General features: G+C 29.4%; 108 protein-coding genes, 1 riboswitch and 1 other annotated feature (1 of these 110 running past the window's edge). Of the genes, 84 read left to right on the forward strand and 24 right to left on the reverse strand.

Annotated features, from left to right (window positions below; all coding sequences use genetic code 11):
- The 3 genes in view from B2P65_RS01750 to B2P65_RS01760 are tightly spaced (at most 27 nt apart) and all read left to right on the forward strand, a layout consistent with a single transcriptional unit that may run on beyond the window.
- A protein-coding gene (locus B2P65_RS01750) for a DUF2089 domain-containing protein (RefSeq protein ID WP_035130549.1) crosses the window boundary here: on the forward strand, positions 1–9 show its final stretch. It extends 354 nt beyond the left edge of the window; only the last 9 of its 363 coding nucleotides appear in the window; the start codon falls outside the window, past its left edge; the stop codon is at positions 7–9.
- A 16-nt stretch (positions 10–25) separates the two neighbouring features.
- Entirely contained in the window at positions 26–418 is a 393-nt protein-coding gene (locus B2P65_RS01755; protein ID WP_035130552.1) for an SHOCT-like domain-containing protein, read from the forward strand.
- Between the two features lie 27 nt (positions 419–445).
- Positions 446–715, forward strand: a complete 270-nt coding sequence (locus B2P65_RS01760; RefSeq protein WP_346847395.1) for a hypothetical protein — start codon at positions 446–448, stop codon at positions 713–715.
- 58 nt (positions 716–773) lie between these two features.
- Here the strand turns inward: B2P65_RS01760 and B2P65_RS01765 are convergent, their stop codons facing one another.
- Positions 774–1,892: a hypothetical protein gene (locus B2P65_RS01765; protein ID WP_346879499.1), complete on the reverse strand. Its 1,119-nt coding sequence runs from the start codon at positions 1,890–1,892 to the stop codon at positions 774–776.
- 491 nt (positions 1,893–2,383) lie between these two features.
- Here B2P65_RS01765 and B2P65_RS01770 point away from each other — a divergent pair, with 491 nt between their 5' ends.
- The 19 genes from B2P65_RS01770 (at position 2,384) to B2P65_RS01860 (ending at position 18,272) form a co-directional block, all read left to right on the forward strand.
- Positions 2,384–3,517 (forward strand): 1-propanol dehydrogenase PduQ, encoded by a 1,134-nt coding sequence (locus B2P65_RS01770; RefSeq protein ID WP_346847397.1) that lies wholly within the window; start codon positions 2,384–2,386, stop codon positions 3,515–3,517.
- A gap of 245 nt (positions 3,518–3,762) precedes the next feature.
- Positions 3,763–4,110, forward strand: a complete 348-nt coding sequence (gene eutS, locus B2P65_RS01775; protein ID WP_035130564.1) for an ethanolamine utilization microcompartment protein EutS — start codon at positions 3,763–3,765, stop codon at positions 4,108–4,110.
- An 8-nt stretch (positions 4,111–4,118) separates the two neighbouring features.
- Positions 4,119–4,550, forward strand: a complete 432-nt coding sequence (locus B2P65_RS01780) for a EutP/PduV family microcompartment system protein (RefSeq protein WP_035130567.1) — start codon at positions 4,119–4,121, stop codon at positions 4,548–4,550.
- Positions 4,551–4,571: 21 nt separating this feature from the next.
- The gene (locus B2P65_RS01785) at positions 4,572–5,144 is read left to right on the forward strand and encodes an ANTAR domain-containing response regulator (protein WP_035130570.1); all 573 of its coding nucleotides are present in this window, start codon (positions 4,572–4,574) and stop codon (positions 5,142–5,144) included.
- On the forward strand, positions 5,137–6,561 hold the full coding sequence (locus B2P65_RS01790; RefSeq protein ID WP_035130573.1) for a sensor histidine kinase: 1,425 nt from the start codon (positions 5,137–5,139) through the stop codon (positions 6,559–6,561). The genes B2P65_RS01785 and B2P65_RS01790 overlap by 8 nt, the downstream gene beginning before the upstream one ends.
- Before the next feature lie 131 nt (positions 6,562–6,692).
- Positions 6,693–8,126, forward strand: a complete 1,434-nt coding sequence (gene eutA, locus B2P65_RS01795; protein ID WP_346847398.1) for an ethanolamine ammonia-lyase reactivating factor EutA — start codon at positions 6,693–6,695, stop codon at positions 8,124–8,126.
- Positions 8,127–8,143: 17 nt separating this feature from the next.
- The gene (locus tag B2P65_RS01800) at positions 8,144–9,508 is read left to right on the forward strand and encodes an ethanolamine ammonia-lyase subunit EutB (RefSeq protein ID WP_346847399.1); all 1,365 of its coding nucleotides are present in this window, start codon (positions 8,144–8,146) and stop codon (positions 9,506–9,508) included.
- Positions 9,509–9,521: 13 nt separating this feature from the next.
- Positions 9,522–10,412, forward strand: coding sequence for an ethanolamine ammonia-lyase subunit EutC (gene eutC / locus B2P65_RS01805; protein ID WP_346877288.1), 891 nt, complete (start codon positions 9,522–9,524; stop codon positions 10,410–10,412).
- Positions 10,413–10,429: 17 nt separating this feature from the next.
- Positions 10,430–11,083, forward strand: coding sequence for an ethanolamine utilization microcompartment protein EutL (eutL, locus tag B2P65_RS01810; protein ID WP_035130583.1), 654 nt, complete (start codon positions 10,430–10,432; stop codon positions 11,081–11,083).
- 15 nt (positions 11,084–11,098) lie between these two features.
- The gene (locus B2P65_RS01815; protein WP_346847401.1) at positions 11,099–11,779 is read left to right on the forward strand and encodes a BMC domain-containing protein; all 681 of its coding nucleotides are present in this window, start codon (positions 11,099–11,101) and stop codon (positions 11,777–11,779) included.
- Complete coding sequence (locus B2P65_RS01820; RefSeq protein ID WP_346847402.1) at positions 11,779–13,257, forward strand: acetaldehyde dehydrogenase (acetylating); 1,479 nt, start codon at positions 11,779–11,781, stop codon at positions 13,255–13,257. Before B2P65_RS01815 ends, B2P65_RS01820 begins: the two co-directional genes overlap by 1 nt.
- A gap of 49 nt (positions 13,258–13,306) precedes the next feature.
- The gene (eutM, locus tag B2P65_RS01825; protein WP_035130585.1) at positions 13,307–13,597 is read left to right on the forward strand and encodes an ethanolamine utilization microcompartment protein EutM; all 291 of its coding nucleotides are present in this window, start codon (positions 13,307–13,309) and stop codon (positions 13,595–13,597) included.
- A gap of 72 nt (positions 13,598–13,669) precedes the next feature.
- Complete coding sequence (locus tag B2P65_RS01830) at positions 13,670–14,449, forward strand: cobalamin adenosyltransferase (RefSeq protein ID WP_346847403.1); 780 nt, start codon at positions 13,670–13,672, stop codon at positions 14,447–14,449.
- 16 nt (positions 14,450–14,465) lie between these two features.
- Positions 14,466–15,092, forward strand: coding sequence for an ethanolamine utilization phosphate acetyltransferase EutD (gene eutD, locus B2P65_RS01835; protein ID WP_150846124.1), 627 nt, complete (start codon positions 14,466–14,468; stop codon positions 15,090–15,092).
- Positions 15,093–15,114: 22 nt separating this feature from the next.
- The gene (locus B2P65_RS01840) at positions 15,115–15,801 is read left to right on the forward strand and encodes a TIGR02536 family ethanolamine utilization protein (protein ID WP_035130591.1); all 687 of its coding nucleotides are present in this window, start codon (positions 15,115–15,117) and stop codon (positions 15,799–15,801) included.
- A gap of 11 nt (positions 15,802–15,812) precedes the next feature.
- Entirely contained in the window at positions 15,813–16,085 is a 273-nt protein-coding gene (locus B2P65_RS01845) for a EutN/CcmL family microcompartment protein (protein ID WP_035130595.1), read from the forward strand.
- Positions 16,078–16,623 (forward strand): BMC domain-containing protein, encoded by a 546-nt coding sequence (locus B2P65_RS01850; RefSeq protein WP_346847404.1) that lies wholly within the window; start codon positions 16,078–16,080, stop codon positions 16,621–16,623. The genes B2P65_RS01845 and B2P65_RS01850 overlap by 8 nt, the downstream gene beginning before the upstream one ends.
- 81 nt (positions 16,624–16,704) lie before the next feature.
- On the forward strand, positions 16,705–17,799 hold the full coding sequence (eutH, locus tag B2P65_RS01855; RefSeq protein WP_035130598.1) for an ethanolamine utilization protein EutH: 1,095 nt from the start codon (positions 16,705–16,707) through the stop codon (positions 17,797–17,799).
- Between the two features lie 2 nt (positions 17,800–17,801).
- A complete protein-coding gene (locus B2P65_RS01860) occupies positions 17,802–18,272 on the forward strand; it encodes a cupin domain-containing protein (RefSeq protein ID WP_346879562.1) in 471 nt (156 codons plus the stop codon).
- 129 nt (positions 18,273–18,401) lie between these two features.
- On the opposite strand, the gene B2P65_RS01865 is transcribed toward B2P65_RS01860, so the two are convergent.
- The 4 genes from B2P65_RS01865 to B2P65_RS01880 all read right to left on the reverse strand — a co-directional run bounded on the left by B2P65_RS01865 (position 18,402) and on the right by B2P65_RS01880 (position 22,364).
- Entirely contained in the window at positions 18,402–19,466 is a 1,065-nt protein-coding gene (locus tag B2P65_RS01865; RefSeq protein WP_346847405.1) for a lysylphosphatidylglycerol synthase transmembrane domain-containing protein, read from the reverse strand.
- Positions 19,467–19,468: 2 nt separating this feature from the next.
- Complete coding sequence (locus B2P65_RS01870) at positions 19,469–20,173, reverse strand: polysaccharide deacetylase family protein (RefSeq protein ID WP_346847406.1); 705 nt, start codon at positions 20,171–20,173, stop codon at positions 19,469–19,471.
- Positions 20,173–21,267 (reverse strand): MGDG synthase family glycosyltransferase, encoded by a 1,095-nt coding sequence (locus B2P65_RS01875; RefSeq protein ID WP_346879500.1) that lies wholly within the window; start codon positions 21,265–21,267, stop codon positions 20,173–20,175. Before B2P65_RS01875 ends, B2P65_RS01870 begins: the two co-directional genes overlap by 1 nt.
- Before the next feature lie 236 nt (positions 21,268–21,503).
- On the reverse strand, positions 21,504–22,364 hold the full coding sequence (locus B2P65_RS01880) for a DMT family transporter (RefSeq protein WP_346847408.1): 861 nt from the start codon (positions 22,362–22,364) through the stop codon (positions 21,504–21,506).
- Between the two features lie 273 nt (positions 22,365–22,637).
- A riboswitch (cobalamin riboswitch) is annotated at positions 22,638–22,810 on the forward strand.
- Between the two features lie 159 nt (positions 22,811–22,969).
- On the opposite strand from B2P65_RS01880, the gene cobT reads away from it, so the two are divergent.
- The 9 genes from cobT (at position 22,970) to B2P65_RS01925 (ending at position 34,684) form a co-directional block, all read left to right on the forward strand.
- The gene (cobT, locus tag B2P65_RS01885) at positions 22,970–24,043 is read left to right on the forward strand and encodes a nicotinate-nucleotide--dimethylbenzimidazole phosphoribosyltransferase (RefSeq protein ID WP_346847409.1); all 1,074 of its coding nucleotides are present in this window, start codon (positions 22,970–22,972) and stop codon (positions 24,041–24,043) included.
- A gap of 59 nt (positions 24,044–24,102) precedes the next feature.
- A complete protein-coding gene (gene cobC / locus B2P65_RS01890; RefSeq protein WP_346879501.1) occupies positions 24,103–24,690 on the forward strand; it encodes an alpha-ribazole phosphatase in 588 nt (195 codons plus the stop codon).
- A 45-nt stretch (positions 24,691–24,735) separates the two neighbouring features.
- A complete protein-coding gene (gene cobU / locus B2P65_RS01895) occupies positions 24,736–25,287 on the forward strand; it encodes a bifunctional adenosylcobinamide kinase/adenosylcobinamide-phosphate guanylyltransferase (protein ID WP_346847411.1) in 552 nt (183 codons plus the stop codon).
- A gap of 15 nt (positions 25,288–25,302) precedes the next feature.
- Positions 25,303–26,118 carry an adenosylcobinamide-GDP ribazoletransferase gene (cobS, locus tag B2P65_RS01900; RefSeq protein WP_346847412.1) on the forward strand — a complete coding sequence of 272 codons (816 nt, stop codon included), beginning with the start codon at positions 25,303–25,305 and terminating at the stop codon, positions 26,116–26,118.
- A 285-nt stretch (positions 26,119–26,403) separates the two neighbouring features.
- The gene (locus tag B2P65_RS01905; protein WP_346879502.1) at positions 26,404–27,258 is read left to right on the forward strand and encodes a DegV family protein; all 855 of its coding nucleotides are present in this window, start codon (positions 26,404–26,406) and stop codon (positions 27,256–27,258) included.
- 49 nt (positions 27,259–27,307) lie between these two features.
- Positions 27,308–29,080 carry an aminopeptidase P family protein gene (locus B2P65_RS01910; protein ID WP_346847414.1) on the forward strand — a complete coding sequence of 591 codons (1,773 nt, stop codon included), beginning with the start codon at positions 27,308–27,310 and terminating at the stop codon, positions 29,078–29,080.
- Between the two features lie 155 nt (positions 29,081–29,235).
- Positions 29,236–30,753 carry a glutamate/gamma-aminobutyrate family transporter YjeM gene (gene yjeM / locus B2P65_RS01915; protein WP_346847415.1) on the forward strand — a complete coding sequence of 506 codons (1,518 nt, stop codon included), beginning with the start codon at positions 29,236–29,238 and terminating at the stop codon, positions 30,751–30,753.
- Positions 30,754–31,159: 406 nt separating this feature from the next.
- Positions 31,160–31,741, forward strand: coding sequence for an XRE family transcriptional regulator (locus tag B2P65_RS01920; RefSeq protein ID WP_346847416.1), 582 nt, complete (start codon positions 31,160–31,162; stop codon positions 31,739–31,741).
- Between the two features lie 51 nt (positions 31,742–31,792).
- Positions 31,793–34,684: a hypothetical protein gene (locus B2P65_RS01925; protein ID WP_346878524.1), complete on the forward strand. Its 2,892-nt coding sequence runs from the start codon at positions 31,793–31,795 to the stop codon at positions 34,682–34,684.
- A gap of 32 nt (positions 34,685–34,716) precedes the next feature.
- Here B2P65_RS01925 and B2P65_RS01930 read toward each other — a convergent pair whose 3' ends face one another.
- Positions 34,717–35,757 carry an FAD:protein FMN transferase gene (locus B2P65_RS01930; RefSeq protein WP_346847418.1) on the reverse strand — a complete coding sequence of 347 codons (1,041 nt, stop codon included), beginning with the start codon at positions 35,755–35,757 and terminating at the stop codon, positions 34,717–34,719.
- Positions 35,758–36,011: 254 nt separating this feature from the next.
- Positions 36,012–36,407, reverse strand: coding sequence for an FMN-binding protein (locus B2P65_RS01935; RefSeq protein ID WP_198028602.1), 396 nt, complete (start codon positions 36,405–36,407; stop codon positions 36,012–36,014).
- A 362-nt stretch (positions 36,408–36,769) separates the two neighbouring features.
- Between B2P65_RS01935 and B2P65_RS01940 the strand changes: the two genes are divergently transcribed.
- From B2P65_RS01940 to B2P65_RS01975, 8 genes are all read left to right on the forward strand, one after another.
- Positions 36,770–37,162, forward strand: coding sequence for a NusG domain II-containing protein (locus B2P65_RS01940; protein WP_346847419.1), 393 nt, complete (start codon positions 36,770–36,772; stop codon positions 37,160–37,162).
- A gap of 10 nt (positions 37,163–37,172) precedes the next feature.
- Positions 37,173–37,712, forward strand: coding sequence for a Gx transporter family protein (locus B2P65_RS01945; RefSeq protein ID WP_035135090.1), 540 nt, complete (start codon positions 37,173–37,175; stop codon positions 37,710–37,712).
- Between the two features lie 112 nt (positions 37,713–37,824).
- Positions 37,825–39,183 carry a sigma-54 interaction domain-containing protein gene (locus B2P65_RS01950; protein WP_051824230.1) on the forward strand — a complete coding sequence of 453 codons (1,359 nt, stop codon included), beginning with the start codon at positions 37,825–37,827 and terminating at the stop codon, positions 39,181–39,183.
- A 401-nt stretch (positions 39,184–39,584) separates the two neighbouring features.
- On the forward strand, positions 39,585–40,763 hold the full coding sequence (locus B2P65_RS01955; protein ID WP_346847420.1) for an acetyl-CoA C-acetyltransferase: 1,179 nt from the start codon (positions 39,585–39,587) through the stop codon (positions 40,761–40,763).
- A gap of 305 nt (positions 40,764–41,068) precedes the next feature.
- Positions 41,069–42,442, forward strand: a complete 1,374-nt coding sequence (locus tag B2P65_RS01960) for a VanW family protein (RefSeq protein WP_346877300.1) — start codon at positions 41,069–41,071, stop codon at positions 42,440–42,442.
- Between the two features lie 169 nt (positions 42,443–42,611).
- Positions 42,612–44,141: a VanW family protein gene (locus B2P65_RS01965; RefSeq protein ID WP_346879503.1), complete on the forward strand. Its 1,530-nt coding sequence runs from the start codon at positions 42,612–42,614 to the stop codon at positions 44,139–44,141.
- Positions 44,142–44,416: 275 nt separating this feature from the next.
- Entirely contained in the window at positions 44,417–45,082 is a 666-nt protein-coding gene (locus B2P65_RS01970; RefSeq protein WP_346874166.1) for an HDIG domain-containing metalloprotein, read from the forward strand.
- 25 nt (positions 45,083–45,107) lie between these two features.
- On the forward strand, positions 45,108–46,088 hold the full coding sequence (locus tag B2P65_RS01975) for a biotin--[acetyl-CoA-carboxylase] ligase (RefSeq protein WP_346877303.1): 981 nt from the start codon (positions 45,108–45,110) through the stop codon (positions 46,086–46,088).
- A gap of 75 nt (positions 46,089–46,163) precedes the next feature.
- Here B2P65_RS01975 and B2P65_RS01980 read toward each other — a convergent pair whose 3' ends face one another.
- A complete protein-coding gene (locus B2P65_RS01980; protein WP_346848513.1) occupies positions 46,164–46,658 on the reverse strand; it encodes a metallophosphoesterase family protein in 495 nt (164 codons plus the stop codon).
- Between the two features lie 358 nt (positions 46,659–47,016).
- Here B2P65_RS01980 and B2P65_RS01985 point away from each other — a divergent pair, with 358 nt between their 5' ends.
- Both B2P65_RS01985 and B2P65_RS01990 read left to right on the forward strand, forming a co-directional pair.
- Positions 47,017–48,516 carry a YjjI family glycine radical enzyme gene (locus B2P65_RS01985; RefSeq protein ID WP_346848514.1) on the forward strand — a complete coding sequence of 500 codons (1,500 nt, stop codon included), beginning with the start codon at positions 47,017–47,019 and terminating at the stop codon, positions 48,514–48,516.
- A 148-nt stretch (positions 48,517–48,664) separates the two neighbouring features.
- Entirely contained in the window at positions 48,665–49,516 is an 852-nt protein-coding gene (locus B2P65_RS01990) for a YjjW family glycine radical enzyme activase (protein ID WP_346877739.1), read from the forward strand.
- Positions 49,517–49,627: 111 nt separating this feature from the next.
- Here B2P65_RS01990 and B2P65_RS01995 read toward each other — a convergent pair whose 3' ends face one another.
- Entirely contained in the window at positions 49,628–51,247 is a 1,620-nt protein-coding gene (locus B2P65_RS01995; protein WP_346848516.1) for a Na/Pi cotransporter family protein, read from the reverse strand.
- A 290-nt stretch (positions 51,248–51,537) separates the two neighbouring features.
- Here B2P65_RS01995 and B2P65_RS02000 point away from each other — a divergent pair, with 290 nt between their 5' ends.
- The 7 genes from B2P65_RS02000 to B2P65_RS02030 all read left to right on the forward strand — a co-directional run bounded on the left by B2P65_RS02000 (position 51,538) and on the right by B2P65_RS02030 (position 58,329).
- On the forward strand, positions 51,538–51,984 hold the full coding sequence (locus tag B2P65_RS02000) for a hypothetical protein (RefSeq protein ID WP_346879504.1): 447 nt from the start codon (positions 51,538–51,540) through the stop codon (positions 51,982–51,984).
- Between the two features lie 418 nt (positions 51,985–52,402).
- The gene (locus B2P65_RS02005) at positions 52,403–53,008 is read left to right on the forward strand and encodes a hypothetical protein (protein WP_346879505.1); all 606 of its coding nucleotides are present in this window, start codon (positions 52,403–52,405) and stop codon (positions 53,006–53,008) included.
- A 728-nt stretch (positions 53,009–53,736) separates the two neighbouring features.
- Entirely contained in the window at positions 53,737–54,264 is a 528-nt protein-coding gene (locus B2P65_RS02010; protein WP_346879506.1) for a QueT transporter family protein, read from the forward strand.
- Positions 54,265–54,466: 202 nt separating this feature from the next.
- Positions 54,467–55,255, forward strand: a complete 789-nt coding sequence (locus tag B2P65_RS02015) for a GDSL-type esterase/lipase family protein (RefSeq protein WP_346877742.1) — start codon at positions 54,467–54,469, stop codon at positions 55,253–55,255.
- Positions 55,256–55,264: 9 nt separating this feature from the next.
- On the forward strand, positions 55,265–55,738 hold the full coding sequence (locus tag B2P65_RS02020; protein ID WP_346877743.1) for a DUF4358 domain-containing protein: 474 nt from the start codon (positions 55,265–55,267) through the stop codon (positions 55,736–55,738).
- 28 nt (positions 55,739–55,766) lie between these two features.
- A complete protein-coding gene (locus B2P65_RS02025) occupies positions 55,767–57,173 on the forward strand; it encodes an MBOAT family O-acyltransferase (RefSeq protein ID WP_346877744.1) in 1,407 nt (468 codons plus the stop codon).
- A gap of 19 nt (positions 57,174–57,192) precedes the next feature.
- Entirely contained in the window at positions 57,193–58,329 is a 1,137-nt protein-coding gene (locus B2P65_RS02030) for a DHHW family protein (protein WP_346879507.1), read from the forward strand.
- Between the two features lie 91 nt (positions 58,330–58,420).
- Here B2P65_RS02030 and B2P65_RS02035 read toward each other — a convergent pair whose 3' ends face one another.
- Positions 58,421–58,903, reverse strand: a complete 483-nt coding sequence (locus B2P65_RS02035) for a DUF1648 domain-containing protein (protein ID WP_346848524.1) — start codon at positions 58,901–58,903, stop codon at positions 58,421–58,423.
- A 193-nt stretch (positions 58,904–59,096) separates the two neighbouring features.
- Positions 59,097–59,341 (forward strand) — a binding site (T-box leader).
- 92 nt (positions 59,342–59,433) lie between these two features.
- Here B2P65_RS02035 and asnS point away from each other — a divergent pair.
- The 3 genes from asnS to nhaC all read left to right on the forward strand — a co-directional run bounded on the left by asnS (position 59,434) and on the right by nhaC (position 64,003).
- On the forward strand, positions 59,434–60,825 hold the full coding sequence (gene asnS / locus B2P65_RS02040; RefSeq protein ID WP_346848525.1) for an asparagine--tRNA ligase: 1,392 nt from the start codon (positions 59,434–59,436) through the stop codon (positions 60,823–60,825).
- Positions 60,826–61,368: 543 nt separating this feature from the next.
- Positions 61,369–62,055 carry a hypothetical protein gene (locus B2P65_RS02045; protein ID WP_346879508.1) on the forward strand — a complete coding sequence of 229 codons (687 nt, stop codon included), beginning with the start codon at positions 61,369–61,371 and terminating at the stop codon, positions 62,053–62,055.
- Between the two features lie 487 nt (positions 62,056–62,542).
- A complete protein-coding gene (gene nhaC, locus B2P65_RS02050; protein WP_346848528.1) occupies positions 62,543–64,003 on the forward strand; it encodes a Na+/H+ antiporter NhaC in 1,461 nt (486 codons plus the stop codon).
- 70 nt (positions 64,004–64,073) lie between these two features.
- On the opposite strand, the gene B2P65_RS02055 is transcribed toward nhaC, so the two are convergent.
- Both B2P65_RS02055 and B2P65_RS02060 read right to left on the reverse strand, forming a co-directional pair.
- Positions 64,074–66,221, reverse strand: a complete 2,148-nt coding sequence (locus B2P65_RS02055) for a PAS domain-containing sensor histidine kinase (protein WP_346879509.1) — start codon at positions 66,219–66,221, stop codon at positions 64,074–64,076.
- Positions 66,222–66,423: 202 nt separating this feature from the next.
- Complete coding sequence (locus tag B2P65_RS02060; protein ID WP_346848530.1) at positions 66,424–66,771, reverse strand: helix-turn-helix domain-containing protein; 348 nt, start codon at positions 66,769–66,771, stop codon at positions 66,424–66,426.
- Positions 66,772–66,936: 165 nt separating this feature from the next.
- Between B2P65_RS02060 and B2P65_RS02065 the strand changes: the two genes are divergently transcribed.
- The 9 genes from B2P65_RS02065 to B2P65_RS02105 all read left to right on the forward strand — a co-directional run bounded on the left by B2P65_RS02065 (position 66,937) and on the right by B2P65_RS02105 (position 72,805).
- On the forward strand, positions 66,937–67,128 hold the full coding sequence (locus B2P65_RS02065; protein WP_346848531.1) for a helix-turn-helix transcriptional regulator: 192 nt from the start codon (positions 66,937–66,939) through the stop codon (positions 67,126–67,128).
- Positions 67,129–67,546: 418 nt separating this feature from the next.
- Positions 67,547–68,209 (forward strand): GGDEF domain-containing protein, encoded by a 663-nt coding sequence (locus B2P65_RS02070; RefSeq protein ID WP_346848532.1) that lies wholly within the window; start codon positions 67,547–67,549, stop codon positions 68,207–68,209.
- Positions 68,210–68,410: 201 nt separating this feature from the next.
- Positions 68,411–68,686, forward strand: coding sequence for an ArsR/SmtB family transcription factor (locus B2P65_RS02075; protein WP_035133162.1), 276 nt, complete (start codon positions 68,411–68,413; stop codon positions 68,684–68,686).
- A 49-nt stretch (positions 68,687–68,735) separates the two neighbouring features.
- Positions 68,736–69,671 (forward strand): CobW family GTP-binding protein, encoded by a 936-nt coding sequence (locus B2P65_RS02080; RefSeq protein ID WP_346848533.1) that lies wholly within the window; start codon positions 68,736–68,738, stop codon positions 69,669–69,671.
- 26 nt (positions 69,672–69,697) lie between these two features.
- Complete coding sequence (locus tag B2P65_RS02085; RefSeq protein WP_346848534.1) at positions 69,698–69,937, forward strand: thioredoxin family protein; 240 nt, start codon at positions 69,698–69,700, stop codon at positions 69,935–69,937.
- A gap of 188 nt (positions 69,938–70,125) precedes the next feature.
- Positions 70,126–70,443, forward strand: coding sequence for an ArsR/SmtB family transcription factor (locus tag B2P65_RS02090; RefSeq protein ID WP_346848535.1), 318 nt, complete (start codon positions 70,126–70,128; stop codon positions 70,441–70,443).
- A 79-nt stretch (positions 70,444–70,522) separates the two neighbouring features.
- Entirely contained in the window at positions 70,523–70,933 is a 411-nt protein-coding gene (locus B2P65_RS02095) for an arsenate reductase ArsC (protein WP_346848536.1), read from the forward strand.
- Positions 70,934–70,945: 12 nt separating this feature from the next.
- A complete protein-coding gene (gene arsB, locus B2P65_RS02100; RefSeq protein ID WP_346867429.1) occupies positions 70,946–72,010 on the forward strand; it encodes an ACR3 family arsenite efflux transporter in 1,065 nt (354 codons plus the stop codon).
- Between the two features lie 108 nt (positions 72,011–72,118).
- Complete coding sequence (locus tag B2P65_RS02105) at positions 72,119–72,805, forward strand: M15 family metallopeptidase (protein ID WP_346877748.1); 687 nt, start codon at positions 72,119–72,121, stop codon at positions 72,803–72,805.
- A gap of 104 nt (positions 72,806–72,909) precedes the next feature.
- Here the strand turns inward: B2P65_RS02105 and splB are convergent, their stop codons facing one another.
- A complete protein-coding gene (gene splB / locus B2P65_RS02110; protein WP_346848539.1) occupies positions 72,910–73,932 on the reverse strand; it encodes a spore photoproduct lyase in 1,023 nt (340 codons plus the stop codon).
- A 222-nt stretch (positions 73,933–74,154) separates the two neighbouring features.
- On the opposite strand from splB, the gene B2P65_RS02115 reads away from it, so the two are divergent.
- From B2P65_RS02115 to B2P65_RS02130, 4 genes are all read left to right on the forward strand, one after another.
- Complete coding sequence (locus B2P65_RS02115; RefSeq protein WP_346879510.1) at positions 74,155–75,891, forward strand: DUF4153 domain-containing protein; 1,737 nt, start codon at positions 74,155–74,157, stop codon at positions 75,889–75,891.
- Positions 75,892–75,972: 81 nt separating this feature from the next.
- On the forward strand, positions 75,973–76,284 hold the full coding sequence (locus B2P65_RS02120) for a DUF1540 domain-containing protein (protein ID WP_150846074.1): 312 nt from the start codon (positions 75,973–75,975) through the stop codon (positions 76,282–76,284).
- A 246-nt stretch (positions 76,285–76,530) separates the two neighbouring features.
- Positions 76,531–77,388, forward strand: coding sequence for a YitT family protein (locus B2P65_RS02125; RefSeq protein ID WP_346877750.1), 858 nt, complete (start codon positions 76,531–76,533; stop codon positions 77,386–77,388).
- A 211-nt stretch (positions 77,389–77,599) separates the two neighbouring features.
- Positions 77,600–78,943, forward strand: a complete 1,344-nt coding sequence (locus tag B2P65_RS02130; protein WP_346879511.1) for an erythromycin esterase family protein — start codon at positions 77,600–77,602, stop codon at positions 78,941–78,943.
- 57 nt (positions 78,944–79,000) lie between these two features.
- Here the strand turns inward: B2P65_RS02130 and B2P65_RS02135 are convergent, their stop codons facing one another.
- Positions 79,001–79,171 carry a DUF362 domain-containing protein gene (locus tag B2P65_RS02135; RefSeq protein WP_035133140.1) on the reverse strand — a complete coding sequence of 57 codons (171 nt, stop codon included), beginning with the start codon at positions 79,169–79,171 and terminating at the stop codon, positions 79,001–79,003.
- Positions 79,172–79,435: 264 nt separating this feature from the next.
- Here B2P65_RS02135 and ymfI point away from each other — a divergent pair, with 264 nt between their 5' ends.
- The 5 genes from ymfI to B2P65_RS02160 all read left to right on the forward strand — a co-directional run bounded on the left by ymfI (position 79,436) and on the right by B2P65_RS02160 (position 84,157).
- A complete protein-coding gene (gene ymfI / locus B2P65_RS02140) occupies positions 79,436–80,173 on the forward strand; it encodes an elongation factor P 5-aminopentanone reductase (RefSeq protein WP_346848543.1) in 738 nt (245 codons plus the stop codon).
- An 85-nt stretch (positions 80,174–80,258) separates the two neighbouring features.
- Positions 80,259–80,597, forward strand: coding sequence for a hypothetical protein (locus tag B2P65_RS02145; protein ID WP_346848544.1), 339 nt, complete (start codon positions 80,259–80,261; stop codon positions 80,595–80,597).
- An 87-nt stretch (positions 80,598–80,684) separates the two neighbouring features.
- Positions 80,685–81,371: a response regulator transcription factor gene (locus B2P65_RS02150; RefSeq protein ID WP_035133134.1), complete on the forward strand. Its 687-nt coding sequence runs from the start codon at positions 80,685–80,687 to the stop codon at positions 81,369–81,371.
- Entirely contained in the window at positions 81,372–82,769 is a 1,398-nt protein-coding gene (locus tag B2P65_RS02155; RefSeq protein WP_346879512.1) for a HAMP domain-containing sensor histidine kinase, read from the forward strand.
- Complete coding sequence (locus B2P65_RS02160) at positions 82,766–84,157, forward strand: hypothetical protein (RefSeq protein ID WP_346879513.1); 1,392 nt, start codon at positions 82,766–82,768, stop codon at positions 84,155–84,157. Before B2P65_RS02155 ends, B2P65_RS02160 begins: the two co-directional genes overlap by 4 nt.
- Before the next feature lie 67 nt (positions 84,158–84,224).
- Here the strand turns inward: B2P65_RS02160 and B2P65_RS02165 are convergent, their stop codons facing one another.
- Positions 84,225–87,224 carry a vitamin B12-dependent ribonucleotide reductase gene (locus B2P65_RS02165; protein ID WP_346879514.1) on the reverse strand — a complete coding sequence of 1,000 codons (3,000 nt, stop codon included), beginning with the start codon at positions 87,222–87,224 and terminating at the stop codon, positions 84,225–84,227.
- A 483-nt stretch (positions 87,225–87,707) separates the two neighbouring features.
- On the opposite strand from B2P65_RS02165, the gene B2P65_RS02170 reads away from it, so the two are divergent.
- The 6 genes from B2P65_RS02170 (at position 87,708) to B2P65_RS02195 (ending at position 90,995) form a co-directional block, all read left to right on the forward strand.
- Positions 87,708–88,220 (forward strand): gamma carbonic anhydrase family protein, encoded by a 513-nt coding sequence (locus B2P65_RS02170; RefSeq protein ID WP_346848698.1) that lies wholly within the window; start codon positions 87,708–87,710, stop codon positions 88,218–88,220.
- 94 nt (positions 88,221–88,314) lie between these two features.
- On the forward strand, positions 88,315–88,812 hold the full coding sequence (locus B2P65_RS02175; protein ID WP_346848548.1) for a GAF domain-containing protein: 498 nt from the start codon (positions 88,315–88,317) through the stop codon (positions 88,810–88,812).
- Positions 88,813–88,850: 38 nt separating this feature from the next.
- Positions 88,851–89,687 carry a CvfB family protein gene (locus B2P65_RS02180; protein WP_346879515.1) on the forward strand — a complete coding sequence of 279 codons (837 nt, stop codon included), beginning with the start codon at positions 88,851–88,853 and terminating at the stop codon, positions 89,685–89,687.
- Between the two features lie 146 nt (positions 89,688–89,833).
- On the forward strand, positions 89,834–90,280 hold the full coding sequence (locus tag B2P65_RS02185; RefSeq protein ID WP_346879563.1) for a DUF2975 domain-containing protein: 447 nt from the start codon (positions 89,834–89,836) through the stop codon (positions 90,278–90,280).
- A 38-nt stretch (positions 90,281–90,318) separates the two neighbouring features.
- On the forward strand, positions 90,319–90,498 hold the full coding sequence (locus tag B2P65_RS02190) for a helix-turn-helix domain-containing protein (RefSeq protein ID WP_035133168.1): 180 nt from the start codon (positions 90,319–90,321) through the stop codon (positions 90,496–90,498).
- The gene (locus tag B2P65_RS02195; protein WP_346879516.1) at positions 90,498–90,995 is read left to right on the forward strand and encodes a hypothetical protein; all 498 of its coding nucleotides are present in this window, start codon (positions 90,498–90,500) and stop codon (positions 90,993–90,995) included. The genes B2P65_RS02190 and B2P65_RS02195 overlap by 1 nt, the downstream gene beginning before the upstream one ends.
- Positions 90,996–91,053: 58 nt before the next feature.
- On the opposite strand, the gene B2P65_RS02200 is transcribed toward B2P65_RS02195, so the two are convergent.
- From B2P65_RS02200 to B2P65_RS02225, 6 genes are all read right to left on the reverse strand, one after another.
- Complete coding sequence (locus B2P65_RS02200; RefSeq protein WP_346879517.1) at positions 91,054–92,103, reverse strand: hypothetical protein; 1,050 nt, start codon at positions 92,101–92,103, stop codon at positions 91,054–91,056.
- Positions 92,104–92,473: 370 nt separating this feature from the next.
- The gene (locus B2P65_RS02205; RefSeq protein ID WP_346879518.1) at positions 92,474–93,754 is read right to left on the reverse strand and encodes a helix-turn-helix domain-containing protein; all 1,281 of its coding nucleotides are present in this window, start codon (positions 93,752–93,754) and stop codon (positions 92,474–92,476) included.
- 207 nt (positions 93,755–93,961) lie between these two features.
- Complete coding sequence (locus B2P65_RS02210) at positions 93,962–94,105, reverse strand: hypothetical protein (RefSeq protein ID WP_346879519.1); 144 nt, start codon at positions 94,103–94,105, stop codon at positions 93,962–93,964.
- Positions 94,106–94,505: 400 nt separating this feature from the next.
- A complete protein-coding gene (locus tag B2P65_RS02215; RefSeq protein WP_346848554.1) occupies positions 94,506–97,157 on the reverse strand; it encodes a cation-translocating P-type ATPase in 2,652 nt (883 codons plus the stop codon).
- A 324-nt stretch (positions 97,158–97,481) separates the two neighbouring features.
- Complete coding sequence (locus B2P65_RS02220) at positions 97,482–98,030, reverse strand: chromate transporter (protein ID WP_346879520.1); 549 nt, start codon at positions 98,028–98,030, stop codon at positions 97,482–97,484.
- A complete protein-coding gene (locus B2P65_RS02225) occupies positions 98,031–98,597 on the reverse strand; it encodes a chromate transporter (RefSeq protein WP_346848556.1) in 567 nt (188 codons plus the stop codon).
- A gap of 100 nt (positions 98,598–98,697) precedes the next feature.
- Between B2P65_RS02225 and B2P65_RS02230 the strand changes: the two genes are divergently transcribed.
- A complete protein-coding gene (locus tag B2P65_RS02230) occupies positions 98,698–99,120 on the forward strand; it encodes a DUF327 family protein (protein WP_150846056.1) in 423 nt (140 codons plus the stop codon).
- A 128-nt stretch (positions 99,121–99,248) separates the two neighbouring features.
- Here the strand turns inward: B2P65_RS02230 and B2P65_RS02235 are convergent, their stop codons facing one another.
- A complete protein-coding gene (locus B2P65_RS02235) occupies positions 99,249–101,153 on the reverse strand; it encodes an NAD(+) synthase (protein WP_346877755.1) in 1,905 nt (634 codons plus the stop codon).
- A gap of 33 nt (positions 101,154–101,186) precedes the next feature.
- Entirely contained in the window at positions 101,187–101,900 is a 714-nt protein-coding gene (locus B2P65_RS02240) for a flavin reductase family protein (RefSeq protein WP_346877756.1), read from the reverse strand.
- A gap of 391 nt (positions 101,901–102,291) precedes the next feature.
- Here B2P65_RS02240 and B2P65_RS02245 point away from each other — a divergent pair, with 391 nt between their 5' ends.
- The 5 genes from B2P65_RS02245 (at position 102,292) to B2P65_RS02265 (ending at position 106,370) form a co-directional block, all read left to right on the forward strand.
- Entirely contained in the window at positions 102,292–102,861 is a 570-nt protein-coding gene (locus B2P65_RS02245) for a TetR/AcrR family transcriptional regulator (protein WP_346878537.1), read from the forward strand.
- An 88-nt stretch (positions 102,862–102,949) separates the two neighbouring features.
- Positions 102,950–103,633 carry a hypothetical protein gene (locus B2P65_RS02250; protein ID WP_346879521.1) on the forward strand — a complete coding sequence of 228 codons (684 nt, stop codon included), beginning with the start codon at positions 102,950–102,952 and terminating at the stop codon, positions 103,631–103,633.
- A 291-nt stretch (positions 103,634–103,924) separates the two neighbouring features.
- Positions 103,925–105,322 (forward strand): aldehyde dehydrogenase, encoded by a 1,398-nt coding sequence (locus B2P65_RS02255; protein WP_414632430.1) that lies wholly within the window; start codon positions 103,925–103,927, stop codon positions 105,320–105,322.
- A 25-nt stretch (positions 105,323–105,347) separates the two neighbouring features.
- A complete protein-coding gene (locus B2P65_RS02260) occupies positions 105,348–106,166 on the forward strand; it encodes a M55 family metallopeptidase (RefSeq protein WP_346878540.1) in 819 nt (272 codons plus the stop codon).
- 66 nt (positions 106,167–106,232) lie between these two features.
- Complete coding sequence (locus tag B2P65_RS02265) at positions 106,233–106,370, forward strand: clostri-philic family protein (RefSeq protein ID WP_167403140.1); 138 nt, start codon at positions 106,233–106,235, stop codon at positions 106,368–106,370.
- 51 nt (positions 106,371–106,421) lie between these two features.
- On the opposite strand, the gene B2P65_RS02270 is transcribed toward B2P65_RS02265, so the two are convergent.
- A complete protein-coding gene (locus B2P65_RS02270) occupies positions 106,422–107,279 on the reverse strand; it encodes an AraC family transcriptional regulator (RefSeq protein ID WP_346848563.1) in 858 nt (285 codons plus the stop codon).
- A gap of 177 nt (positions 107,280–107,456) precedes the next feature.
- Between B2P65_RS02270 and B2P65_RS02275 the strand changes: the two genes are divergently transcribed.
- The 3 genes from B2P65_RS02275 to B2P65_RS02285 all read left to right on the forward strand — a co-directional run bounded on the left by B2P65_RS02275 (position 107,457) and on the right by B2P65_RS02285 (position 115,201).
- Positions 107,457–108,683, forward strand: a complete 1,227-nt coding sequence (locus B2P65_RS02275) for a dicarboxylate/amino acid:cation symporter (protein ID WP_346848564.1) — start codon at positions 107,457–107,459, stop codon at positions 108,681–108,683.
- 285 nt (positions 108,684–108,968) lie between these two features.
- On the forward strand, positions 108,969–113,963 hold the full coding sequence (locus B2P65_RS02280; RefSeq protein ID WP_346879523.1) for a CehA/McbA family metallohydrolase: 4,995 nt from the start codon (positions 108,969–108,971) through the stop codon (positions 113,961–113,963).
- Between the two features lie 83 nt (positions 113,964–114,046).
- Positions 114,047–115,201: a YibE/F family protein gene (locus B2P65_RS02285; RefSeq protein WP_346848566.1), complete on the forward strand. Its 1,155-nt coding sequence runs from the start codon at positions 114,047–114,049 to the stop codon at positions 115,199–115,201.
- Positions 115,202–115,343: the final 142 nt, after the last annotated feature.

Consider the following 115,343-nt stretch of genomic DNA (forward strand, 5'->3'; position numbering starts at 1 on the left):
AAAATATAAATTAGGGGGAGTAATCATGGAAGATAAGTTAAGAATTTTAAAAATGGTAGAGGAAGGAAAGCTTACAGGGGAGCAAGCAAGTAAACTTCTAGAAACCTTAGAAAAGAACGATGGAGATAAAGTAAAAGGCGAAGATGATGATGAATTCTTTAAAATACCAAAATCAACTAACGGGACTAGAATGCTTTATATAAGGATTAAATCTCACGATGGAGAAAATGTTAAAGTTACAATACCACTAGAGGTTATAAAAATAATGGCTTCTGCTGGTAGTAATGTAATTGAAAGTATGGACAAATATGATATCAAAATTGATATGATATTAGAAGCTATTGATAAAGGTGTTGTAGGACCAATTGTACAAGTAGATACAGATGAGGGAGATAAAATATTGATAGAAATAGCTTAAAATAATATATTAAGGGGATTTGAGTAAATGATTATCAATATAAAAGAACCAGGGGAAAATAAGAGTAAAAATATATGTATACCAAGGGTTTGTATTTCGCTAGGAATATTTGTACTACCTTTAGCATTAAAATCTATGTATAGGAAAAAAAATAATAGTAAAACCAAGGTAGCAATTAACAATAAAGAAATGAAGAACTTAAAAAAAGCAATTAAGTATCTTAATAAAAAATATAAAGGCTTAGTTCTTGTAGATATAAAAACCAATGAAGGAGAAAGTGTAAAAATAGTTATATAGATAATATATGTATGTATTTTAAAGAGATGATCAGTTTGATTAAAGTCATTATGTAAAACTACATAATGACTTTAATACCTTTAGATTCAGCCTGTTTTATGAAATCCTCTAAATTTACAATATAACAATTTTTTAAACTAATAGTTTTCAGTGTAGGTATATCAAAAAGTTTAGAATAATCTGATATGTAAGCGTAGGATAGATTCAAGGTTTTTAGATTATTTATAACTTCTATTCCATCTACAATTAAAGGACCTTCTAAACATAGAGAGAATTCCTCTACATTAGGAAAATTTTTCAAAGTTGAAAGCTGAAAATCACTGCTAAAGCTAATGGTTAAGTTTTTTACCTTTGGGAATAATGGCAGACTATTTATAGAATCAGTTTTAGGATATATAAGTTTAAAAGTATCTATTTTATCAAATAAGGCTACTTCACTTAAGACATTTAAGTTGCATCTGTGTATACTTAAAGTCTTTAAATTATACAACTTAGTAATAGGTAAATAATCTAAAATTAATCCATCATCATTAATATCCAAGGTGTTTAAATTTTCAATGTATTCTAAGCCTTTTAGATTAGATACATTTTTTATTTTAAGTATATTTACATTTGAAAGTTCAGTTTTATTCAAAGAATTTAAAGAATATGAATTCATACCTATGGCTTTTTTTACAGTAGTATTAAGGTTAGAATCTTTTATAATTCTCTTAGAATATATGTAATAATTAATTGAAAAGAAAGTACATATAGATAAAATCACCATAATAATTTTTAGATATTTTTTACTATGGAATTCTTTTGTAACTCTGTAGATTATAGATATACCTAAAGATAATATAAGAATTATATGACTAGGTATGTATATGTATAATTTAAACGATAAATAATTTAAAATCATTGGAATGGTTATAATATAACTGATAATAATAAAATTAGAAGAGTGAAATTCATTAAAATTAGTGATGGTTATAATTACAGTTATACATAATAATACAATCCATGGCAAAGGAAATTTACCATCTAGGACTAATAGATTTGAAAAGAATATATTAAATATCATAAAAACAATGAGAAAACTTATAGAAATAATATACCAAACATTACATTTAGATTCTTTAGGATATAAAGTAATAATATTATTTTTTACATTAGTTTTATAAAAAAAGTTTTTCATTCCGTCCTCCTAGTATTAAGGGTTATAATGTTATACAAATATTATATTTTAAAAATAGTCATATGTAAACGTATAATAGACTCGAGAAAATGTAATATTTAACGGCAAATTTAGAGGATTTTATCATAAAAAATATTTAAAACAGAAAAATTTTTTAATATTTATTAATATAAATAAAAATGCTGTAGAAAATAGTAGTTTAAGAGATAAATATTATAGTATAAATATTATATTCAATTAATTAATAAGTTTACATTTTAATTAATTGAATATTTATTGACTTTTATTTTTTAAAATAGTATATTGAAAATATGTACAATGAAGTACTTAAAGAGCAGTGAAGCTCCATAGGATTATTCCTATGGAGCTTTTTGTGGTTGTTTTTAGGGTAAATTTAATAATGAATTTTCTTTTAATAAACTTACTGCATAAATAGTTAATTAATTTTAAAGACTATATTGTAAATAAGATAGTCTTGAAAGGAGTTTAAGATGAACAATTTTAAAATTAAAACTCAGATTTATTTTGGTCAAGGAGCTTTAGAACGGTTAGAGGAAGTAGGAAATAAAAAAGTTTTTGTAGTTACAGATCCTTTCATGGTGAAATCAGGAATGATTAATAACATAACAGAAAAATTAAAAAGTGCTAACATAACTATATTTAGTGATATAGTTCCAGATCCACCTATAGAGCTTATAGTTCAAGGTATAGAAGAGCTTCAGAAAGTTAAGCCAGAAGTGTTGATTGCTCTAGGAGGAGGTTCTTCAATAGATGCAGCTAAAGCAATAATGGATTTTGCGAAGAAAATTACATCTGTCACAGATATGGAATTTATAGCTATCCCAACTACAAGCGGTACAGGTTCAGAGGTTACATCTTTCTCAGTAATAACAGATAAAACTAAGGGAACAAAGTATCCATTAGTTTCAGATGATCTATTACCAGATGTGGCTATATTAGATCCAGAACTAGTGAAAAGTGTACCTGGATCAATTACTGCAGATACAGGTATGGATGTAATAACCCATGCTCTTGAAGCTTATGTATCTACAAATGCTTCTGATTTTTCAGATGCTTTAGCTGAAAAAGCACTTATACTATCATTTAAATATCTTTTAAGAGCATATAGTAATGGTGAAGATATAGAAGCTAGAGAAAAAATGCATAATGCATCATGTCTTGCTGGAATTGCATTTAATTCAGCTTCTCTTGGATTAAATCATGGGATAGCCCATGTTCTAGGCGGCAAATTCCATGTACCTCATGGAAGAACTAATGCTTTATTATTACCTTATATAGTTGATTTTAATGCTGACATAGTAGGATATGAGAATAATGAGTTTTCTAGAGCTGCTATTAAATATGCTAACATAGCAAAATTATTAGGATTACCTTGTAGTAATGCTAGAGCAGGAGTTAGAAGTATTGTAAATGAAATTAAAAAATTACAAAAGGAAATGAATATGCCTACCACTTTAAAAGCTTGTGGTGTATCTATGGAAGAATTAGAAAAGCTTAAAGAAGAAATTGCAAACAGTGCATTATTAGATGCATGTACTGCAACTAACCCTAAAATACCTACTCCTCTTAATGTTATTGAAATTATCGGAAAAATTAAAGAATAACATCAAAAAATGGGTTGACAGTATAAAATTTTGAATATATAATCGAAATATACACAAAGTAGTGTAATGGTTTTAAGCAAAGGGGCTTCTTGAAAATATTATGTTTTCGAGGAGCCTTTATTATTTTTATAAAATTATAGATTTATTTAAGAATAGTTGTTAAAACACAGGTAATACTAAGACTAATAATTTATATGAAAATATTATTTTAGTGTTGTCTCTAAATGCAAAGGTAAGGTGAGTATATGAGTGACGATAAGCAAAGGATCATACAGGAGTTTGTTCCAGGAAAACAAGTAACCCTTGCACATATAATAGCAAATCCTACAGAAGAGCTTTATAAAAAGCTAGGTCTTGTAGCAAGCACTAGAGATGCTATTGGTATTTTAACTATAACTCCAAGTGAAGGTTCTATAATTGCTGCTGATGTAGCTACAAAAGCTGCTGGAGTTAATCTTGGGTTTGTAGACAGATTTAGTGGTTCACTTGTTATAACAGGAGATATTAGTTCTGTAGAATCAGCATTAAAGGAAGTTACTTCTGTACTTGAAGGATTATTACAATTTACCTCTACAAAAATTACTAGAACCTAGGAGGTAACATGAAAAAAGTAATATTTATAGGAAAGACTGGAAGTGGAAAGACTACTTTGTGTCAAAAGATTCACGATTTAGATTTAGAATATAAGAAGACTCAATCGGTAGAAATTTATGATGAGTCTATAGATACTCCAGGAGAATATCTAGAAAATAGATCTTACTACAAAGCTTTGATAGTAACATCAGCAGATGCAGATGTAATTGCACTAGTATATGATTGTACTTCAGAAGAATCGTACATAGCACCAGGTTTTTGTAGTATGTTTGCTAAAGAATGTATTGGGATAGTGACAAAGATAGACATTGCTCAAAACAAAGATAGAATAAAATATGCTAAGGAAATCTTAAATGAGGCTGGAGTATCTAGAATATTTGAAGTAAATACTTTAGATGGAACTGGCATAGAGGAATTAATTAAATATTTAAGTTCATAATATAGAGGAGAATAATTAAATATGAGTAAAAAAATCATAATAGTCGACGATGAGCCTATTATTAGAATGGATATCAGAGATATCTTAGAAGCGGAGGGTTACAATGTAGTAGCAGAGGCTTCAGATGGGTTTAGTGCTGTAGAACTTTGTAAAGAGCATAAACCTGATTTAGTAATTATGGATATACAGATGCCTATACTTGATGGCATAGGAGCCAGTAAAAGAATTAGACTTGAGCATCTTGCAGGTGGAATACTTTTATTGACAGCCTTTAATGATACTGAATTTATAGAAAAGGCTAAAAGTGTAGGAGCATATGGATATCTGGTGAAACCTTTAGATGAAAAATCATTTATTCCAACAGTGGAAATGTGCTTAGCTAAAGTAGAAGAGTTTGAAGAGTTAGAAAATAACCTGGAGAAAGTTACATCAAAGTTAAACGAAAGAAAATTAATAGAAAAAGCAAAAGGTATACTTATGAAAGAATTAAATTCCGATGAAGAAGAAGCTTACAGATACATTAGAAAATTAAGTATGGATAGAAGATGCTCTATGATAGATATTGCAAAAACTTTAATAGTGGCTTATGAATAAGATAAAAGAATTATGTAATATTTATACTAATCTTACTGATGAAGATGTTAATAAAATCATAGAGGTTTCTAGCTCTATTGAGTTAATAGCTAATTTAGAGGAATGTGATGCTTTTATAGATGTGCCATCAAAAAATCCAGAAGAAGCTATAGTGGTTTCAGAAGGAAGAAAAAAAGAATCTATTTATACTAATTCTGTAGTAGGGAAAAAAGCTTTAAGAATTAATGAGCCTGGTGTAATAAGAACTCTAAAAACCGGTGAGGTTTTTAAAGGAGTAAGAGCTTTAACACAAGAAAATAGATTTGTAAGGCAAAAGGTATACCCGATTTATAATAAGGAAAAAATAATAGGAGTAATTATTGTTGAGGATGATATAAGTAATGAAATAAAAGAAGATTTTACTATTCCTAATGATGGCTCCAAAAGCAAAAGACAAAAGACACATCAGCTTATGAACTTGATAAATTCCAATAGATTGATAAATGATAACTTAGAATCTGCCATTTTAGTTTATGATGAAAATGGAATATTAAGAATTAAAAATAGAAAAGCTGATATGATTTACATAGGTAGGGGATATAATGAGCTTGAAGGAATGCATTATGATGACTTGTCCTTAGATAATACCCTATTTACTAATATTAATAAAATCTTAGAGATTACAGAAGATAATAAAGTAATAACAAAGGAAATAAAAGTTGGTAATTTTTATTATGGAATAAAAAGAATACTGATTAAGGAAGAAGACTTGAGAGTTATTGAAATAGTTCAAGATATAACAGATATAAAGAATAAGGAAGCTGAAATAATCTCTAAATCTGTTGCTATAAGAGAAATTCATCATAGAGTAAAGAATAACTTACAAACTGTAGCTTCACTTTTACGTATTCAAGGGAGAAGATGTGATAGTGAGGAAGCAAAGGTAAGTCTTCAAGAAAGTGTGAATAGGATTCTAGCTATTGCAGCAACTCATGAACTTCTATCTAAGGATATAAGTGATGAGGTAAAGATTATGAAGGTTATAAATGCTATAGTAGATAATGCTAAAAGATGTTTTTTAAACATTCAAAAGGAAATTAACATAGAAGTATCAGGTGATGATTTTTATATTGATACAGATAGAATTACTGCAATATCTCTTATAATTAATGAATTAATACAAAATTGTTATGATCATGCTTTTAATCATAGGGAATGTGGCACTATAAAAATTATTGTTACTGAGCAGGAAGAGTTTAGAGAAATATCAGTAGCTGACGATGGAGTTGGTTTTGATACTTCCATAGATAAATCTTCTAGCTTAGGAATGTCTATAGTAAAAAACTACGTATCTGATAAATTAAAAGGTGATATAGATATATTTTCTAATGATGAGGGAACTAGAATTAAATTTAGATTTCCTATAAAACTTGAATAAAATAGAACTACATTGAAGTAGTTTGATTTAAGCAAAGAGGCTTAAAGTTAAAAAAATTAATTTTCATAGTTATTTGAAAGATTAATTTGATAGCTTTAAGCCTTTTTATATTTGTATTTGGAGGTGATTTAATGAGAGAAGAACTTTTAAGTGTTGGAATTGATATTGGAACTAGTACAACTCAACTTGTATTTTCGAAACTAATCATAGAAAACACTGCTTCAAGTTTTTCAGTACCTAGAATATCAATAGTTGATAAAGAAGTAGTTTATAGAAGTGATGTTTATTTTACGCCACTTAAATCTATGACAGAAATTGATGCCGAGAAAGTTAAGGATATAGTATCTTTAGAATATAAAAAATCTGGTATCAATAAGGATGAAATACAAACAGGAGCTGTAATTATAACAGGTGAAACTGCTAGAAAAGAAAATGCCAACGAAGTACTGCATACTTTAAGTGGATTTGCAGGAGACTTTGTAGTTGCTACAGCAGGTCCAGATCTTGAAAGTATTATAGCAGCTAAAGGTGCAGGAGCTCACATTTACTCCAGTGAACATTCTACAAGTGTAGTTAATCTAGATATTGGTGGAGGAACTACAAATTTAGCTGTGTTTACTAGAGGAGATTTGAAGGAAACTGGATGTCTAGATATAGGTGGAAGACTTATAAAACTTGATAAAGACACAAATAATATAGTATATATAGCACCTAAAATACAAAATATTATAAATCAAAATAATTTTGATATAAAAGTTGGCTATAAAGCAACTAAAGAAATGTTGATTCCAGTTATTGATGAAATGGTAAAGCTTTTAGAGGAAAGCGTAGGAATTAGGACTCAAACATCTATCTTTGAAATGATAGTTACTAATAAGTCTATTGCCTTAAATGAGGAGATTAAGTGTATATCTTTTTCAGGCGGAGTAGCTGACTATGTATATAATGAATCTCCTATAGAAGATTATTTTAAGTATGGAGATATAGGAATACTTCTTGGAGAAGCTATTAAAAACTCAGACTTATGTAAAAAATTAAAATTGGCGAGAGCAATAGAAACTATAAGAGCAACAGTAGTGGGAGCTGGCTCTCACACTATGGATATTAGTGGAAGTACAATTACATATACCCATGACAACTTCCCTATAAAAAATTTACCAATTTTAAAGCTCAGTTTAGAAGATGAGAATAGAGGTTCTGAAGTTTTAGAAAAAGCTATATCAGAAAAAATTAACTGGTTTAAATATGAAAATGAACTTCAGAGTATTGCCATAGCCCTACATGGAAAGAAGAATCCTTCTTTTGCAGAAATACAAGATATGGCAAAGGGACTAGTAGGTGGGATGAAAGAACTGATTGATAGAAAGCTTCCACTTATTATAATTGTTGAAAATGATATGGCAAAGGTATTAGGTCAGGCTATTTACTCCCTTTTACATCTTGATAAGGACATAGTTTGTATAGATGGTATCAAGGTGGAAAATGGAGATTATATAGATATAGGAAAACCCGTAGCGGAAGGTAAAGTATTACCTGTAGTTATAAAAACATTAGTATTTAATTAACCGAGAGGAGGATTATCATGATTTTAAAAACTAAATTATTCGGAAAAGTATACCAGTTTAATTCAGTAATGGAAGTTATGGCAAAAGCAAACGAAGAAAAATCAGGAGATAACTTAGCAGGAATAGCTGCACAGTCAGCAGAGGAAAGGGTTGCAGCAAAAGTTGTACTTTCTAACCTTACATTGTCTGATTTAAGAAATAATCCTGCAGTACCTTATGAATTAGATGAGGTTACTAGAATAATACAAGATGACGTAAATGAAAAAATATATGCAGAAGTTAAAAATTGGACTGTAGCAGAATTTAGAGAGTGGCTACTAGATGATAATACTACAGGAGCAGATATAAGAAGAGTTTCAAGAGGAATAACATCAGAAATAGTGGCTGCTGTTGCAAAAATAATGTCTAATATGGATTTAGTATACGCAGCTAAGAAAATAAAAGTTACAGCACATTGTAATACAACTATAGGAGAACCCGGTACATTATCTGTTAGATTACAACCAAATCATCCAACAGATGATCCAGATGGAATACTTGCATCTTTAATGGAAGGATTAAGCTATGGTATTGGAGACGCAGTGCTTGGATTAAACCCAGTTGATGACTCTGTAGAGAGCGTAACAAAAGTCTTAAAGAGATTTAATGAATTTAAAGAAAAATGGCAAATACCAACTCAAACTTGTGTACTTGCGCACGTAACTACACAAATGGAAGCAATTAGAAAAGGTGCGCCAGCGGATCTTATATTCCAATCAATTGCTGGTTCTGAAAAAGGAAATGAAGCATTTGGATTTACTGCTGCAACAATAGAAGAAGCAAGACAACTTGCACTTAAAGAAGGAACTGCTACAGGTCCAAACGTAATGTATTTTGAAACTGGTCAAGGTTCAGAACTTTCTTCAGATGCACACCATGGTGCTGACCAAGTAACAATGGAAGCTAGATGCTATGGATTTGCTAAGAGATTCCAACCATTCTTAGTAAATACAGTTGTTGGATTCATAGGACCTGAGTACCTATATGATGCAAAACAAGTTATAAGAGCTGGTCTTGAAGACCACTTTATGGGTAAACTTTCAGGACTCCCAATGGGATGTGACGCTTGTTACACAAACCATATGAAAGCTGATCAAAATGATATAGAAAACTTAGCGGTATTACTTGCTACAGCAGGATGTACATACTTCATGGGAATTCCTCATGGTGATGACGTAATGCTTAACTATCAAACAACTGGATATCAAGAGACAGCTACATTAAGAGAGTTATTAGGAGTAAAACCTATTAAACCTTTTGAAGAGTGGATGGAAAAAATGGGAATTATAGAAAATGGCAAGTTAACCAGAAGAGCTGGCGACGCTTCAATATTTTTAGGATAAGGGGGGACTACTGATGAACGAACAAGAATTAAAATTAATGGTTGAAAAGTTATTAGGAGAAATGGTAGAAAAATCAGGTAGTACTGACATAGTAAATCAAGTAGCAAATAAAATGAGTGCTGTAATAGGTTCAGTAGATGAAAATGGATGTATTCCAGATATCACAGAAATTGACCTTAAAAAACAACTTTTAGTTGAAAACCCTCATGATAGAGAAGGATACCTAAAAATGAAGGAAAGAACTCCAGCAAGAATAGGTATTGGAAGATCAGGTCCAAGATACAAAACTATAACTCAATTAAGAGTTAGAGCTGACCATGCTGCTGCACAAGACTCTGTATTCTCTTATGTATCTGAAGACTTTATAAAAGAGAATAATTTAATACCAGTAAATACAATGTGTGTTGATAAAGATCAATATATAACTCGTCCTGACCTAGGAAGAAGATTTGACGAAGAAACTACTAAGTTTATAAAAGATAAGTTCTCAGGTCAAAAAGTGTTAGTAGTAGTTGGAGATGGACTTTCTTCTGCAGCTATTGAAGCTAACCTAAAAGATTCAGTTCCTTCAATTAAGCAAGGTTTAAAAATGTATGGAATTGAAATTGGAGATATATTATTCATTAAACATTGTAGAGTTGGAGCTATGGATGCCATTGGTGATGCAACAGGAGCAGAGGTTGTTTGTATGCTAGTAGGTGAAAGACCAGGTCTTGTTACTGCTGAATCAATGAGTGCTTATATAGCTTATAGACCAACAGCTAATATGCCAGAGGCTAACAGAACAGTTATATCAAACATCCATAAAGGTGGTACTACAGCAGTTGAAGCTGGAGCACATATAGCTGAACTTATAAAGACAATGCTTGATAAAAAAGCATCAGGAATAAATTTAAAAATATAATTTAGGGGGAATTTATTGTGATTAATGAAGCATTACGTCCAACCGTATTAAGCGTTAAAATAATTTCAAATGTAAGCCCAGAACTAGTTAAAAAATTAGAATTACAACCTCATCATAAAAGTTTAGGTATCATTACTGCTGATAGTGATGACGTAACTTACACTGCCCTTGATGAAGCTACAAAAGCTGCTGAAGTTGATGTAGTATATGCAAGATCAATGTATGCAGGTGCTGCTAATGCATCTACAAAACTTGCTGGTGAAGTTATTGGAATAATAGCTGGACCAAGTCCAGCAGAAGTAAGAAGTGGTTTAAATGCTACTATAGACTTCATGGAAAATGGATCACACTTTGTAAGTGCTAATGATGATAACTCTATAGCTTACTATGCACACTGTGTTTCAAGAACTGGAACTTATCTTTCAAAAGTAGCAGGAGTTAAAGAAGGAGAAGCAATAGCTTATCTAGTAGCTCCACCACTTGAAGCTATCTATGGATTAGATGCAGCTCTTAAGGCAGCAGATGTTGAAATGAAAGAATTCTTTGGACCTCCAACTGAAACAAACTATGGTGGTGGATTACTTACAGGTAGTCAATCAGCATGTAAGGCAGCATGTGACGCTTTTGCAGAAGCTGTCAAATCAGTTGCTCAACAACCAGTAAACTTTTAGGCGAAGGTTTAGTAAGTGAGTAAAGCATTAGGTCTAGTAGAAGTAAGAGGATACGTTGCAGCAGTAGAAGCTGCAGATTCTGCTCTAAAGGCTGCAAATGTTACTTTGATTGGACTAGAGAAAATAAAAGGTGGAATAACTACTATTAAAATTATTGGAGATGTAGGAGCGGTAAAGGCTGCAGTTGATGCAGCCAAGGCTTCTGTAGAAAGTTTAGGTACTTTTAGAACTGCTCATGTGATACCAAGAGTAGATTCACAAGTTGAAGGTTTATTCTTTGAAGGACATAAAAAACCACAAGAGGTACCTATAGAATCATCCAGTGAAAAAAGTGATACAAAAGATAAGGAAAAAACAGAAACTCCAGTTAATAAAAAAGAAGAGGCTTTAGTCAAGGAAAAAGTGGAAACTTCTGAAGCGGAAATTGTAGAAAAAGTTACAGAAGAAAAATTAGAAGCTAAAAAAGAAACCAAAGAAAAAAGTAAGGAAATAGAGCCTCAAATAAACAAAATAGAAGAAATTATAAAAAATGATTTCAAAGATCATATAGATTATAACTCTATGAAAGTAGAAGAGTTAAGAAGATTAGTTAGAACTTTAAAAATTCCGAATATGACAAATAAACAAATTAAATTTGCCAAAAAGGATGTGCTTATTAAAACTATACTAGAATATAACAAAGCAGGTGAAAAATAATGGAACTTACAGATAAAGATTTAGCGTCTATACAAGAGGTTAGAAATCTAATTAAAACAGCTAAAGCTGCTCAAGCAAAATTGGCTAAAAAATCTCAGGATGAGATTGATAGAATAGTTAAGGCTATGGCTGAGGCTGCTGCAGCAAATGCAGAGAAGCTAGCTAAAATGGCAGTTGAAGAAACTGGATTTGGAATATGGCAGGACAAAGTAATTAAAAATATTTTTGGGTCTACATATATCTATGATTATATCAAGGATCTAAAAACTATTGGTATAGTTGCAGAAGATGAAGAGAAAAAAGTTATGGATGTTGCAGTACCTATGGGAGTAATTGCAGGATTAATTCCTTCAACTAATCCAACATCAACAACTATGTATAAAGCTCTTATATCATTAAAATGTGGAAACGCAATAGTATTTTCACCACATCCAAATGCTAAAAAAAGTATATTAGAAACAGTTAGAATTATTAATGAAGCAGCTGTAAAGGCTGGATGCCCAGAAGGAGTTATTGGATGCATTACAATTCCAACCCTTCAAGCTACAGATGAATTAATGAAAAATAAAGATACAGCTATGATACTTGCAACTGGTGGTTCAGCAATGGTTAGAGCAGCGTACTCTTCAGGTACACCGGCCCTTGGAGTTGGTCCAGGAAATGGTCCAGCATTTATTGATAAGAGTGCTGATATTAAAGTTGCAGTTAAGAGAATAATGGATTCTAAAACTTTTGATAATGGAACAATCTGTGCTTCTGAGCAATCAGTGATTATAGAAGAAGCTATTAAAGATAGAGTGGTGACTGAATTCAAAAATCAAGGAGCATATTTCTTAAGCCCAGAAGAAGCAAAACAACTTGGTAAATTTATAATGAGAGCTAATGGAAGTATGAATCCACAAATAGTTGGTAAGAGTGTAGAAACTATTGCAAAACTTGCTAATTTAACTAACGTACCTTCTTCAGCAAGAGTACTTATTGCTGAAGAAACAGAAGTAGGACACAATGTTCCATATTCAAGAGAAAAACTAGCTCCAATTCTAGGATTCTATGTTGAAAAGAGTGTAGATGATATAGAAGCTAAGTGTAGAGAAATACTTATTAATGAAGGCGCTGGTCACACATTCTCAATGCACTGTGAAGACAAGGAACTAGTAAAAAGATTTGCTCTTAGTATGCCGGTATCAAGAATACCAGTAAACACTCCAAGTACTTTAGGAGGAATAGGTGCTTCTCTAAATATAGTACCTGCTTTAACTTTAGGTTGTGGAGCTATTGGTGGAAGTGCAACATCTGATAATGTAGGACCACTTCACCTTGTAAATATCAAAAAAGTAGCTTATGGAGTTAGAGAAATTGAACATTTTAGAGGTGGAAGTAGCAATTCAGTTAATGGAAATAATAGTTCACTTTCATCTGCAGACACAGAAGAGCTTGTTAATTTACTTGTTAAGAAAATAATAAGTGAATTAAGATAATAAAATAAAATTTCAAAGTATATTGGTTAAATTTAAGGAGGAATTTATAATGGCAAACGCAAATGCATTAGGAATGATTGAAACTAAAGGATTAGTAGCAGCAATAGAAGCTGCAGACGCAATGGTTAAAGCTGCTAACGTACAACTAGTAGGAAAAGAACAAGTTGGTGGCGGTCTTGTAACTGTACTTGTAAGAGGAGATGTTGGAGCTGTTAAAGCTGCTACAGATGCTGGAGCAGCTGCTGCTGAAAGAGTTGGAGAATTAATATCAGTTCACGTAATCCCAAGACCACACTTTGAAGTAGATGCTGTTTTACCAAAAACACAGGAAACAGTTTAATTTAGGTTTGTGTAGAGATGTATTGCTAAAATAAGCAATACGTCTCTTACATCTAATGAGGGATGTGAAGATATGTCAGTATTAACTGAAAGTGAAGTTAGAAGACAGTTAAAGGGAACAGACTTTAAGGAATATACCGAATTTAGAGTTCTAAAAGGGCAAATAGTAACCCCATCTGCAAAATCATTTTTGTCAGAAAATAATATTAAATTGAAGTATGTAGATTCTTTAGAGGAAGTAGTGCATGAAGTAAAAAAGGTAAAAGAAGAAGTACCTGTAAAGTTACAAACGAGAGAAGAAAAAAGTAAATATATAACTGTATTTGGTGCTGAATTAATGGAAAAACCTGAGCATATGACACATTTAAATGGAAACTTATTAGTGTTTAAAGATCATAAGATAATAGCGCTGAGAGGAAAGTTAGATTCTCTTGAGTCTAAGATATTGGAAACTCAAGTTATTACTCATAAATTAGGAGCTTCAAAGCTAACAGAAGACCTTGAAGAGATATTAAAGTTTGTAAGATGTCTCCTTAGATGTGAAGTAGTTAATGAACCAGTAGGAGAATTTAAACTTCTTGGTATGACTCCAGAAGAATTGAGAGAAAAATCTCATTATCCAAAGAAATATTATGGGATTGGTCATGAGCCAGTAGCGTTTTCTATGGGTGAGGCTGTTGTGGCATTAAATTCTTGTAGAACAACTATAAGAGAAACTGAACTTTTAGCTTATACCGCATTTAAAGGGGAGTATGGTGATGTTCAAAGGCCGGATATAATAAAGGCATTAAATAGATTATCATCCTTGTTTTGGATAATGATATTTAAATATAGAACTGGAGAATACAGTTAAAGCAGGAGGATGAAATATGAATAATCTTTTAGTAGAAGATATCATAGATGAAGTAATAAAGAGAGTAAAAAAAGAAGCTTTTATAGAAGTTGAAGCCTCAGGAAAACACGTTCACCTATGTGAAGAACATATAAACATATTATTTGGACGTGATTATCAGTTAAATAAGGTTAAAGACTTATCACAACCAGGTCAATATGCATGTAAAGAAAGAGTTACTATAACAGGACCTAAGGGTTCACTAAAGAATGTTGTTGTTCTTGGACCTGCAAGGAAATCTACACAAGTAGAAATTTCATTAACTGATGCAACAGTTCTTGGAATTAAGGCTCCTGTTAAAGAGAGTGGTAAAATAGAAGGTACTCCTGGAATTACAATTTCTACAGAACGAGCTACTCTTACAATAGATAAAGGAGTAATTGTTGCTAAAAGGCACATACACATAACTCCAGAAGATGCAGAGAAGTTTGGTGTGAAAGATAAAGAAATCATTCAAGCAAAGGTTTATGGTAATAGACCCCTAATATTTGATGATGTTGTCATAAGAGTAAGCCCAGACTTTAGAACATATATGCATATAGACTATGATGAGGCTAATGCTTGTGGATTTACGAAGGGAACTCTTTGTAGAATAGTTAAGTAGGCCTCAAAAAGGAGGTATATAAATGAACTATGATAAACTTGTGGACTTAATAGTAAAAGAAGTTTATAAAAAGTTAGAAGAAACAAATAAAAATATTGTAAAACATAAGATAGCTGTAATAATTGGAGATGTAGAGTTGGATCCTATTACTAAATCTAATTTAGATGAAGAATATACTGTGACTTCATATAATGAAGAACAAATAGAAGCTGACATAGCCATAGTTTCTACACTATCTATAAAGTCCATGGCAAATATAGCTACGCTAACTGGTATTAATGAAGAAGAAAACTTTATCATTAATATGCTATTAGCAGGTAAGAAGGTATATGTCCTTGAAAATGGTCTAGAGTATAGAAAGTATAAAAATACTGCTCCAAGAGCACTATATAATAAGTATTTAAGCTTTGAAAGAGAGCTTAAAGTTTATGGAATTGATATAGTTGAGTTTATTGAAAAAGTTGAAGATAAAACCACAAGAAAAGAAGAGTATAAAAAGGTTGAAGATATTAGTATATTAGAAACTTCAAATTTTATATCAGAAGAGATGAGCTTCGAAATTAGAAATAAGAAACTTATTAGTGAGATGGATCTTAGGAAGCCATTTATGAATGGAATGAAATCTGTGGTAATAGATAAAAAAAGCATAATCACTCCATTGGCTAACGACTTTATAAGAATTCATAATCTGAAAGTTAAAAGAGTTTAGCGGAGGATAATATGGTTATAGGTAGAGTTGTTGGTAGATTATGGGCAACTAGAAAAGATGAAAAGCTAAATGGTCAAAAGTTTTTAATAGTGAGGCTACTTAAAGATATAGATGTAGAAGAAACAGGCTTTTTTGTAGCAGCGGATAGTGTAGGTGCAGGTACTGGAGACAATGTACTTATAACTAGAGGTGGTGCAGCTAGAGTATCACTAGGAGAAAGAGATGTACCTGTGGATGCAACTATAATAGGAATAATTGATTCAATAGAGGTGGAAAATGAGTAAAAGTATTGGAGCAATTGATTTTAAAAGTATAGCTAAAGGCATTGAAGTTGCAGATGAAATGGTGAAAAAAGCTGATGTTGATGTACTATATATTAAAACTATATGTCCTGGAAGGTTTTTAGTGATATTAACAGGAGATGAAGGTGCTATAAGAACAACCCTTGACCACGGGATTTTCTCTGGTCAGGGGCATATAATAGATAGTTGTATTATAAATAGTGTCCATAATAATATTATACAAGCTTTGAAAAGTAGGTTTGTAACTAAGGCTAATGGGGCCATAGGAGTAATGGAGACCAATAGCGTAAGTAGTGGTCTTAAAGCGTTAGATATTGCTCTTAAGGGAGCCAATTTAAATTTAGTAAAACTACAAGTAGCATCTGGAATAAGTGGTAAACTTGTTTATATTATTTCTGGTGGGCTTAGTGATGTAGAGCATGGAATAAATATAGCTAAAGAAGCTATAGAAGAAAAACGAATTGTTCATGCATCAGTAATACCTTCGCCAGATGAACTTATCATTAAGTATTTAACATAAAAGCTTAAACTTTAGTTTACACAGTTAACAGTATAAATAAATTGAATAAATAAAGAATTAACTTATTAAGGAGATGAAACAATGGGAATTAACGAGATAATCGTATATATCATGGTTGTATTTATGGCCCTTGGAGCCATAGATAAGTGTTTAGGAAATAAGTTTGGACTGGGAGAAAAGTTCGAAGAAGGTTTCATGGCTATGGGTTCTCTTGCAATTGCAATGATAGGAGTTATCTGTCTTGCACCAGTACTTGCAAATATATTAGAACCAGTAATAGTACCAGTATTTAATTTCTTAGGAGCAGACCCCGGTATGTTTGGAGGTACATTACTTGCAAACGATATGGGAGGAGCTTCGCTTTCTAAAGCTCTTGCAGTAGATTCTCAAGCAGGAATGTTTGGCGGATTAATAGTTGGTTCAATGATGGGTGTTACTATAGTATTTACAATTCCAGTTGCCCTTGGAATAATAGAAAAAGAAGATCATAAATTCTTAGCTATGGGAGTATTAGCAGGGGTTATTACAATTCCATTAGGAGCTTTTGTTGGTGGTCTTGTAGCTGGATTCCCAATAATTATGGTACTAAAAAACTTAATTCCAATAGTAATAATTGCAGCACTTATAGCTTTAGGACTTTGGAAATTTGAAAATGCAATAATTAAAGGATTTACAGTTTTCGGGAAGTTTGTAGTAATAGTTATAACTTTAGGATTAGCAGCGGCTGTAATTGAAGCATTAACAGGAATTGTTGTAATTCCAGGAATGGCACCAATTTCTGATGGTATTGAAACTGTTGGAGCAATAGCAATAGTTCTTGCTGGAGCATTCCCACTAGTATATGTAATTACGAAAGTATTCCAAAAACCATTAATGGGATTAGGTAAAGTTTTAAAAATGAATGATATAGCAGCTGCTGGTATGGTTGCAACGCTTGCTAATAGTATTCCAATGTTCGGAATGATGAAGGATATGGATAACAGAGGTAAAATAATTAACGTTGCTTTTGCAGTATCTGCAGCCTTTGTATTTGGAGATCACTTAGGATTTACAGCAGGATTTAATTCAGAAATGATATTACCAATGATAGTTGGTAAATTAGTTGCAGGAATTACAGCAGTATTTGTAGCTATATTTATTGCAAACAATGCAGCTAAAAAGGAGGAGGCTAAATAATGATGGAAAATATCGATAAAAGCTTATTAGAAAAATTAGTTAGACAAATAATAGAAGAAAAACTTACAGGAGCTTCTAATGATTCTGTAGATTTTGTAAGAAATAAAGATGTAAGTGGAATTATCTCTGTTAAACTACCAACAGTTAGAGTAGATGAGTCAAATAGACTTGATACTGGAAATAGCAGTGATATAGTATATACAAAAGATTTATTCACTCTTCAGGAAAGTAAAAGATTAGGTTGTGGAATAATGGAGATGAAAGAAACAACCTTCGATTGGACTTTAAACTATGATGAAATAGATTATGTTATAGAAGGACATCTAGACATAGTAATAGATGGAAGACTTGTATCTGCAGATGCTGGAGAATTAATTTTAATACCAAAAGGAAGCACAATTAAATTCTCAGTTCCAAACTATGCTAGATTCATATATGTAACATATCCAGCAGATTGGGCAACTCAAAACTAATAAATTAATTAACATACCAATACAGACTATATCCAAATTTTATTTAGATATAGTCTGTATTTTTAGTTTAAATATAAACTAATAGAATATTAAATATTCTATTACTGTAATTTCTATCTGAGCTTATTATTAATATAGATGACTATGTTGAATTTTATGTCTACCATTAACTTTAATATGAATAATTATTGTTATTATGCTACTTAATAATAGAAAGGCATAAAAACTAATTACACGGCTTAATAGCATTGCAGAGAGCAATAATTCTTTTGAAAAGAATATTTTAAATAATATCATAAAGCTACTTTCACTGGCACCTACTGCACCAGGCAAAGGCAAAGAAGAGACTGCTATAGTTAATAAGGCTTGTATAGAAAGTACATCTATAATGCCATAAGTACTTAATCCAAAAGATTTATATATGAAATATGGAACTAAATACATGGCTGTGATTTGTAAAACTGTAACTATTAAAACCTTAACAATTAGTAAAGGATTATTTTTGATATAATTAGCACCATTAGTATATTCATCAAGGTGAACATCAATTTTAGATAGAGTATACTCTGTATTTTTTATAACTTTAAATTTTGATAAGAGTTCAACAATAAATTTAATAAATTTACCAACTAAATTTTTAGAAAATATAGCTGCAAATATAAAACCTATTATAAATACATTTATCATAACTCCGTAAATTAACAACCATTTAATGCCATGTATATTATTTATTATAAAAGTATATTTAAAAAGATACATAAGTAGTCCATATAAAAGCATTACTGATTGATAGACTATGGCAACTATTAACAAAGTTAAAGAAGAATAGGATATATTTATATTATCCTTTTTCATATAGTATACTTGTGCTGGCTGACCACCAGATGATGAAGGAGTAATAGCACTAAAGTAAAATCCAATAAAGGAATAACCAATACATTTTTTAAAAGGTACTTTTATATTTAAATTTTTAAGTATAATATAAATAACATAAGCTTCAAAAATTATAAATAGACACATCATAGAAAATGCTATGAATAAGTAAATAGGATTAATTGTGTTTATTACAGGGATTAGTGAAGTTATCGAAGTATCTTTAAAAAGTAAGTAAAAAGTAATAGCAATGAGTAAGAACATAAAAATTAAACTTCCATAGTAGTTTTTAAACTTGTCTTTTTTTATAGATTTTTGCACAATTAATGTCCTAACCTTTCTGGTGTTATAAATTTATAACCTACTAATTTTAACTTAGGTAAAACTGTAGATAATGCTTCAATGGTTTTAAGAGGAGCATTGGAGGCACCCCCTGAATTCTCTCCTGCATCATGTAGACATATAATAGAATTTCTATCAGTGCGTAGTATTAACTTTGAAGATATAGAATCTACTGTAGCATATTTACTCCAATCTTCTGCCATAACATCCCATAAAATCATTTTTAAATTATACTGTTTAACAAAAAAGTTTGTAAAGATATTACTATGTCCCCAAGGAGGTCTATAATAGTTGATTTGATAATTGAAGTTTTTCATGATTTCTATACTATTTTTAAAATCTTTTTTCGTATATTTATAGCTATAAAAGAGAGCATTTTTATGGGCTAAAGAATGTAGTGCTATAGTGTGCCCTTCTTTATGCATACGATAGATTATTTCAGGATTATTCTTAGCATTCTCTGCAACAACAAAGAAAGTAGCTTTAATTTTATTTTCTTTAAGCACATCTAAAAGATTATTAGTATATCTTTCATCAGGGCCATCATCAAAAGTTAGCATTATTTCATTATCTTTATTAGTGAGTTTAATAATATTTGAATTTATATATTTGTTGTATAAGGTTGGTATAATTGAATGAATTAGAAAAATAATTATAATAATAGCTGTTAAAGTAGTAAAGTACATTAAGCACACGCTCCATCCATATTAGCTTCTAAAGTAAGTAATACTTTTTCAATTGATGTACAATCAAATTGTTTTTTAAAAATTTTTATATTATTAGAAAGATTATCTAGTATTGCATCATCAAAAATAATTTTTTTTATTTTATCAAAACATTTATCAGGACTTGTCTCAAGAACCTTTCCAATACCATTATTTAATATAAAGTTAGTATTATTAATTTCTTGTTGAAGAAAAGGCTTAAAGGCAATTAAAGGTGTTTCTGAGAAAATACTTTCAAATAAAGTTATTCCACCAGGTTTAGAAAGTATTAAATCTGCTTTTTGCATATATTTATAAACCTCATCAGTATATCCAAGTACATTAATATTTTCATATTTTCCATAAAGCATATTATAGATTTCAGTATTTTTTCCTGTAATAACTGTAGTCTTTACATTTTCTAAAGAATTAAGCTGGTTATAAAATTCCATAGACTTGGGTAATAGCCCTAATCCACCGCCCATAATAAGGAGCTGTTTTTCATTAGAAGAACTATTAGTTATAGATTTTTTAAATTCCTCTTTTACTGGTATTCCATTAATAAATATTTTGTTTTCAGGAACACCTTTTAAAATTAAATCCTTTTTTAAAGAGTTACTTCCAACTAAATAACAATTAGTATTATCATTAAGCCACTCTGAATGACTACTAATATCCGTTATGCAAGTTATAAGCGGAAGAGATGGATTATATTTCATCTTATATCTTGATATTAGTTGAGAGCAAAAGGGTAGAGTAGAAATAATAATATTAGGTTCTACATCTTTAATTAGGTTATCAAGCTTAGGAAGAAAGTATTTTAAAAACATAGGATTCATATTATATTTTCTATTTTCCGTAATTTTATAAACTTGATTATAAAACACACTACCTTTGTTCACCATAACATTAAAAGCCTTATAAAGTGCATTGGAATAATTTGGTAAAGAATATTCAAAAACATCCTTTATAACTACTGATGCATTAGGATGATTAGACTGAATTTGTTCACATAAAGATTTAGATACTGAATAATGGCCCATACCAAATTTTCCTGTAAGAATTAATATTTTCATATTTTAAACCCCCCATTAATTCTACATAATTTTTACTATGGTTTTATTTTACATGGTAAATCTTAAGAAATACCTTTAATAAATCTTAAGATTTATTAAAGATTTGGAGGAAATTATTAAGCTAAACATAAATTAATAATAAATTACTATATTAAATAGAGAAATAAAGACCTTAGATATATAATAAAAAGGATTGTCTCAAAAGAATTAACTTTGAGACAACACTTTTAAAAATATTATTTAAGGTTATCTAGTTTTTTATTGTACATAAACATGTAAAGTGAAGCAGAAAATATAACTATGTATCCTAAAATACTTATGATATCAGGGGATTGGTTAAATATTACCATGCTTATAATAGCTGAAAAGATTATATTAGAGTAATCAAAAATTGATATTTCTTTTGCAGGTGCATACTTATAGGCTAGAGTAATTCCAAATTGTCCTATAGTTGCAAAGATACCGGCTAATATTAAGTAGGTAAATTGAATCAAAGTCATAGGTGTATAAGAAAATATCATAAATGGGAAAATTGTTATTACAGAAAAGCAAGAAAAATAAAACACCACAGTATAATGCTTTTCACGGTTTCCAATGGCTCGAACGCAGGTATAGGCAGAGCCAGCAAATATGGCAGATGAAAGCCCTATGAGGTAAGGAATTATGTCTACACTAAAAGCAGGCTTTATAATAAGTAGTGATCCAAGGAAACCAATAGCAATGATAGTAATATGCCTTACCTGTAATCTTTCTTTTAAAAAGATAGCAGAGAAAAGTATTACAAAGAAAGGACTTAGCTTATTAAGCATATTAGCATCTGAAAGAATAAGATGGTCTATAGCATAAAAGTTTAATATTACTCCTAATGTGCCTAAAGTGGATCTCATAATAAGAAGCTTTTGGTTTTCTTTTTTGCCAAAGAAACTTTCTTTGTGATATATAATCATACCAAGGGCTATGACAAAAGAAACTATGTTTCTAAAAAAAGCCTTTTGCATAGAGGGTAAATCTCCAGATAGTTTTACAAAGGCAGACATCATTGCAAAGCCAAAGGCAGATAAAATAATTAATATTATTCCTTTAATTCTATTACTCATAGTACGTCTCCAATCTTAAGTTAATTTTTATAAACTATTTTAAAATACAGTTTATGTATCATAGTAAAGTTATAAATGCAATTCAAATGATATTACTTATCAATTATAATTATCCACTATTTCATAAATTTTTCAAGGGAATAGGGATATTTACGAATGTTATGTAAATTTAATTTATATTTATAGTTAATAACCTAAAGTTATATGTATTATTTAATATGGAGTCCATAAAGATTGTTGAATAAGTTATGCTAGTAGTATATAATTTAAGTTAAATGAATAATAGTTTAAGGTACATTAAGTTTAATAGGGAAAGTGGTTAAAAGCCACTGCAGCCCCCGCTACTGTGTACGGATACAAGTCATGATACCACTGGTAATTTACTGGGAAGGAAATGATGAGGATAAGCCGTGAGCCAGGAGACCTGCCTAAAACTTTGTTAGTTGAGACCTTCGGAGGGAAGAGTATATCAAACTATTTTTTAGTTTAATAAATTTAGTTATGTGTATTAACACCCTTATCTTAGAGGATAAGGGTGTTTTTAGTTATAATAAAACTATTTAAAGAATAAATTTTACAGAATAAATTTAGATGGAGTGATAAGAGTGGATGAATTAAAAAAGTTATTAAGTGGCATTGAAGAAGTAAATAGAGAAGTAATGAATAATTCTAAGAATTACATAGATCATTTAAGCAAGCCTATAGGAAGTTTAGGAGTATTAGAAGAGATTGTTGTAAAACTTAGTGGTATTAAGGGTGAGCATATAAAAGAAATAAAAAAGAAAAATATAGTTATAATGTGTGCTGATAATGGAATTCAAGAATCAGGGGTTTCTTCATGCCCAAGAGAGGTAACAGCTACAGTTACAGAAAATTTTGTAAAGGGTACTACTGGAGTGTGTATATTAAGTAGATACTACAATAATGATACTACTGTGGTTGATATAGGAGTGGATAAGGAATTTACTGATCCTAGAATAATTAACAGAAAGATTAGATATGGTACAAGTAATATGACTAAAGGTCCTGCAATGACTAGGGAAGAAGCTATCAAAGCTATAAAGATAGGAATTGATATTGTTAAGGAGTTAAAAAATCAAGGATATGATTTAATAGGAACTGGTGAGATGGGAGTAGGTAATACAGCTACTTCTGCAGCTATAATAAGTGTATTCTCTGGAATTGATAGTGATTTAATAGTTGGTAAAGGCTCAGGTCTAACAGATGATGGATTGTCCCATAAAAAGGCTATGGTAAAAAAATCTATTGAAATAAATAAGCCTAACAAAAATGATGCAATAGATGTGCTTAGTAAGGTAGGTGGATTTGATATAGCTGGCCTTTGTGGAGTATTTTTAGGAGGTGCTATATATAAAGTGCCAGTGGTAATTGATGGGCTTATATCATCAGCTGCAGCTATTTGTGCAAAGGAATTAAGTTCAAAGACTTCAGGGTATATGTTTGCATCTCACCTATCAGCAGAACCAGGATCACAATATGCAATGAAAACTTTAGGACTTGAACCTATGTTTAGTTTAGGAATGAGATTAGGTGAAGGTAGTGGATGTCCAATAGCCTTTGGAATAATAGAGAGTGCTGTTTTTACTATGAATAATATGGATTCCTTTAATGAAGCTGGCATAGATAAAAAGGATTATATAGATATAAGAAAACAATAGAATATGAACCGGTGCAGATAGGTTATTGATATACGGCTTTTTATAAAGGAGTGTAGTAATTGAAAATATATATAGTTAGACACGGGGAAACAGAAGAAAATATAAAAAAGACTTACTATGGAGATATAGACTGTGAACTAACAGAAAAGGGAATTAAGCAAGCAGAATTAGTAGGAGAAAAATTGAAGCATATAAACTTTGATAAAGTGTTTTGTAGTGAAAAAAAAAGAGCAAAGGAAACCCTTAAAAAAATATATGAAGGAGAAGGAGTTAAAGTAGATTCTAGATTGAATGAAAGAAACTTTGGAATCTTTGAAGGAAAAAACTATAAGCAGTTACAAGATTCATTTAAGTTAGAATATGATACTTGGACAAATGATTGGAAGGAGTATTCCATAGAGAATGGAGAGAGCTTTATAGAGGTTTATAATAGAGTGAAAAGCTTTATGGAAGAACTAAAAAAAGAATCAGTTGAAAATATATTTATTTGTACCCATGGAGGAATTATAAGAACAATATATACTTATATATTGGAAGGTAGTTTAGATAATTATTGGAGGTTTAATTCTAAAAATGCAGATTTGTCCATAATTAAATTAGAATACGGGTACTTTTATATTGATAGTATAATTCCAGTAGAATTTTAATATTAATTAATTTGTTTATGAGGATAAAAGAAGAGGAGAAAGAAAATGAGTAAATTAACTTTAGTTACTGGTGGATGTAGAAGTGGGAAAAGTAAATATGGAGAAAATCTACTTAAACATACTGATGATGTATTATATATAGCAACAGCTATAGTAACAGACGATGAAATGAAGCACAGAATAGAAAAGCATAAGGAAAGCAGAAATAAAAAGTGGCAAACCTTAGAAAGTTATAAAGACTTACATAAAAAAATAGAGAGATTTACTGAAAGATATATTTTTTTAGATTGCGTTACTATAATGACTACCAATTTAATGTTTGAAATCACTACAAATTACGATAATATAAGTGATGATGAAATAGATAAAATATGTGATAGCATAAAGAATGAATTTACATTATTCTTAGAAAAGTGTAAAGAGTTAGATAAAGAAGTTGTATTAATTACCAACGAAGTTGGATGGGGATTAGTGCCTGAAAATAAATTATCTAGAATTTTTAGAGATATTCAAGGGTTTATAAATCAGCATGTAGCAAATATTTGTGATGAGGTATATTTAGTTTGTTGTGGACAAGGATTAAAAATAAAGGGATAGACGAGGAGCAGAGTTATGATTAAAAATTTGATAATTTTAGCTATAATAGCTATTATGGTATTAGGAGCCATAGGAAAAGAAAAGATTTTCTTTAATAATTTTCTTTTACTATTCCAATTTATAACTAGAATACCGGTAAATATATCTTTGGCTTGTGAGAAAGAAAACTTTAAAAAAGCTACTTTATATTTTCCCGTAGTAGGAGCCATTCTTGGGGCTATTGAATATTTAATTTTTTATATTACATCTATATGGTTGCCATTACCTATGGTTGCTATAATTACAGTTATAGTTGGAATATTTATTACAGGTGGACTTCACATGGACGGACTAGGAGATACCTGTGATGGATTCTTTTCTTTTAGAAGTAGAGAGCGAATAATTGAGATAATGAAGGATAGTAGAGTAGGTTCTTTTGGAGTATTAGCCATGATTATAGATATAGCAGTTAAGGCTTTAGGAATATATTATATAGGAACAAAATCTATAGGTTATATGATAATAGTAATACCAATGATAAGTAGATTATTTACTGTATTTATTGCTTTAATAGGAAAGTCAGCTAAAAAAGAAGGTACTGGGAATTTTTACATTGGAAATACTAATGGTATATATTTTACAGGAGCATTAACTCTTACTTTACTTATTGGAAGTTTATTCTTTAATATTAAATATATTATTATACTTTTACTTGGCGGACTTATAGTTACTATAATATTTAATTTGTTTTGTAATAGCAAAATAGGAGGGCATTCTGGAGATACCCTAGGTGCCAATAATGAAATTGTTGAGCTAGCGTTATTTATACTAATTAGTAGTATGATTTTTTAAGAAAATAATGGTTATCTATATATTTTTAAATCTGGTATTGATATAATTATAATATTGTTTAGAAAATTGTATATAATTAATATTGTAGTTTGCATCTTGAATTTTAAATTTAGGATGCAAACTTAATTTAAATATTATATTACTTAAATGTTAGCTCAGTAGAGAGTTTTATATTTTTGAAAATTAGAATATTATATTAGAATTAAATATAATATAAAAATAAATATTAATTATGATTATAATTAATAATAAGCATATAATTATTGTTATTTGGAGGCAAGATTTATGAGTATAAAAATAATAACAGATAGTACTAGTTATATACCAAAGGAGCTCATAGAAAAATATGATATTACTGTAGTTTCTTTAGGTGTTGTTATAAATAATATAGCTAATAAAGAAATAGAAATTGAAAATGATAAGTTTTATAAAACCTTGGAGAAGTTAGATAGTATACCTACTTCATCTCAACCAAGTGTAGATGATTTGTTTAATAGCTTTGACCAGGTTATAGGTGAAGGACATGAAGCATTAGGAGTTTTTATATCATCAGAAATGAGTGGTACATATGCTACTTGTAATCAACTAATAAAAAAAATGATAATGGACAAATATCCTAAGGCTAGGATGGAAGTTATAGATTCAGCATCTAACTGTATGCAAATGGGATATGCAGTTTTAGAAGCAGCAAAACTGGCTGAGGAAGGTAAATCTATGGAGGAAGTTATAGCTGGAGTAGAGGCTATAAAGAGTAAGAGTAGGTTTTTATTTGTACCAGATACTTTAGAATATTTGAAAAAGGGTGGTCGTATAGGAGGAGCAGCCGCTTTATTTGGAGCACTTCTTCAAATTAGACCTATACTTACTGTAGAAGCTGGAAAGACTTCAGTTTTTGATAAAGTTAGAACAAAACAGAAGGCAATACTTAAAATTATAGAAAAATTGCAAAAGGATATAAAAAATAGAGGACTTGGACAGGTAATAGTTCATCACATAAACTGTGAAGAAGAAGGAAGGGCTCTAGCTAATAAAATCAAAGAAATATTAGGTATAGATGTAGATATACAATGCATTGGGCCTGTGATAGGCTGTCATGTAGGACCTAAAACTGTAGGAGTTGTTTATTATACTGAAAAATAAGATTGATATTTAAACATTAATAAAATTTATTTTATAAGGAGATGTTAAAGTGGATATTAAATCAAGAATTGAAAGTTTAAGAAGTTTAATGAAAGAAAGAAGTATAGACGCTTTTATTATTCCAAGTTCAGATAATCATGGAAGTGAGTATGTAAGTGACTATTTTAGAGTGAGACAATGGATTTCAGGATTTACTGGATCTGCTGGAACTGTTGTTATAACGGAGAAAGAAGCTCATTTATGGGTAGATGGAAGATATTTTCTTCAAGGAGAACAACAAATTCAAGGTACAGAATACATACTAGAACGTATGGGTGAACCAGGTGTTAAAACCTATACACAATGGATCTGTGATAATGTGAAATCAGGAGATACTGTCAGCTTTAATGGAAAGGTGTTTACAGTTTCTCAGCTTCATGATTTAGAAGAAGCTTTTGAAGAAAAGGGGATTAAAACAAAACCTGAAGAAGATATTTTTGATATTATCTGGAAAGATAGGCCAACTATGCCTAATAATAAAATATTTATTCATGAAGATTCTTATGCAGGAAAAACTGTAGAAGAAAAGTTAACTTTAGTAAAAGAAGAAATGAAAAATATTAATGTAAATAACTTATTATTAGCATCTTTAGATGATATAGCATGGCTTCTAAATTTAAGAGGCGGAGATGTGGAATGTAATCCTGTATTCTTAAGTTATTTCTTAATTAGTGATGACAAGTATATTCTATATGTAGATAAGGAAAAATTAAATGAAAAAATTATAAATCTATTAAGTAGTAAATCAATATCTATAAAAGATTATAATGACATAGTATCAGATCTTAAGTTAATTAAAGGAAATATAACCTTTGATCCAAGCAAAACTAATGTATGGCTTAAGGAATCTATAAATAAAGAAGTTAACACAATAGAAAAAAGGAATATAACTACGGATTTAAAAGCTAGAAAAAATTCTGTAGAGCTTAAAAATATAGAAAATGCCCATATAAAAGATGGAATAGCTATGGTAAAGTTCATAAAGTGGGTAAAAGAAAATGTAAATAATGAAGAGATAACAGAAATATCAGCGGCTGAAAAACTAAAAAAACTTAGAGCAGAAGGTGAGGAGTTTATAGACATAAGCTTTGATACCATTGCGGGATATGGTCCTCATGGAGCTATAATTCACTACAAAGCATCTGAAGAGTCTAGTCTGAAACTACAACCAAAAGGATTGTTCCTAGTAGATTCTGGAGCTCAATATTTAGATGGAACTACGGATATTACAAGAACTATAGCCCTAGGTGAACTTACAGAAGAAGAAAAGGAAGATTATACTTTAGTTTTAAAAGGACATCTAAATCTATCTACAGCAATATTCTTGGAAGGAACTCCGGGATGTAGTCTTGATGTTTTAGCAAGAAGAGCTCTTTGGAGCAAAGGATTAGACTTTAAACATGGAACAGGACATGGAGTTGGCTATTTACTTAATGTACATGAGGGTCCACAGGGGATAAGAAGAGAATTAAATCCAATTGCTTTAGAAGAAGGCATGATAGTATCTAATGAACCTGGAGTTTATAAAGCTGATAAACATGGGGTAAGAATTGAAAACTTAATAGCTGTTCAAGAAAAAGAAAAAAATGATTTTGGAAAATTTATGTGCTTTAAAGATTTAACTTTATGTCCTTATGAACTAGATGCAATAAATATATCTTTGCTTAATGAAGATGAAAAATCTTGGTTAAATGATTATCATAAAAAAGTATTAGAAAAGTTAAGTCCCTATTTATTAGAGGATGAGGTTTTATGGTTAAGAAATGCAACCAAAGAGATTTAAAAAAAGTAAGAAACCACAATGGATATTTGTGGTTTCTTATTTTTCTTACATATTTATTTTATTATGGTGAAAAATAAAATAAGATTACTTATTTAATAAGTAATTAGATAAAATTAAGTTTTTAAACTTAATTTAGCTACAAAGGAGGAAAAATAATGTCATCAAAGAAAGGTAGTACAGAAAAGTTATCTATCACAGCACTGATATTAATGATTTTTACATCTGTATATGGCTTTAATAATATGCCCAGGTCATACTATTTAATGGGGTATGGTTCAATACCCTTCTTCATTATAGCTGCAATATTATTCTTTATTCCATTTGCATTTATGATGGCTGAATATGGAGCCGCATTTAAAAATGAAACCGGAGGAATATATTCATGGATGGAGAAGTCGGTAAATGCTAAGTATGCATTTATAGGGACATTTATGTGGTATACGTCAACGGTAATATGGATGGTTAATGTATCTTCTGGAATATGGGTAACTTTATCTAATGCAATTTATGGTACAGATACAACTAGTACATGGAGTATATTTGGTTTTGGAGGGCGTCAAACTCTTGCCATACTTGCTGTTCTTTGGATTATATTTGTTACCTTCGTGTCAACTAAGGGGATAGAAAAAATTAAAAAGATTACTTCAGTAGGAGGTACAGCTGTAGCAGCACTTAATATATTGTTAATACTAGGTTCCATAGTTATATTAATAGGAAATGGTGGAGAATTAGCACAACCTATAGTTAATTCTACAACTTTCATATCATCGCCTAACCCAGCTTATCAAAGTTCAATATCAATATTATCATTTATGGTATTTGCTTTATTTGCCTTTGGTGGTATTGAGGTAGTTGGAGGATTGGTTGATCAAACAGATGAACCAGAAAAAAACTTTCCTAAAGGTCTTGCTATATCTGCTATAATCATAGCTGTTGGATATGCAGTAGGATTATTCTGTGTTGGAATATTTACAAATTGGGATGCTATACTTGGAACAAATGGTAAGTATGGAGATATAGTTCACATGGGAAATGTAGGTTATCTTATAATGAATAATTTAGGTTATCAATTTGGAGTAACATTTGGAGCAACTGAAGCTATTTCAGTACAAATTGGTAACTGGATAGCTAGATTTGTTGGATTATCAATGCTACTTGCTCTTACAGGAGCGTTCTTTACTTTAACATATGCACCACTTAAGCAATTAATAGCAGGAACTCCTAAGGGGTTATTCCCCGATTCAGTTGCAAAAATGAAAAAAGGTATGCCTGTAAATGCAATGCTTATTCAGGCTATAGTAGTAATAATTATGATTTTATTAGTAGGATTTGGTGGAGAAGCTATGGAAGAATTCTTTAGTATTCTTGTAGCCATGACTAATGTAGCTATGACAATTCCATATATGTTCTTGTCTGGAGCATTTATATCATTTAAAAGAAGAGCAGGAATACAGAAACCTTTCCAAGTTTTCAAAGGTAAAGGATTTATAATACTCGTAACTATTGTAGTAACAGCTACAGTTGGATTTGCTAACTTTTTCTCAATAATTGAGCCAGCTATGAATGGAGATATGGCTAAAACTATATGGAGTATTGCAGGACCAATATTCTTTTCAATAGTTGCCTTAGTACTTTTTGCTAGATATGAAAAGAACTTAAAGAAAAATAATTAAGAAAAATTTGCATTGAAGAATATGTTCTAAAGATTATAAAGTTCAGATAAATAATATCTGGACTTTATTTTATAAAAACATTTAAATATAAAATTTATTATTATAGAAGTTTTAATATGTCTTTTATTTTGGTGAAAATTTTATAAACATTTATTTATATTTATCAAATTTATTTATAAATTATAAACTTAGCTAGACAATACTTAGGTATTGAGTAATAATATTAATATCAAGTGAAACTTAGCTTAGAGGGAGTTTTATCTCCATTGAAGTTTAGTTGAACATATACTCAAATAGTCAGTAGCTCTAGTTGATGACATTATTATTCCTTACATAGTAGCTAACCACAGTGTTAAAGCAGCTAGGCTCTATATAAAAAGTTAAATTAAACAAAGAGGTGGAACGGTTGAATAAAATCATAGGAAGCAAAATTAAAGAACTTAGAACTAATAAAAAGATGACATTAAAGGAACTAAGCGAAAAAACATCTTTATCTACTGGGTTTTTATCTCAATTAGAAAGAGGTCTTACCAGTATAGCTACAGATTCTTTACTTAATATAGCAGAAGCTTTAGATGTTGAATTATCTTACTTTTTACTATCAACTAGTAAGAGGAGAGAAAGATTTATACAAAAGAGTTACGAAAGAGATATATATAAAATAGATAATGCCCTTCATATTAATTATGTATTATCAAATAATCCTGAAGATAAAACTATATTGCCTAGATTAATTGAAATATTGCCTACCAATACAGAGGAAAATTTAAATACTTATCAGCATGAAGGTGAAGAATTTATATATGTATTAGAAGGAATTATAACTTTATTCATAAATGATGAAAAGCAGTATCTTTACCCCGGTGATTCAGCACATTTTAAATCTTCTATTAATCATAACTATGCAAACTATACTAATAAAATATGCAAAATTTTAGTTGCAAGTGTTCCTAATCCTGCAGCAACTAGCAAAAGTAACATCATATAAAATATAGACAAATGTCATGTATGACTAAATAAAATAAGGAGAGTGAATGAATTGTCTTTAAAAAAACAGATGAAATTCCTTCAGCAGTGTGAAAACAATTTAGGTAAATTGAATTTTTATCTAGATATTACAGACAGTAAGATTACCTGTGAACCCTGCTTAATGGTAAAGCATTATTATAACTGGTGTGTTAAAAATATATTTAGAATAGATGTAAATGAAGTAAACCTTACTGAGTTTTTTAAAAAAATTATAGAAAAGTTAGATTATAAAGTAATTGGGAATATGGAGTATGAGGATTTTAGAAATCTTATAGTATCATACTACTCACTAGGAGAAATATATTTTGAGAGAAAAGAATTTGAATTGTCAAAGGATTACTTTTCTAAAGTAATAGAGGTTATGGAGGAATTCTTAAAAAGTGGAAATAAATTTCAAACTGAAGAAATTCAATGTAAAAGTGGAGTAGTATTTTTTGAACTATTAATGTGGGCAAGAAAAAATCTTGGTGATATGGTTGAAGTTGAAGAAGCTTTATACTTATATGAAAGTATAATTGGAGAAGAAGAAATATTATACATACAAAAAAACTATTGCGTATATAGAGCAAGTAAAGAATTAAACATTATAGATAAAGCAAATGAGGCAGCTAGAAATGTAATAAAAATATTATCTTCATTTAAAGGAATAAATATAGATGTTGTAGAGTATTTTACAACAGAAAAATCTTACTCTAATGCCATAGATATCTCAATAGAGGAATATTGTAAGGATAGTAGCCCTCATTGGATAAATGCAATGAATACTATATGCACAAAAGCACAATCCCTAGATATAGAATGTGTAGATAAGATTATAAAGTTCTGTAATATATTAATGGAAGAGCTTAAAATTGTAGAATGGAGTACTTTAATTTTAAGCTTATACAAAGGTATCAGACAAGAGGAAGAACAACTTATTAAAGTATTAAGTTATCTAAGACAAAGTTTTAAAATTATAGATTATAAACACGGAGATTTTATAAATTGTTCTCAAGCAGTATGTGTGTTAAATGAAATTTATGAAGATATAAGAATAAGAAAGTATAAAGAAGTATTTTTAAGAGAGTATGAATTTGACTTTGCGTTTTATTTAATGAATGCTGCGGTTCAAAACAATAATTATGAAAAAGCAATTGAAACTTCAACTAAGTTATCTTCCATAATCAATATATTTAATATAAATAAGGAGCTACTTAATTATATAGAAGAATGTAAAGAAATATCTATAGATGGAACTAAAAGGGAAAACTATAATTTAAGAGAATATCCTTGGCTATACTTATATAATAATGTAAAAGATATATGTACAAGCTATGGTATAGAATCTAAATTTGATACTAGTGACTTTATTAGAAGTAGTAGTAAAAAAACAATAATAGGTATTAATGCAATTCAAGATAGAGAGGTAGAAGAAACTTTAAACAATATTGTTGGAGAAAAGATCTTTTTACAAGATAAGGATATTGTGTTTATTAGCAATAAACAACTTGAGTTAAAATCATATATTAAAGATTATTATAGTTGTGAAGTTATTACAAAGAATAATTTATTAAGAGATCCTAATAAATGTATTATAACTTATGATAAGTCTATTCATGGTAAAATGGCAGATAAAAATATTATTGTAATAGATGGTCATAAAGAGTTAAGGGATATTGATGTAACTTATATTAAACATATATTGGAAGATTGTAACAATTCTATATTGGCTATTCTTATTAATACAAAAAGTAGTGATTATAAGGCTGAAGCATTAAGTTATAATAAAGCTTTATTGGAAAATATGCTAGATTATAAAAGAGAAATTATATTATTTGACCAAAAAGACTTTTTTGATTCTAGAGAGTTATTAGAAACACTTATAGGACAAACTTCAGAAAATATAATAAATATGAAATTTAATGACTTTAAGACCAATATAAATAAAACTTTAGATGGAATTAGAGAAGACATAAAATTTAAAAATGCAGTTTATAAGGAAAGAAGATATACCCTTAAGGAATGTGTATCAGAATATATAAACCTAGCAGATGAAGTTAAATCAAACTATAATGAATTTCTTACAAAAATTCAGGGTGATATAGAGTTTTTAGGAAAATATGCTGAAGAAAAGATATCAATAATTATCCCTGATCTCATAGAAAAAAAACTAGATGCTATAGATGACTTAGAAGAAACTTCAACACTAAAGGATAAGGCTGAAAAGATATTTAGTGAAACTATTGTAAATTGGTGTAATAAAAATATATATGATTTAATGTTAGAGCAATTTGAGGTTTATATAACTAAGTATTCAAAGCTCTATGGATACCATCAAGAGACTATAGAAAAGATAAAGGATAATAGAGATACTGTAATATCTGCCTATGGTGATTTTACAAGTAAAATTAAACCCATAGATATAAAACCACTTGAAGAGCTACTGAAGGAATTTTTAGTATTACATGATGAATTCTTAAATAGTATTAATTATGAAGTTACTGTAATACCAAATGAGAAATTCTTAAGTACAGTAGCTGGTGGAATTAAGGTAATGTTTATGAAGTCAGAAGAAAAGGCAGAAAGTACTAGAATAAAAATTAAAAATCAAGTCATAGAAAATAAGGATAATATTGCTGCTATATTAAGCAATAATATAATGGAAAACTTAAGAGGACTTTCAGACAAGTTAAAGGAAGAAATAAAAGATATATTTGAAGGAACTCTAAATGATATTACAATAGATAAAAATATAGTTGAGCAAGCAGAGATGGATATGACAAAATCTCATGAAGAGATTACTAAAAAGAATGAGGAATTAGAAGTTCTTATGAAATTTGTAGATGTAGAGGTATTAAAATATATCAAACAACTTGATCATAATATGGTATATAATAATAGTAAATGCTATAAATTAGTTTAAAAAAATGGCTATGGGACTACCATAGCCATTTATTATTCTTTTATTTCATAATTATTATTTGTAAGGGTAAATGCTTTTTTAAAGCCATTAGTTAGGTATAGTTCATGGTTCTTAGTTATAAAAATTGCCTCAACATCATCTAATGAGTTAATAAGTTTTAAACCTTCATCTACCCCAAGGGCAAATAAAGTAGTTGATAGAGAATCACCATCTATAGAGTTATTAGATAATATAGACACACCTAAGATGTTGTTGTCATATGGATAACCTGTATCTGGACTTAGAATATGGTGATAGTTTTTACCATCTTGCTCAAAGTATCTTTCATACACTCCAGAGGTTACAATAGATTTATTACTAACACTTACAAATCCAATAGTATCACTACCGGATTTTTCAGGGTTTTGAACTCCTACCTTCCAAGGGGTACCATCTATCTTGTCACCGAGTACATAAATATTACCACCTAAATCAATAATTGCACTGGATACTTCAGCATTTTTTAGGATTTTAACTATTTCATCAGCAGCATACCCCTTTGCAATTGCACCTAAATCTATAATCATATTGGAATCTTTTAAAAATATACTTTTTTTTGATTCATCTATTTGAATTTTATTATAATCAATTAAAGCCTTTTTTTCATTAATTTCTTTTTCTGAGGGAAGCTTAGCATTATCTGTACCAATTCCCCATAACTTTACCAAAGGTCCAATAGTGATATCTAGTGAACCACCAGACAGTTTAGAATATTCTAGTCCTTTTTTTACCACATTAAAAGTATCATTACTAACCTCAACAGGTTCTATTCCTGCCATATTATTTACTTCATCCAATTCGGTATTAGACTTACTTATACTTAATATATTTTCTAGTTCTCTTAAACGAGCAAAAGATTCATCTATTATAGTTGTATCACTTTTATCATATATGGTTATGGTACACACTGTACCAATGACTAGCTCTGTTTTACTAATTGGCTTAATAGGTAATCTTTGATTTGCACATCCTGCAACAATAATAATAGTTATAAATAGAACTAAAATGCAAGAAAGTTTTTTAAAAAGTTTCATAGGGACCTCCTTAGTTATATGCATAGTAATATAAAGTTTTAATATTTAAATAAAAAAATTTATATATTGTTAAAACATTATTAAAGTGAATTATATCTTTATATTAATAATAACATTATAATTTATTAGGTGAAACTTTTAAATATAAAATACATAGAATTTTTTAAACTAGTAATAACTATATAAATATGGAGAAATAAATATAAGACTTCAGGATATCCTAAAGTCTTATTACTATACTATTTATGAAAATACTATTTTTTAGCTTTAACTACAGCAGTTTCAGTTTTACCATCATTTGCATGTTGGATAGCTGCATCGGCTAAAAGTTTAAAATCATCTCCAGAAGTAGTTGCTCCAGTTATTGCATCAACTGTTGCAGGGTCTTGTTTCTCTACAAGAGCTTCTGCATATTGAGTTGAGAACTCAACAGGGCCAATTCCAGATACTTTTGTCATTTTTTCTTGATATTCGGCATCTTTACTCTTTAGATCTCCAGATTCATTTACATAGTCGAATTTAGCATCAGTGATTTTTCCATCAGCAACTGTAATTTCAACTTGTCCTTTCCAACCGTGATCATCAAAAGTGTCAAATTCAGATTTATAGCTTCCATCTTTCATTCCTTTTGAACCACAACCAACTAACATTCCAGCAGTTAAAACTACTGAGGATAATAAAGCTAGAACTTTTTTATTCATTAATGTTACCTCCTAAAAATATTTCTAGTTTAAGAAACATACTATTTTTATGATTTAATTATAAACTAAACTAAAATAATAGTAAATATATTTCCAGGAAAATTGTTAAAAAATTATTTACAATTTATGATTAAAGTTAACATTAATAACATAAAAATACATCAGAGTATGTATATTGTTATTATAGGTTAAAGATTATTTTTCTGAAATTTTTTAATCACTAAGGAATTTAGGTGAACATATTGATATAATAACAATAAAAGATTAAAATTACTTTGTTTAAACTATTGTTGGATAGGAGAAGAATGAATATGAAATTAATGAAGAGAATGGATATAGTAATAATTGTAGTGTTACTAATAGTGTCATTTATACCTTACATTATGCTAAAAAATTATCAGAGTAATTATAAAGGAATAAATTATGCTGTTATTTCTATAGATGGCAAAGAGACAAAGAGAGTGGAACTAACCACAGGGTTAGATGAAGAATTTACTATTAAATCTTCCTATGGATTTAATCGAGTTGTAATTCATGAAATGAAAATAGGAATTGTAGATGCAGATTGTAAGGATGAAATATGTGTAAATGAAGGATTTATAGGAGCGGTTGGAGAAAGAATAGTATGTCTGCCTAATAGGTTAATCATTGAAATAGTAGGGGAACAAAAGAGTAGTGAAGGGGAAGATGTAATTTCTCGTTGAGGTGAAGAAAATGAATAGTAAAGAAGCTAGTAAAAATATTAGAAAAATGATATATATATCCCTATTAGTAGCAATGTCCATGGTGCTACACATATTTGAAAATATGATACCAGTACCATTTATAACTCCGGGCACAAGACTAGGTCTTGCTAATATTATTACGGTAATAGCATTATACACCTTAAGTTATAAAGAGACTTTTTTAGTCATGTTTTTAAGAATTTTGCTTTCCGTAATGTTTGGAGGAAGTATATCTAGATTAATGTATAGTTTATCTGGTGGGATTTTAAGTTATATATTTATGGTATTTGCAAAACACCTTGGAAAAGAAAAGATAAGTATTGTAGGAGTAAGTTGTGCGGGGGCAGTATTTCATAATGTAGGACAATTACTTGCAGCATCACTAATAGTAAAAACCATGAGTGTTATGCTCTATTTACCTGTTATGAGCGTGGCAGGGATAGGGACTGGCATATTTGTTGGAATTACAGGCAATTTTGCAGTAGAACATTTAAAAAAAGTTTTTGGTGTAAATAACAATTGGTTTTAAAATAAGTTTAATTAAAATAGCTAAAATGGATATAAATATATTAAATAAGGATATAGTTACACTTAATAGATAGAAACATAAAATAATGTATTTTATTTAGGAGGAAAAATATATGAGAGTTGATGAAGAAATACTCAATTTTGCATTTAATAGTTTAAATGAATACATTGTAGTAGTTAATGAAGATGGAATTATAACAATGATGACAGATGGATACAAGAAGTTTTTAGGGTGTAAAGAACCAGAGGGTAAACATGTAACTAAGGTTATTCCAAACACAAAATTACATCTTATAGCTAAAAATGGATTTAAAGAAGTTGGAGATATTCAAGAGGTTAATGAACATAAAATGATATCTATGAGAGTTCCTATAATAATTAATGGAAAAATTAGAGGCGCCATAGGTAGAGTTATGTTTAAAGATATAGATAATTTTAAAATATTAAGTAGTAAGATATCCCATTTAGAAAAAGAGGTTCAATTTTATAAAAATGAACTCACTGTAGAGAATAAAGCAACCTATACTTTTGATAAAATTATCGGAAATAGCTCAAGCTTCTTAACTGCTATAAAATTTGCTGAGAAGATTGCAAGAGGAGATTCATCTGTATTAATTACAGGGGAGAGTGGTACAGGAAAAGAATTAGTTGCACAGTCCATACACAATAGTAGTAAAAGAGCCAGAAAACCCTTTGTTAAAATAAATTGTGGAGCTATACCAACAGAACTATTTGAATCAGAAATGTTTGGCTATGAAGAAGGAGCATTTACAGGAGCGAAAAAAACAGGAATGAAGGGTAAATTTGAGCTTGCAGATGGAGGAACTATTCTTTTAGATGAAATAGGAGATATGCCTCTTTTTATGCAGGTGAAGTTATTAAGAGTTCTTCAAGATAGAGAAATTGTAAGAGTTGGTAGTAATGATGTAAAAAAGATAGATGTTAGGATTATAGCATCTACCAATAAAAACTTATTACAGTTAACTCAAGAGGGTAAGTTTAGACAAGATTTATACTATAGATTAAATGTTATGCATGTTAAGCTTCCAGCACTAAGAGAAAGAATTGAAGATGTGGGACCACTTGCAGAGGCATTAAGAGTTAAGCTATGTAATAAGTATGGAATATATAGTGAAGGTATATCAGAAGAAACCTTGGATTATCTTAAATGTTATAACTGGCCAGGTAATGTTAGAGAACTAGAAAATGTTATTGAAAGAGCAATAAATTTACTTAATACAGAGCTTAAAATATTACCAGAGCATTTACCCGCAAAGATATTAGATTGTAACAAAAGAAAGGTTGATTATGAAAATAAACAACTTAAAGATATAGTAGAAGAAATAGAAAAGCAGGTAATTACAGAAACTCTAGAGAAACTTAATGGTAATAAAAATGAAACTGCTAAGGTTTTGGGTATTAGTAGGCAAGGTCTTTATAAAAAAATGAAGAGGTTTAATATGGAACTTTAAAAAAAAGTGTAAACTAAAGCACACATGTAAANNTTTACATGTGTGCTTTAGTTTGGAGAATTAACCCTTTAAATAGATTAAATGTATTAATAAATGATGAAAAAAATCTGCTAATTATTGATTTTGCTTTAGGTGATTTATTTAACATTGAAGTTATAATATTAACAAAGATTTGTTTAAGGAAAAACCGTAAACTGTAGTTTACAGTGTTATTTTCCCTAATTCACGAGAAAGTAGATATTTAGGGGATTGTAGAAGTTGGCATGGAAACTGCTATATAAATAAGAGTAATAAACATAGACTTTGTAACCCTATGTAGATATATAAGCAGGGGATAAAATAGTTTCTAACGTAACGAATTATTTAAAGAAAAAATTTTTAAGAAAAGGATGGAGTTAAAAATGAAAGAAGTTGTTATTGTAAGTGCTGCTAGAACAGCAGTAGGATCATTTGGAGGTTCATTATCAAAATTATCAGCAGCTGAAATTGGTGCTGTAGCTGCAAAAGAAGCAATAAAAAGAGCAGGAATAGATCCAGCTATTATAGATGAAGCTATTATAGGAAATGTTATAAGTGCAGGGCTTGGACAAAATGTTGGAAGACAAGTAGCTTTAAAGGCTGGTTTAAAAGAAGAATCTACAGCAATTAGTATTAATAAAGTTTGTGGTTCAGGAATAAAAGCTGTAACATTAGCAGCTCAAGCAATTAAATCAGGAGATGCAGATGTAATCCTTTGTGGTGGAACAGAATCAATGAGTAATGCACCATATGTATTACCAACATCTAGATGGGGACAAAGAATGGGTGATTCAACAATGGTTGACACTATGATTAAAGATGGTCTTTGGGATGCGTTCTATGATTATCATATGGGAGTTACTGCAGAAAACATAGCTGAAAAATGGGGTCTTACAAGAGAAATGCAAGACGAATTTGCTTTAAGTAGCCAATTAAAAGCTGAAAAGGCTGTAAAAGAAGGAAGATTTAAAGATGAAATAGTACCAGTTGAAATACCTCAAAGAAAAGGAGATCCAATTGTATTTGATACAGATGAGTTCCCTAAATTTGGTTCAACAATAGAGAAATTAGGAAAACTTAAGCCAGCTTTCAAAAAAGGTGGAACAGTTACTGCTGGTAACGCTTCAGGAATAAATGATGGAGCTGCTATGTTCATAGTTATGTCTAAAGAAAAAGCTGAACAACTAGGAGTTAACTATCTTGCAACTATAAAATCTTATGCATCAGCAGGTCTTGATCCACAAATAATGGGATATGGACCATTCGAAGCTACAAGCAAAGCTTTATCTAAAGCTGGATTAACAGTTGAAGATTTAGATTTAATAGAAGCTAATGAAGCTTTTGCAGCACAATCATTAGCAGTAGCTAAAGATTTAAAATTTGACATGAATAAAGTAAATGTTAATGGTGGAGCAATAGCTATTGGACACCCAGTTGGAGCATCAGGAGCTAGAATATTAACTACTCTTATCTATGAAATGATTAAGAGAGATAACAAAAAAGGTCTTGCTACACTATGTATAGGTGGCGGACAAGGAATCGCAATAGTAATAGAAAGATAAGTGAGAATCCAAATTTTATATTTGGGTATTCGAACTTACTCATTCGAACGCATGTGAGAAGGAGTGTCCTTACGAGCAAAGCGAGAAAAGAAAATCTTTGGTTTAACATTTCGAACGAATGTGAGAAGGAGTGTCCCTGCGAGCAAAGCGAGAAAAGAAAAATATTAATTAGCTATAACTTTTTAAGTATAAATAAAAAAATCAGTTCATTGTAAATTTACAATGAGCTGATTTTTTATTTTAGCTAGAATATTTCATGAAATACTACACAAGCTAATTTAAATAACATGAGAGGAGAATTTTATATGGAAAAAAGAAATCAGAGAAGAAAAGGAAATAAAAATACTTTTTTTACTATTATTGCTTTAATAGTTGTTTTTATTGTAGTGTATTTTCTATTTTATTACGGATATATGAAGCGTACCGTAAGTAGTTATGTAAATAAAATTTATCCTCAAGTTTTTGTAGAAGGAATTGAAGTGGGTGGTAGAACTAAGGAGGAATCTATAAAGCTTTTAAATGAAAAAAGCAAAGAACTTATCAATAATGATATTAAGGTAAAGGTAAAAGATAAAGAATATAAGATTGATTATGAAAGCTTAAATATAAAAAGCAACTTACAGGAAACTCTTATGGAAGCTTTGGATTATGGAAAGGATTTATCTGTAAGAGAAGGTTATAAGTTGATAAAAAATCCTAAAAAAGTAGATTTTGATATTGAGTATAGTTATAATACAAATTTTGTAGATTCATTGTTGGATGAAATTGAAAAAACTCTCAACAAGGAAGTTAAAAATGCAACTATCATCAAGGAAGATGGAAAACTAAAAGTAAGTGAAAGTTCTTCAAAAGAAGAAATAAATAGAAAAGATTTTATTTCTAAGGTTGAAGAAGTTGTAAAAAGTAATACTGAGAATAATAAAGGTGATGTTACTCTCAAATTGCCTATTAGTATTGAAAATCCAGAAATAAACACTGAAGATTTGAAAAGGATTAATATAATAATATCTAGTTTTAGTACAAACTTTGTAGGTGATGTTAGAGCTACTAATATTAAAGTAGCAACTGAAGCAGCAAGTGGTATAGTTTTAATGCCAGAGGAAGAATATAGTTTTAATAAACTAGTAGGTGAAAGCACTAAAGAAAAAGGATATGTAGAAGCACCTGTTATAAAAGATAATAAACTTCAACCTGAATTAGGTGGAGGTATTTGTCAGGTATCTACAACTCTTCATAATGCAATAATAAGAGCAGGAATTCTGCCTATGGAGAGAACGCATCATTCTATGCCAATAGGGTATGTTGATAAAGGAATGGATGCAACCATTTATTATAATGTTGTAGATTATAAGTTTAAAAATACTTTACCATATCCCATTTATATAGATGGTATAGTAGAAAATAATAAATTAACATTTAATATATATTCTTATAAAGAATTAGAAAATATAAAGTATGAAGTCATTAGTAAAGTCTATAAAGAAATACCTCAAAAGATAGAATATAAAAAGGACATAAACTTGGATGAAGGGGAAGAAATAGTTGAGAATCAAGGTAGTAAAGGTTATAAGATAAAGGTTTATAGAAAAACCTTAGAAAATAAGAAGGTAGTAAAAGAAGAGGTAATATATGATGAGATATATGAACCTGTAAATAAAATCATCAGAAGAAATGGATAGAGGTATAGGGAAGGAATTGCATATATACAATGCTTATGTTAAAATTTTACAATAGAAAATTATTATGTAATGAAATCGTAATAATAATATAAATGAAAATATGATTAACATATGATATAATTTATATGTTAAATCAATTTTTTAATTGTAAAATGAAAGGAATGTTACTATGGATATGAATCTAGAGAAGGGTGAGAATGGATCGAAGCTTTCACTAACCCCAGGGAATAAAAAATCTAATAAAAAAGCTAAGATCATAGCAATTTCTTCCGTAATAACTATAGTTCTTTTAGTATTTTTAGGTACAACAACATACATCCATACTACTGTATCAAAATATGAGAATTTAATTATGCCAGGTGTGCAGGTTGAAGGAATAGATGTAAGTGGTAAAGCCAAGGACCAAGTTGTACAAGAACTAAATAGTAAATATAACGACGAAATTGGGAACAGAAGTATTAAAATTAAAGCTGGAGATAAGGAGTATGATATTAACTACACTGACTTACATGTAGAGTTTAATATAGATGAAACTGTAAACGAAGCTTTTAACCATAATAGAGATCTTGGGTATTTAGATAAGTTTAAAGCAATAAAGAGTTCTGAAAAAAAAGACTTTCCAATAACATTTACCTATAATAACGAAATTATAAATACTGTTGCTAAAAAAATGGAAAGTGAAATTAATGTTGCTAAAAAAGATGCTACTATAGCAAAATCAGGTTCAGGATTTAACATTACTGAAGAAGTAGTTGGTAAGACTTTGGATGTACAAGCATTAGTTAAGGATATAAATGCTAAAGTATCAGAAAGTAAAGCAGGAAACATAGAAGTAACTGCAACTATAAAAAAAGAGGTACCTACTAAGACAAAAGAAAAATTATCAACGATTAACACTAGAATTGGAACCAAAACTACTAACTTTGGAAGTTCAGATTGGAGTAGAAGTACCAATATATCACTAGGAGCTCAAACTGTAAATGGTATAGTACTAATGCCAGGAGAAAGTTTTAGTTTTAATACTACAGTGGGTGACACTACAGCAGATAAAGGTTATCAACCAGGAGGCGTTTATGTAGGAAATAAGGTGGAGATTGGATATGGAGGAGGTATTTGCCAAGTATCCTCAACACTTCACAATGCAGTATTAGACTCAGGAATTCTTCCAGATCAAAGATTAAATCATAACATGGCAGTAGGATATGTTCCGTTAGGACTTGATGCAACTATTGCTTATGGAGGAATAGATTATGTATTCACAAATCCATACAAATATCCAATATATATTGAAGGATATACTAGTGGTGGAAATGTAACCTTTAATATATATTCTAACTCTGCAGCTAAGGGTGGAAAAATATATAGCTTTAACTCAGAAACCTATGAGACCATTCCTGTAACAGTAAAATATGAGGATGATCCAACTTTACCTATAGGAACAGAAAAGGTTACTCAGAATGGATCTCAGGGATATAAGGTTAAGGCATATAGAACTACTTATGAAAATGGTAATGTAGTTTCAACAGAGCTTATGAATACTGATACTTATATACCACTACCTAAAATAATAAAAAGAGGTACTAAAAAAGTAGAACAAGCTCCTGTTACCAAACCAGCAGAAAAACCGGCAGAAAAACCAGCAGACAAGCCGGCAGAAAAACCTGCTGAAAAGCCAACAGATAAACCTGCAGGTAACTAAAATTATGATAAAGAAATGAAAGAAAAAATAAAGATATTTATTCTTGAATAATCAATACCCTATAGATAGACAAGATATCCGTCTATACTGTAGGGTATTTTATCATAGTAAATATTTAATTGAATTTAAATAATTGGTTACAATATAATGTTAATAAAAATATATTGTGTATAACAGCATAAGAAAAAATTTCATGACCTATTATATTAATAGTAAATATTATATATGTAAATAATATTAATTATATAGGTATGATAAGAAGGGAGAAAAGTTAAATGAATTATTTTGAAGAATTTACAAAGCATCTTTTAGAAGATGAAAAGCCATCCATATATTTTAATAACTTAGTAGAAAATAATGGTTATCCAGATATATATCCCTATAACATGGTTTTAAAGTTAAAAGATGTGGAGCAAAATCCTAAACATCACCCAGAAGGCAATGTTTGGATTCACACTATGATGGTTATAGATGAAGCTGCTAAAAGAAGAGATAGAAGCAAAGAGCCAAAGGGATTTATGTGGGCAGCATTTTTACATGACATAGGTAAGTTAACTACTACAAAGTTAAGAAGAGGCTACCTCACTGCCTATGACCATGATAAAGTTGGAGCAAGAATGGCAGAAGAATTTTTAACCCATTTAAAGCTTCATGAAGATAAAGGATTTTATGATTATGTAGTAAATCTAGTTAGACTTCATATGCAGATTCTTTTCGTAGTAAAAAATAATGAGTTTGCAGACCTTAATAGAGTTGTTAAAAGTGGATACATTGAGGATATAGGACTTCTTGGAATATGTGATAGATTAGGGAGAGGGCCAAAGACCGAAGAGGAAGTAAGAAAAGAAGAGAGAAATATTGAAATTTTCTTAGAAAGGTGCCAGAATTATATTGATAAGAGAAAAAGAATGGCAGAGACATATAATTTGCCTGAGAAATAAGAAAGCTTAGGAAGGTAAGTATTTAATGAAGAAGAAGATATTGAACATACTTAGAAAAAGTAAGGATGAATATATTTCAGGGGAAAGACTTAGTGAGGAATTAGGAATTACTAGGGCTGGAATATGGAAGCATATAAAAAGCTTAAAGGAAGTAGGATACGTTATAGAATCAATTTCCAATAGAGGATATAAACTAATAAGTACTCCGGATATTATAGATGGTGAAGAGATTTTACCTCTTCTTACAACTAAGTATATAGGGAGAAACTTCATTTATTTTGATGAAGTAGACTCTACTAATGTTCAGTGCAGAAGAGAGTGTAGTAATAATCCTATAGAAGGAATGGTAGTTGCTGCAGAGGAACAAACTAGTGGGAAGGGGAGATTGGGTAGAAGTTGGATTTCACCTAAAGGAACAGGAATATGGATGTCCATAGTATTAAAACCAAATATATCTCCTATGGTAGCACCTAGAGCTACTTTAATTGGTGCAGCAGCAGTTTATACTGCTCTAAAGGAGATGGGCATTTCTGTAGGAATAAAGTGGCCTAACGATATAGTCATTAATGGCAAAAAAATATGTGGCATATTAACTGAGATGAATGCAGAAATAGAAAGAGTAAATTATGTCATCATGGGAATTGGTATAAATGTTAATATGGAATCATTTCCAGATGAGTTAAAGGAAAAAGCCACATCCCTTAAAAATGAATTAGGAAATGAAGTTGATAGAAAAAAACTTGTAGCTAATATATTGAATAATTTTGAAGTGTTTTACGAAGACTTTAAAAATACAGGAGATATAAGTAGAGTTATAGAAATTTGTAGAGAAGGCTCATTACTTATAAATAAAGAGGTAAGAGTAATTAATGGAAATAATGAAGTCATATGTACGGTAATAGATATTGATGATGAAGGAGAATTAATAGTAAAACATAAAGATGGTACTATTAATAGAGTAATATCTGGAGAAGTATCTGTAAGAGGAATCTATGGATATGTTTAAACTAATAAATTAAAAGGATTGAAGTCTATTTTATAGGCTCAATCCTTTTACTCTATGGAATAATGAATTTTTTAGCTATTTAAAAAAGTTTACTGAAGCTGATATGGGACAATTTTTATTAAGCTCTAAAATTATATAAGAAAACCAAGGTTCTTTTCTTTTGCTAGTAGAAGATCCAGGATTTAAATACATTGTTTTTCCTTTAGTAAAAATACAAGGTTTATGGCTATGACCATATATTATTATATCAAGCTTATCCTTCTTAAAAGTATCAACCACATTATCTATAGTTTGCTTTTTAGTACCATCCCCGTGACAAATACCAATTTTATAACCTTCTAAAGTTAATATGTGTTTTTCAGGAACTAAACTTCTTAAATTAGATTTGTCATTATTTCCATAAACACCTATAAATTTTGATTTTTCCTTAATCATAGATATTACTTCAGGGGAGGTATAATCTCCTGCATGAATTATTAAATCTACATCTTTTAACTTATCATCTAGTATATGTTTTAGTCTTGAATAATGTTTATTCATGTGAGTATCAGAAATAATTCCGATTTTCAATTTAAGCTTCACCTCCACTTAAAAAATATATATACATTATTAGTATAAGCATAAAATTTTATTTGTGTAGTTTATATTTAAACAGTTAATTGAAACTTTTCTTAAAAAAGTAACACAAGTTAAAAATACTGATAAAATTAAAATGTTACTTAAAAAGTTAATGTAATCAATAATTATTATTCATTAAATAGTAGAAAAAACTCTTATATTCGGGTATACTATAATTAAGATAAATTTATTATAAACATTGCATTATTGTAATAAAGTATGGCTTAATTATATTTAATTTATGTATATAGTTAAGCAGGAACAACATAATAATATTTACTTAATTTCAAAATGTCATAGGAGTGATAAAATGAAAGATAGTATAATGAATATTATTAAAGACAAGACTTTAACTTATGAAATGAAAGTTTTAAATTTAGCTAGGGAGTCAGAAAATAGTTTAGATGTATTAAATAAATCTGACAAAACAAAAATGTACGAAAATGCAGGTGTTATATGTGACCTTAATGAAGGTAACGCACCCTATAGACCTAGATACATTGTACCTGACTATGAAAAGTTTATGAAAAATGGAAGTAAGTTTTTAAGCCTAACTCCTGCAGAGGATATATGGGATGCAGTAAATAATTTACTTATTCTATATAAACATGTACCATCAGTTACATCTTTCCCAGTATATGTAGGTAATATTGATACCCTTTTAGATCCATATATAGAAGATGAGGAAGAAGCATATAAAGCAATTAAATTTTTCTTAAAGCATATAGACAGAACAATAACTGATTCATTCTGTCATGCTAATATTGGACCTAAGGATACTAAAGCAGGAAGAATAATTTTAGAAGTAGAGAGAGAACTTCAAAATGCTACTCCTAATATAACCTTAAAATACTCAAAGGAAACTAGTGAAGAATTTGCAGTTGAAGCAATAAAAACAGCTCTTACCTGTGCTAAGCCAAGCTTTGCTAACCATGAAATGTTTAGCTCAGAATTAGGAGAAAAGTATGGAATAGTAAGTTGCTATAATGGACTTAATCTTGGCGGTGGAAGTTATACATTAGTTAGAATGTTACTTTCAAAACTAGCTAAGATGTCGTATAATGAAGAACACTTTTTAAACACTGTATTACCAGATGCTGTAGAATCAATGCTTGATTATATGGATAATAGAGTTAAATTCATAGTAGAAGAAAGTAATTTCTTTGAGTCAAGTTTCCTTGTAAGAGAAGGTTTATTATCAAGAGATAGATTTACTGCTATGTTTGGATTAGTTGGTCTTGCAGAATGTGTAAATACGCTTCTAGGAGCAACAGATGAAAAGGATAGATTTGGATATGGTGAAAGAGCTAACAAGCTAGGTGAAACTATTATAAATAAAATGTATACTATGGTTAATGCCCATGAAAATAAATATTGTGAAGTTACAGATAATCATTATCTACTTCATTCTCAAGTTGGAATTGATTCTGATACTGAAACAAGTCCAGGATGTAGAATTCCAATAGGAGAAGAGCCATCATTACCAGAACACTTGATTCAAAGTGCAGTATTCCACAAATACTTCCCATCTGGAATTGGTGATATATTTAAATTTGATGAAATGGCTAAGAAGAATCCAAAGTCAATTTTAGATATAATCAAAGGTGCCTTTGCACTAAATATGAGATATTTCTCCCTATACTGTGATGATTGTGACGTTATAAGAATTACAGGATATCTTGTTAAGCGTTCTGATATTGAAGCTTTAGATAGGGGAGAGCAAGTACTTCAAGATACAGTAGCCCTTGGATATGGAGCAGTTAAAAACTCCAAGATACTTGAAAGAAAATTAAGAAGTTCTGATAAATAGAATTCTTATCATTAGAGTTGGTAGTCATAGGATAAAAAGGATTTTTATAATAAAGGCCGCTTCGATACAATTGTAGCAAAAGCTTATAGTATTGGAGCGGTTCTATATTATCAGGAAAAGAAAATATATGAGAACTGGGGGAAGAAGTATGAATGATAAGCAAGAAACTATAGGCTATGTTAATAAAATAATACCTTTTAGTAATGTAGATGGAGAAGGCAATAGAATGGCCATATTTCTTCAAGGATGTAATTATAACTGTCTTTATTGTCATAATCCAGAAACTATAAATAGATGTATCAATTGTGGCGAATGTGTGCCTGCCTGTGAATATGGAGCCCTATCAATGGTAGATGGTAAGGTAGAGTATGATATTGATAAATGCGTTAATTGTGATGCTTGTGTTGATACTTGTAGGAAAAACAGTAGCCCTAAGATAACAAAAATAACTGCCTCAGAACTAATGAAAAAAATTGAAAAGGTAAAGCTATTTATTTCAGGAATAACGGTTTCAGGAGGCGAATGTACTCTTCAAAGAGATTTTCTAAAGGAGCTATTTACAAAAGTAAAGAGTCTTGGTTTAACAACTTTTATAGACACTAATGGTTCCACTCCTATATATAAGGATAAAGAACTTTTAGAAGTAACAGATAAAACTATGATAGATTTAAAAGCTTTTTCTCCAGAAGAAAATAGGATGCTTACAGGCCTCACTAATGAAACGGTAATAAAAAACATAAGAGAGCTAGGAAAACTTGATAAAATATATGAAATTAGAACAGTAGTAGTACCAGAAGTTCTTAATAATAATTATACTGTAGACATGGGAAGTAAGCTGTTAGCTGAAATTAATCCTAATATTCAATATAAGCTAATTAAATATAGACCTATGGGAGTAAGAAAGGAATTACTTGAGACTACAGTACCTACTAATGATTATATGAAGGAATTAGAATCATTAGCTAGAGCTAATGGATGCATAAACACCATAATAGTTTAAAGAATGGAAATTTAAAAAGTAATCTATATAAAAGGGGAAAGCTACAATTCAACAATTTTGAATTGTAGCTTTTAAAGTATTTAATAATTTACTTTAGGGACATATTTATATTTAAGAAAGTATTTCAGCAATGTTAACAGCGTGGTCACCCACTCTTTCAAGGTTACTAATAAGATCTAAGAATATAGTACCTACAATTGCATCACATGAACCATTATTTAATCTTTTGATATGTGATATCTTTAAATCTTTTTCTAAAGTATCTATTTTTTCTTCTAAGGTCCTTACATCCAAAGCCTTTTTATCACTATAGTCAGAGAAACATTCTATGCTATGCTCCAAAGCTTCTATGCAAATATTCACCATTACTTTAAGTTCTTCAATGGCATCTTTAGAAAACTTAACATTCTTAGAAAGTTTATCTTTAGCCAGGTCAGCAATGTTTTCAGCATGATCTCCGATACGTTCTATATCATTAACTACATGGAAATATGAAGCTATAGTAGTTCTTTGCTCATCTCCAATATCAGAATTGGATAGTTTAACTAGATATCTAGTTATATCTGTTTCTAATAGATTTATTAAAGCTTCATTCTTATATACTTTGTTAATTGAATCTTCATTATTATCAGTAAAGCCCATTAAGGCTGTTTCTATATTTTCCTTAGCTAAAGTACCCATTCTAATAATCTCATTAGTAACTTGACCAAAGGCTATAGTTGGAGTTTCTAAGAGTCTGTCATCTATATACTTAACTCCATCAACTTCTTTTTCATCTTCTCCTGGAAGTATGAAATTAACTAAAGTTACTAAGTATTTTGTAAATGGTAATATTAATATAGTGTTAACTACATTAAACATTGTATGGGCATTAGCAATTTGTTTTGCCACAACTCCTCCAGTTACACCAGGGGTAAGAGTTGTTACTGTAGTTAATAGTAATTTAGAAACTGGAGGAATTAGGAATATTATACTACCTATTACATTAAAGAATAAGTGAATTAATGCCGCCTTTTTAGCAGTCTTGCTAGTTCCTAAACAGGATATTAGAGCAGTAACACAAGTACCAATATTAGTTCCATATAACATTGGTATAGCTACATCAATTGGAAGACTTCCAACAGAAGCTAAAGCAACTAAAATTCCAGTAACTGCAGAGGAACTTTGAATTATAGCAGTCATTCCTATTCCTAATAAAAGGCTTAAGAATACATGTCCTTTTAGACTTAAAATAAGTTTTGTGAATACTGGTGACTCTCTAAGAGGAGACATAGCGTCAGACATTAAAATAAGACCTAAAAATAAAATACCAAATCCTAGAATTATATGACCTAATTCTTTAGGATTTTTCTTTTTGGTAAATAGTACCAAAAAGGCCCCTATTGCAATAAATACAGGAATTATAGCATCAAAATCAAAGGTAATTAATTGAGCTGTTATAGTTGTTCCAATATTAGCACCCATGATTACATAGGCTGCTTGAGATAAATTCATAATACCTGCATTAACAAATCCAACTACCATAACAGTTACAGCACTACTGCTTTGAATTATAGCAGTAACTATAGCACCTGTTGCTACACCCTTAAGTGGATTAGAGGTAATTTTATCAAAGATCCCCTTTAACTTTTCGCCAGCAAGGTTTTCAAGACCATCTCCCATGATTTTCATACCAAATAGGAATACTCCAAGACCTCCTAAAAGGTTAATAATTAAAAACAATGATTCCATAGTGTTAAACCTCCAATAAATAATATGTATTCAAATAATATTCATTCTAAAGACACAATTAAAGATACAATAATTTTAACTTAATAGTAACACAAAAACCTTTTATTTAACAAAGAGTAGAAAGTTTTAACAATAGATAAAGAAAAATTAACATGAATTTAACAAAGGACAAAGGTCTAAAAGACTTCATTAACTTATTTTGTGTATTTTAGTGAAAAATAATGTATATAATATAGAAGGAATGTTTAAAGAAGCATAGAATTATATAATATAAGAAAGGAAGTGGGCTTATGGAATTTAAAGAAATAATAAAAAGAGTTAAGAAGACTGAATATTTAGGATATTTTGATGTCATCGAACATAGAGAGGGCATTAAAAATCTAGTTATTTTTGAAAGTGAAGCTGATAACCTTGAAAAAGATATTCCTGAACCATGGTTTGTTAGGAAAAAGGAGTTTGATCGTGCAAAGGATGATTCACCAACCTTAATTAAAATAAATATATATAATAGAGTGGCAGACGCCATAAATGACATGGTTATGTATGATAATATAAATGAAAGTGATATAGAGCTGCTAAAGGAGTATCCAGACATTACAAAGCGAATTATGGAAAGAAAGTATGAAGATTTAGATAAAAGTATTAGTAAAATTAAAGAAGATAAAAAGGGTAAGTTAATTCCAATAATGAATAAAGCAAAAGCTTGCCTCGAAGAAATTGGAAGAAGACTTAATTAATCATATAAAAATTCTAAAGGATATTTTAGAAGAAAGAAAGCTGAGAATTTAATTCTTGGCTTTTTTTATGTTCGCAATTATAATTTATAAAAAGATTTAGGGATAAAATTCCAGTATGCTCAATATACTGGAATTTTATTTCTATAATATGTGAATATAAGTTATAAATGTACAAGCTATAATAAGTATAAAAAGTGAGCAAAGGAGGATTAATGTAAAAATGAACAATATTCTTATTGAGTGTGAATAACATATTTTATCGTGGGAGGTTCTAATATAAAACCTTGGATACAAAATTGGAATTGGAATAAAGTGATATGTATGATTAGTTTCCAGGAATTTTAGACAGAGGACCTAGTGTGGAAGATTGTAGAGCTATAAATAGATTATTTTAATAAAGTGAATGGAGAAAACTAAAATGAAAAAAATAATAAAATATTTTAGTATAACAATAGTATTAGTAATTACGGTGTTTTGTTTTAATGCTTATAGTAAGATTAAGGATTCAGAATGGAATTTAGGTGCAAATAGTCTAGTAGTTTCAAATAATACAACAGGGGTAATTAATGACGATATTAAATATGACATTATAGACTCACATATAAGTTTAACTAAGAAATACAATAGTATAAATGAATTAAAAAAAGATTCAACTATAATCGTAGAAGGGATTGTTAAAAATACAACTTCACCCATGATAGAAGATATACCTTATACAGTTTCAAAGGTAGAAATAGTAGAAATTTTTAAAAATGATGGCACATTAGAAAAAGGGAAAAATATATGCGTTATAGAAACAGAAGGAATTTTCTCACCAGAAGTCTTATTAAATGAACATAAGAAGAAGTTTTCAAATGAAGCCATTTCATTAAAAGATATGAAACCAACCAAGCTCATAACAGATGGGATTGCACCTATGGATATAAAAGAGCATGTAATAATATTTGCTTTACAAACACCACCATTAGATGGTAAGCCATGTTATGCACCAGTAGGTGAATATCAGGGAAAATACAAGCTATAAGACTCTAAATGGAAGCAACAAATACCAAAAGAATTTGAAGGTGAATATAAAGATAAGATAAAATCTAAAGATGAGATTGTTGATATGTTAAGATAAATTAGAGGTGTATGTATAAGTTTGGTTTAAATGTACATTTAGCACACAAACCATGCCACTGAAGGATGTAAAAATCAATAGTAATATAATATTTTAATAAATTTCATTGGAAAAACTATTCTAACAAAGTTTCTAACGAAAAATATAGAAAATATCAATATTACATGAGAATAAATAATAAAATAAATCTTCTGAAGATCTCTGAAACACTTGAAATTCAACACTTTACATTATATAATAAGATTGAACAAAATAAGAGTGACAGTTCGTAAGCCTCCTGTCTTTAAATAAAACTACGGCATTGAAATCTTTTAATTAGCTCATCATAAAAAGGTAGAGCTTTATTTATGTACAAGGATTACAAGGCTGTCATTTGGATGACGGCCTTTATTTTTTCTATAAGATATATAAATATATATTATAGGAGTATATATTTTAATCACCAATAAATATGGCGTGGTATTTTTTGGATAAAGAAAATGCTGAGTTAAAGATAGGTGCGGAGCTAGTGAGGTGACATAGCTAGACTCATTATTTTATTAGTAGGTTTGTATGGAGTTAAATAGGGCAATATATGAATCTAGTAAGGCTAAGAGCTTACACTATTAAAAAATGAGGAGGGTATTATATTTATGAATACTAGCAACAATACTAAAAAATTATTAAAGATGGCTCTAATTATAGCTACTTATGTAGCGGTTACTGCTGTTATTGCACCCTTTGCCTTTGGAAATATTCAATTTAGATTATCAGAGGTAATGGTACTTTTGGCATTTATAGACCCACTATATATTCCAGCCTTAACTATAGGATGTGCCATTTCAAATTTTCTACTAAGTCCTATGGCAATAGTAGATATGATATTTGGAAGCTTAGCTAGTTTAATAGCTGTAGTTTTAATTTGGCAAACTAAGAAGGCTTTAACTAAAAAAGAAGGCTATAATAAAATACTTGTACTATTTATAGCATCTTTATGGGCAACTATATCAAATGCTTTAATTATAGGAGCTGAGCTTTACTACATGATAAATTTACCATTTTGGCTTTCTGTATTACAAGTTGCCATAGGAGAATTTGTAGTAGTTTCAATTATAGGAGTTTTAGTATTTAAATTTATTATTAAAAATGAGAATTTAAGTGATATATTAAAGATTAACTAGGATAACCTATAATCGGATAATTATTAAAATTTTGAGAACCATATATTATTATAATGATGAAAAAACCTAAGTATGTCTATGCTTAGGTTTCTTTATGTGAAGTAAAGTTTTTTTGAAACGTAAGGATTTTGTAACCAAATATTAAATTTGTTGTATTAGAATGATTAAGGAAGATAAATATTAGACAGAAGAGGAAGATAACATGAAGAAAAGAAGTTTTCAAATTATTACAATTATAGGAATAATATTAGTAGTAATGATAGCAGCAATAGGTATGCATACCTTTATAGAGAATAAAAAGGTCCAGATGAATGAAAAACAAAGAGTACTATTAGGGAGAAAGCACTTGAAAGATTTAGAACAGGCTGATTTAAGTGTAATCCAGGATAAGATAGAGAAACATCATACCCCTGAAGTTGTGGTAGAGGATAAAGATGTTGATTTTTATAAGTTCTATGAGAATACAGTGTTTATGGGAGATTCTATCACAGAAGGTCTTATGGAGATGGAATTAGTAAATCAATATAATGTAATAAGTAATAAGGGAGATACTGTAGTTAAAGGTAAAGAAAACATAGATAAAGTTGTATCTTTACAGCCCAAGAATGTAGTACTTTTATATGGAATGAATGATGTAATAGAATTTGATGGAGGTGGACCTGGGGGTCCAGATAAGTTTAAGGCTCATTACATAGAATTTATAAATGATATTAAGACAAAATTACCTAATACTAATATATATATACAAGCACCTCTACCAGTTATGGATAGGGCTATAGAAACTAATGGAAGGCTTACTAATACTAATTTAGATGAGTTTAGAAAATTAGCTTATGAAGTAAGTGAAGAAACAGCAGTTAATTATTTAAATATTGATGTATTGGTAAGGGATAAAGGTGAGCTCTATGAGCAAGATGGAATACACTTAAAATATGATTTTTATTTAAAATGGTTATCTTATTTACACCAAGGAATTACATCAAATAATTAGGAGATAAATATGAAAAAGTATAAAAATTATTATTATATATTGATAGCAACAGTATTAATTACATTTATAGCCCTGTACCAAGTTCTTAAAGTTAAAGATGCAGATATGGATAGCTTAAGAAAGAATCTTTCACAGGTTATAGATGATGAACAGATGGATATAGGTGATAGTTCAAAGCTAAGAAAGTTATATTACATAAGTAAAAATGAAGTAGAAGATTTTATTTTATACGCACCTAAGAGTAATATGGATGCTAATGAGGTTCTCGTATTAAAAGGGAAAAGTGAAGAAGTTATACAGCAGTTAAAGGTCAAAGTTGAGGGAAGAATAAAAAAACAGTCCGATAGTTTTAATAGCTATAGGCCTGAGGAATATGACATAATAAGTAATCGTGTATTAGATATAAAAGGAAAGTACTTAATATTGATCATTTCAAAAGATTCGGCAACCATAGAAGCAACAATAAATAAAGAATTTAAGTAGTAAGTATATTTTAATTGGAGTGATTAATTTGGTTTTTAGTAGTTTGATATTTTTATTTATGTTTTTACCAATTACCTTAATAATTTATTATATATGTCCTAGGAAATTTAAAAATTTAGTAATTCTTATTATGAGTTTGATTTTTTACGCTTGGGGAGAACCTATATATATCTTCTTAATGATAGGATCCATATTAATTGATTATATAGGTGGCCTTATGATAGAGGCAAATAAGGAAGATAGTGAAAAAAGAACAGCAATATTTATTACTGTAATTGTACTAAATTTAAGTTTTTTATTCTTCTTTAAGTATTATGGGTTTTTAATTGATAATATCAATGGAATTTTTGGTATTAATCTTCAAATAAGGAATTTACCCTTACCACTGGGAATATCTTTTTACACATTCCAGCTCATATCCTATGTAGCAGATGTATATATGGGAAAGGTGGTTGCACAAAGAAACATTATAAATTTTGGGGCATACATTACTATGTTTCCGCAACTAGTAGCTGGACCAATTGTCCAATATAATGATATAGAAGATCAACTTAATAACAGAAGTGAGTCTATAGATAAATTTGGAGAAGGGGTAGAAAGATTTATTGGAGGTATGGGAAAAAAGGTTCTTATTGCTAACAATATAGGCATGATTTGGACTTCTATTAAGGGGCTTCCTATTGAAGAATTATCTATATTAACAGCTTGGATAGGTATAATTGCCTTTACACTACAAATATATTTTGATTTTAGTGGTTACTCTGATATGGCAATAGGTCTTGGAAAGATGTTTGGATTTGAATTTTTAGAGAACTTTAATCATCCCTATATGTCTAAGAGTATCAGTGAGTTTTGGAGAAGATGGCACATATCCTTAGGTTCATGGTTTAGGGATTATATATATATTCCTTTAGGAGGAAATAGAAGAGGGAAGGCTGTGCAATTTAGAAATTTACTTATAGTATGGTTTGCCACAGGACTATGGCATGGAGCTAGTTGGAATTTTGTAATTTGGGGCCTATATTTTGGAGTATTCATATTCCTTGAAAAATTATTTTTAGGAAAAATTCTTAATAAAGTCCCTGATGCTATTACTCATATATATACTGTAGTTTTAGTAATTATAAGCTGGGTATTCTTTGATACATCAAAGGTTAAAGATGCACTAAATTACATAAAGCTTATGTTTGGAATGGGAAAAAATATTTTTATGGATAATATGGCTAAATATACTTTGAAAACAAATCTAATACTTATAGTAATAGCAATTATTTGCTCTACGCCGTTGATTAAAAATTTAATTGCATATATAAAAAAGAAGTATAAGTTAAAGGGCGTATATATAGTTATAGCTATGAATATGTTAGTTTTAATTTTATCTATAGTTTATTTAGTTAGTGAAAGTTATAATCCTTTCCTATATTTTAGATTTTAAAGAAAGCAGAGTGAGAGAAATGTATAAAAGTAACAAGGTAAATAGAAGGCTAATGGTAGTAGTATTTCTCTTATTTATAGCTATAATGTCTGTAAGTAATATATTAAGAAGAGAAAAAGCATTTTCAGAAGAAGAAAATAGAAATCTAGCTAGTAGACCAGAGTTTTCTTTAGGAGCACTTCTTAGTGGTGACTATATTAAACATTATGAGAGTTATATATCAGACCAATTTCCAGGCAGAGGTTTATTTATAAATACTAAGGCTAAGGTAGATAAACTAATGGGTAAAAGTGAAAGTAATGATGTATTTATAGGAAAGAATAATCAACTTATAGAAGACTTTGAAGAGAGAGCGAAAGAAGAAACTGACCATAAGGTTTTAGCTGTTAATGAATTTGTAAAGAAACATGAAAATATAAATACAAGCTTTATGCTGATACCAACAGCTACAGAGATTCTAAAGGATAGGCTACCTAAATACGCACCAGTGGATAATCAGTTGGAATATATGAAGTACATAGAAGGAAAGTTAAGTTCTAATGTAAAATATATTAATCCCTATAATGCACTTATAAATAATAAGGATAAGTATCTATACTATAGGACAGACCATCACTGGACTAGCAAAGGGGCTTATCTTGCCTATGTGGAATTTTGTAAGAGTTTGGGGCTAGAGCCTAAAAAAGAGGGAGATTTTCAGGTTGAGTTAGTTGCTAATGATTTTTATGGAAGCTTAACTTCAAAAATAGGAGATAAGAGAGGAAAGCCAGATTGTATAAATGTATACATACCTAAAGAAAATGGAGAAATGGTGGTTAATTATATAACTGAGCAAAAGAGAACTAGTACCCTGTATAGCAGTGAGAATTTAGATAAAAAGGATAAGTATGAAGTTTTTACAGGAGGAAATCATCCACATATTAATATTAAATCTTTAGGAGATCCAAAGAAGAAGCTATTAGTAGTTAAAGATTCCTATGCCAATAGTTTTCTACCTTTTTTAACTTCCCACTATGGAGAGATAGACGTGGTAGATCTTAGGTATTACATGGATAATATGGAAGAGTTAATTGAGTCGAAGGATATAACAGATATATTATTCTTATATAATGTAAATACCTTTAATTCTGACGATTCTATATTAAATCTTAATTAGTAATAACTTAATTAACAATAAATAGGAGCTTAGATATATTAATATCTAGGCTCCTTTATTTAATTAAGATTTTGTATATATTCTAAGTATATTATTGAAGTTTTTTGCTTCCTTTAATTATTCTAGTGATAAAAAAGGCAAGTGTACCAAATACAGCAATTAAAACTATAGGTGTAAATAAAACACTTAAAGAACTTTGAGTTGCTGAACATATTGTCATATAAGAAAAATCAGAAACTAAGATTAATTTTAAAACTATCAGCATAGTTTTTAGATTAGTATATACAAAATTTTGATTTTTTTCTGTGATTTCTACAGGTACATTCCATATATTAGGAAACAGTGTTATGGTTGTAAGTCCTGTATATAAAATTATTGAAATTATAGGCATTATAAGTAGCATACCCTTCCCACTCCAGTTGGTAACAACTCCTTTAGCATTATAATGAGATGGGATAGTATCAGGAAGGGTGCTCCAAATGAATATTAGATAGATTATTGAGCCTAGTAAGATTAATAGAGCTAGAGTTTCAAGGAATTTTTGAAATTTAGTAAAAGGGACTTTCTCTTTCATAGAATATCCTCCAAACATATAAATAATTAATAGATATTAAGCTATAATATAATAATATAACAAATGTTATATTATAACAAATACAAAATTTTTCACCAATAGTTGACATTCTAAAATCATGCACATATAATAATAGATAACAAGTGTTTTGAATAAATAATATAAATTTGAAAATACTAGTTAATAGATGAAAATAAAGACTGTGATGAGAAGAGTAGATATGAGAAGTAGTTAAAGCGAGTTGACGATGGTGGAAGGTCAATATGAAGCTCTTATTGAAGAACATCTCGGAGTTTCTAACCGAAATCTTAGGAAAGTAGACTTAGACGGAAGCTCACCGTTAAAAGAGAAGAGTATCAAGAGAGATCTTTGTACTTGTTGAGTTGATCAATATGATAATTTGGGTGGTACCGCGGAATGTATCCTTTCGTCCCTGTTTTTTTAGGGAAGGAAAGGTTTTTTTATTGTCTTAAAATAGAATCATATTACCTCAACAGGCAATAATCAAATTATAAAAGGAGGATTTTATTATGGAAACAGTCTTAGTAAAAAGTCTTTACAGAGAAAGTGAAAAATACGCAGACCAAGATGTTTGTATTTCAGGATGGATTAGAACTTTAAGAAGTTCTAAAGCTTTTGGTTTTATAGAAGTTAATGATGGTAGCTTCTTTAAAAACCTTCAAGTTGTATTCGAGGATAGCCTTGAAAACTTTAAAGAAATAGAAAAGTTAAGTATTAGCTCATCTATAATAGTTGAAGGAAAGCTTGTATTAACTCCAGGAAGTAAGCAACCTTTTGAAATTAAAGCTACAAAAATAGTAATAGAAGGTGAATCAAGTAATGAGTATCCACTTCAAAAGAAGAGACACACCTTTGAATATTTAAGAACTATAGCTCACTTAAGACCTAGAAGTAATGCTTTTTCAGCAGTATTTAGAGTACGTTCTTTAGTTGCATATGCAATTCATAGATTCTTCAATGAAAGAGGATTTGTTTATACTCACACTCCAATAATTACAGGAAGTGACTGTGAAGGTGCAGGGGAAATGTTCAGAGTTACAACTATGGATCTTGAGAACATCCCAATGACTGAGGATAAGAAAATAGATTATAAGAATGACTTCTTTGGTAAGGAAACAAACCTTACAGTTAGTGGTCAGCTTGCAGCAGAAGCTTATGCTCTTGCATTTAGAAATGTTTATACTTTCGGACCAACTTTCAGAGCTGAAAATTCTAACACTGCAAGACATGCGGCAGAGTTCTGGATGGTAGAGCCAGAGATAGCTTTTGCAGACCTTAAGGATGACATGACATTGGCAGAAGATATGATAAAGTATATTATAAACTATGTCCTTGAAAATGCTCCAGAAGAAATGGAATTCTTCAACAGCTTTGTAGATAAGGGATTACTTGAAAGATTAAACCACGTTGCAACTTCTGACTTTGGTCATGTAACTTATACAGAAGCTGTAGAATTATTAAAGAAATCAGATAAAGAGTTCCAGTACCCAGTAGAATGGGGTTGTGACCTTCAAACAGAGCATGAGAGATATCTTACTGAGGAAGTATACAAAAGACCAGTATTCGTTACTGACTATCCAAAGGAAATCAAAGCTTTCTACATGAGAATGAACGATGACAACAAAACTGTAGCAGCTATGGACTTATTAGTTCCTGGTATAGGAGAAATCATCGGAGGAAGCCAAAGAGAAGAAAGATATGATCTTCTTGTAGACAGAATCAACGAATTAGGATTAAACCCAGAGGACTACTGGTGGTACCTAGAATTAAGAAAATTTGGTGGCACAAAACACGCTGGATTTGGTCTAGGCTTCGAAAGAATGATAATGTACGTAACTGGAATGAGCAACATCAGAGACGTAATACCATTCCCAAGAACTACAGGAACTGCAGAATTCTAGGAGAAAATTTAATAGAATAAATATGAGGGTAAAACGAAAATTTTACCCTCTTTTGTGTTTAAGCATATATCAACTTATTTAATAGCACAGTATAATTTATAAAAAAATTTTAAATTATAATCTTAACTATGTAAAACTATAACTATATTAATATTTTTATAGGAAACTAGCTTTATATTTAACAATAAAACTATTTAACTATTTGTAGGCGCCATAGGGGTTTCAAGGATTTTATACATATTAAAAGATACTGAAAGCATGTTAAGTTAGAGTTAATTAAAGATTCAAAGGCTTCACCTAAGTTTTATGGAGAATAGATAAAAGTATTTAAATGAATATGTTTATGATAAAATGATAATGATTAATTTAGGACATGATATTATAAAATCTTTTAAAATGGTAAGATAAATCATATAACATTATAGGTTTTATGAAAAAGGTGGATATGTTGTTACAATTTATGGTGCTGATAATACTTCTTTAGAAGAACTTAAGAAAGTAGCAGAAAATATTAAATGTGAAGAGATTCCTGGAGAATTTATTGTGATTCCTGCATTTTCAGATGAACTAAAAGATGTAGTAGATAATGATAAAGAAGAGATAGAATATGTAGAACCTGGAATTTCAACTGATCATGTATTTAATATTGATGAAGAAATAAGTGATGAAGCGTTCCCAGATGAAAACCCAACTTTTACTGTAAATAATATTGAAGTATTAGATAAGTTACCTGAATTAGATAAAAATAAGTTCTCTGACTATAATGAGTATCTTACATTTATAAATGAAGATGGAACACTAAAGGATTATGAAAGAGTTAACGAGGAAAAATGGGAAAATAATAAAATGAATACTATTACTGAAACAGTAGGAATGAAGTATGTTTATGTAACTTTAACCATGAAGAATCCTTTTGATAAAGAACTAAAAGATATAAATATTTATCCGAGAATTGGGTTTATGAAGAAAGCATCAAATAGTAATCTCCAATTTCTAAGTGATTATTGGGGTAATGGTAATAACCTTCAAATGGATAATGCACCAATATACTTTGATCAATCAGATTATGAAGGAAAAAGCTTTTTCTTCAGTGATTTTTCACCGAATGAAACAAAAGAAACTCATTTAGTTTACGCAGTAGATGAAGATAAAATTGACAATGCTTATATTAGGTTTGAGCAAAGTGGAACTACGTCTTTTGTTGGAAATTATATTAAAGTAACTAAATAAAAATTTAAAGGTATATCTCAAAATATTTTTTGAGATATACCTTTTTTACATTAATAATATAATAGAGTCATTGATAGAATAAATAGATTTATCAACAGTTTCTGAGGCTTTTTATTGTTAAAAATAACTTAAATAAGAGTTATAAAGTTAACAATTATCTCTTATTAAAAAAACTTACAACTAATTAATGTAAATAGAAATATAAAAATACATAAAAATACATAAAAATACAAAATGAATGAATAAATAAACAAATTAAACGGTAAACTTTATTGAAATTTCACAAAATTCATGATATATTCAATATATTAAGTGGATATTTATTCATAATTATATTTAAATTAAATATAATTATATATTTTACTATTTATTACATATAAAGGGGTATAAAATAACTATAGATAAATTATTTAATTCACGCTTATAAGTATTTTTTTATAAGAAAATACTTAAAGATAAATATTTAATTAACAAGGGGGACTAATTTATGAATAAGGGGAAAGAAATTAAAAAACCATCGCTGCTAATAGCAGTGATACCATTTGTGTGCTTAATTTGCTTTATGCTATTAGGTGTACTAGTATTTGATTCAGCACCACAGATACCATTAGTTATATGTTGTGCTATTACCGCCATTATAGGGAAATTTTTAGGTCATAGTTGGGAAGATATGGAGGAGTCAATGATAAAGACAAACTCCATGGCTATGCAAGCTAACTTTATTATTATGATAGTTGGTTGTTTAGTAGGAGCTTGGATTGCGGGTGGAGTAGTTCCGGGAATGATATTTTATGGACTTAAATTATTTACACCAACTATGTTTTTATTCTTGCTTCCAATAATATGTGCTATCGTTTCTGTTTCAACAGGAAGTGCATGGACTACAGCAGGAACTATGGGAACAGCAGCAATGGGTATAGGTGCTGGTCTTGGAATACCTTCTGCAATTGTTGCAGGGGCAGTTGTTACAGGGGCTTCTTTTGGAGATAAGCTGTCACCACTTTCAGATAGTACAAATTTATCAGCAGGTGTAGCGGGAGTAAATGTGTTTGATCATATAAGACATATGTTGTATACAACAGTACCAAGCTTTATAATTGCTGTAATTCTATTTGCGATAATAGGCTTAGGATTTAGAAATACAGCAGTTGCTGATACTAGTCAAATAAATGCTATTTTAGAAACATTACAAGGAAGCTTCAATATTAGTCCAATAATATTTATAGCACCACTTTCAGTAGTTTTAATGATTATATTTAAAGTTCCAGCAATACCAGGAATGTTAGGTGGAACTATTATAGGAGTTTTATTTGCACTAGGACAAGGACAGACTATTTCAAGTATTGTACAGTCATTATTCTATGGATTTGAGATAAGCTCAGGAAATGCAATGGTTGACTCACTCCTTAATAGAGGCGGTATGCTTGGAATGATGGAAACTATTTCTTTAGTTATGTGTGCATTATGTTTTGGTGGACTTGTAAAGCAAATAGGTTGTTTAGATACTATAATAGCTAAAATTCTTACTTTCTGTCACAGCAGAGGAAGTATTGTTCTATCAAATATTATAAGTTGTATCGCTATGAACTTTATGGCTGCTGATCAATATATGGCAATAGTTATACCAGGTCAAATGTATAAACCAGTATATGAAAAGTTGAATTTACATCCTAAAAATCTTTCAAGAGTACTTGAAGATGCAGGAACTTTAACTTCAGGGCTGGTGCCTTGGTCAACTTGTGGGGCAGTATACTTTACTACTTTAGGAGTAAGTGCTTTTGCTTATGCACCATTCCACTTCTTGGGACTAATTAATCCTATTATATCTGCAATATATGGATATACGGGATTTGCAATGAAGCCATTAGATGAAAGTAAACCAATATCTAAAGGATTAACAGCTGAGGATTTTATAAAAGAAGAAAATGATAAAGAAATTGTAGCTTAAGAATACAAATAAAAAATGGAATTCCTTATTATAAGGGATCCCATTTTGTTTTTATTCTTTGTAAATTATTTTAATTAGGATAAGAATATATGTCTGAAAATTCAATCTTAAGTCTCTCACCTCTAGAGTCTATAACTTTATTATAGAAATAATTAATTTTACTATCTTTTTCAGAGGTTGTAGGTAAGTAAAAGATAAACTCTGAACCTTTGTCTATAGTCTTATTTACCCATATTTCGCCACTATGAAGTTCGATAAAGGATTTTGCTAAGGGTAATCCTATTCCACTTCCTTCAGCTCTTCTTATGAATAAATTATCCACCTGTTTAAATCTTTCAAATATAATATCATAACTATCCTTTGGTATACCTACACCATCATCCTTTACAGAAATATATAGTCTATGCTCATCCCAGTTAGTTGTTAGTGTAATCCATATGTTGCCATTAACTTCTGTGTATTTTATGGAATTAGAAATTAAATTTAAAATTACTTTTTGAATTTTTTCAGGATCACAATCCAGAAATACTTCTTCTTCATTAGTATCAAATATTATATTTTTACCCATTTTCTTTATATATTGAGAAACTGAGTTCACCACATCTTCAAAATAGGTAATAGCATTAACATTTTCTTTGTATAGCTTTATATTGGTGCTATCAACTTGGGTCACATCAATTAGGTTATCAACTAATCGAAGAAGTCTATATGAGTTTTGTTTTATCATATTAAGACGATTATAGTAAATACTATTATTATCATTTATACTATTATAACCATTAAGCTCTAACTGAATGCTTGCTAATATTATATTTAAAGGAGTTTTAAATTCGTGGGAGATATTTGCTAGAAAATCTGTTTTAAATTTCTCACATTCTACTTTTTCTTCTAAAGAGGCAACTTTTTCTTCAAGTTTTGAAAAGCTAGTTACATCTTTCCCCGTAATAAATATTTCCTGTGTTTCTTGTTGGTGATAATAATACCATTCAATTAATTTGAAAGAATTGTTTTTGCATTTTACTTCACATATTCCACCATAAAATTTTTTGTTATAGGTATGCAAAATATCTTTGAAATTTATACTATTATTTGTTGATTTTATTAGTGTCTGAATAGGAATTTTTTTCAAATCATTAAAGTCCCAGCCCAATATGAAAGGTATATTAGAACTTATTTTTTTAATATATCCCTTAGTATCTATAATCGCATATAAATCAACTGCTATATTAAGAAATCTACTCAATTCATTTTCAAGTTTAATCTTTTTTTGTAACTGATCTGTCAATTGGGTAGATAAATATATATTTTTTAGTAATAAGGCTAATCGCTTAGAAGTCCTTACAATATATTTAGCATTAGATTCTGTGTCAAATGACTCATTATAATATAAATTTAAAACACCTAGAAGTCTGGAGTTATTATAGACTATAGGTATAACAATTATATAATTATCTTTAAGAAAATACTTATAGTTTTGACAAAAACCATTATTACAATAAAAATTTTCACAGTTTTTTAAAGGTGTGGGTGAGTTTATTTTAGTAGAAATATTTATTAATTCGTCTTTATAGAAATCACTTATAGAAAAGGTATCATTGCCAGATATGCTTTCAGTAACTCCTAGTGACATTTGCTTTATTAACATTTTTTTAGAATCATCATAGATCCAAAGGCTTGTACCATTTATGTCTAGGGTTTCATATATATCCATAAGATATTCATGAACTTCTTCATAAGAAACTTGTTCACGTTTTTCTTCACTTTCAGTAATTAGATTGCATAGTGTTTTATATTTATTGTCTATAATAAAATTGTTATAGTATAGTTCATCTGTATTAATAACTTGTCCAATAGCTAAAAAGGAGTAACAACTATTGTCCGAATTTATAATGGGAATTTTGTGAGTTTGTAAAATAACTTCTCTACCTTTTATATATAAATATTCATTCATAATACTTTTTTTCTTTTTATTAATAACATTTAAATCATCTTTAATGACAAATTTAAAACTAGAGTAGTCGAAGATATCAAGACCGTTACTATACAATAAAGTATTTTTATCCTCTCCTAGAAGATTACATAATGCGTTATTGACTGCTAGATATTCTCCATTTATATTTTTTATCCATATACAATCATCAAATTCATTTAAAATAGGGATTAATACATCTATAGTTTCTTGATTTAGGTGTGTTTTATTGAAAAGATTATTATACACAGCAATCACTCCTATTTAAGAATATATATTATGTTTCAATTATATAATGGAATGAAGAAAAATGAAACAAATATTACAAAAAAAGCCATAATACGGGATGGATGTTATAAATAATATAAAATAAATTAAGTAATAACATAAATTAGATTTAAAGTTTAATTTGATTAAATAGTATTAAAATTATTTATATAAATTTATATATTCATATCTTTTTTTGTGCTTCTCGAACATGTTTTTTAGCTTTTAGATAGCAGATTAGTTCTATTTTGTCATCATAACTCCAAGATGAGAAGTCATTTAGTAGCATTGATAATACTGCATCTAAATCAGTACATATTAAATTAGATGGAGTTTTATCATCTTCTAATAAATAGGATATAGGTACATCTAAAGCATTACAAAGTATTTTTAAAGTAGATATAGAAGGATTACTTCTATTGTGCTCAATATCACTTATAAACGATATTGATAAATTTGTTTTAGTAGATAATTCTTTTAAAGTTAATCCTTTAGATTTTCTAAGGTCTCTAAGTTTTTTTCTTGAATTCATATATATACCTCCAATAAAGTACGTTATTTACGTACTTTTATAATAAAATTATAGTTTAAGTATTAGTATAAGTAAACGAACAAAAAATATGTATAGACAGTAAAAAAATCATAAAACTATTGATTTTTTACTTTATTAGCGTAAAATAGTGTTTGGGGTGATAGAGTGGAAATAGGAAAAAAAATCAAATTTATTAGAAAATCAATGGGCATAAATCAAAATAAATTGGCTCAATTATCAGGTATATCTAACACATACTTATCTGATATTGAAAATTTAAGAACAGTGCCATCTCTAAAAACTCTAAATAGTTTGGCTATTGCACTTGAGGTTAGTTTGAAGGATCTCTTAGATTAAAAGTTATATAAACAAATGATAAAAATATACTATAGACTAAATGGAAAAACGGTAGAATAAATAATTTATTCAAATGTTAGAATAAATACTAACTATAAAATTTTAACTTAATAAATATTAAGGATAATATTTATACAAAATAAAATTACTTAGATAACATAATTAACTAATGAAAATATTGCTACAATATATTTAGAAGGCAATCCAATATGAAATTATGGTTGTCTATTTTTATAGATGCATAGTAATAGGATATACTAAAGCTTAAATTTTTAGTCTAATGATTTAGTATTATTGTACGAATGTTTAATCTGTAGGTTAAAGTTATGACGGAGCAAAATCATTATTTACAGAAATAGTTGAGAGGAAAATTATCATACTTTACCCAGAATGGGGAGGAGCGATAAGAGTAGTTTTTATGAAGTTAGGAAAATATAAAAAAAAACTAATAGTACTATTTCCATTGCTACTATTAGTTAGTATAATATTCATCAAAGAAGAAAGTCTGTGTAAGTTTATAAATATATTTTTAATTATTACAGTATTTGTATTAGGTATAAGAAACAATGCAATATCTATAATAAATAAGGAGCTAAAACTAATAAGTGAGAGAGATTTTTTAACGGATACATATAATAGAAGATTTATGCATTTGGAATTATTAAAAGCCTGTCAGAATAAAGAAGTTATTACGTTTCTAATGGTAGATATAGATGATTTTAAACTATACAATGATAACTATGGGCATGTTCAAGGAGATAAGATTTTAAAAGTAGTATCAAAAGCTTTGAAAGATATATTTAATGAGGATGTAGTCTGCAGGTATGGGGGAGAAGAATTCTCAATAATATCTAGGCTGGATGAGAAAGAGACTATTGAAAATATAAAAAGGTTTATGAAGCATCTTAGGGAACTTAATATTATTCATGAATGTTCACAAGTTAGCGATAGAATAACTGTTAGTATAGGTATAGAAATTACTAGAATAATTAATGAAGAGGATATATATAATTTAGTAAAAGAAGCTGATGAAAAGTTATATTTATCTAAATCATTAGGGAAAAATACATATACAATGTAAATTTAGGATTTAAGAAATTTAGATATCTCAAAATTACTAAAAACTTATATAGAGATAGCTATTTGCATTTAATGGAATCACATATTGTTTTTTAGGATTTGTAATAATTGAGATTAAAAAGTCATATAGACAAATATCTATATGAAGGATATAATAGGGATATAAAATACTTATAAATAGAAGATTAGGAGATAGAATTTTATGAAATATGATTATGCAGAATATGTTCAAATGTTTAAAGCATTGGCAGATGAGACTAGACTAAAAATTATTAATATGCTTACAGAATCAGAGGAATTGTGTGCATGTAAAATTCTTGAGAATTTTAATATTACTCAACCTACCTTATCTTATCATATGAAGATTTTAACAGATAGTGGATTGGTTCTTGGTAACAAGGATGGCTCTTGGATGAAATATACATTAAATTCAGAGAGAATTACTGAATTGAGAAGTTTTTTAAACTCTAAGAACTAAAAAATCTAAGGATATTTCTTTATATTATTAATCTACAGGAGGGCAAACCATGGAGAAAAAAATTAATTTATATGTATTAACTGGATTTTTAGGTTCAGGTAAAACTACAGTACTTTTAAGGCTATTAGATGTGTTAAAAGGAAATAAGGTTGGAGTTATACAAAATGAATTTGGGAAGCTAGGCATAGATGGAACTATACTTAAAAGAGATAATATTGAGATGGTAGAGATTAATAGGGGATCTATCTTTTGCTCATGTTTAAAAATATCCTTTGCTCAAGCTTTAGCTGAAATGAGTAAACAGGATTTAGAGTATGTCTTTGTAGAGAGTTCAGGCCTAGCAGATCCATCTAATATAGAAGAGATACTTAAAGGTGTAAAGGTTTTATCACCTGAAACAACCTATGATTTAAAGGGAGTATTATGCTTAATCGATGGAATGAACTTTAGAGAGCAATTAGAAGATTTAGAAACAGTAAATCGTCAATTAAAGCATTGTCATATGGCTATCATAAATAAGGTAGATTTAATTGAAGAGGAAGAGCTAAAGAACGTAATTAAAGAAGTTAGACTGGTAAATCCAAAGTGTGATATAGAAACTTGTTCCTTTGGAGAGTTTAGTATGGACTTTTTAGATAAGGATCTATTAGTAAATCAGTGGGCTGAAGGAGAAGAGTCTACAAATACTGTGGAAAATAAGCCAAAAAGCTTAACTATGAATTTTAGTAGTGTTGTAAGCAAAAATAAAATGGAAGAATTCTTAAATTCTATAAAGAAGTATAGCTATAGAATAAAAGGCTTCTTTAACTTAAATGATGGATGGCAACAAATAGATGTGGTAGGAAAAAATATAGATTATAAGCCATGTGAACCAAAGGAAGTTTCACAACTAGTGTTTATATCTAAAATAGGACCTAATATAATAAAGCCTATAATTAATAATTGGAATGAAATTGTAGGAGAAAAAATGGAACTTAAAAATTAAAGTTTTGAATTTTAGGAGGAGTTCATATGGAATTTAAGGTTTTAGGAGAAGGGTGCTCTAAATGCACTAAACTTTATGATAATACTTTGGAAGCTTTAAAGGAGTTAGGGATAGAAGCTGATGTCACTAAGGTTGAATCTTTAGTAGATATTATTTCATTAGGAGTTATGACTACTCCTACTCTCATGATAAATGGTAAACCAAAGGCTATGGGACAAGTTTTATCTACTAAACAAATAGTAGAGTTAATAAAAAAATCTATATAGTAAAAGTTTTAGAATAAGTAACTAGATATTAAATTTAGTTACTTATTTTTAATTATACAAATAAATCATTCTACATAGTTAAGAATAAATCTAGCACAGGGAGAAAAATTAAATAAGCATATTGACACTATATAGGTGATGGTCTATATTATAAACATAGACAGTTATCTATATAAGGAGGCGTTAAAATGAATTATGAAGAAAATGCAAAAATTATAAAAGCATTATCTGATCCAAATAGGTTAAAAATAGTAGACATATTATCCTGTGGGGAAAGATGTGCATGTGATATTCTAGAACATTTTGATTTTACACAACCAACTCTTTCACATCATATGAAGGTGTTGATGGATTGTGGTCTTGTTGAGAGTAGAAAGGATGGACTGTGGAGTCATTATTCTTTAAATAATACTAATTGTAATAAATTAATATTGTTTTTAACAAGTGTTACAACAGATAAAGAGGAGTGTATTTGCAAAGAAAAAGAAAAGTGTAGATGTAAATAAATCCATGTTATATATAGATATTTTTAAAATAAAAAGTGTGAAAACCATACACTAACCAATTAAGAATGGAGGAGTTAATATGAAACTAAAGGTGGCATTTATATGTGTTCACAATTCTTGTAGATCTCAAATGGCGGAGGCCTTAGGAAAGTTATATGAAGGAGAGGTTTTTGAAAGTTATTCTGCAGGGACCCAACTAAGACCTACAATAAATCAAGATGCGGTTAGAATAATAAATGAGCTATATAACATTGATATGAATGAGACTCAGAAATCTAAACTGCTAGGAGATATACCTGAGGTAGATATAGTTATTAAAATGGGTTGTAATGTTGTATGTCCTATTTTACCCGGAAAGCATATAGAGGATTGGGGATTAGAGGATCCAACTGGAAAGTCAGATGAAGAATTTATTAAAACTGCTAAAATTGTTGAAGAAAAAATTAAAAATTTAGCTAAGAGAATAAAAAATAAAGAAATTGAATTATAGGAGGTTTATCTTATGGGTAATAATAAAGAAAATAGTGGAAAAGGGTTAGGTGTTTTTGAAAGATACTTAACTCTATGGGTTGCCCTTTGTATTGTAGTGGGAATATTGGTTGGTCAGTTTTTGCCTATGATACCTAATACTCTAAATAAGTTTGAGTATTATAATGTGTCAATACCTGTGGCTATACTTATATGGTTAATGATATACCCTATGATGTTAAAGATTGATTTTGGAAGTATAATTAATGCCACTAGAAAACCAAAGGGACTTATAGTTACTTGTACAACTAATTGGCTTATTAAACCTTTTACAATGTATGCTATATCAGCATTTTTCTTCTTTATAGTATTTAAGGGCATAATAGCACCAGAACTTGCTAAGGAGTATTTAGCTGGAGCAGTGCTTTTAGGAGCTGCACCATGTACAGCTATGGTATTTGTTTGGAGTCACTTAACTAAAGGGGATCCTTCCTATACTTTAGTTCAGGTAGCAGTTAATGACTTGATTATTTTAATTGCATTTGCTCCTATTGTAGCTTTTTTACTAGGTGTTGGAGATGTAGTTATACCTATAGAAACTCTTGTATTATCAACAGTTTTATTTGTAGTTATACCATTAGCACTGGGATTTATAACTAGAACATTAATAATTAAAAACAAAGGAATAGATTATTTTAATAATGTATTTTTAAAGAAGTTTGATAATGTTACTATAATAGGATTATTACTGACTTTGATTATATTATTCTCCTTCCAAGGTGATACTATTTTAAATAATCCTGTTCATATAGTATTAATTGCAGTACCACTTATAATTCAAACCTTCCTTATATTTGGAATAGCTTATATTTGGGCAAAACTTTGGAAGTTGCCACATTCTATAGCAGCACCAGCAGGAATGATTGGAGCAAGTAACTTTTTTGAATTAGCAGTAGCAGTAGCAATTTCATTATTTGGATTACAATCAGGTGCTGCATTAGCTACAGTTGTAGGTGTATTAGTAGAAGTACCTGTGATGCTTACCCTTGTTAGAATAGCTAATAATAGTAGAGGTTGGTTTACTAAAGAAGGAGAATAGTTTAAATTTCATGTCTTAATAAATAAGTAATAAATTTGTAAGCTTTAAGTAATAAATAATAATCTCATAAGGTTTAAAATAAGTATATGAACTTAAGGAGATGGTCTTATGGGAAAAAAGAAAAAGGTTAGAAAAGCAAGAAGAGTTATATTGAAGTTACTAGTAATAGTTATATTAGGCATGTGTGCTACAAATTATTTAATCAATAAATTTCATTTGAAATCAGAGGGATATTTTATTATTAATGATTATGATAAAGTAGTGGTAAATAAAAATTATGCTTTAACATCAGATTATAAGCCAAAGGATTTAGTTTCAGTAAATATAGAATTCTTACCAGAATCCACAGAAGAAGAAAGATATATGACAAAGGAGTCTGCTAAGGCTTTAGAGGAACTAGTAGATGCTGCTTCAAAGGATGGGGTTTACTTATGTGGTTTATCAGGCTATAGATCTTACAAAACACAAAAAAGTTTATATGAATATAATGTGGAAACCCAAGGAAAATCTTATTCAGATAAATATGTAGCAAAGCCTGGAGCAAGTGAGCATCAACTAGGAGAGGCTATGGATTTAGCAACTAGTTCTGGATGGATATCTGAAGGATGTCCAGAAGCTAATTGGATAGCTAATAATGCATATAAATATGGATTTATAGTAAGATATGAGTCGGGAAAAGAAGATATAACAGGATATAATTATGAACCTTGGCATGTGAGATATGTGGGTAGTGAAATGTCAGAAAAGATTTATAATGATGGAATAACCTTAGAAGAATTTGCTGAAATTAATTAAATAATATATAAACATAGAATAAATCAAAAGATATAAAAACAATTTTATAACATTAAAGAAGCCAAGTTATATAAGGTAATATAGCTTGGCTTTTGCATTTAACATTATATTATATACTTTATAACTTTATTATTAAATATAGAGTCAATTTCTAAACTAAAAAATTCTTTCATCTCTTCTAACTGCTCTTTTGTATATACATATTTACCATATCCAAATTGTCCATATTTATATTTTCTTTCCTCATCAACCATAGGAAGTGTTGTTTCAGGAAATACTTCTAGAATTATATTTTTTGCTCTAGGAGTATACCTATGAGATATTATTTCAAAGGTAACAGGAGTAGTTAAGTTATCAGGAAGCTTATCCTTAAGGTTTAATAAAAGTTGTTTATAATCGTTTTTCCAACCTTCATAAAGAAATACTGGCGCAATAATAAAACCTATAGGATACCCAGCATTAGCCACCTTTACACTAGCTTCTATTCTTTTATCTATAGAAGCGGCTCTATTTTCAAAGTCACTGATTACTTTATCTGTATTTAGAGTAAATCGAATTTCTGTATGTCCCTTGTGATCTATATCTAATAGACTATCAACATCATTAAACTTTGTAACAAAACGAAATAGTCCATGATCGCTATTAGCAAAGAATTCTATAGCTTTTTTTAAACTATTAGTATAAGGTTCTATAGGTATAGGATCAGAGGTGGCAGAACCTTCAAATAAAGTTTTAGAAGGTAATCTTTCTTTAATATATTCATTTGCTTGATTTAGAATATCATCTATATTTACATTAATCTTTATATAAGGTTTATCACCTAGATTTGTATTTAAGTAGCAATACTGACAATGGGCAATACAACCGGACACTAGGGGTAACTGCCAATTAGCAGAAGGTTTACAGGATTGAAATTTACTTCTTTTTTTTATACCCACAACTAGGGTATTCTTACCTTCACTATAAAAGCTATGCAAATTTTCACCAGGAATTCGCTCTTTAATCTTATTAGAAGTTAATTTTATTATTTCAATATTTTTATTATCCTTAAAAGTGTTATAAATATTTTTGCCTATTTCATAATCCAAGGATCCTTTTTCAAATAATATTCTTTTAGGAATAAACATTAAGTTCTTTAGTAGAAGCAATGGGCTTCAAACTAAAGGTCACCTCCTTTATATTTAATAGGAATATTCTTTACATATATGATAATATTATGTGTAATAGATAAATGTTTTAATTTAGATGATATGGTATAATGGGTGTAATTTACAGTGGTACATAAATAGTTATCTAAAGGTAACTATAAAACATAGAAAAATAATTTTATAATAAAGGGGGGCATATTATTGTATATTAAAATTTTGGTAAATGGATGGAAAAATTCTATAAAAGATTCAGTAAAAAGATTTCCTATACCCATATTTTTATCTATAGCTGCAGTTATAACTTTAATCTATATGGGAGAAAGTATTGGAAGTGACGAGGAATTAAGACGTGTTGTGATGACTTTAGTACTTGGTATTCCAGTATATATTTGCATTGAATTATATTTTGAAAGAAGAAATAAATCTAATGAGAAGTTTAAATATCTAATTTATATTATTGCAGCTATTTGTTTAGCAGTCTACGGATATTTTTGTCTTGGAGATTTAAATATGGTTCAGATTACTAGATATGTTGGTCTTATTATAATATTTATTACAGGGTTCTTTTTTACTCCATATATTTATAAGGATGGAAGTTTTGAGATGTATGTAATAAAGGTTTTAGGAAGATTTTTTACAACAGTTTTATATTCTATAGTTTTATATTTAGGATTAATAGCAATATTGTTCACCGTAGATTATCTTTTTGGAATAGAAGTTAAATATGAGATATATTATTATACATGGCTTATAGTTGTAGGAGTTTTTGCACAATGCTTCTTTCTTGGAGGAATCCCAGAAAAGGAAGAAGTTATAAAGGTTGAAAAGTATCCAAAGGTGTTTAAAATATTAATGATTTATATAATTATGCCATTAATTTCTATATACACAATAATCTTATATATATATTTTGCTAAGATAATTATTACTAGACAGTGGCCTGAAGGATTAGTTTCTCATTTAGTATTATGGTATGGAGTAATATCAGCAGGAACCTTGTTTTTAACTTCACCAGTAAAGGAAAATAGTCCTTGGGTAAGCAAGTTTGTAAAGATGTTTCCAAAGGCAATACTTCCTCTTATAGTACTTATGTTTATTTCTATGGGAATAAGAGTTAATGCCTATGGAATAACTGAAAATAGATATTTTGTTTTAGCACTAGGGATTTGGGTCTTTGGAATAATGATATATTACTCAATAATTAAGAAAGTAAAAAATATTATACTCCCAATATCTCTTACTATAATTACTTTTATATCAATTTGTGGACCTTTGAGTAGTTATAATTTATCTAAGTATAGTCAAAATAAAAGATTTGAAAAGTTCCTTATAAAAAATAATATGATTGAAAATGGTAAAATAGTTAAAGCTATAGATCCAGTTTCTAAAGGTGATCAAATAGAACTCAATAGTATTTTGGATTATTTTAATAGAAAACATGAATTAAAGGATATTAAATATTTGCCAGATAATTTTACTATAAGTGATACAGAGAGGGTACTAGGAATAACTTATTCTAATTTAAATTATGAAAGTAGATATGAACATTTTTATTTTATAAGTGAAGAAATATCAGAGCCTATAGAAATAAAGGACTATGATTACCTTTTTAACATTATAAGTTATCAAAGTGCTGCTAATAAGAATTCTTATGGAATTACAGTTGACTATAATAAAGCATCTAATGAACTTAAGATATTAGAGAAAGGTAAAAAGATATATAATAAAAATTTAAATGAGTATTTTAATAGGATAATAGATAAATATGGTGTTAATAAAACAAACTCCATACCTGTAGAAGATATGCAATTTGAAGATGAAACAGATAAAGTTAAAATTAAAATAAAAATTGATAACTTTTCTGGTCGTAAGGATTTAAATTATGACCATATAGAGTCTACAGAAATTCAATTTTCCGTATTTGTAAAGATAAAGTAAAAGAACAATAAAATTATGTAAGAATAATTTGCCTACTAAATTGAAACAATATTATTGAAATAAACTTTAGGAGGCATTCTTATGACTAAATTAAAATGTGATGCATGTAGTTGTGCATATAATAATGATTATTATTGCTGCATTGATTCTATTCAAGTAGGTGGAAGAGAAGCTACTCATAAATCATCTACTTGTTGTGATAGTTTTGCAGAAAAAAGCGGAGCTATGTCAAATAGTAATCAAAGACCTAATCCAGAAATGGTAGTAGGATGTGAAGCTACCAATTGTGTTTATAACGAAAACCATAAATGTGATGCTTCAGAAATTTGTATTTCTGGAGACCATGCATGTAAGCCAAGAGAAACAGAGTGTGCTACATTTCATTGCAAGTAAAGAAAAATACTATAAGTAAATATAAAGAACAAGCTACTATTATGAAATTTTCTGATTAAGTTCGGTTAAATTTTATAGTAGTAGTTTTTTACGTATATAAGTGTTTAAACAGTGAAACATATATAAGAAAAAGAGAGATATTGTAATAACTTATCTATTGATATATGATTAAATAAAGAGAGTTAACATAAAATTGAAAAACATAAGATAGTTTTTACAAAAATCAATAGGGTGAGTTGAGGAGGAATGGGTTTGAAAAAGGAAATAAAAGATTATATTATAATAACTTTTGGATTAACTTTAATAGCTATAGGTATTCATTTTTTTCTAGTTCCACACAATTTAGCAGCTGGAGGACTTACTGGGCTCGCTATGATAATAAACCATTATATTCCTAACCTTAGTATTGGTATTATAATGCTTATAGGGAACATATTTTTCTTTGTCATAGGTTTTATTTTTATTGGAAAGGCATTTGGAACAAAAACTATATATTCTAGCCTTATGCTTTCAGTAATAATATCCCTTTTAGAAAAAATAGCACCTATTAGTAAACCTATTTCACAGGATATACTTATAAATTTAATTTTTGGTATATTAATTGGGGCTATAGGTATGGCTATAGTGTTTAATAGGAATGCATCTACAGGGGGAACGGATATACCTGCTAAAATATTAAACAAATATGCTCATTTAGAAATTGGAAAAGGACTTTTAATTATAGATTTTAGTATAACCTTACTTGCAGTTATAGCATTTGGAGCTACTACAGGGATGTATGCTTTACTTGGTGTTATAATAAATGGCTCCATGGTAGACTTTGTTATAGATGGACTTAATATAACTAAGAGAATCGAAATAATGAGTTCTAAAACTGAAGAGATAAGAAAGTTTATTATTGAAGAGCTAGGTAGGAGTGCTACTATTTATCGTGCTATAGGAGCATACAATTTAGAAAAAAGTGATGTTTTAATAACTGTAATGGGTAAAAAGGAGTTTATTAAGCTTAGAAATTTTATAAAAGAAGTGGATCCATGTGCTTTTATCATAACCCATAATGTCCATGAGGTTTTAGGGGAAGGCTTTGGTAATATACTAGACTAATTATATAATCAGTAAATTTCAATTGGGGGATTTACTGATTTTTTATTGTATTTATGATATATAGTTAAAAATAAGAAGAATTTTGTCCATTACTCTAAGATGACCTAGATAAATATTGAAATATTTCTAAAATTTGCTATAATATATATGTAACCATAAGTTGAAAATGTTGAGTTAAGGGTTAAAATAGGTATTTAGGGGGTATATGAAGATGAAAAGAGGAAATAAGGTATTATTAATAATTTCAGTTATAATAATTCTCGGACTAGTATGCGTAGGATTATTTTGGGGAAAACTTAGTCCTAATGAGGAGGCTGAAATTATAAAAGAAAAATTAGTTCCTTTAAACACTGTGGAGGTTGGCAATGGCTTTGAAGATTTAAAGGAATTTAAGGATATATTTAAGGATAAACAAATTATAGCCTTAGGTGGGGCAACCTATGGAACAAAAGAGTTTTTTCAAATTAAGCATCGTATGCTGGAATTTTTAGTAGAGGAAATGGGGTATAGAACCTTTGCTATGGATGTGGATTTTGGAAGAACTGAATTAATTAATAATTATATATTGAATGGGGAAGGAAATGCTGAAAATATAGTAAGACAAACAAAGATAAATGGAGGTTATTCTTGGTCAACGGTGGAGTCTTTGGAGTTAATAGAATGGATGAGAAAGTATAATGAAGATTCTAATCATAAGGAAAAAATTAAGTTTTACGGTATTCAAGTTACTAATGCTGAAGATAGTTCAAATTTTGTAATAAATTACTTAAGAGATATTGATGAAGATCTATACAAGAAGTTTGATGGTGATTTGGATGAAGTAAGAGGAAGACCCGTTAGAAATATACCTACAAGTGAGTTAAGAAGAGAACAAGAAAAGGTTGAAATTCTAATTAATATATTTAATGAAAATAAAGAGAAACTTGTAAAAAGTACCTCAGAAGAGAAATATGAAGAGGCTTCGAAATATCTTCAGACTATCTTGAAAAGCATAGAATTAGCCATATACAGTGGACCAGAGCATAACATTAAAGAAGCTTTGAATATGGAAGGAAAATTATTAGCTGATAATATTAAATGGATTCTAGATCGTGAGAGTAAAAATGGAAATGATAAAATAGTTCTTTGGAGTGGAAATCAACATATAAGCAATATTTCTAAAGATTATAAAAGCATGGGGTATAATTTAAAGGAGATGTATAAAGATAAATATTATTCATTAGCATTAGAATTTCATCAAGGTAGTTTTGGAGCGTATCCTATAGACAGTAGTGGTGTAGGTAGTGAGTATGAAATCTATAATATAGAAGAAGGAAATCCTCAAATGTTTTCTAATATATTTAACCTTACAGAAATATCAAATAGTTTTATAGATTTTAAATCTTCATCACAGGATAAGGATGTTAAAAAAATATTATCATCTTCAATACTAATGCATAACATTATTTTTTATAATGGGTATGAAGAAGATTATTATATGAAATTAAAGCCTATAGATACCTTTGATGGGTTAATATTTATTAGAGACACTAATGCTATAAGTAAATTAAAATAAAAAATTAAGATAAAAAATTGAAATAAAAAATAGATGNNCATCTATTTTTTATTTCAATTAGTCTTGAACTGGAGCACCAACTGGGCAAACGCTAGCACAAGCACCACATTCGATACAAGAATCAGCATCGATAACGTATAATCCATCTCCTGCACTTATGCAGCTAACTGGACATTCAGATTCGCAAGCACCACAAGAGATGCAAGTATCTACTATTTTATAAGCCATGAAAAAGACCCCCCTTTACTATTAAATCATGATTATCATACCATATTATGATATAATAATAAAGAGGATTTATATTTAAATATAATAAAAAATACAAGAAATAAATTAATTTTATAGTTAATAAATGAACTAATTAAAGTAAATGTAAAATATATTAACATTTATTTAAATTAATTTATTTTCAGTACATATAACTAGTGCTATAAAAAAACAAATGTTAAAATAACTACAATGGGAATTAAAGAAGTTTTAAGAGGTATGAAAATGAAATTAAAGGGAAAAGTGGTAGTAATTACAGGAGGAACAAGAGGTATAGGTAAGGGAATAGCCTTAGAATTTGCTAAAGAAGGAGCAATATTAGTACTAAACTATTTTAACGATGATGAAAGTGCAAGGGAGACTTTAAATCAAATTAGTTCCATGGGAAATTATTGTACTTTATTTAAAGGAGATGTAAGTAATTATAACTTTTCTAAGGAATTAATAGAATATACTCTAGAGAAATTGGGCAGAGTGGATGTATTAGTAAACAATGCAGCTATTTCTAAAATAGGACTATTTATGGATGACACTGAAGAAGATTTTGATAAAATTATGTCTGTAAATTTTAAGTCAGTATTTAATACTACAAACTCTGTAGTTAATCATATGATTTCAAGAAAAGAAGGTAGCATTATTAATATATCATCAGTTTGGGGAGGTGAAGGAGCTGCCTGCGAAGTTTTATATTCTGCATCAAAGGGAGCTATAAATTCCTTTACAAAGGCCTTAGCTAAGGAACTAGCATTAAGTAATATAAAAGTAAATGCCATAGCACCGGGTGTTATCGAAACTAAGATGAACATGTGGATGAAAGAGGAAGAAAGAGTGGAATTAACAGAGGAAATACCCATGGGGAGATTTGGAAGTGTATCAGAAGTGGGAAGAGCTGCTGTATTTTTAGCTAGTAAGGATAGTAGCTATATCACAGGGGAAATACTAAATGTAAACGGGGGCTTTTAAATTTACCTTTAAAGCAGATAATAATTTTAAAATCAGATAGTATATTAATTATTTAATTGATACATATAGAAAGGAATTAGAATTTATGAATAGTGTTGAGATGAAAACATTAATAAAAGTTATATTTGTATGTATACTGTTATTTATATTTTCTCCATTGATTTTTGGAGTTTTAGGAATTGTATTCAAAGGAATTTTATGGCTTATTTTAGGGATTGTAATTATAATAACCCTTAGTATAATGTACTTAAAATATAAGGTGAAAAAGGAAACTAACGAATTTTATTCTTCTAATGAGAATGGAAGGCCACAAGGTAGCAATAGTGCCAATGTAACTCCAGACTCAGAATCTTATATAGACTATAGCGATTCTACTATTGTAGATGTAGAAGAGTATGAAGAAAGTAATGATAAGGAAGAATAGTTAAAGAGAAAATAAGAATTACGAACAAGAAGCACCGATGTTAATTTATTTTACTATTGGTGCTTTTGTACATTAGAGGTGAATATAATGAAGAAAATATTATTAATTGAAGATGAAGAACATATAAGAAAGTTTGTAAAGATAAGCCTTAAGAGAGAGGGCTTTCAGGTAGTAGAAGCAGAAACAGGAGAACTTGGTATTGAAGAAGTTGCAAAAGAGAGCCCTGATATTGTAATACTTGATATAATGCTTCCTGGAATTGATGGATATAAAGTGTGTGAAATTTTAAAGAAAAGTTATCCACAGATGGGAATAATAATGCTTACTGCTAGAGCGCAAGATGGAGATAAAATTATGGGATTAGAGTTTGGTGCAGATCACTATATTATAAAGCCCTTCAACCCATTAGAGCTTATAGCTATTATTAAATCTTTACTTAGAAGAATGGAACTAGGAAATGGTCTTAAGAGTAGAGAAATTATATCTGGAGCTTTTAAAATAGATTTGGATAGTAAGGTACTATATAAAAGTGGAGTAGAGATAGAATTAACCCCTAAAGAATATATGCTTATAAAAATGTTTATGGAAAATCCAAACAAGGCCTTTAGCAGAGATGAACTTCTAGATATGGTGTGGGGCTATAATTACATAGGGGAAAATAAAATTATTGATGTAAATATAAGACGTATTAGAAGTAAGATAGAAGATAACTCATCTAAACCTAAATATATTGAAACTGTTTGGGGAACAGGATATAAGTGGAGGGAAGATTAAGTGAAATCCTTAAAAACTAAGATTTCTAGCAGTAATATAATTGTAATAGCTATAACCATATTCATAGTTCAAATTATGGTTTACATAGCTATCAAAGGATATTACTATAGAAATCTAGAGGATACTATATATGGCCAAATCAAGATATCATCAGATTTTTATAATACATACTTGTCCTCCAATACTGTAAAAGAGAATATATTTAATGATAATGATACATTTTGGAGTAATACGGATTGTAGAGTTCAAATAATAGACTTAGAAGGTAATGTTATGATGGATTCTTCAGGATATATTTCAAAGGACAGAATATTAACTAGAGAAGTTAAAGCAGCAGCTAGTGGTAATACTGAAGGGGAAGCTAATATATATCAAAATGAAAATAATAATGAAAAGATTATTTGTGTAGCATATCCACTTTCTTTTGATACAGATGTAGATGGAATATTGAGATTTAGCGCCTCTACTGAAGGTATAGATAAAAGCATAAGGGAAATATTGTTTATAATAATTTTATTAGGTATACTAGTAATTTCTATTTCGTCTACTATAAGTTTATTTATTTCTAATAGTATAATGAAGCCTTTAAAACTAGTTTCTGTGGGAGCAGAAAAGATGGCTAAGGGTAACTTTAAAGAGAGTATACCAAATTACTCTAAGGATGAGATAGGAAGTTTAGCTGATACTCTAAACTATATGTCTGAGGAGATACTAAAAAATGAAAGACTAAAGAATGAATTTATATCATCTGTATCCCATGAACTTAGAACACCTCTAACTTCTATTAAGGGATGGGCCATTGTGTTAGAGTCCTCAGATTTAGAAGATAAAGAAGAAGTAAGAGAAGGTCTTAAAATTATAGAGTCAGAGGTTGAAAGATTAACTTATCTAGTAGAAGAATTATTGGACTTTTCAAAGTTAATTTCAGGTAAAATCACTTTAAGAAAAGAAGTGATAAGTATAGGTGAGTTTACTCAAGATATATTAAGACAATTAGAACCTAAACTACTGTCTAGAGGAATAGAGGTCATATTTGAAGAACTACAGGTTAAACCTATAGAAGTTGATAAAAATAGAATGAAACAGGTTTTAATAAATATTTTAGATAATGCTATAAAGTTTTCACCTAATGATTCTAAAATAGTAGTTAAGCTAGTAGAAGATGAAAAATATTTAACTATATCAATTAAAGATTATGGCTATGGAATTTCTAAAGATGAACTACCTCATGTTAAAGAAAAATTTTATAAGGGAAGAAATATAAATGCAAGCAATGGTATAGGACTCTCTATATGTGAAGAAATTATAACTCAGCATGGCGGAATTTTAAAGATAGATAGTGAATTACAAAAGGGTACAGAGGTTATTATAATGTTACCTAGAGGAGATATGAGATGAAAAGATTAATAAGAATACTGATAACTTTTATGTTAGCACTTATTCTTACTGGTTGTAATAAATTTAACATAGAAGTAAAGAAACCAAATAATGATTCTATTTTAAAGGGACAATGGCAAGTTAAAAATTATGTGGGAATTACAGAAGAGGAAGTATTTAATTGTAATTTGTTAGACAGCAAAGTGAGTTTTAGTAATGAAGAAGTATTTATGTTTGATAAGGCATACAAGAACATAACTTATAAAGCTAAATTAGTAAATGGTGAACAATACATTTATAATACTATAGGCTTTATACCTGATTATTTAAAAGATACTAAGGAAGTAGAAGTTGTAACCATATCATCTAAAAATACATATTTAAAGGAAGTTATTGTTATAGATAAAGGTATATTAGTAATACAGGACGATGTTTTACTTTATCTTGAAAAAATAGATGATAAACCCATGGAGAATATCAATGAAAAAACCGGTGTAGATGAAATAGCAGATAGTGAGAAAATTAGTAATGGAGTATTAATAGGCATTAAAGATAAAACTGATGAGGGATTTACATATAAAACTCTTTGGATATCCTATGATGGTAAAAAAATATATAGTAAAGAGGTTCCATTCCTACTTTTACCACGTAAAAATGGATTTTTCAAGGTTTCAATTCATAGAGAATATATTGAAAACAATTATAAGGATAATATAGAATTTGTATTTTTAAGTGGCAATCCATCTGAAAAGCAAGCTGATCTAAAAGTAAGTAAAGAACCAAATATAAATGTATCTAAAGAGATAAATTTTATAGGAAATGATTATATAAGTATTAAAATTCATGAACAAGGAGAAGATCATAGGGCAGAAAAGGTAGGGACATATTTAATTGATACTATGAATATGGAAGGTAAAGGAGCAGTTTCCTTAGGAAATATTAGTGAACAGAAAAATATAACTAAGTTTAATAATGAAGCACAAGGACTTCATATAGAAGATATAAATAAGTTTACAGATGTTTCTATCAAAAGAAATCAAGGAAGATGGCAGATTTATACTGTTCATAGTAAAAAGGATGAAAGTATTGAAAATAATATAAATATTCCTTTAAAAGTATCTAAGAATGTAGCTAGGTATGATAGGCTATTTACATCATGGCAAGGAATTAAAAATCAGGTTCCATCAGCGGAGGATGCATTATCGTCCCCTAATAAAAATATGACTATAATAAAGACAAAATCAAGTTTATATGGATATAAAATAGAAGATGGAAAAATCAGTGAATCACCAGAGTTAACTATTTCTTTAAATGGTGATGAGGAGATAGTTATGGCAGAATGGGCCATGGCAGAATTTGTAGGATATTGGACAGAACAAGTAAATTCATTACTTAAGTCAAGTAAATAGTGTAGTATATAAACCAAGGAAAAGCCAGGCAATAATTTGCCTGGCTTTTTAGTTATCATGTATAATTTTAGCTACATCCAGTGGTTGTTCCACAATCTTGACAAACCTTACATGTACCATTTCTCACTAAGTTTGTACTTGAACAGTTTGAACAAACCTCGGAGTAAATACGCTCACCTTTTATTTCTGATTTCCCATGGTCAATAGAAGTAGTAGATACTTCATTATTATGAATTATTGGTTTTACCATATCCTTAGGGTTAGGTTTAATTTGGCAACGAGAATAGTCACCAAGCTCAATATCTATAACTTTACTGATTAAGTCAGAGATGGAGCTAACATGCTTAATGTAAGGATGTTTTTGCACAAAGCCATAAGGTTCATATTTTTGGCCTCTAAGCATTTTAGCAATATCTGCTGCAGGAACGTGATATTGTAGCATTACAGAAATAGATTTAGAAAGAGAATTTAAGAGTCCAGTTATTATAGTTCCTTCTCTATCTGTAGTTATATAAATTTCAGAAATTTCCCCATTTGTTCTTCTATTAACTGTAGTGTATATTTTAACATCATCTATTTGAGCAGGATGAGTAGTTCCAAATCTAATACCAATTGGTTTTTCACGAGTAAATACAGTAGATGAAGTAGTTTGATTTTGTAGTTCTTTAGCTTTAGATAAAAGCTCTTCATAAGTTAGCTTTTCTAAATCTGCATCATTTTCTTCTTCTAAAACTGTATTTAAAGGTTGACTAGCTTTGCATCCATCTCTATAAAGAGATATTCCTTTTACCCCAAGGTTCCAAGAATCAAGGACAACCTTTTTAAAGTCATCTACAGTAGCTGTTTTAGGTAGGTTTACCGTCTTAGAAACTGAACCAGATATAAGAGGTGTGATGGCAGCCATCATTAGAACGTGTCCCATAGGCTTAATATATCTCTCACCACTTCCACATTTGTTTGCTGTATCAAAAATGTGAATATGTTCTTCTTTAAGATGAGGAGCTCCTTCAATTTTACCATCTATAATTTTTTCATACTCATATCCATTTTCATTAACCATTTCTTTTCTAAGAATATAATCTACTATGTCTTTAATTTCATCTTGTGAGTATCCAAGGTTATCAAGGGCATCTTCTATAATTGGATTTACTATAGTCATAAATCCACCACCGGATAATTTTTTATAAACAAAGTGGGAGAAGTATGGTTCAATAGAAGTAGCACCACAATCCATAGCAAATGAAATTGTTCCAGTTGGAGCTATTACAGATACTTGAGCATTTCTATATCCAAATTTCTCACCATACTCTACAGCTTCTTGCCAAAGAGTTTTTAAAAGTTCAGATAGCTCAGTATTACCTTCTGCCTTAAGAATTTCATGATTAACTTCCACAGGGCTATAGTGAAGGTCTTCGTATTCACTATCTAGCGCTCCTGCAACCCTTCCATGATTTCTTATTACTCTAAGCATTGCATCTTTATTAATGTCATATTTTTCGAATGGTCCTACTTTTTCAGCCATAAGGGCAGAAGTAACGTAAGAAGCTCCAGTAAGCACTCCAATTAGAGAAGCAGTTAATTGTCTAGCTTCTTCTGAATCGTAAGCATAACCCATTACCATAAGAAGAGAAGCTAGGTTTGCAATTCCAAGACCTGTTGTTCTAAACATATATGTTTTTCTTGCAATATCTTCTGTTGGGAATTGACCCCAGTGAACAGAAGATTCAAGCATAAGTTGTAGCAAAGATACCATATGAACATATCCATCTAAATCAAATACTTTACTATCCTTGTTATAGAACTTATATATATTAATTGAAGCTAAGTTACAAGATGTATCATCTAAGAAAGCATATTCACCACATGGGTTAGTAGAATTTAATCTATTATGCTTTGCACCAAGGTCTCCATCTTCACCACCGGGACATGTATGCCAAGCGTTGAAGGTATCATCAAATTGAGGTGCTGGGTCAGCACATTGCCATGAAGCTAAGTTGAATTCGTCCCATAGCTCACTAACTTTAACATCCTTATTAATTTTTTCATCTATTCTTCCCTTTAAAGTTATTACTTCATCTGGATTTTCAGATAGATTTTCAACTTTTTTCATGAATTCATCGCTGAATCTTATAGAGTTATTACCGTTTTGACCGGATACAGTTTCATAAGCTTCGCCTTCAAAGGAAGCATCATAGCCCATTTTACCTAAAGCACGAACCTTATCTTCTTCTCTAGCCTTCCAATTTATAAATTCTCTAATTTCTGGGTGATCTATATCAAGGCAAACCATTTTAGCTGCACGTCTTGTAGTACCACCAGATTTTATAGTTCCAGCATTTCTATCAAAGCCCTTTAAAAAGCTCATAACACCTGAAGAAATTCCACCAGCAGAAAGCTTTTCGTCTTTAGCTCTAAGAGTTGAATAGTTAGTTCCACATCCAGAACCACCCTTAAATAGTTTAGTTTCTGTTACATATTGCTCAGAAATTGAATGAGGTCCTAAAAGTTTATCTTGTATAGATAAAATAAAGCAAGCAGAAGCTTGAGTTCTAGTATAGTTATCTACGCTTTTAACAACTTTTTTTAAGTTCTCATCATAATAAAAATGACCTTGATGCTCACCAGCTATATCATAAGAAAGCTTTAATCCAGTATTAAACCATTGGGGTGAATTTGGTGCATACATTTGATTTAAGAAGCAATAAACTAATTCATCATAAAGTATTGTAAACTCCTCATCATTAGTTATTAAACCTTCATCCTTTAGAGATGCACACCAAAAATTAACTAATCTATGTGCCACCATTTTAAGACTATTTTCATAGCCTACTTCATTAGGTACTAAAGCTCTTTTGAAATATTTAGAAGCAATTATATCACAAGCATTTTGTGAATAGTGAATTGGAAATTCTAAGTCCTTCATATCTACGAGAATGGTACCTTTTTTATAGTCTTTTAAAATTACGTCAACTTTTTTCCACTGGAATAAATCGTATACTGTCAAATCTTTATTAGTTTCTAACTCTTTTGTGTAGTATCTTTTTATTATATTGTTAATACTCTTCATTATAAAAGCTAATCACACTGTTATGATTAGCAAGTCACCCCCTAAATACTTCATATACTATATATTGTGTCCGAAATGTGCTTTTGCACTATATGTTGTATTATATTATATAATTTTTTTTCTTACAACTATTGAAATTTCCATTAAACTGTGCTTGTTCACACCTGAAAATAGCCTTAAATTAAGTAGATTTCAGTACCCTAACCACTTCAACTGATTAACTAATAAAATTTTATGACAAAGTTATAAAAATTATTACAAACTAATATAATTTCATAATACATATGGAAAAATAAATACATAATTCAGTAATTAGGTGATGAATAATAGGAAAAAATAAATTATTACACAATAGACTTTTAAATTATGGTATCATTACCTTATATAAAAGATAATAATTATTGTTGTGTTCATATAGTTTTAAGAAATTAAAATGGTTGAATGAAAATTATGGAAATTTCAAGTATAAAGGATGGATGGAAAATGATAAAAGCAATTAAAGGGAATACACCAATTATAGATGATACATGTTTTATAGCAGAAAATGCAACGGTAATAGGGGATGTAACTATAGGAGAAAATACTAATGTATGGTATAGCGTGGTAATTAGAAGTGATATGGATACCACCAGTATAGGAAAAAATACTAACATTCAAGAAAATTCTACAGTACATAATGATTTTGGAATATCAACTAGGATAGGAGATAATGTTACCATAGGTCATAACTGCATAATTCATGGGTGTAATGTAGGAAATAATGTGTTAGTAGGAATGGGATCAATAATACTAAATGGTGCTGAAATAGGAGATAATACAATTATAGGAGCAGGAAGCCTTGTAACTCAAAACAAAATAATCCCAAGTGGAGTATTATGTATAGGAAGCCCTGCTAAGGTGGTAAGGGAGTTAACAGAAGAAGAAATTAAATCTATAAAGTCTTCAGCTGAGAATTATGTTAATATGGGAAGAGAGCATAAAGAAATTCAAGAGTGAAATAATGCTATTGAAGCAATACAAGTAGCCTTATAATAAGCAATTTGAATTTTATGTAGTTTTAGATAATAAAATTATGCTAGGAGAGATAGTTTTGATAAAGTTAGATGTAATAAAAAAAATGACTACAGAAGAAAAATATAAATACATGTTAATCCTCTTAGAAGGCCAGTTAAGTTCGGAAAAAGATATATATGCAAATATTTCTAATGCATCTGCCATTATATATGCTATTTTTGATAAATTAAATTGGAGTGGATTTTACTTTGTAAAAAATGAAGAGCTAGTTTTAGGGCCATTTCAAGGTTTACCAGCTTGTAATAGAATAGCTATAGGAAAAGGCGTATGTGGAACAGCAGTAGCAACTAAGAAAATTCAAAGAATAGATAATGTTCATGATTTTCCAGGACACATTGCCTGTGATTCGGCATCAAATTCTGAAATAGTAATTCCAATAATAAAAGATGATGTGGTTTATGGAGTACTAGATATAGATAGTTATGAATTTAACACATTTACAGAATTAGAAGAGAAATATTTAATAAAATTTGTAGATAAGCTTAATAAATATATTGATTGGAGTCAATTATAAATATAAGCAAAGTTTTAAAAGTGGATAGGAGAAAATAAATGATAGAATTAGGAAAAATTAATACTCTTAAAGTATCAAGAAGTTGTGAATTTGGATATTATTTAGATGCAGAGGGAAAGACAACTTCTGAAGACATACTAATACCAAAGGGAAATATAGTGGGTGAAATAGGCGTAGAGGATGAAGTAGATGTATTTGTATACCGAGACTCTAAGGACAGACCTATAGCTACTATGAAGCCAGTAGAAGCTCAAGTAGGAGAGTTAGCTTACTTAAAAGTAGTAGATAAGACTGGAATAGGATACTTTATTAGCATAGGTATAGAAAGGGATATATTAGTTCCATTTAGGGAAGCACCCGTTGAATTAGAAGTAGACAAAAAATATTTATTTTATCTATATGTAGATAAAACTAACAGAATAGCTGCAACAACTAGAGTAGATAGATACTTACATGATACTACTCATTATAATGTTGGAGAAGAGGTAGAAGGCGTAGTTTATGGAAAACATTCTAATGGAAATTTAGTTGTAGCTATAGACAATACATTCAGAGGAATTATATTAAAAAGTGAATGTTATGACGACATTTCCATTGGTGATAAAATAAAGGCTAGAGTAAAGAAATACTTTGATGATGGTAAAATTCAAATCACCACAAGAAAACCTCGTCTTGAGGAAATGGGAGAATTAGAGGAGGTTATTCTTAGCTACTTAAAGAAGAACCAAGGTTCAATGAGATTTAATGATAAGTCTAATCCAGATGATATAAAAAAATATTTTAAGGCTAGCAAGAATGCCTTTAAGAGATCTTTAGGGGCACTGATGAAAAAAGGACTTATAGAGCAAGATGAAAATGGTACTAGGTTAAAATAAAATATGAATAAAGTTAAAAGCTATCTCAGAATTATTTTGAGGTAGCTTTTTAAGTAATATTATATTTATTGAATAACAATAAATATTTATTGACGTAAAAAGCCTCTTGTGATAAGCTTTGGTTAGAGGTGATAAATTTGAAAAATATGTTATTTAGAAAGATACTATATATTGTATCAGTTTTATCAGTAGTTATAACTATAATAGCTGGAGCAACATTACCTAATATAGTAAATTGGTATCTTAGTAATATATCTACTGCTGGGTTAGATATAGGTGGAGGAATAAAAATATTCTTATATATAACTTATATACCATTTTTATTAATACTTATTTCAGTAATGAAATTAAGTGGAAAGCTATTAAAAGGAAGTCCTTTTTGTAAAGAGAGTATAAAGTCGCTAAAGGTGATAAGTATATGCTCATTCATAGCTTTTGTTACTTATTTAGCAGGAACAATATTCTTATATAAAAATTTAATTTGTATAGTTATAACTTTTGCTACCATGATGGTATTTATCATTTCTTCAGTAGTAAGAGAGCTTATAAATAATGGAATTGAACTACAAGAAGAAAATGATCTTACTATATAAGGAAGGTGGATTAATTGATAATTGTTAACGTAGATGTAATGATGGCTAAGAGAAAGATGAGCGCTACTGAACTTTCAGAAAAAGTTGGCATAACAATGGCTAACTTATCTATTTTAAAAAATAATAAGGCAAAGGCAATAAGATTTACTACTTTAGAAGCTATATGTAAGGCCTTGGATTGTCAACCTGGTGATATATTGGAATATAAGGAGGAGTAATGAAGAAGAAAGTTTTAGCTACAATATTAGAGATTGTAGTTACGATAATTTTACTATTAACTTATATTAAAGTAAGACCTATAATACTTCCAACCTACACAGAATGCCTAGAAGCCAATTGGAACATAAAATTACCTAAACCAGATAAACTAACTCTCATAGGAAGTACTAGAGGGGGTTTTGGCGGTGATGGAGATGAAATTAATGAAGTAATTTACCATGATGAAGAAGACTTAGAGAAATTAAATAATTCTTTTCAGTGGTTTAACTATGAGGAGATACCTTTTAGAATATCCTATGATGGTGTTATGCTATTAGAAGATAGAGATAAAATAAATCATAAGGAAATTAGTATATCTGATGGTAATCCTGAAAAAGTAATAGAAAAACTAAGCAAAGAAGCTAAATATTTTTATATGGATAAAAATAATAAAAGTGATTTTATTGTATTTATTTTAGATGGTAATACTTTAGAAATATACGAATCTTATAGATGATTTAAGACTAAATAAAAGGATTGGAACTTCCAATCCTTTTATTGTATTAAGTTTTAATTTATAGTTTACTTACTCTAAAAATAGTGTCTAACTTATTATATCCAATAGCATCAGGCAAAAGGTTAGAAAGTTTTGAGTATATCTCCATAGTTATATTAGGATCAACATCTTTAAAGGTTTCTATCATTTCAGAATAGAGAGTTCTAAGTTCTTCAATATCATTTAGTCCCCTATATATTTGTTCTAAAAGACTATATCCTAGTAGTAAAGCTTCACTGTGAGAATATTCTTTAGCCAGATTTAATCCATATTTAATTTTAGATATAGCCTCTTTATTAGAATCGATTTTCATATATAACTTAGCCATATACATTAATGTACTGTCAAGACTATCTTTATCATTAGAAGTTTTAAAATCTATGGCCTTATTAAAATACTTTAGAGAATCATCATTATTATTTGCATCTGAATAGGCTAATGCCAAATTATTATAGATATATCCTTTATAGATTCCTAATTTATCTCCAAAGGTATGAAGAAGCTCTTTATATAGAGTTATGGCTTGAAAATTAGAACTATTACTAAGATAACAGTTAGCTTTTAAAATTGTTCCTTGAATATATCTGGTTAGGTCATTATTAATATCAACAGCACCTAATAATTTATCTATATAAAGAATAGAATTATCAAAATCATTTAACTTTTTATAGGTTAAAGCTATATTATAGGTACAATTATAATAATTATTTTTATCCTTATTTTCTAAAGTAAAAGAGTGGCATGTACATAGATATGCTAAGGCCTCTTCATAACAAAGGGTTTTGATTTTACACTTAGCTAATTTATTATATATAAATATCATATCATCATCTTTTGTAGGAATAGCATTATATAATTCCAAGGTTTTAGCATAGAATACAAAAGCTTCATTAAATAGACTTTTATCATATAGAAGATTTCCTTTTTTAACATATAGAGAAGGAAGTATATCTATTAACTTATTAAGTTCTCCAATATGAATTATCTCATCAAGTTCATCATCAGTTAAGTTTAACATAAGTTTATCAGTGCAATAAGTTCTAGCTTTAGTTTCTTCACTTAATATCAAATCATTCATCCCCTTATTCAAGTAAAATAAAAATCCTTTTACTCATATTTAAGCAAATTAAATTATGTTCATATATATTAGTCTATAGTAACTTAACAATTAGTGCAACATTTGGATAATAGAAATGAAATGAAATTATCAATAACAAAATACTATGTATATCATAAAAATATAAGGAAAATTTTATGTATAAATAAAGAAAGATGGTAAAATTAACTATATAGAAAATTGTTGTAACTACAAATCCTATGTTGTCATCATTATGTCATTTTTTGAACATGAAAGTTTTAGAAATTTATAATATTTTATAAGTTTGCATAAGTATACGTATTTTAAATAAAAAAGTGATTCAAAATTTTGAATCACTTTTTTATAAAAGTTTTTGAACATTGTTAGCTTCGTATAAAATTTCTTTAGATTTATCATATTTCCCAATATCCATATACAGTAGAGACAGCTTTATGTAAATACCTAAAACTTTAACTACATCTATTTCTTTTAAAATTTCTACTAATACAAGATATATCTCTTCAAGTTTATTTTTATCATTTAATTTTATATAAATATCTTCCAATATAGAGTAGCCTCTTATTAAAAACTCTATGTTAGAATATTTCTCAGATAAAGCTATACCTTCATACAATAGTTCTATAGCCTTATCATATGAATTTTCTTTTACATATGCAGAAGACATATCTATAATACTAGAATTCAAATTTTTAATATCATGTACTTTTCTAAAGCTAATTGATCTATTAAAATAGTCAATAGATTTATCTATTTCATTTATCTCACAATAAATACATCCTATATTATTATAAATCAATCCTAAGTGAACTCCAATATTTTCACTAAAGTTATTTAGAATATCAAAATATATAGTTAAAGCAAGGTGGTAATCTTTTTTCTTAAGATAACAATTACACTTTAAGATAATGCTAATTATATACACGTTTATATTGGTATCACAATCACATATATTTAGCAACTCATCTATATATATAAGAGCATTATCATATTCACCTAATTTTTTATATACAAGAGCTATATTATATAAACAATTTCTAAGATTAGTATCGTCATTAAACTCTTTACAATAGGAATAGGCTTTAAATAAATATGTGAGAGCTTCTTCATAGGATAGAGTCATAATCTTGCATTTAGAAAGCTTAATATATGCAAAAGATTTATTACTGTTATCTTTATTATCATTATGAATTTCTAGTATTTTATAGTAATATACAAAGGCGGTATTATATGAATTTTCATCATATAGTAGATTTCCCTTTAATAAGTAAGATTTTAAAAGTATGTCTTCTAATTTGTATTTTTCACCTATTTTTATAACTTCATCTAAATTTTTATGACTTAAGGTTAAATCTAATTTCATATGACAATAGTTTCGTGCTTCTTCTTTTTCAGGAAGAAGTAAATAATTTACATCTAAATTGATATTAGTTTCAAGCTCATCAGCTTTGTTTTGCATAAACTTAAGATAATTTGCTAAGGTTACTCCGGTAAGATTTCTTTTATCACTTTCAACCATACTAATATAATTTCTAGAAACACCGATTTCTTCTAGTTCTACTTGTTTGATATTTAGTTGTTGTCTAAGAGCTTTTAATCTTTTTCCAGGACTTAAGAAATCCAAATCCTTCACCCCCTTATTTAAATAAATATAGTTAATTATATTTTATAGGTAATTATATGTAAAGGCAATGCATAATTAGTTCCAGTATATGTATTAAATTTACTATTTCACCTATTGTACCATTAGTATTCTTAGCTATATCTATAATAAAGTTTTATTATAGATATAGCTAAAATTTAATAGTGTAAGAAATTAATCTGTTAATAATTATAAGTTGTAAATTTGTATAGATATGGGCGCTTGTCCTAGTGGACCCTCTTCTTGACCTACATCATATAATGAAATTCCGATAAAAGCAGTTAAAGTTAGTGCACATAAAAATACTATACCTTTAGTAAGTTTAGTTTTCATAAAATTCACTCCTTTAATATTAATATTTATATTAAGCTTTAAAATTATGAACAAGATAAAGTTGAGAATTATTTTAATGCACAATGTATCTTAAAAAAGTATATAATTAACAGTTACTTTTTATAAAATATTGTTTATATGTCAATATAAGTTGGATGTTAGTATATATTTAAAATACATTTGCAGTAATTAATTATATTTTATAACATAATATGTATAATTACAATAATAAAATATAAAAAGTAACAACAAATTTACGTCATAAATCTCTCCTCATTGTATAAATATGTATAAAAATGAAAAAGTAATTAAAATGTATTATAATTTAAATGTAACTCATAAAAGACATTAATACTGCCTTTTATGAGTTACTTGTAATTTTATTGAAATTTGTCTTTTTTTATTTATCTTTGATAAATAGTTTAATTATTTCATTTATAACTAAAGGTATTAAGCTTAGAACAATAACAAGTCCCCAATCTGCTAAAGTTAGTGGTATAACATTGAACATTCTAGCAATTGGCGGTATATAAATAACTGCCATTTGTAATGCGATACCAACAACCATTGCATAGATTAAATACATATTTGAGAACAAACCAATTTTAAATATGGATTTATCTGAACTTCTCATATTTAAAGAATGAATCAGTTGAGTTCCACTAAGAACTACAAAGGCTATAGTTTGAGCATGCATCAAAGCTTCAGGATTGTTAGCTATGTTAACAAGAGTAACTCCGGCATCTCCGTATTTGTTAACTCCATAAATGAAACCTATAAGGGTTAATATACCAATTAACACACCATTAAATAAAAGAGTAAATAAAGAACCCTTAAATAAACTATCCTTAGGACTTCTTGGTTTATGTTTCATAACATCCTTATCACCAGGGTCTACACCTAGGGCAAGAGCTGGGAAGGAGTCTGTTATAAGATTAACCCATAATATATGAGTTGCATTAAGTGGTGCAGCCCATCCGAAGAGAATACCAAAGAATAGAGCAACAATCTCACCGGCATTACAAGAAATTAAGAATATTACAGATTTTTTTATGTTATTAAATATATTCCTACCTTCTTCAATAGCTGCTACTATGGTAGAAAAGTTATCATCTGTTAATACCATGTCAGAGGCACCTTTAGCAACGTCAGTACCTGTGATACCCATAGCTACACCAATATCAGCAGCCTTTAAGGATGGAGCATCATTAACTCCGTCGCCAGTCATAGATACAATATTTCCTTTAGATTTAAAGGCTTTAACTATTCTAACCTTATGCTCAGGAGATACTCTAGCAAAAACTCTTAGATTTTCACATCTACTTGAAAGTTCCTCATCAGTTAAGTTATCTATGTCAGCACCACTAGCTACTTGGTTTATATCCTCTGCAATAGATAGTTCCTTAGCGATAGCAAAGGCTGTATTTTTATGGTCACCAGTAATCATTATAGTTTTTATGCCAGAAGTTTTACAAATTTCTATAGAGTCTTTAACTTCTAGTCTAGGAGGGTCTATCATACCAATAAGACCAATGAATGTTAAGTCTTTTTCCAATTCATCAACTTCTACATGGGTAGAGTTAACAGTTTTAAAAGCAGCACCTAGAACTCTTAAAGCATCGTCTGACATAGCTGTAGCAACTTTTAAGAAACCATTTTTAATTTCTTCAGTCATAGGTACAACTTCACCATTAATATAAGCAGAAGTACATATATTAATAAGATTATCAGTAGCACCCTTAGTCATTACATTAAATTTATCTTCATAAGAGTTTACCGTAGTCATTAATTTTCTGTCAGAATCAAAAGGTATTTCATCAACTCTTTTATGAGTTTTATCTAACTCTTCTTTAAAAACGTTAAACATATTTCCCATATCTAAAAGTGCTATTTCTGTTGGATCTCCAGTTTTTGATGTAGCCGTAGAAGTAGCATCATTACAAAGGACTATGTTTTCAAGTAAAAGTTTTTCGCCATCATTATTTATATTGAATTCCTTAACTTCTTTTAGTTTATTATCTGCAAAGTATTTAACTACTGTCATTTTATTTTGAGTTAATGTACCAGTTTTATCAGAGCATATAATATTCACAGAACCTAAAGTTTCTACAGAAGGTAATTTTCTAATAATAGCATTTTGCTTTATCATTCTTTGAACACCTAAAGCAAGAACTATAGTTACAATAGCAGCAAGACCTTCAGGAATAGCCGCAACAGCAAGGCTGATAGAAATCATGAACATATCAGTAACAGCTCTATCTTGTAATAAACCGACTGCAAACATAATAGCACAGATACCAATAGCAGCAATACCTAAAACTTTTCCCAGTTGTTCAAGTTTCTTTTGAAGAGGTGTAAGCTCATTTTCACCTTCATCAAGCATTTTAGCTATTTTACCAATTTCAGTATTCATACCTGTAGCTACAGCTATACCTGTAGCTCTACCATAGGTAGCTAAGGTAGACATAAATACCATGTTCTTTTTATCACCAAGAGATACTTTTTCATCTTCAAGGATAAGATTTGCATTCTTGTCTACAGGAACAGACTCACCAGTAAGGGCAGATTCTTCTACCTTAAGGTTAGCACTTTCTATAAGACGAATATCACAAGGAATAAATCTACCTGCATCGATGATAATTACATCACCAGGGACTACTTCCTCTGAAGGAATTTCTATTAATTCTCCATTACGCTTTACTATAGCCTTTGGTGTTGATAATTCCTTTAATGCATCAAGGGCCTTCTCGGCTTTAGACTCTTGAATCATTCCAACTGTTGCATTAACTAAAATAACAATACCGATAATAATTGCATCACTTATTTCTTTTCCTACAACTACAGATAGTATAGCTGCAACTATAAGGATATAAATTAGAATATCATTTAGTTGTGCAAAGAATAGTTGGACTTTAGTTTTTTTCTTTTTTGATGCCAGTTTATTAGACCCATACTTGGACCTAATTTCCTCAACTTGAGATGAAGTAAGACCAGTATCTGGGTTGGTGTTAAACTTACCTATAACATCGTCAATAGAGTCATTAAAATACATAAAATCACCTCATAATTAATAGTGTTAAGCCATACTCTAAATCTAAGATTTAGTTAGTAAAACTTACATAGATTTAATAAAAGATATTCTTTTATTAATATTTGCAAAAACATAATCACATATGTAGGTAATGTATGTAAAAAGAAAAGACTCATATATAGCGTAAGCACTATACATGAGTCTCATTATTTAATGCAAAGCCAGACTTAAAGCCAAGATGTTGACATTGCCATAGGATAATCCTACTAATTACTCCCTCATATGTAATTATATTTTATACATTAATTATAAGGGATGTACTAATAAATTACAAGATATTTTTTATTAAAACTTAGCAAGCAAATTAGGGATCATTCCATAGAATAATATACCTAATAATGCTGCAATAACAATAATTAATATAGGATGAATTTTAGTTTTATAAAGTAGAAAACCAATAATTGCTGCTATTATTAAACTGTTTAAATCTCTATAGGACTCGTAGCTAAGAGTTATAAATACAGAAATTATAAGTCCAATAAGAGCAGGTCTCATTCCTTTTAAGGCATGAGCTAGTATCTTTGAATTTTTAAATTTATTAAAGAAGTAATTAGCAAAGGATATGAGTATGAAGGATGTAGTGACAACCCCTAGTGTAGATAGAACACTTCCTATAATTCCGCCAGTTTTATAGCCTACAAAGGTTGCAGCATTTATAGCTATAGGACCAGGAGTCATTTGAGATATACCTATGATATCCATGAAATCTGTTTGAGATAGCCAAGCATTGTTGTCTACAATTTCCTTTTGAATTAAAGGAAGCATAGCGTATCCACCACCAAAGCCGAAGGTTCCAATTTTAAGAAAGGCTAAATATAGCTTTAGTAATAGCATCTAATTTTCCTCCTTTGTATTTTTATAATTATCAATGTGGTGATTTCTATTAATATATATTCCATATACAGCAGCAATAAGAATTAAATATACAGGATTAACATTCATAAATACACTAAGAATTACAGTGACTATTACAATAATTATATTAACAGCTGTTTTATCTAAAACCTTTGCCAAGCTATTTACACCTACTAAAATTAGAAGGGGAACGGCAGCATTGATGCCTTTAAAGATAAGTTCAATGACATAAAGGTTTCTGAATTTACTGAAGGCCATAGCTATAATTACTATAATGATAAAAGAGGGAAGGGCTACACCTAAAAGTCCTAGGATAGCTCCTAGAACTCCATTAATTTTGTATCCAATGAAGGTACAGCTATTTATTGCTAAGGCTCCAGGAAAGCTTTGAGATATAGCTATTATATCTATAAATTCATCTTTGTCTATCCAATGGTTTTTATCTACAACTTCTCTTTCAATAAGTGGAATCATGGCATAACCACCACCAAAGGTAAAGGCACCTATCTTAAAGAAGGTTATAAACATATTAATTAAAGTTTTCATAATTGCCTCCTAAATTAATTTAATCTGTAAATAGTAAGAAAATATAGCTAAAATCCTTAACCTTATTTATAATATAATTAAAGGACAAGGGGGTGTTCACATGGAGATATCAAAAGTAGGAAGAAATACTCCAATACAAAGAGAAAGTAAAGTTGTAAATAACAAACAGGACTTCTCTAAAAATTTTAGCTTTGCTAGAGAGCAAAAGTCAGAAGAAGATCTTAAGAAAATGCTTAAAAATATAAAATCTAAAGGTAGCAGACTTGTAATTTCAAAGTGCTATGCTGATGTTAGAGCTTATAAAAAAGAAATAAAAGAATATCTAGAATCAGTACTTTCATTTATGTATTCCATAAAAAAGGATATAAGCTTTTGGCAAACTCAATACTTTGTTACAGTAGAGACTATTGACAATAAATTAGAAGAACTAACACAGATGCTACTTAATGAAGAACGAGAAAACTTAGATATAGCTAGCACTATAGATGAAATATCAGGTCTCATTGTAGATATTTATAGATAATTATAAATTAATATCTCTAATTATCTTCATTATTAAGTTATACTATAATTTAATATTTTATATATTAAGTTAAGGACCACTGGTAATAAATAGACAATTACCAGTGGTATTTAATTATATTTTTAAAGTTAAAGAAATCCGTTATAGCTAGCATCTGATGGCATTCTTAAATCTCCTCTTGGAGAAAGGCTTATAGATCCAACCTTAGGACCATCAGGTAGAGCTGAACGCTTAAATTGTTGAGTGAAGAATCGAGTCATAAATTTATTAAGCCATTTACTAATTACTTCGTCATCATATATCCCCTTAAAGGCAGCCTTAGCTAAGAATTCTATACGTTCCTTAGAAGCACCATGTTTCATGAAATGGTATAGGAAGAAATCGTGAAGTTCATAAGGTCCTACAATATCTTCAGTCTTTTGAGTAATGTTTCCATCTTTGTCCTTAGGAAGTAGCTCTGGACTTACAGGGGTATCCAAAATATCAATAAGGATTTTACTTATATCAGGAGTGCTTTCATGGTCAGCCACATAATCCACTAGGTATCTTACAAGGGTTTTTGGAATAGAACAGTTTACAGAATACATGGACATATGATCTCCATTATAAGTACACCAACCAAGAGCTAACTCAGATAAATCCCCTGTCCCAATTAACAGTCCACCTTCTTTATTAGCAAGGTCCATAAGAATTTGTGTTCTTTCTCTTGCTTGAACATTTTCGTAGGTTACATCATGTTGCTCTACAGGATGACCAATATCTTTAAAATGTTGGAGGCAAGCAGGTACAATATTTATTTCTCTTAAGTCTGTATCTAGGTACTTGCAAAGATCTAAGGCATTATTATAGGTTCTATCTGTAGTACCAAAACCAGGCATAGTAATGGTTACAATATTTTCTCTAGGCATTTTCAACATATCAAAGGTTTTTACTACAACTAGAAGAGCTAGAGTAGAATCAAGACCGCCAGAAATTCCTATAACTGCCTTCTTTAAGCCAGTATGCTCAAATCTTTTAGCAAGAGCTGAAGTTTGAATATTAAATATCTCTTTAGATCGTTTATCTCTTTCAAGAGGATTACTAGGTACAAAAGGATGTTTATCTATATATTTATCAAAATTATTAATAGCTATATTGTTAAAATCAAAGTATATAGTTTCCATATCAAAAGGAATTAAAACTTTATTATCTCTAAAGCTTATATTTTTTAATCTTTCAGCCTTTAATTTATCTACATCAATAATTGCTGTAATAATTTCATTTTCGCGATTAAATCTTTCATTTTCAGATAAGATTCCACCATTTTCACTGATTAAAAGATGGCCACTAAATAATACATCAGTAGTAGATTCAAAGACTCCACTAGAAGAATAGATATAGGAACTCATACATCTAGCACTTTGATTTTTAATTAAGGCTCTTCTATAGTCAGCCTTGCTAACTAACTCATTAGATGAAGATAAATTACATATTACATTACAACCAGCTAAAGATAAGAAGCTACTTGGTGGAATAGTAACCCAAAGGTCTTCACAAATTTCCACTCCAATACTAATATCACCACTTCTAAATATTAGGTTAGTTCCAAAATATATATTATCTTGGAAAGGAAGTTTAACTATTCTAGAAGTTATATTAAGACCACTGCTAAACCAACGTTTTTCATAGAATTCAGAAGCATTAGGTAAGTAACTTTTTGGAACAATACCTAAAACTTTACCATTAAAGATAAGATAAGCTGCATTATAAAGCACATCATCATATTCAAAAGGAGCACCTACAGCAAATAACATATCTCTTCCTTCAGAAAATACACAAAGATTTTCAATAGCTACTTCTGCTTTTTTTAGTAGTTTTTGTTGAAAGAATAAATCAGCACAACTATAAGAGGTTATAGATAATTCAGGAAAAACTAAAATTTTAACTTGTTCTTCTATAGCTTTTTCAACACATTTTTTTATTTCATTTAAGTTAAAGTCAACATCTGCTACCTTAGTAATAGGACAAGCAGAACCAACCTTTATAAAGTTCATTAAACATCGCACCTTTCATATTAAAGATATTTCTTATATACGAGTTCTTTTTTTAGTTTTAGTTTTTTTAGGTTTATTACTCTTAATATTTTTTTTATTATGTAATTGTTCTTTCTCCACTATTGCAGTTTTTGTGGTTTCATTATGTTTTTTTATGCCTTTATTTTTAAGTTTAATAGTAGTTTTTTTAGCCACAGAATATCCGAATTTTCCAATAGGCTTAGGAGCTAAGCTAAAGTATTCACCATGAGAGTATGAAAGTAGGTCTCCTTTATCAAAGTGAATTTTCCCTTTTTCATCGATAAGTGTATTTTCCACATGACAGTTAACTATTTCAGCTAAAAATAAATCATGGGTACCTAGGGGAGTTATAGATTTTACTACACACTCAAAGGCAACGGGACATTGATTAATAATACCGCAGGAAATATCCTTAGCTTCACTGAGAGACAAGTTCATATCCCTAAACTTGTCATTGGTTCTTCCACTTTTAACTCCACAGTAATCCACAGCTTTAACTAGATTACTAGAAGCTAGATTTACTACGAAGGAACCAGTTTGTTTTATATATTCATAGGATAATCTTTCAGGACGAATAGCAACTGTAATCATAGGTGGCTTAGTACAAGCTGTACCTATCCAGCCTACAGTAAATACATTATCCTTTCCTTCAGAATTTCTACTAGTTATCATCACTGCTGGAACAGGATTTAGCATAATACTACCCTTAAAAGTAGTTTTAGCCATAATATCACATCACTTTCTAATTTTAACATAAACCTAATATAAATAAACTTAATTATTTTTGTCTCATATGTATTATATAGCAAGTTGGGTATATTTATCAAAAATAATAACCATCTAAGCTATAGATATTTATTATAGTACAATAATTTAAATTAATCTTTAATTTTGATTACCCGTTTTAGTAGGTATAAGAAATTTCGGGGAGTTTTAAGTGTAAACAGTGTGTTTTTATTCATAACCTTATATTATAATATAAATATAGGGAAATTCTTAACTTATATAAGGAGAATTTAGCTTCAATCAGTTAGGCTAAAATAACAAGACATATTGACCTATAAAAAAATTTGATATATAATTAACTTGAACGTAGTTCAAACAAGGAGTAGATATAATGAATAGGTTCTCAGAAAACCCAAGAGAGATTATACTTAAAGGAGCAAAAGAAATTGCCTTAGAGAATGGAATTGCAGCAATAAATATAAGAGCTGTAGCCAGTAGATGTAAAATTTCAGTAGGTACAGTTTATAATTCATTCTCCACAAAAAGTGAATTAGTGTTATCGGTTGTTGAAGATTTTTGGAGAGAAGCCTTTACTGATTTTCATACATGTTTAATGGGTGAAAAAAATATTTTTGAAAAGATAGAGCTATTATATAATAATATTTTTGTTTACTTAGATAAATTTCAAGAAAATTGGATAGATCAGTTATCTTTATTAAGTAGTAGTGAAAAATCTCTAGGAAGAAAAAAAGAACACGAATTTTTTAAAAAAGTTAGTGAAAGTATAGTTAATCTCTTAGATTCAGAAGATAATATTAGTGATGAAACTTGGACAGACAATTTAACTAAGGAAAAAGTGGCTAAATTTATTTTTAGCAACATGTTAGTTATGCTTAAAGCTAAGGAAGAGGATATAACTTTTTTTATAGAAGCATTAAAGAGAATTATTTATTTTAAATAAAGTTAAATAAAAATGCTGTATTAACTTACAGCATTTTATACACATAAAAAATGAACTATGTTCAAGTAAAAATGAGAGGTGATATATTATGCAAGGGATTATGGAAACACTTTTTGATATTCTTTATCTTTCAACAGTTATAATAATGGGAATTATTATGATTAAGAAAAGTGGACAAAATAAACAATATAGATTATTTGGAATTATGGCAGTGATTTTAGGATGTGGAGATGCATTTCATCTAGTTCCAAGGGCTTATGGATTACTTACCACTGGTTTAGAAGCTAATGCTACGGCTTTAGGAGTAGGAAAACTAATTACATCTATTACAATGACTATATTTTATGTAGTGCTATATCATATATGGAGAATTCGTTATGATGTCAAAGACAAAAAAGGCTTAACTAATATTATTTATGGATTAGCTATTGTTAGGATTATATTATGTGCATTCCCAGAAAACCAATGGTTATCATATAATGCTTCAGTTTCCTGGGGAATATATCGTAACATTCCTTTTGCATTAATAGGACTTATAATCATATGGATTTTCCATAATAAAATTAAAGAAAACAATGATAAAGGATTTAAATTTATGCCTATTGCAATAATTTTATCTTTTGGATTCTATATTCCTGTTGTACTATGGTCAAATACTTTACCGATCATAGGAATTCTTATGATACCTAAGACTTTAGCCTATGTATGGATTGTGTTTATGGGATATAAAGAGATGAAAAAACTCTCAAACCCGCATGGTGTAAACAACTAGTTAACTATTTTAATATTTATATAGTTCTCTAGGTAAATATTTAAATAGTATCCTAGGTAAAATTTTAAATAGTTATATAAGAGTTATATAGGATAAATTTTTTAAATTTTAATATTTATTATACTAAATATTTTTAAATTATAAATTCTTAAACTGTTTGAAATAAATTATCCCTTTGAAAGACCTACTTAAGAATAAAATTTTTAAGTAGGTCTTTGCTATGGAACTATGTAGTATAATATGTAAAAATAGTATAAAATATAGTTATTGAAATAGGTATAATAAGGAGTGATTAGGTTTATGGAATTAAGTTCAATTGATGTAGATAAAATTATAGAAGATCACTATAAGTTTTTTGAATCAAAGAAAAGTCGTGATATAGATTTTCGTATTAATCAATTAAGATGTTTAAAGTCCGCTATAAAAAAGTATGAATATAAAATATATGAAGCATTATATAAAGATTTAGGAAAGTGTGAGTTTGAATCTTATACTACAGAGGTAGGCTTCGTATTAAGTAGTATTAGTCACACTATAAAGAATTTAAAGAAGTGGGCAAAGAAAGAAAAGGTAAAAACGCCTTTGTACTTATTTCCTGCAAAAAGTTTTATAATTTCAGAGCCCTATGGAACGGTTCTAATTATAGGACCCTATAATTATCCATTTCAACTATTGATAGAACCTTTGGTGGGAGCACTTGCTGCTGGAAATTGTGTAGTATTAAAACCATCTGAAAATGTGCCCAATTTATCAAGAGTAATTACAGAAATGATTACTGAAACCTTCCCTAAGGAATATATACGCTCAGTGGAAGGTGGAATAGAAACTAACACTTCATTGATTAATGGTACCTTTGATTACATCTTCTTTACAGGGAGTGCTCAAGTTGGGAAAATAATAATGGAAGCTGCTGCAAGAAACCTAGTTCCTGTTACTTTAGAATTAGGTGGGAAAAGTCCTGTAATTGTAGATGAAAGTGCAGATATTAGAGTGGCAGCTAAGCGTATAATTTGGGGCAAGACTATAAATGTAGGTCAAACCTGTGTAGCACCGGATTATGTAGTAGTAAATAACAAGGTGAAAGATGAATTAATTAAGGAATTAAAATTGCAAATTCAAAGCTTCTATGGTAAGGATGCTATGGAGAGTAAAGACTACGGAAGAATTGTTAATGATAGACACTTCATAAGGCTTAAAAACATATTAGATAAAGAGGCAGATAAAATAATATATGGTGGAAAAGTAAATAGAGAAAAAAGATATATTGAACCTACACTTATAGATGCTTCATGGGAAGGTGCAGCTATGTCAGAAGAGATTTTTGGACCTATTCTTCCAATTATAAGCTTTAGTAATTTAGATGAGATAATAGGGGAAATTAAGAAACTATCAAAGCCATTAGCTCTGTATTTATTTGCTGAAAACTACGAAGTAGAGGAAAAGGTTTTGGAAGAGATATCTTCAGGTGGAGCTTGTATAAATGACACAATAACTCATTTAGCTAATCCGGAGTTACCTTTTGGAGGAGTTGGAAATTCAGGTATAGGAGCTTATCATGGTAAAGAAAGCTTTAAGACATTTTCTCATAGAAGAAGCGTTGTAAGAAAAACTACTAAAATAAATATTCCAATAGTTTTTCCACCTTTTAATAATAAAAATCTAAGTAATGTAAAAAAACTTATGAAATAAATTGAATGAGATAAGGGGGATTTTTATGAAAATTTATATTTCAGTGGATATTGAAGGAATCAGTGGAGTAACTAACTGGGGATTTACTAATGAAGGTGGCTATAACTATGAAAGAGCAAGAAAGCTTATGACAGAAGAAGTAAATGCAGTCATAAGAGGAATTAAAAAAGCAGGTGCAAAAGAAATACTAGTAAATGATTCTCACGGTCCTATGACAAGTATTCTCATTGAAGAGTTAGATGAAGATGTAGTATTAATTAGTGGAAATAAAAAAATTCTTGGCATGATGGAGGGTATAAATAATACTTTTGATGCAGTTATGCTGATAGGATATCATGGAAGACATAATACTTCAGGGGTTTTAGCCCACAGTTATAATAGCTCTGTGGTATCAGAGATAAGACTAAATGGAAAAGTAGTAGGAGAGTTTGAATTTAACTCCTTATTGGCAGGATATTTTAAAGTTCCAGTGGTAATGACATCAGGAGATAACATTTTAACAAGTCAAGCTAAAGAATTTAACAAGAATATAGAAGCTGTAGAAGTTAAAAAAGCTCACAGTAGATATGTAGGTGAATGCATACAGCCAAAGAGAGTTCATAAAATGTTAGAATCATCAGCAGAAAAAGCTATTTATAATAAATTAGTAGAACCTAACATATTAGATGATGAGGTAGAGTTAGAAATAGCCTTTATGGATAGTGGTATGGCAGAAGGAACCTTATGTATTCCAGGAGTTCAGCTTATAGAACCTAACAGAATTAAGTACAAGGCAAAGGATATTATGGAAGCTTATAAAATAAGAAGTGGTCTAATTACCTTGGCTGGGGCTTGGATGCGATAACACTTAATTTAAACACATAAAACCTTAAAAAAAGTAGAAACTATTTAAGGAAAGGATGTGTTTATTATGAAGAGAAAATCAGGTTCTAACAATCCAGCTCAGAAGGGAAAAAGAAGACAAAAGCTTCATGAGAATCAAAACAATGTTGGAGATCCTCAAAATAAGCCTGAATTTAAAGATTTCAACGGAAATGAAATAAAATAGTTAAATTGTGTTTTAAGAAGCTGTCTCAGAAGTAGTTTATTTTGAGACAGCTTATTTTATTGCATTTATATATTCTCGGGGTGATTTGTGAAAGAGCTTTTTAAAGCTACGTAGAAAACTAGAGTAATCCTTAAATCCACAGAGGGAACTAACCTTAGTTACTGGCTCACCAGATTTTATAAGTTCTTGAGCCATAAATAATCTCTTCTGAATTATATAGTTATGAAGAGTATACCCAGTTTCATTTTTGAATTTATGCATTAAATAATATTTACTTATAAAGAATTCCTTACATATAAGTTCAATGGATAGATCTTGTGATAGGTTATTGTTTATATATTTTAAAATCTCTTCAATTTGTTTATCGTATTTTAAAGAATCCTTAGTAGTAATATAAGTTTTATCAAGATAAAGTCTGTTAAGATTTATAATTAGTTGAATAAAGAGGGAGTTACCTAAAAGTTTACTTCCAAAATCTTGAGAGTTAAATGATACTTCTAAGGAAGATATGATATTTTTAAGGTTATTTTGAAATTTATCTTCAAGTCTTATTAAATTAAGACTCTTCTCTTTTGCTAGTTTAAAGCAAGTTGATAAATCGCAACCTTCATAATTATGATTTTCGATAAAACCCGAATTAGCCCAAATAATTATACGTTCATAGGTCTCATTAGAATCGATAATAGGCTTGTGCACATCATGATTGTTTACAAGTAGAATATCCCAAGGCTTTAAATAATAAGCCTTCCCTTCAATTAAATAAGTAACTTTTCCAGATAAAAAGATTATTATTTTATTAAAGTCATGATAATGAAACTCGAATTCTTGATTTTTTTTGTCCTTTATATGAAAAAGCTGAAAGTCTTTATTAAGATATCCAGATTTGTTACTTGAATATGTGTTATCCATAAAGATACCTCCAAAACTAAATATACTTCATTTATCATATTATTAAAAAAGCAGTTTTTGCAATGTTTTCAACAGTATATTCAATATTTATTGTACATAGTGTTGAATATAATAAGATTATAACATATATGAAAATTAAATTACTAATTATATTATTTTATTTAAGGAGGAGGAAAAATGGAGATTTTAAAAAATTATAAGTCCTCGATATTTTTAATAATTTCAGTTATTATAGGTGGAGTTATAGGGTTGATCATGGGAGAAAGGGCAAGTATTTTTGCACCACTGGGAACAATATTTCTAAATTTAATATTTACAATACTGATACCATTAGTATTCTTTAGTATTTCATCGGCTATTGCTAATATGGATAGCTCAAAAAAATTAGGAAAGATACTTGGAATTACAATAGTAGTATTTGTATGTACGGCTATTATATCAGGAATAATAGGGGTAACTAGTTTCAAAGTTTTTAATCCTGCACAGGGACTAAATTCGTCTATGTTTACAGAGTTAATGAATAGTGCTCAAGTTGTACCTAGGGAGCAAGTAGGATTTTTAGAAAAAATAGTTTCTAGTATTACTGTAGGGGATTTTTCACAGTTGTTATCTAGAAGTAATTTATTGGCACTTATAATATTTTCTATGCTTATAGGTTTTGGAACTATGTTAGCAAAAGAAGAAGGAAAGGAGTTTTCTAATTTTTTAAGTAGTGGCGCTATAGTAGTAAATAAGGTGATAAATATAATAATGTATTATGCTCCAATAGGATTAGCAGCATATTTTGCCAACGTAGTTGGTCAATTAGGAAGTCAAATATTAAGTGGATATGCAAAGGTATTTGTACTGTATTTGATAGTATCTATAGTATATTTTATTATATTCTTTACTCTCTATGCCTATATAGCAGGGGGTAAAGAAGGTATAAAAGCTTTCTGGAGAAATTCCACAGGACCATCAGTGACAGCATTAGCTACATGTTCTAGTGCAGCCTGTATTCCAGTAAATATTCAGGCAGCTAAAAATATGGGAGTATCTAGTTCCTTAGCTAATATAGTTATGCCTTTAGGTGTAAATATCCATAAGGATGGTTCAGTGATAGGTGGAATATATAAGATAATGTTTTTATTTGCGATATTCGGAAGAGACATTAATAGCTTGGGAACTTTAACTATTATTTTCATGGTGGGATTACTAGTAGGAGCTGTTGTTGGTGCTATACCAGTAGGTGGTTCCATTGGCGAGATGCTAATATTAAGTATATTTGGATTTCCTCCAGAAGCTTTAGCAATAATGTTAGTTATTGCAACTATAATTGATGCGCCCGCAACCTTATTAAATTCTGCAGGTAACACGGTTTGTACCATGGTAATATCTAAATTTACAGAAAAGAAAAGGATTTAAAATAAAATTTATAATAAAAGTACAGATATAAATTTTGCATATAGAAATAAGGCTATCTCAACTGACTGAAATAGCCTTATTTTTATTCAATCTTATTGATAATATTTTATTAATTAGATTATTTAATTACAAATTTTACTGATTAGTTGATAAAAAATATTTATAAATTCAAAAAAATAGTTAATTTATAGAATAATATAAGATTAAATGTTTTATTACAATAATTTAAATAATATCCATATAATGTTATAATTATTTATAAAATATTGTAAGGGGGGCAGTTAATTGGGAAAGAAAAAAAATAAACTTTTAAGCCTAATTAGTGCATTATTATTCTTAGTAACTTATATTGTTATGCCAAGTATAAGTGTTTATGCAGTAGAAAGAGCTATTAATAATGAAGATACAACAATACTCCTTTCAGAAGGTTTTACAGGAGCTAGAAAGAATGTAAAACCAGAAGGAGAAGGATGGACAATTACAAGAAATGGGGAAAAAGCTACTGTACTAGATGGATATGACACAAATGGGAATTATGGTAAAATAAAACCTTCACTAGGATTTGGAAGATTGAGTGGAAGTAGTACTGAAACTTTAGAAACACCAGTATTCAATTTACCTTCAACAGGAACTTTGAGTTTTTGGTATAAGGGGCAAGTTGGAAATAGTCCGATAACTTCAACTTTAAAATTAGAAGTTAAAGTTAATGATGTGTGGCAAGAGATAAAAGGACCAGATATTACAGTTACGAGTGAAAGTACCTTTTCAGTTTCTTTAGAAAAGGGAGTTACAGCTATAAGATTTACTTTCAATAAAGCATCAGGTAACTTAGCTATAGATGATATAGAAATTTCTTGTATTGGAGGAGGAACTACAGATCCAGGAGAACCACCAATAGATCCGCCAACTTCAGAGGTCATAACTATATCATCTGCTAGAGATTTAACTAATGGGGTTGAAGCTGTAGTTAGGGGAATAGTTTCCTTTAATGATAGAAATAAAACCCTTCATATTCAAGATGCTACAGGTGCAATTGCAATATCAAATAACTCCACTAAGATAGATTTAAGTGCTGCAGTTAATGGAGCCTTAGTTGAAGTTAAAGGTACCAGAGATACCTTTAAAGGATTAGCTCAACTTCAGGCTAGCGATATTAAGGTTATATCTAATAGTGGTATGCCAACTGCAGAAATTTATACTATAAAAGAGTTATTAACAGGAAAGCATGACTCAAAATATGTGGAAATAACTAATGCAGTTATAGATGTTGCAGCTAAGACCTTAATTCAAGGAGAAGATAAGTTAGACATATACTATGTACCTTCTGATATAAATGTAGTTACTGGTGACTTAGTTAATGTTAAAGGAACTATGGGGAAATACAACACAACTGTACAAATATATGGTTCATCTTGTACATTTACAAAGGTAGAAGCTCCTGATACTGAAGGGCCTATAATAAAACATGAACCAATTCTTAAAGCATCAATAGAGGAAGATCTCAAAATAACAGCTTCTATTGAAGATAATAAAGAAGTTAAAAGTGCAATGTTAAACTATAGAGTTAAGGGAGAAGAAGTCTTTAAGGCTATAAATATGACTAAAGATGAACAAGGAAATTACATGGCATTAATATCTAAAGAAGAACTGAAATTGATGGGTATAGAATATTATCTTGTGGCTGAGGATGGAACTAATATTACAAGAATTCCACAAGAAGGAGTATTTAATGTAGAAGTAACTAATGAAGATATAGTTGGACCAGAAATATATGATTTAGTGCCAGACAGTGGTGTAGGTATTGGAGATGTAGCAAGACCTGAAATAAAGGCTTCAATAAAAGATAGGACAGGAGTAGATAAAAATTCTATTAAAATATTCTTTGATGGTGAAGATGTAACTTCAAAAGCTACAATAACTTCAACATCTATTCTATACAAACCAACTACTGATTTAGACGATGGAAGTCACAGAGTAAAGATTGAAGCTAAAGATACTTTGGGGAATTATTCAAGTAAAGAATGGACTTTCAAAAAAGGTAAGTTAAGTCACTACTTCGGGCAACTTCATTCACATACTAATATTTCAGATGGAACAGGTTCTTTAGATGAAGCTTATTCTTGGGCTAAGAATCATGGAGCTGACTATTATGCAGTAACAGATCACTCAAATTGGTTTGATAATGATACAGCAGCTTCCTTAGCAGACGGTTCAGCTAGCAAAGCTTGGACAAATGCTCAGTTTACAGCGGATAAATATGATAAAGAAGATGATTTTACAGCTATATATGGATATGAAATGACTTGGTCAGGTTCTACTGGAGGGTGGGGTCATATAAATACATTTAATACACCAGGATTTGAAACCAGATCAAATAAGGCCATGGATTTACAAAACTATTACAATACATTGCAAACACAACCACAGTCAATTTCTCAATTAAATCATCCAGGTAAGACTTTTGGGGATTTTGCAGACTTTGGTTATTATAGTGAGGCTACAGACAAGGTTGTAAACTTAGTGGAAGTTGGTAATGGTGAGGGGCCAATAAGAGGTTCAGGTTATTTTCCAAGTTATGAATATTATACAAGAGCTCTTGATAAAGGATGGCATGTTGCACCAACTAATAACCAAGATAATCATAAGGGCAAGTGGTTTACAGCTAATAATGCAAGAACAGTAATTATAGCCACAGATAACTCTAGAGGAGATATATATGATTCTATAAGAAATTTAAATGTATATGCTTCAGAAGATGAGAATATGATTGTTGATTACACAGTAAATGGTAGTCTAATGGGAAGTTCCTTAGGTGAAGTAGATAAACTAAATTTTAAAGTTAATATAACTGATGATGAGACTATAAAGAAAGTATCAGTTATTTCTAATGGTGGAGTTGAGGTTGTATCTAAAGAATTTAATTCTAAAAATGTAGACTGGCAGTTTGAATTGTCTCCAGAATATACCTACTACTATTTAAAGATAGTGCAGGGTGATCAGGATATAGCTGTTACAGCACCAGTATGGGTTGGTGATAGTAGTAACTTTGGTTTAACTACAGTTACTGTAGACAATGAAATAACTTTACCTAATGAAAAGGTTCAAGTTTCTGTAGGAGTTTACAATAATGAAGCTAAGGCTTTAAAAGATGCTAAGGTGGAGTTCTTTGCAAATGAAATTAAAACAGAAAATAAAGTAGGTGAAAAAGTTATTCCTTTAGTGGAAGGAACTAAAACCGAAAATGTTCAAATAGATTGGATACCTACTAAACAAGGTGAATATACAATTTATGCTAAAGCAACAATAAATCATGAAGGCAGTGAAAAAGTATTTACTAATAGTGTAAAGGTCAAAGTTAGAAATCCAGAAAACACTTATAGAGTTGTAATAGATGGTGCTCACGTAAATCAATATGTAAGTGGAAATTATGCAGGAAAATATACAGCACTTAAGAATTTGTTACAACAGAGAAATACAATACTTTCTTTAAATAAAGAGACAATAACTGCAGATACTCTCAAGGGAGTAGATTTATTTATTCTTACAAACCCACAGAGTATTGATAAGTCAGAATATAACTTAACTAAGAGTAAGTTAGAGACAAGTGAGATAAAGGCTATTGCTGATTATGTAAAGGCTGGAGGAAATATAATAATAACTACTATTGCTGACTATAAGGATGGTGAAGGTGAATATAGCAATGATAGGCAGCTTAATCCATTACTTGAAGCTATAGGAACAGAACTTAGAATAAATGATGACCAAGTTATTGATAATACTACTAATGGTGGTCAACCTTATAGATTATACTTTAATAAATACAGTTCACCATTATACAATTTAGTATCTGGTATCGAAGATGGAAAAGAGCAATATAGCTTCTATAGTGGAGCTTCAGTTGTCCTTGCAGATGGAGCAAAGGGAGAGAAGGTAGATTTCTTAGTAAAGGGTTATGAAACTACAACTACTAGCGATGCGGATAATGCTAAAGATAACGTACCAGTAGCACAAGGAAAGGTATCAGTTATTGGAGCAGAAGAGCTAAGTAATGGTGGTAAGGTAGTAGTAGCTGGTAATACATTTTTCTCAGATTTTGAAACAGATGGGCAAAATGCAATATCTTACTCAAATATTAAAATAGTAAAAAATATTATGGGTTGGATGATGCCAGAGAAGATAGCTGAAAAAGTAAATATCAAAGATGTTAGAATAGATGCAAATAAGGACAATGTACCTGATTTACTAGGAGAAGAGTTTACTATAGAAGGTATAGTAACTTCTCAGTCAGAGGCAGTAACTCCTAAAAATTCCTTCTTTGAAGTAGTGTATATAGAAGATGAAACAGGCGGTATCTGTATATTTGGTGTATCTAAAACTCCATTAAGGGTTGGACAAAAAATTAGAGTTACAGGTACAGTAGATGCATATCAGGGTGAATTTGAAATTCAAGTTAAGGATGAAGATACTCAAATTCAAATTATTGATGAAAACCCAGTTGATATATCTCCAGTAAAGCTTTCTACAGGAAATAGTATGATAGCTGAGAATGGTGGTAAGCTTATTCAGGTGCAAGGTAAGGTAGTTAGAATGGATAAATCTAATTTATATATTAACGATGGCACTGGAGAATCAAGGATATATGTAGAAGGATATATATGGGATGGAAAAGATGAGAGTACAAAGGGAATATGGGATAAAAATATTAAAGTTGGAGATACAGTATCAGCTATTGGACTTGGTTCAATGGATCCTGAAGGAGTAAGACTTAGAGTTAGAAATACTGGAGAAATAATATTAATTCCAAGTGAAGAAACCAATGAAAAACCAGTGATTAATGGAGCTGAAAATATAACAATAAAGGTTGGAGATAGCTTTGATCCTAAATCAGGGGTAATTGCTACTGATAAAGAGGATAGAGATATAACTTCAAAAATAGTAATTACAGGTTCAGTAGATACAAGTAAGGCTGGAGAGTATGTTTTAACCTATAGCATAACTGATAGCTTTGGAAATAATACTACTATGACAAGAAAGGTAACTGTAATAGATAAAGAAACACCAGGTAAAGATGATAACGAAAAACCAGAAAATCCAAGTAAGCCTAATAAACCAAACAAACCAAATAATTCAGGAAACAATAATTCAAACTTACCTCAAACAGGAGGAGATAGTTCTTCAATAGTACTAATAGTTATAGCTGTTTTAGTAATTGGAGGAGGAGTAACTCTATTATTTAAGAGAAAAAACAAAGGAGAGAATACAGAGCAGAGTAAAAAATAAAATTAGACATTGAATTTAGGGGCTGACTCAAAGTAAGTTTGAAACAGCCCCTTACAATAAAATAGGTGAGAGGAGGGTTATTAATGAATATAAATAAATACAAGAAGGATATTATAACAATAACAGTAACCGTTATATTAGGAATATTAATTGTTTTTTCATCTAAACTAATATTTACTAATGGATTTTTGTTGGACAAGCTAAGTGCTGGCGTAGAATATTATGAAGCAGAAATAGTAAATGTACTTAAAGAAAATTTGCAAGATGATAAGTATATAGAGGAAATAGAACTAGGATATCAACAGGTATCAGTAAAAATATTAAATGGCCCTTATGTGGAAAATCAATATGAAATAACTAATAATGTAAGTAGACTATATAATACTGTAGTAAAAAAAGGTGACAAGGTAATAGTTGCCATGTACTTCATGGACAATAAGCTTAATGATGTGGCTATATCTAGCTTTAAGAGAAGCACTTCTTTATCTATTATGGTTATTTTATTTTTACTAGTAATATTATTGGTTGGAGGATTTAAAGGTTTAAAATCTATAGTAGCATTACTATTTACAATGATTTGTGTAATATTTTTGATGGTACCATTAATGCTAAGAGGTGTAAGTCCTATAATATCAGCTATAATAATAGCTATAATAAGTACATCAATTACCTTAGTACTAGTATCAGGAACAAATAAGAAAACATTGTCAGCCATCTTAGGAACTTTAATAGGAGTTTTAATAGCAGGAATACTTGCCTACATATTTGGTGAAACCACAAATCTCTCAGGAATAAACATGTCAGAGGTAGAAAGTATAATGTATATAGCAGAAACGACTAATCTAAAAATAAAGGGTATATTTTTTGCAGGGATTCTTGTGTCTGCATTGGGAGCGGTTATGGATGTAGCTATGTCAATATCCTCATCTATATTTGAAATAAGTTCCATAGATAAGACTATGAGTATAAAAGCATTATTTAAAAGTGGTATGAATATTGGTAAAGATATAATAGGAACTATGGCTAATACTTTAATTTTAGCATTTGCAGGAGGAGCTATAAACATACTTATTTTATTATACTCTTCTAGTATGACAACTAATAGGTTACTGAATTTAGATATCCTTGGCACCGAACTGATTCAAGGGTTATCAGGAACTATAGGAATAATTCTAACTGTACCAGCAACAGCAATTATGGCAGCATATCTATGTAAGGCATCTTCAAAAAATAAGTAAGTCAGAATACTCGTCTATTTTGTGTTATACTGCGTCAACAGAACCCTTAGATAGTGCTACTATCTAAGGAACCTGTTTCCTTGTCTAACTCAAAATATACTTCCCATCTTTGACTTATTATTTATTTTCATGTGCCTAAGAA

The sequence above is a fragment of the Clostridium sp. UBA3061 genome (assembly GCF_002367465.1).
GTDB classification, from domain to species: domain Bacteria; phylum Bacillota; class Clostridia; order Clostridiales; family Clostridiaceae; genus Clostridium_J; species Clostridium_J sulfidigenes.

What these genes read in the sequence shown, in the direction of transcription:
- B2P65_RS01845 (WP_035130595.1), top strand. Translation starts at nt 15,813, where the DNA reads ATGGTTATAGGTAGAGTTGTTGGTAGATTATGGGCAACTAGAAAAGAT.
- B2P65_RS02095 (WP_346848536.1), top strand. Translation starts at nt 70,523, where the DNA reads ATGAAACTAAAGGTGGCATTTATATGTGTTCACAATTCTTGTAGATCT.
- B2P65_RS01755 (WP_035130552.1), top strand. Translation starts at nt 26, where the DNA reads ATGGAAGATAAGTTAAGAATTTTAAAAATGGTAGAGGAAGGAAAGCTT.
- B2P65_RS02135 (WP_035133140.1), bottom strand. Translation starts at nt 79,171, where the DNA reads ATGGCTTATAAAATAGTAGATACTTGCATCTCTTGTGGTGCTTGCGAA.
- B2P65_RS01830 (WP_346847403.1), top strand. Translation starts at nt 13,670, where the DNA reads ATGTCAGTATTAACTGAAAGTGAAGTTAGAAGACAGTTAAAGGGAACA.
- B2P65_RS02070 (WP_346848532.1), top strand. Translation starts at nt 67,547, where the DNA reads ATGAAGTTAGGAAAATATAAAAAAAAACTAATAGTACTATTTCCATTG.
- B2P65_RS02085 (WP_346848534.1), top strand. Translation starts at nt 69,698, where the DNA reads ATGGAATTTAAGGTTTTAGGAGAAGGGTGCTCTAAATGCACTAAACTT.
- B2P65_RS01960 (WP_346877300.1), top strand. Translation starts at nt 41,069, where the DNA reads ATGGAAAAAAGAAATCAGAGAAGAAAAGGAAATAAAAATACTTTTTTT.
- B2P65_RS02215 (WP_346848554.1), bottom strand. Translation starts at nt 97,157, where the DNA reads ATGTATTTTAATGACTCTATTGACGATGTTATAGGTAAGTTTAACACC.
- B2P65_RS01950 (WP_051824230.1), top strand. Translation starts at nt 37,825, where the DNA reads ATGAGAGTTGATGAAGAAATACTCAATTTTGCATTTAATAGTTTAAAT.
- B2P65_RS02195 (WP_346879516.1), top strand. Translation starts at nt 90,498, where the DNA reads ATGAAGAAGAAAGTTTTAGCTACAATATTAGAGATTGTAGTTACGATA.
- B2P65_RS01765 (WP_346879499.1), bottom strand. Translation starts at nt 1,892, where the DNA reads ATGAAAAACTTTTTTTATAAAACTAATGTAAAAAATAATATTATTACT.
- B2P65_RS02030 (WP_346879507.1), top strand. Translation starts at nt 57,193, where the DNA reads ATGTATAAAAGTAACAAGGTAAATAGAAGGCTAATGGTAGTAGTATTT.
- cobU (WP_346847411.1), top strand. Translation starts at nt 24,736, where the DNA reads ATGAGTAAATTAACTTTAGTTACTGGTGGATGTAGAAGTGGGAAAAGT.
- B2P65_RS01785 (WP_035130570.1), top strand. Translation starts at nt 4,572, where the DNA reads ATGAGTAAAAAAATCATAATAGTCGACGATGAGCCTATTATTAGAATG.
- nhaC (WP_346848528.1), top strand. Translation starts at nt 62,543, where the DNA reads ATGAATAAGGGGAAAGAAATTAAAAAACCATCGCTGCTAATAGCAGTG.
- B2P65_RS01770 (WP_346847397.1), top strand. Translation starts at nt 2,384, where the DNA reads ATGAACAATTTTAAAATTAAAACTCAGATTTATTTTGGTCAAGGAGCT.
- B2P65_RS02090 (WP_346848535.1), top strand. Translation starts at nt 70,126, where the DNA reads ATGAATTATGAAGAAAATGCAAAAATTATAAAAGCATTATCTGATCCA.
- B2P65_RS02145 (WP_346848544.1), top strand. Translation starts at nt 80,259, where the DNA reads ATGAATAGTGTTGAGATGAAAACATTAATAAAAGTTATATTTGTATGT.
- B2P65_RS01930 (WP_346847418.1), bottom strand. Translation starts at nt 35,757, where the DNA reads ATGAAACTTTTTAAAAAACTTTCTTGCATTTTAGTTCTATTTATAACT.
- B2P65_RS02075 (WP_035133162.1), top strand. Translation starts at nt 68,411, where the DNA reads ATGAAATATGATTATGCAGAATATGTTCAAATGTTTAAAGCATTGGCA.
- eutH (WP_035130598.1), top strand. Translation starts at nt 16,705, where the DNA reads ATGGGAATTAACGAGATAATCGTATATATCATGGTTGTATTTATGGCC.
- B2P65_RS01975 (WP_346877303.1), top strand. Translation starts at nt 45,108, where the DNA reads ATGAAGAAGAAGATATTGAACATACTTAGAAAAAGTAAGGATGAATAT.
- B2P65_RS02130 (WP_346879511.1), top strand. Translation starts at nt 77,600, where the DNA reads ATGAAAAGAGGAAATAAGGTATTATTAATAATTTCAGTTATAATAATT.
- B2P65_RS02240 (WP_346877756.1), bottom strand. Translation starts at nt 101,900, where the DNA reads ATGGCTAAAACTACTTTTAAGGGTAGTATTATGCTAAATCCTGTTCCA.
- B2P65_RS01940 (WP_346847419.1), top strand. Translation starts at nt 36,770, where the DNA reads ATGAAATTAATGAAGAGAATGGATATAGTAATAATTGTAGTGTTACTA.
- B2P65_RS02235 (WP_346877755.1), bottom strand. Translation starts at nt 101,153, where the DNA reads ATGAACTTTATAAAGGTTGGTTCTGCTTGTCCTATTACTAAGGTAGCA.
- B2P65_RS02285 (WP_346848566.1), top strand. Translation starts at nt 114,047, where the DNA reads ATGAATATAAATAAATACAAGAAGGATATTATAACAATAACAGTAACC.
- B2P65_RS02220 (WP_346879520.1), bottom strand. Translation starts at nt 98,030, where the DNA reads ATGCTATTACTAAAGCTATATTTAGCCTTTCTTAAAATTGGAACCTTC.
- B2P65_RS02000 (WP_346879504.1), top strand. Translation starts at nt 51,538, where the DNA reads ATGGAATTTAAAGAAATAATAAAAAGAGTTAAGAAGACTGAATATTTA.
- arsB (WP_346867429.1), top strand. Translation starts at nt 70,946, where the DNA reads ATGGGTAATAATAAAGAAAATAGTGGAAAAGGGTTAGGTGTTTTTGAA.
- B2P65_RS02015 (WP_346877742.1), top strand. Translation starts at nt 54,467, where the DNA reads ATGAAGAAAAGAAGTTTTCAAATTATTACAATTATAGGAATAATATTA.
- eutA (WP_346847398.1), top strand. Translation starts at nt 6,693, where the DNA reads ATGAGAGAAGAACTTTTAAGTGTTGGAATTGATATTGGAACTAGTACA.
- B2P65_RS01820 (WP_346847402.1), top strand. Translation starts at nt 11,779, where the DNA reads ATGGAACTTACAGATAAAGATTTAGCGTCTATACAAGAGGTTAGAAAT.
- eutC (WP_346877288.1), top strand. Translation starts at nt 9,522, where the DNA reads ATGAACGAACAAGAATTAAAATTAATGGTTGAAAAGTTATTAGGAGAA.
- B2P65_RS02160 (WP_346879513.1), top strand. Translation starts at nt 82,766, where the DNA reads ATGAAAAGATTAATAAGAATACTGATAACTTTTATGTTAGCACTTATT.
- B2P65_RS01840 (WP_035130591.1), top strand. Translation starts at nt 15,115, where the DNA reads ATGAACTATGATAAACTTGTGGACTTAATAGTAAAAGAAGTTTATAAA.
- B2P65_RS01945 (WP_035135090.1), top strand. Translation starts at nt 37,173, where the DNA reads ATGAATAGTAAAGAAGCTAGTAAAAATATTAGAAAAATGATATATATA.
- B2P65_RS01780 (WP_035130567.1), top strand. Translation starts at nt 4,119, where the DNA reads ATGAAAAAAGTAATATTTATAGGAAAGACTGGAAGTGGAAAGACTACT.
- B2P65_RS01790 (WP_035130573.1), top strand. Translation starts at nt 5,137, where the DNA reads ATGAATAAGATAAAAGAATTATGTAATATTTATACTAATCTTACTGAT.
- yjeM (WP_346847415.1), top strand. Translation starts at nt 29,236, where the DNA reads ATGTCATCAAAGAAAGGTAGTACAGAAAAGTTATCTATCACAGCACTG.
- B2P65_RS02270 (WP_346848563.1), bottom strand. Translation starts at nt 107,279, where the DNA reads ATGGATAACACATATTCAAGTAACAAATCTGGATATCTTAATAAAGAC.
- B2P65_RS02005 (WP_346879505.1), top strand. Translation starts at nt 52,403, where the DNA reads ATGAAAAAAATAATAAAATATTTTAGTATAACAATAGTATTAGTAATT.
- B2P65_RS01990 (WP_346877739.1), top strand. Translation starts at nt 48,665, where the DNA reads ATGAATGATAAGCAAGAAACTATAGGCTATGTTAATAAAATAATACCT.
- B2P65_RS02275 (WP_346848564.1), top strand. Translation starts at nt 107,457, where the DNA reads ATGGAGATTTTAAAAAATTATAAGTCCTCGATATTTTTAATAATTTCA.
- ymfI (WP_346848543.1), top strand. Translation starts at nt 79,436, where the DNA reads ATGAAATTAAAGGGAAAAGTGGTAGTAATTACAGGAGGAACAAGAGGT.
- eutM (WP_035130585.1), top strand. Translation starts at nt 13,307, where the DNA reads ATGGCAAACGCAAATGCATTAGGAATGATTGAAACTAAAGGATTAGTA.
- B2P65_RS02035 (WP_346848524.1), bottom strand. Translation starts at nt 58,903, where the DNA reads ATGAAAGAGAAAGTCCCTTTTACTAAATTTCAAAAATTCCTTGAAACT.
- B2P65_RS02105 (WP_346877748.1), top strand. Translation starts at nt 72,119, where the DNA reads ATGGGAAAAAAGAAAAAGGTTAGAAAAGCAAGAAGAGTTATATTGAAG.
- B2P65_RS01970 (WP_346874166.1), top strand. Translation starts at nt 44,417, where the DNA reads ATGAATTATTTTGAAGAATTTACAAAGCATCTTTTAGAAGATGAAAAG.
- B2P65_RS02060 (WP_346848530.1), bottom strand. Translation starts at nt 66,771, where the DNA reads ATGAATTCAAGAAAAAAACTTAGAGACCTTAGAAAATCTAAAGGATTA.
- eutD (WP_150846124.1), top strand. Translation starts at nt 14,466, where the DNA reads ATGAATAATCTTTTAGTAGAAGATATCATAGATGAAGTAATAAAGAGA.
- B2P65_RS01870 (WP_346847406.1), bottom strand. Translation starts at nt 20,173, where the DNA reads ATGTACTTTACTACTTTAACAGCTATTATTATAATTATTTTTCTAATT.
- B2P65_RS02230 (WP_150846056.1), top strand. Translation starts at nt 98,698, where the DNA reads ATGGAGATATCAAAAGTAGGAAGAAATACTCCAATACAAAGAGAAAGT.
- B2P65_RS02150 (WP_035133134.1), top strand. Translation starts at nt 80,685, where the DNA reads ATGAAGAAAATATTATTAATTGAAGATGAAGAACATATAAGAAAGTTT.
- B2P65_RS01860 (WP_346879562.1), top strand. Translation starts at nt 17,802, where the DNA reads ATGGAAAATATCGATAAAAGCTTATTAGAAAAATTAGTTAGACAAATA.
- B2P65_RS02265 (WP_167403140.1), top strand. Translation starts at nt 106,233, where the DNA reads ATGAAGAGAAAATCAGGTTCTAACAATCCAGCTCAGAAGGGAAAAAGA.
- B2P65_RS02080 (WP_346848533.1), top strand. Translation starts at nt 68,736, where the DNA reads ATGGAGAAAAAAATTAATTTATATGTATTAACTGGATTTTTAGGTTCA.
- B2P65_RS02260 (WP_346878540.1), top strand. Translation starts at nt 105,348, where the DNA reads ATGAAAATTTATATTTCAGTGGATATTGAAGGAATCAGTGGAGTAACT.
- eutS (WP_035130564.1), top strand. Translation starts at nt 3,763, where the DNA reads ATGAGTGACGATAAGCAAAGGATCATACAGGAGTTTGTTCCAGGAAAA.
- B2P65_RS02245 (WP_346878537.1), top strand. Translation starts at nt 102,292, where the DNA reads ATGAATAGGTTCTCAGAAAACCCAAGAGAGATTATACTTAAAGGAGCA.
- B2P65_RS01760 (WP_346847395.1), top strand. Translation starts at nt 446, where the DNA reads ATGATTATCAATATAAAAGAACCAGGGGAAAATAAGAGTAAAAATATA.
- B2P65_RS01875 (WP_346879500.1), bottom strand. Translation starts at nt 21,267, where the DNA reads ATGAAAATATTAATTCTTACAGGAAAATTTGGTATGGGCCATTATTCA.
- B2P65_RS01955 (WP_346847420.1), top strand. Translation starts at nt 39,585, where the DNA reads ATGAAAGAAGTTGTTATTGTAAGTGCTGCTAGAACAGCAGTAGGATCA.
- B2P65_RS02190 (WP_035133168.1), top strand. Translation starts at nt 90,319, where the DNA reads ATGATGGCTAAGAGAAAGATGAGCGCTACTGAACTTTCAGAAAAAGTT.
- B2P65_RS02120 (WP_150846074.1), top strand. Translation starts at nt 75,973, where the DNA reads ATGACTAAATTAAAATGTGATGCATGTAGTTGTGCATATAATAATGAT.
- B2P65_RS02185 (WP_346879563.1), top strand. Translation starts at nt 89,834, where the DNA reads ATGTTATTTAGAAAGATACTATATATTGTATCAGTTTTATCAGTAGTT.
- B2P65_RS02020 (WP_346877743.1), top strand. Translation starts at nt 55,265, where the DNA reads ATGAAAAAGTATAAAAATTATTATTATATATTGATAGCAACAGTATTA.
- B2P65_RS01935 (WP_198028602.1), bottom strand. Translation starts at nt 36,407, where the DNA reads ATGTTAGTTGGTTGTGGTTCAAAAGGAATGAAAGATGGAAGCTATAAA.
- B2P65_RS01985 (WP_346848514.1), top strand. Translation starts at nt 47,017, where the DNA reads ATGAAAGATAGTATAATGAATATTATTAAAGACAAGACTTTAACTTAT.
- B2P65_RS02250 (WP_346879521.1), top strand. Translation starts at nt 102,950, where the DNA reads ATGCAAGGGATTATGGAAACACTTTTTGATATTCTTTATCTTTCAACA.
- asnS (WP_346848525.1), top strand. Translation starts at nt 59,434, where the DNA reads ATGGAAACAGTCTTAGTAAAAAGTCTTTACAGAGAAAGTGAAAAATAC.
- B2P65_RS02180 (WP_346879515.1), top strand. Translation starts at nt 88,851, where the DNA reads ATGATAGAATTAGGAAAAATTAATACTCTTAAAGTATCAAGAAGTTGT.
- B2P65_RS01880 (WP_346847408.1), bottom strand. Translation starts at nt 22,364, where the DNA reads ATGAGTAATAGAATTAAAGGAATAATATTAATTATTTTATCTGCCTTT.
- B2P65_RS02125 (WP_346877750.1), top strand. Translation starts at nt 76,531, where the DNA reads ATGGGTTTGAAAAAGGAAATAAAAGATTATATTATAATAACTTTTGGA.
- cobS (WP_346847412.1), top strand. Translation starts at nt 25,303, where the DNA reads ATGATTAAAAATTTGATAATTTTAGCTATAATAGCTATTATGGTATTA.
- B2P65_RS01905 (WP_346879502.1), top strand. Translation starts at nt 26,404, where the DNA reads ATGAGTATAAAAATAATAACAGATAGTACTAGTTATATACCAAAGGAG.
- splB (WP_346848539.1), bottom strand. Translation starts at nt 73,932, where the DNA reads ATGTTTATTCCTAAAAGAATATTATTTGAAAAAGGATCCTTGGATTAT.
- B2P65_RS02165 (WP_346879514.1), bottom strand. Translation starts at nt 87,224, where the DNA reads ATGAAGAGTATTAACAATATAATAAAAAGATACTACACAAAAGAGTTA.
- B2P65_RS01850 (WP_346847404.1), top strand. Translation starts at nt 16,078, where the DNA reads ATGAGTAAAAGTATTGGAGCAATTGATTTTAAAAGTATAGCTAAAGGC.
- B2P65_RS01965 (WP_346879503.1), top strand. Translation starts at nt 42,612, where the DNA reads ATGGATATGAATCTAGAGAAGGGTGAGAATGGATCGAAGCTTTCACTA.
- B2P65_RS02170 (WP_346848698.1), top strand. Translation starts at nt 87,708, where the DNA reads ATGATAAAAGCAATTAAAGGGAATACACCAATTATAGATGATACATGT.
- B2P65_RS01800 (WP_346847399.1), top strand. Translation starts at nt 8,144, where the DNA reads ATGATTTTAAAAACTAAATTATTCGGAAAAGTATACCAGTTTAATTCA.
- B2P65_RS02225 (WP_346848556.1), bottom strand. Translation starts at nt 98,597, where the DNA reads ATGAAAACTTTAATTAATATGTTTATAACCTTCTTTAAGATAGGTGCC.
- B2P65_RS02010 (WP_346879506.1), top strand. Translation starts at nt 53,737, where the DNA reads ATGAATACTAGCAACAATACTAAAAAATTATTAAAGATGGCTCTAATT.
- B2P65_RS02210 (WP_346879519.1), bottom strand. Translation starts at nt 94,105, where the DNA reads ATGAAAACTAAACTTACTAAAGGTATAGTATTTTTATGTGCACTAACT.
- B2P65_RS01995 (WP_346848516.1), bottom strand. Translation starts at nt 51,247, where the DNA reads ATGGAATCATTGTTTTTAATTATTAACCTTTTAGGAGGTCTTGGAGTA.